This window comes from Flexivirga meconopsidis (genome assembly GCF_026162425.1).
GTDB lineage: Bacteria > Actinomycetota > Actinomycetes > Actinomycetales > Dermatophilaceae > Flexivirga > Flexivirga meconopsidis.
Genome location: NZ_JAOBQJ010000002.1, coordinates 396,749 through 512,091, shown reverse-complemented (window position 1 = coordinate 512,091; position 115,343 = coordinate 396,749). Strand labels below are relative to the sequence as shown.

Sequence of the window (115,343 nt, the reverse complement as noted above, 5' to 3'; positions counted from 1 at the left end):
GGAAGTCGTGCACCATGCCGGCTACGCGCATCGAGGTGACGTCGACGCCCGCTTCGCGCAGCTTGTTGGCATACTGCTCGCCCTCGTCGCGCAGCACGTCGGCTTCGTCGGTGATCACGAGAGTCCTTGGCAGGCCACGCAATTCGTCGAGCGATGCCTGCAGGGGAGCTGCGTACTTCTCCTTGCGCTTCTCGGGATCGGTGGTGTAGGCGTCCCAGAACCACTTCATGCCGTCGCGGGTGAGGTAGTAGCCCTCGGCGAACTGCAGGTATGACGGGGTGTCGAAATCGGCGTTGGTGACCGGGTAGAGCAGCGCCTCTGCCGTGAGGGCGAGGCCGCCGCGGTCCTTGTTCATCAGGGCGAAGACTGCCGACATACATCCGCCGACCGACTCGCCGGTGACCGCGAGGCGTGAGGTGTCGATGCCGTACTCCGCACCGTGCTGCGCGACCCACTGGCCGACCGCGTAGTTCTGCTCGACCTGGGTCGGGTAGCCCTTCTCCGGGGCGCGGTCGTAGACCGGGAAGATGCCGACCGCGCCGGCGCCGACGGTGAGCTCGCGGAAGAGGCGGTCGTGGGTGTGCTCGTCGCCGAACACCCAGCCCGCGCCGTGGATGTAGAACAGGCCCGGCAGATCACCGGTGACGCCCTTGGCTCGGATGATGCGGGTGCGGACGGTGCCCCACTCGCCGGCGTCGACGTCGACCCACTGCTCGTCGACGTCGGGGCGCTCGACACCCTCGCCGCTTTGCAGGTCGGAGAGGATCTTGCGCCCCTCCTCCGGCGGCACCTCGTAGATGCGCGGGTGCGGATCGGTCGCGTCGGCCAGTTCCTTGGCCTCGGGCTCGAGGTAGGGGGTGATGGGCGGGGGAAGCTCGGACATCGTCACTCCTTGTGGGGTCGGACTGCTCGGACGGAATGGGTGCTGCGTCTCGGCCAGCACGGCGATGAGTTGCTTCGCCAGCTGCTCCGAGGATTGGGGGTTCTGGCCGGTGTAGAGGTTGCGGTCGACCACGATGTGCGGCCGCAGCGGGAAGCCCTTGGAGTAGTCGGCGCCGGACTCCTTCAGGCGGTCCTCGAGCAGCCACTTTGCTTTCCAGGCAAAGGGATTCAGCCGTTCTTCGCGGTTGGACAGTCCGGTCATCCGGTAGCCCGCGAACGGCCAGGAGCCGTCGGGGCTGCGGGCGGCGAGCGACGCCGCGGGCGCGTGGCAGAGCAGTGCGAGCGGTCGGCCCGACGCGAGCCGCGCGCTGAGCAGCGCCCCGGACGTCTCGTCGACCGCGAGATCCTCCATCGGCCCGTGACCGCCGGAGTAGAAGACCAGGTCGTAGTCGACCTGGTCGACGTCGGAGAGATTGGCCGGGTGCTCCAGCACCGGTGCCAGGCGCTTCGCCTCGGCGCCGATCTTCCTGGTCTTGGCGGGCAGGCCGCCGGAGATGCCGAGGCTGAGCTTGTCGATCACCGGCTCCTTGCCGCCCGGCGTCGCGACCGTGACGTCGAAGCCGGCCGCGGTGAAGAGCTCGTAGGGCACCACGAACTCCTCGGCCCACACTCCGGTCGGGTGCAGCGTGCCGTCCCGCAGCGTCCACACGTGTGCAGCGGAAAGGACCATGAGGACGGACGTCATGCGGGCTCCTCGGGGAGGTGGGACGACAGCGACGACGGCCACTGTGTGCGGTGCTTACATCACGCTAGGCAAGGATGTGAGCATCGTCAACACCGCACCGTAGGTTGGCGCCTCGTGGCCTGTCGTCTCGCGCTGGGTACCGTCGGGATATGTCGGTTCCGGACCAGGTGCGCGCGTGGGACCCGGGCGTGCCGGGCGTTCGCGAAGTGCTGCACGCGCGGTGGGCCGACCACCATTACCCGGCGCACACGCACGACGCCTGGACTGTGCTGATCGTCGACGACGGCCGCATCGGGTATGACGTCGACCGGCACCGTGACGCAGCCACCGCCGGAGCCGGTGTCACCCTGCTGCCGCCGCACGTGCCGCACGACGGGCATCCGTTGACCGCGAGTGGTTTTCGCAAGCGGGTCGTCTACCTGGAGACCGCCGCGCTGCCGGAGCGGCTGATCGGTCGTTGCGTCGACGCACCGCTGCTGCTCGACGACCGGTTGCGTGCGCAGGCGTCGTTGCTGGACGGCGCGCTTGCGGCGGGGGAGCGGCCCGCCGCGCGCGACGCACTCGCCATACTCCTCGAACGCCTCGAATGGCACTTGTCCGGGCATCCGGCGCCGAACCGTGCGGCACCGATCGAGCGTGCTCGGCTCGCCCGTCGAGCCCGCGACCTGCTCGACGCCGACCCGATCGACCCGCCGACCATCACCGAGATCGCGCGGGGATTGGAGGTGAGCGCGGCATACCTGATCCGTGCGTTCACAAGGGAATTCGCCATACCTCCGCACCAGTATGTCGTCGGGCGCCGCCTCGATGCTGCACGCCGGCTGCTCCTCGACGGCCGGCCTGCGGCCGAGGTCGCCGTCGCGACCGGCTTCTACGACCAGGCCCACCTGCACCGGCACTTCCGGAGATTGTTGCGGACCTCACCCGGCCGCTTCCGTGCCCGGACAGGCGAGGTCAATTTCGTACAAGACCGGTGAGCGGGGCCGAAAGACCATGGCCGCATGGATCAATCCGCCGATCAGCTGACCCCGCCCTTCGCGACCAAGGTCGCCGTTCTGGTGCGCGACGACCTCGCCACCTGGCAACGGCTCAACGTGACCGCGTTCCTCGCAGCCGGCATCGCGGCGGCGTATCCGGAACTGGTCGGCGCGCCATACACCGACGGTGACGGCGGCAGCTACCTGCCACTGCTCGGTATGCCGGTGCTGGTCTTCGAAGGGGGCGCGCACACTCTGACCAACGCTCGTGCCCGAGCAGCCGGGCGCGGCATACGCGCAGCGATCTTCACCAAGGAAATGTTCGAAACCGGTCACGATGCCGCGAATCGCGCTGCCACCGCTGCGGTTCCGACCGATGACCTCGACCTGGTCGGCATCGCGGTGCACGGCCCGAAGAACGCGATCGACAAGATCCTCAAGGGCGCTTACCTGCACCGGTGAGACCCGGACACCCGGGCCGCCGCAGACCACGCAGCTGCGCGAGGTCGGGGCGGGGTCGGGCGCAGGTCAGAAGGTGTTGCCGCTCGCGGCGAGGAGCGCCGCCGCGTGCCGTTCGAGAGCACGGTCGCCAGCGGTCGTCGGTGTCCAGGCGGGCACCTCTTGCGGCTGGTCGGCATCGCCGATGGCGACGAAGACCAGGTGACACCGCGTCGTCAGCGAGGGCGCGTCACCCGCCGGATCACCGGAGCGGACATCGACCGTCATGTGCATGCTGGTCCGTCCGGTGCGCATCAGCCGAGCCTGGATCTCGACGAGGTCGCCGATGTGCATCGGTTGCAGGAAGCGGACTCCGCCGACATAGACCGCGACGTTGCAGGTGCTGCGCGTCCACTGCGTGGCGAGCACGTGCGCGGCCTCGTCGATCCAATCCATGACATTGCCGCCGTGCACGTTGCCACCCCAGTTGACATCGGTCGGGCGGGCGAGGAAGCGCATCGTCCGTCCGGGTGCGTGCAGCTCCGACTCGGGTGGCATGTTGGTCAGTTCGCGCTCGATGACAGCCCGGATCTCCTTGTGCCGCAGCGCATCTGCCTCGGCCTCCCGCTGATCGGCGGTGGTCGGTGTGTATGACGGGATCGCCACCGACCTGCCGTCTTGCATCGCGACGAAGACGGTCAGGCACTCGGTGGCGACGCTCAACTCGCCGGTGCGCGGGCTGCCGGTGCGCACCTGCACACGCACGTCCATGCTGGACCGGCCGGTGTGCACGATGCGTGCCTCGACCTCCACGAGGTCGCCGACCCGGATCGGCGTGCCGAAGTGCACGTCCCCGACGTATGCCGTGACGCAGTAGTGCCTGCTCCAGGCGACCGCTGCGGCATACGCCGCCTTGTCGATCCACTCCAGCACGCGTCCGCCGCTGACCCGACCGGCATACCCCTCGTCGGTCGGCGCGGCGAGAAAGCGCAGGGTGAGACCGGAGCGGTCGTGATCGGTCGGAGCAGGTGTGGTGGTCACACAGGACATCATGCCGAACCGACACGCCGAGCGACCCGCTTTTCGTACGAATGTTCGGGGTCGGGATAGGCTCATCCACATGTCTCCGACGGACGGCCCGCTATCCACAGTGCGTGGATCTTGCACGGTGGGTTGTCGGTGCGGAGGCCTAGCGTCTGACCAGTTCCAAAGCCCGGCTCACCCGAGCCTGCACGAGGGCGGCGGACGGTCGCAGGTAGGCGCGACCCACCCTCGCAACAGCTAAGGAGTGCCCACCATGGCAGCAAACGCCGGCAACGCCGACAACAAGCTCAAATCACTCGACACCGTGATGGCCCAGATCGAGAAGGCCCACGGCAAGGGCGCGGTCATGCGGCTCGGTGACGACGTCCGCCCACCGATCGACGTGATCCCGACCGGCGCCATCGCCCTGGACGTGGCACTCGGCATCGGTGGTCTGCCGCGCGGGCGGGTCGTGGAGATCTACGGTCCGGAGTCGTCCGGTAAGACCACGGTCGCGCTGCACGCGGTGGCCAGTGCCCAGCGCAACGGCGGTATCGCGGCGTTCATCGACGCCGAGCACGCGCTCGACCCCGAATACGCCAAGAAGCTCGGCGTCGACGTCGACTCGCTGCTGGTCAGCCAACCCGACACCGGTGAGCAGGCGCTCGAAATCGCCGACATGCTGATCCGCTCCGGTTCACTCGACATCATCGTGATCGACTCGGTGGCCGCACTCGTGCCGCGCGCCGAGATCGAGGGCGAGATGGGTGACAGCCACGTGGGCCTGCAGGCGCGCCTGATGTCACAGGCGCTGCGCAAGATCACCGGTGCGCTCAACAGCACCGGCACCACCGCGATCTTCATCAACCAGCTGCGCGAGAAGATCGGCGTGATGTTCGGCTCGCCGGAGACCACCACCGGTGGTAAGGCACTGAAGTTCTACGCCTCGGTCCGCCTCGACGTGCGTCGCATCGAGACCCTCAAGGACGGCACCGACCCGGTCGGCAACCGCACCCGCGTCAAGGTGGTCAAGAACAAGGTGTCCCCGCCGTTCAAGCAGGCGGAGTTCGACATCCTCTACGGCCAGGGCATCTCCCGGGAGGGCGGCCTGATCGACATGGGCGTGGAGCAGGGCTTCGTCCGCAAGTCGGGCGCCTGGTACACCTACGAGGGCGACCAGCTGGGGCAGGGCAAGGAGAACGCCCGCGGCTTCCTGCGGGACAACCCCGACCTGGCCGACGAGCTGGAAAAGAAGATTAAGGAGAAGCTCGGCGTCGGGCCGCAGGTCGACAAGCCCGCCGAGGACGGCGTGGTCACCCCGGTCGACTTCTGATCGAGACAAGACCCCTCCTCGGCCGCTGGATCGGGCGGTTCGCGGCCGAGGAGTGCTCGATCGACGGTCGCGAGACCCGGGCGCACGGCTGGTGGTCGAGTAGGGCCGAGCCGTCATGTCGGTGGTCGAGTAGGGCCGAGCCGCCACGCGGTGGTCGAGTAGGGCCGAGCCGCTAGGCGAGGCCCGCATCGAGACCACCGTTCGGCTGCGAAGGAGAGCGCACCTTTGAAACCCTTTGACACCGAGTCGGATTCGCTGCCGGACTTCGTCGACCCGGCGGACGTGCCGGAGCGCCCGACCTCGGCCGCGGCGTCGTCCGGGCCGGCGACCGGCGCCAATTCACGACGGCGGGTCGAGTGGTCGGGGGAGCGGTCGCCGGCCAAGCGTGGTCGCGGCGGCCGCGGGAGTCGTTCGGGTCAGCGCCGCCGGGACCGCGAGCCACCGGCCGACAACCCCGACGCCGAGCCCGATCCGCACGAAGTCGCTCGCACGATCGTGTTGCGGCAGCTGACGATGGCGCCGCGCAGCCGCAAACAGCTTGCCGACAAGCTGCGCCAACGCGGCTGCACCGACGAGGTCGCCACCGAAGTGCTCGACCGGATGGAAGAGGTCGGGCTGATCGACGACGCGGCATACGCCGGCATGCTGGTCCGCTCCCAGCAGGCGAGCCGGGGCCTGGCCCGCCGGGCGCTGCAACAGGAGTTGCGTCGCAAGGGCGTCGACGAGGAGATCGCCCGGGAGCAGCTGGACGAGATCGACGAGGAGAGCGAGCGCGACCGCGCCCGTGCGCTCGTCGACAAGAAGCTGCGCTCGATGCACGGACTCGACGCCACCGTGCAGACCCGGCGGCTCGCCGGAATGCTTGCCCGCAAAGGCTATTCGTCATCGATTGCCTGGTCGGTCATCCGCGAGGCGATCGCGGACGCCCCGGAGCACCAACCGGACTGAGCGCTCGCGGTCGATGCCGACCGGTCACTTCTTCAAAGGGCGGCCCGGTGATCGAGTGACGGCCGCCCACGTCGAGTGACGTCCGCCGCAACGAACGACGGCGCTGCATCGACGTCACTCATTGCGAGCGTCGTCACTCGTGCGTGTCATACGGGCGCATCATTCGCCGGTCATGCACCGACTGGCCAATGCGTGCGTCGGCCTGTCGGTACAGGGCAGCGGTGGCTGCGGGCTAGCGGGCGAGATCGAGTTCGCGGCGCAGCCCGCGGAGCACGCCGAGCAGGCGCGGATCGGCGGTGCGGGGTGTCGCCATGGCGAGACGCATTGACCTCCGGAACGGCAGCCGCTCGACCACCTCGCCCTCGCGCAGGTCGAAGGCGACCGCGCTCCGGGGGAGGACCGCGAGGTGGCCCCGCTTGCGGGCCATCGCGATCGCCGCCGCCAAGGTCACGCCCGGCCGAGCATCGGCGCCCAGGCGGTGCAGCCCCTCCAGCACCTCCTCGGTGCTCAGGTCGTAGGTCGACGCGACCACCTGCCGGTCGCGCAACGGCAGTCGGCCCCGACTCATCGGCTCGACCCCGACCGCACGAAACAGCACGAGCGGATCGGTGCCCACCTGGTGGATGACCACCGACGACGGCACCTCGACCTGGTCGGCCACGGCCACGAACGCTGCGTCCATCGAACCCTCCGCGACCCATTGCAGCAGCACCGGACCGTGATCCTGCCGCTGGTCGATCGCAACCTCCGGCAGCAGCGCGTCGAGCGCCGGAAACAGCAGTGAGGTGAGGCTCGCAAAGGTCCCAACGACCAGGCGTCGTTCCAGCATTGCCGCCCGACTCGCGGCGAACGCCCCCTCCAGATGGCCGAGGATGTGCCGCGCCTGCCGCACCAGCTCCGAACCGGCGGGCGTGGGTCGTGCGCCAGTTGTGTCACGGTCGAAAAGCGTTGCACCCACGCGGCGTTCGAGCCGGGAGAGCCGTGCACTCGCCGACGGCTGCGAGATGCGCAACGACCGGGCGGCGCTTCCCACCGATCCGGTCCGTGCGACAGCGACGACAAGACGCAGGTCGTCGACCTCGGGCAATGAGTCCATAGGCACAGACTATGGAAGCTGCACGCAACCTGGCGGCTACCGTGCGATGGCTGCTCCCGAGAGTCTGGATCCATGGCAGATGACTACGTGACTCAGCAGACCTGCGCCGCAACGAAACTCGACCGGGACGTGGCACTGCGATGGCTGCGGCGATGGGACGACCAACAAGGCACCTACTTCGTCGATCGTGAGCAACGGTTCGCAGTGATCGCCGACGTCGTGCAGGCGTGCGTGCGACGCGACGACCCACTGATCGTGGATCTCGGTGTCGGTCCCGGATCCTTGGCGTCGCGTCTCCTGCGACAGCTGCCGGGTGCGACCGTCGTCGGCGTCGACCTCGATCCGCTGCTGCTCGGGCTGGCCGCATCGGCATACGGCAGTGAGAGATTCCGCGTCGTGGCCGCGGATCTCAGCGAGACTGGCTGGCTCCGCCGGCTCGGCCTCGACCGCGCGCCCGACGCATTCGTCAGCACCACCGCGCTGCACTGGTTGCCCGGGGCCGCGTTGGCGACCGTTGTCCATGAGGCGGTCGAAGCGCTCGCGCCGGGCGGTGTCTTCGTCGACGGGGACCACTTCTACGAGCCGGACTCCGAGCCGCGGCTCGACGACGTGCGGCGCCAGGTCGCCGCAGCAGGCGTGCGCCGCACCGGCCGCGTCGACGGCGAGGACTGGTCTGCGTGGTGGGCGGCGGCGCATGCCGCGCCGGAGCTGGCCGAGCTGTCGGCCCGGCGGGAGCGCCTGGCCTTCGCGGCCCGCGCCGACGACGATCGTCCGCCGGCCACCCGGCAGGGGCTGGCGGCGGCGCTGCGCGCCGCGGGTTGCGCCGAGGCGGGCGCGGTGTGGCAGCACGGCGACGACTACGTCATGGTCGGCGTGCGCTGAGCGGCCCGGCGGTGCCGGCGGGTGAGCGCCGAGGTAGCACTGGACGTCGTATCCCGGCGCTCTTGGCGACATCGAGTGCTACCTCGGCGGCCGGCCCACTCCCGAAAGCTATTGAAACAGTCGAAACGTTCGCTATAGTGAACGCATGCCCACCGGATCGTCCGACCTCGCCGCTGCCGTCGGCGCCCAGATCCGCGCGCGCCGCGGGCAGCGGGGGATGTCCGCCGCCGAGCTTGCGAGGCGCTCGGGTGTGTCCAAGGCGACACTGTCCAGCCTTGAGTCGGGCGGCGCCAACCCGACGATCGACACCCTCGACGCGGTTGCCGTCGCACTCGGGATCCCGTTGTCCGACCTGCTCGTTCGCGGCGAGGACACCGGGCCGCAGCTGATCCGCGGCACTCCCGGCACCGAGGGTGAGATCGACCGGGAGCTGCTGCGCCGCGTCACCGGCGGCCACCAGGTCGAGATCTGGCGGCTGCGGATGCCACCGGCCACCGAGTTCGAGGGTGTGCCGCACGCCCCGGGCACCGTCGAGCACCTGGTCGTCGCGTCCGGATCGCTGCGCGCTGGGCCCACCGACGACCTGACGGTGCTCAGCATGGGAGATCTGCTCGCCTTCGCCGGCGACGCGTCCCACACTTACCGCACCGACCACGAGCCGGCCGACGTGACCGTGCTCATCGCCTCACCGATGATCGGATAGAAGACATGCTCGCGATCGCTCCGCTGTTGCTCGCCTGGGCCGTCTGCGTGGTGACGCCCGGGCCGGACTTCCTCGCCGTCCTGCGCACCGCCGCGGCGCGCGGTCGGGCCGCCGGCCTGCGCGTCGGCCTCGGCGTCGTGTGCGGTATGGCGTGCTGGGCCACGCTCGCCCTGGTCGGACTGAGCGCTCTGATGGCCCGCTACGAGCACCTCTATCTGGTGATCCGGGCGGTCGGCGCGGTCCTGCTGATCGGCTACGGCCTGCACGTGCTGTGGTCGACCCGCAACGCCGCGTCGTCCGGTGCAGAGACGCCGGGGATGCCGAATGGCAAGCAACCACAGTCACATCGGCACCATTGGCGCCTCGGCCTCTTCACCAATCTGTCCAACCCGAAGGCGTTGGTCTTCTTCGGTGCGCTGTTCGCGACGCTGATGCCGCACGGCGCGTCGCCCGCGATGCGGGTGGCGCTGCTCGCGATCATGCTCGCGATGGGTGCCGGCTGGTTTGCGGCCGTCAGCTGGTGCGCCGGCGCCCAGCCGGTCGTCGCGGCATACAAGCGCCTGCAGAAGGTCATCGACCGGGTGGCCGGCGGCGTGTTCGCGGCGATCGGGCTGACCCTGATCCCGCGCTGAGCAGTCGGGCTGTCCGCCGGAATTGTGCGGCGGCGCGATAGCGTCGGCGGATGAGCGATCGCGACCAGATCGGGCAACTGGAGGGCCGGCTGAGTGACAGGGCCGTCGTGACCGATCCGGCCCTGCTGGAGTCCTACCTGCACGACGAGGCCGAGTGGGCGGCATACGGCAAACCCGTGGCGGTGGTGCGCGCCGGCAGCACCGCCGACGTGCAGGAAACCGTGCGCTGGGCGCTCGAGCACCGCGTGCCGGTGGTGCCCCGGGGCGCGGGCACCGGCCTGTCCGGTGGCGCGAACGCCCTCGAGGGCTGTGTGGTGATCTCTCTGGAGAAGCTCAACCAGGTGCTCGAGGTCAATCCGCTCGAACGCCTCGCCGTCGTACAGCCCGGTGTCGTCAACGATGACCTACGCAAAACCGTTGCCACGCAAGGACTTTGGTATCCGCCGGACCCCGCGAGCTCGCCCTGGTCCACGATCGGCGGCAACGTCGCCACCAACGCCGGCGGCGTGTGCTGCGTGAAGTACGGCGTGACCCGCGACTACGTCATCGGCCTCGAGGTGGTGACCGGCACCGGCGAGGTCGTGCGCCTCGGCCGGCGTACGGCGAAGGGGGTGGCCGGGCTCGACCTGGTCGGCCTGTTCGTCGGCTCCGAGGGCACCCTGGGCATCGTCACCGAGATCACCGTCAAGCTGCGCCCGCTGCCCGACCCGGGTCGCACCGTGCTCGGCTACTTCGACGGCATCGTGGACGCGGGTGTCGCGGTGCGCGATGTCGCGGCGCGCGGGCTCACCCCGTCCGCACTCGAACTCGTCGACCGCACCTGCCTGCTCGCCGTCGACGAGATGACCCACATGGGCATTGCGTCCGAGGCGAACGTGGTGCTGATTGGCAAGGTCGACGAACCGGGCGAGGCAGGGAAGCGGGCAGCAGAGGAGATGGTCGCGGCGTTCGAGGCGGGCAATGCGACGTTCGTCGCCGAGACCGCCGACCCGGAGGAAGCCGACGCGATGATGGCCGCCCGGCGTCTCGCCTACCCGGCGATGGAGCGGCTCGGGCCGCTGCTCACCGAGGACGTCTGCGTGCCCAAGGAGCACGTGCCGGAGATGCTGCGGCGGGTGGAGCGGATCGCCGCCGACAGCGACATCACGATCGCCACGGTCGCGCACGCCGGCGACGGCAACCTGCACCCGCTGATGATCACCGGCCGGGGTGATGACGAGGCGAAGGCGCGGGCGCAGGCGGCGTTCGACCGGATCATCGAGGAGGCGCTCGACCTGGGCGGCACGGTGACCGGCGAGCACGGCGTCGGGCTGCTCAAGATGCCCGGTGTGGCGCGGGAGCTCGGACCCGAGGTGCTGGCGATGGAGCGGGCGGTCAAGCAGGCGCTCGATCCCGAGGGCACCTTCAATCCGGGAAAGGTCTTCTGAGCGGAAGCGTCCTGTGGACAGTGGTTTTCGCCAGTCCGGGTGTCCTACTGTCGGCCGGTATGACGGATGCGCGAGCACAGCCATCGCCCGATCGTGGGTGGTGGATCACTACGGCCGTCCTGATGTTCGTGACATCGGCGATCACCCTGCTGGCGATCCTCGTGCTGCTCGGACTCATCGGGCTGTTCGGGCTCTGGGCGGCTTCGGAGCACGGTGCCCACGACTACGCCCGCGGCATCTGGGGGCCGGTGGTCGTCCTGCTCGTCGCTGCCGTTGTGGTCGCTGTGGTCGGCGTGCTGGCGGGCGTCTTGTCGCTGCGAGGTGCCCAGGTCGGCGCGGTGTTGGCGCTCGTGATGGGGATCGTGCTGGCCACCGGCGCCGGATACCTCATGGTCCTGGGTGCCTGGCTCTGTGTGGTGATCGCGCTTCCCGCACTGGCGGTGTTCGTCGCCGCGCTTGGCGCGCTCGCGCGCCCGGTGCGCTAGCGAAGCGGCGTACCCGGCCCGCGCGATTCGGGAGAGCGGTGAGCCACGCCGTACCCTGGATCGGTCATGAAGACCTATGAAGTGCGCACCCACGGCTGCCAGATGAACGTCCACGACTCCGAGCGGATCGCCGGTCTGCTGGAGTCGGCCGGGTATGTCGACCGGGCCGCGCTGACCGATGACGCCCGTCCCGAGAGCCCGGACGTCGTGGTCTTCAACACCTGCGCGGTGCGCGAGAACGCCGCCGGCAAGCTCTACGGCCAGCTCGGCCAGCTGCGCCCGGCCAAGACCGACAACCCGGACCTGCAGATCGCGGTCGGCGGCTGCCTCGCCCAGAAGGACCGGCAGGAGATTGTCCGTCGCGCGCCGTGGGTCGACGTGGTCTTCGGCACGCACAACGTCGGCTCGCTGCCGGTGCTGCTCGAGCGCGCGCGGCACAACGCCGAGGCGCAGGTCGAGATCCTCGAGTCGCTGGAGACCTTCCCGTCCACGCTGCCGACCCGACGCGATTCGGCATACAGCGGGTGGGTGTCGATCTCGGTCGGCTGCAACAACACCTGCACGTTCTGCATCGTGCCGTCGCTGCGCGGCAAGGAGAAGGACCGCCGCCCGGGCGACGTGCTCGCCGAGGTGCGGGCACTGGTCGAGCAGGGCGTCGTCGAGGTGACGCTGCTCGGCCAGAACGTCAACACGTATGGCGTGGAATTCGGTGACCGCCTCGCCTTCGGCAAACTGCTGCGCGCGTGCGGCGAGATCGAGGGCCTGGAGCGGGTGCGCTTCACCTCACCGCACCCGGCGGCCTTCACCGACGACGTGATCGACGCGATGGCGCAGACGCCCAACGTCATGCCGTCACTGCACATGCCGCTGCAGTCCGGCTCCGACCGGGTGCTCAAGGCGATGCGCCGGTCCTACCGGTCGGACAAGTTCCTCGGCATCCTCGACCGGGTGCGCGACCGGATGCCGGACGCCGCGATCACCACCGACATCATCGTCGGCTTCCCGGGGGAGACCGAGGCCGATTTCGAGGAGACCATGCGGGTGGTGCGCGAGGCGCGCTTCTCCTCGGCGTTCACCTTCCAATACTCCATCCGGCCCGGCACCCCGGCGGCCGACCTGCCGGACCAATTGCCGAAAGCCGTTGTGCAGCAACGGTTCGACCGGCTGATCGAATTGCAGGAGGAAGTCTCCTGGGCCGGCAACCGGGCTCTCGAGGGCCGGACCCTGGAGGTGCTGGTCGCACCGTCCGAGGGTCGCAAGGACGCCGAGACCCAGCGCATGTCGGGTCGCGCCCGGGACAACCGGTTGGTGCACTTCGCGGTGCCCGAGGGCACCGAGCGGCCACGTCCCGGTGACGTCGTCTCCGTCGACGTCACCTATGGCGCGCCGCACCACCTGGTGGCCGACTCCCCGGTGCAGGGCGGCACCTGGGCGGTGCGCCGCACGCCCGGCGGTGACGCGTGGGAGGCGCTGCAGGCCGGTGCCGCTGACGGCGGTGACGGCGCAGTGCGCAAGCCCGCGGTGTCGCTCGGCATGCCCGCCATCGGAAAACCCGAGCCGGCAGCTGTTGCCGCCGGCCCGGGTTGCGCGTGTTCGTAACGGTTTTCGCTACTGCTGCGGCGCTGCTTCGGCTGGGTCGCCCGCGATCAGCTGCGCGCAGCGCTCGCCGACCATCATCGTGGTGATGTTGGGGTTGACCGTGGTGTGCTCGGGGAAGACCGAGGCGTCCGCAACGCGCAGGCCCTGCACGCCCTTCACCCGCAGCTGCGGGTCCAGCGGTGAGTCCGCGTCGTCGGCGGCACCCATTCGCACCGTGCCGGCCGGGTGGTAGACGGTGTTGTGGGTGCGGCGGATGTAGTCGGCGAGCTCCTCGTCAGTCTGCGCGTCGGCGCCTGGGTAGAGCTCGCGACCGGCCCACTCCTGCATCGCCGGCTGCGCGACGATGTCGCGCGCCCGCCGGATGCCGGCGATCATCACCCGCATGTCGTGGCCGTCGGCGTCGGTGAAGTAGCGCGGGTCGACCTTCGGCTTGTCCCGGAAGTCGCGCGACCGCAGCCGCACCGTGCCGCGTGACTTGGCGTGAGTCACGTTGGGGGTCAAGCAGAATGCGTTGTCGCTGGTGGGGTAGCCCTGGCGGAGCGTGTGCATGTCGAACGGCACCGAGCCGTAGTGCATCATCAGGTCCGGTCGGTCCAGGCCGTCCTGCGTGGTGTCGAAGACGCCGATCTCCCACCACTGGTAGGACTCGGTGACCATCGGCTGTTTGGCCTCCCACTGGATCACGCCCTCGGGGTGGTCCTGCAGGTGCTCGCCGACGCCGGGGGAGTCGACGCGCACGTCGATGCCGACCTCCCGCAGGTGGTCGGCGGGCCCGATGCCGGACAGCATCAGCAGCTTGGGGCTGTCGATCGCGCCGCAGGAGACGACGACCTCGCGGTCGGCGGTGATGGTGCGCGCCCGGCCGAAAGCGTTGTCCACCACCGAAACTCCGACGCAGCGCGGTCGCTCCTCGCCGTCGTCGAAGACGAGCTCACGCGCCCAGGTGTCGGTGAGGATCGTGAGGTTCTCCCGGTCCAGAATCGGGTGCAGGTAGCTCACCGAGGAGGAGGAACGGCGTCCATCCTCCATCCGGTTGACCTGGAAGAAGTTCGCGCCGCTCACGACGGTGTTGCCGGTGTTGAACGTCGCCCGCGGAATGCCGGCCTGCTCGCAGGCGTCGAGCAGCGCGACCCCGCAGGGGTCGTTCGGCGGGATGTTCATCAGGTGCACCGGGCCGTCCTTGCCGTGCAGCGGCCCGTCGTCCTCGTTGGTCTCCAGCTTGGTCAGCAGGGGATAGGTCTGCGCCGAACCCCAACCGTCGCAACCGAACTCGGCCGCCCAGCCGTCGAGGTCCTCCCGGGGCGGCCAGAACGCAATGCACGAGTTGTGCGACGAGCAGCCGCCGAGCACCTTGGCGCGAGCGTGCCGCAGATGCGAGTTGCCCTGTTCCTGCGGCTCGATCGGGTAGTCCCAGTCGAAGCCGGACTCCAGCAGCTCCATCCACCGGTCCAGCTGCAGGATGACGTCCTGGTCGAGGTCGGTCGGGCCCGCCTCCAGCAGCGCGACGCTGACCTCGGGGTTCTCCGAGAGGCGGGCCGCGACCGCCGCTCCGGCCGACCCGCCGCCGACGATGACGTAGTCGAAAGTGTTGTCGGTCAAGATGTTTGGTCCTTCCACGTGGTGTAGATCGTCAGCGCTGCTCGAACCAGCCGGTCACGCCGGGCCGGAGGTTGCGGTAGATGTGCTTGGCCTCCTGGTATTCGGCCAGGCCGGTCGGACCGAGCTCCCGGCCGAAGCCGGACTGCCCGTAGCCGCCCCACTCCGCCTGCGGCAGGTAGGGACCGAACTCGTTGATCCAGACGGTGCCGTGCCGCAGCCGAGACGCGACCCGGTCAGCCTTACCGGCGTCGTTGCTCCACACGGCGCCGGCCAGACCGTATTCGGTGTCGTTGGCGATCTGCACCGCCTCGTCCTCGGTGCGGAAGGTCTCGACGGTGACCGTCGGGCCGAACGCCTCGTCGTGCGCGCAGTCCATCTCGCGGGTCACGTTGTCGATCACCGTGGGCAGGTAGAAGTAGCCGTCGTCCAGGGATCCGGCACCCATGTCGCCGGTCGCGTTGGCGCCGCCGGTGCGGATCGTGGCGCCCTGTTCCTTCGCCTTCTGCACGTAGGCGTCGACCTTGTCGCGGTGCTCGCCGGAGATGAGTGGCCCTGTCTCGGTTGCCTTTTCGAAGGGAAGGCCGAGCACGATCTGTTCCGCCCGCTGCACCAGCGCGTCGACGAAACGGTCGTGCACCGACTCCTCGACGACCAGCCGGGCACCCGCCGAGCAGACCTGTCCGGAGTGCAGGAAGGCACCGTTGAGGGCGTTATCGACGGCGGTCGCCAGGTCCTCGTCGGTCTGTACTGCGTCGGCGAAGATCACGTTGGGGTTCTTGCCGCCCAGCTCCAGGGCGACCTTCTTCACTGAGCCCATCGCGGCGGCGCCGAGCTTGCGGCCGGTGATCAGTCCTCCGGTGAACGACACCAGGTCGACGTCCGGGTGGGTCGACAGCGGGGCGCCGGCGGTGGCGCCCGCGCCGGTGATCAGGTTGGCGACGCCCGCCGGCACACCGGCCGTCTCCAGCACCTCCATCAGCAGCATGGAAGTGTGCGGCGTCAGCTCGGCAGGCTTGAGCACGAAGGTGTTTCCCGCGGCCAGCGCCGGCGCAACCTTCCAGGCGGCCTGCAGCAGCGGGTAGTTCCACGGGGTGATGAGCGCGCACACCCCGACCGGTTCGTAGACGATCCGGGACAGCACGTCAGCGTTGCCCGCGTCGACGATGCGTCCGGCGTCCTGCCCGGCGAGCTTGCCGAAGTAGTCGAAGCAATTTGCGATGTCGTCCATGTCGATCTCGGACTCGTAGGGCCGCTTGCCGGTGTCGAGGGTCTCGGCGCGGACGAAGTCGTCCTTGCGGCGGCGGATCTCGGCCGCCACCCGCAGCAGCAGGTCGCCGCGCTCGGCGGTCGGGCGGGCCGACCACTCGCCGGCGTCGAACGCCTCGCGGGCCGCGGCGATCGCGCGCTCGGTGTCCTGCGGGGTAGCCTCCGAGACGATGCCGACCGGGGAACCGTCTGCGGGACAACGGATCTCGCGGGTACCGCCGTCGGCTGCCGCTTCCCAGCGGCCTCCGATGTAGAGCGTCGCTGTCGTCATACTCCCTCTCCTTCGGTGCTCGCGTAGTCGTGGCGCAGGTGCAGATACGTCAGGTGATGCTCGTACTGGTCGAGCACGTCGCCGATGATCTGGTCGGTGGTGTAGCCGTTGATCTGGTAGCCCTGGCTGCCTTCGTCCAGGAAGACCTCGCAGCGGTAGTAGCGGTCATTGCTGCTGCCCGCCCGGGAGTTGGCGAACGACGGGGTCGGGCAGGAGACCGGGCTGAGCCGGTAGCTGAAGTCCGGCTCGTCCTGCAGGTCGACGACCAGGCGGGGAGCGGGCAGGCCGTCCTCGCCCACGGTGTCCTCGACGAGCGCAGGGGTGCCGGCGTCCCGCAGGCCCGCGGCGACGGATTCCAGTGCGGGCACACCACGTTCGGTGAGGAACCGCTCGGTGGCGCGGCGCCCGGGGAAGGTGGTCGCGCGGGCCAGCCGGTGCCGCCAGTCGGGCTGCTTGCCGGCGGCACCGCGGCCCGCAGCCATGAAGCCGCGCAACGAAGTGCGCAGCGAGGCGTCCTTGAGCGACTCCTCCCGCATCGCCCGGTAGAGCCCGATCATGATCAGCGCGAGCACGAACGAGAACGGCAGACCCATGACGATCGTCGCGTTCTGCAGCGTGATGATCGAGCCCGCACCGCCGCCGGCGAAGAGCATGCCGAGGGTGAGCAGGCCGATCGCGACCGACCAGAAGACCCGCACCCACTTGGCGCAGTCCTGCATCGGGTGGTGCAGCCGCGAGGTGAAGTTGCCCATCACCAGGGCGCCCGAGTCGGCGCTCGTGACGTAGTACAGCAACCCGGCGACGGTGGCGATGCCGACGATCAGCGGCGCCCACGGGTAGGTGTCGAGCAGGGAGTAGAAGCCGGCCTCGAACTGATTGAGCGTCTTGGTGCCGAACGCCGGGTCCTGTCGCGCCTGCGAGAGCGCGCTGTTGCCGAAGATCGAGACCCACAACAGGATGAACAGGAACGGGATCGTGAGCACGCCGAAGACGAACTCACGCACGGTGCGGCCTCGGGAGATGCGGGCGAGGAACAGCCCGACGAACGGCGCCCACGCGATCCACCAGGCCCAGAAGAACAGCGTCCAGGAGTTCATCCAGGTGGTCGGGTTCTGCCAGGCCATCGTGTCCATCGACTTGCCGACGAAACCGGTGACGTAATCGCCGGTGTTCATCACCAATCCGTTCAGCAGGAAGCCGGTGCGTCCGGTGACCAACACGAACAGCAGGAGCGCCACCGACAGCAGCACGTTCAGCTCGGACAGCCGCCGGATGCCCTTGTCGACGCCGGTGGTCGCCGAGATCGTGCCCATCACCACCGACAGCACGATGAGGCCGATCTGGGCGGCCTTGCCGAGCGGTATGCCGAACATCACGTTCAACCCGAAGTTGAGCTGCACGATGCCGATGCCGAGCGAGGTCGCGATGCCGAAGATCGTGCCGAGCACGGCGGCCACGTCGACCGCGTCGCCGAGCCGGCCCTCGACGCGTCGGCCGAAGACCGGCGCCAGCGCCGAGCGGATCGCGAGCGGCAGGTGGCGCCGGAAGGCGAAGTAGGCCAGCGCCATACCCATGAGTGCGTACATCGCCCAGCCGGTGATCCCGTAGTGGAACAGCGTCCACGAGACGGCTTCGCGTGCGGCGTGCACGTCACCGCCCTTGCCGGTCGGCGGCTCGAGGTATTGGCTGATCGGCTCGGCGACCGAGAAGAACATCAGGTCGATGCCGATGCCGGCCGCGAAGAGCATCGCGGTCCAGGTGAACAGGTTGTACTCGGGGCGGGACTCCTCGGGGCCGAGCCGGTAGGTGCCGAAGCGGGACAGTCCGATGAAGATCACGAAGCCGACGAAGACCGTCGCGAGGGCGAAGTACCACCAGCCGAACCAGCTGGAGATCCACTCCACGACCGACCCGATCACGGTCGATGCGGTGTCCGGCAGGGCCAGCGTGAAGACCGCGAAGGCGAGCACGAGGCCTGCTGCGGTGAAGAAGACGGTGCGGTTGAGAGACGGCGGCGGAGTGTCTTGTGGTGCCGCAGAATCCGGCTTGGTGTCCAGGTCGGCTGCGTTTGTCACGTGGCAACACCATACAGACGACGCCCAGGAAAGTCGGATCGGCGTATGTCGGGTGCCTGCTGTCGGTGGCCGGCGCGATGCTTGGACCATGGCACTCATCGAGCTGCAGCTCTTCGCCCTGGACAGCCCCGAGCCGGAGCGGCTCGGCCGCTTCTACGCCGATCTGCTCGGCGGGGAGGTGACCCGGGCGGACGACGACTGGTGGGAGGTGACGCCGCCCGGCGGCGGGGTGCCGCTGGCGATCCAGTGGGCGCGCGAGTTCACCCCACCGACCTGGCCGGACCCGGCGGTGCCGATGCAGGCGCACCTCGACTTCACCGTCGACTCCTATGACGAGGCGGAGGCGCACGCGCTGTCGCTCGGCGCCCGCAAGGTCGAGGGCGACGAGGAGCACCCCGGCTTCCGGGTCTACCTGGACCCGACGGGGCACCCGTTCTGCCTCTGCCTGCGCGGTTAGCGTCAGCCGGCGAGGTCGCGCACCCGGCGGGCCGGCTCGGGCAGCGCCCGGTCGCGCGCCCACACCAGTCCGACCTCACGGGCCGCGTCGACCCCGCGGATGCCCAGCAGCACCACACCGGGCGGCACCCGGGTGTTGGGGGAGTCGGGCAGCAACGCGACGCCGATCCCGGCGGCGACCAGGCCCGCGACGGTGTCCAGCTCCTGGCACTCGACACTGATGCGCGGCTCGACGCCGGCCGCCGCACAGGCCTCGTCGAGCAGCTGCCGCATGCCGAATCCGCGCCCCATCGCGACGAATTCGACATCGGCGAGCTGCGCGAAGTCGATGGTCGTCTCGCGGGCGAGGGGGCTGGCGGCCGGCACCGCGAGGTGCACGTCCTGCCGCAACAGGCGCCGCCAGCGCAGGCCGCTCGCGGCGGGCCGGGGCGAGACGATGCCCAGGTCGAGGCTGCCGTCCAGCACCAGCCCGCTGATCGTCTCGGCGGCGTCTTGCACGAGGTCGAAGCGCAGGGCAGGGTCGGCCGCGCGCGCCTGCTGGATCAGCTGCGGCACCAGCCAGGTGCCGAAGGAGTGCAGGAAGCCGAGGCGGACCACACGGTCGGCCGGGGTGCCGAGCTCGCGCACGCGCTGCTCGCCGGCGGCCAGCTCGGCGTCCGCCCGTCGCAGGTGCTCAGCGTAGATCCGCCCCGCGTCGTTGAGCACGAGACGGCGGCCGATCCGGTCGAAAAGCCTTGTGCCCAGTTGGCGTTCGAGCCGTCCGAGCTTGCGCGAGAGGGTCGGCTGCGGCATGTGCAGCTGCGCCGCGGCAGCGGTGGCGTTCTCCTCGTCGGCCAGCACCACGAACCAGCGCACTTCGTCCCGCATGCCCTCATCATGCACCAATGCATCGATCTGGTGTCAAACATTCATTTCCGTATGACGGGGCGACCGGTCACCATGGCTCCCGTGAGTGTGTTGCAAAGTCCTGTCGAGGCCGCGGGATACCGTCGCGGCGAGGCGGGCTACCGCCGCATCACCCTCGCGCTCTTCGCAGCCGGCATGACGACCTTCGTGGCGATGTACTGCGCGCAGGCGGTGCTGCCGTCCCTGGCGGGCGACTTCGGCATTTCGCCGGCGGCGTCCGCGCTGACGGTCTCGGCGACCACCGGGCTGCTGGCGCTCGCGATCATCCCGGCGAGCGCGCTGTCCGAGCGCTTCGGCCGCACCAGGGTGATGACCCTCTCCGCGGTCGCCTCGGCGGCGCTCGGGCTGGTGCTGCCCTGGTCACCCAACCTCACCGTGCTGGTGGCGCTGCGGGCCCTCCAGGGGATCGCGCTGGCGGGCGTGCCGGCGACCGCGATGGCCTACCTCGCCGAGGAGGTGCACCGCGACCACCTCGGCGCCGCCATGGGCCGCTACATCGCCGGCACCACGATCGGCGGCCTGGCCGGCCGGCTCGTCGCGTCGTTCACCCTGGACGTGTCGACCTGGCGGTGGGCCATGGAGGCCGCCGCCGTCGTCGCGCTCGGTTTCACGCTGATGTTCGTCCGCCTCGCACCGGCGTCGCGCTACTTCGAGGCGCAGCACGTCGGAGTGCGCTCGACGTCGGCCGCGGTGCGCGAGCACCTGCGCAACCCGGCGCTGCTCGGGTTGTTCGCCACCGCGTTCCTGCTGATGGGCGGCTTCGTCGCGGTCTACAACTTGCTCGGATTCCGGCTGCTGCGGCCGCCGTTCGGCCTGCCGGAGTCGATCGTCGGGCTGGTCTTCCTGATGTATCTGTCCGGCACCGTGTCGTCCGCGGTGGCGGGCCGGCTCGCCGATCGCTTCGGGCGTGCCCGCACCCTGGTGACCGCGGAGCTGGTGACGGGGGTGGGCCTCGTGCTGACGCTCCCGTCATACCTGCCGAGTGTGTTGGTGGGCGTATTGCTTTTCACCGCAGGGTTTTTCGCCGCCCACGCGACGGCCAGCGGTTGGGTGGGGCTGCTCGCGAAACGGCATCGTGCCGAGGCGAGCGCGCTCTACCTCTTCGCCTACTACGTCGGGTCGTCGGTGCTCGGCGCCTGCGCGGGGGTGGCCTACAGTGCCGGCGGCTGGGGCGGCACGGTGTTGTATGTCGGGGCGCTGCTGCTCGGTGCTACCGTCATCGCCATGCTTCTGCTCGCACGCAAGTCGTGGTGGCTGCCGTAACCGGCGGCCCGACGAAGCAACCCCTTCCATTGCCGCCCGGGCCGGGCGGCATCTTTGTGTCATGCGCCGGTGGTCCGGGCCCACCCACAAGGAGCGCAGATGACCACCATCACCACCCCGCCCGGCCACCAACGGATCCTCACCGGAGACCGACCCACCGGACCGTTGCACATCGGCCACCTCTTTGCGACGTTGAGATCGCGGGTCGCCTTCCAGGACAACGGGATCGACACGATGATCCTGATCGCTGATCTGCAGGTGATCACCGATCGCGACGCGATCGGCGACGTGCGGTCGGCGGCGCTCGGTCAGGTCGCGGATTATCTGGCGACCGGCATCGACCCGACCCGCTCGACGATCTTCGCGCACTCGGCCGTGCCCGCGATCGGGCAGCTCACGCTGCCGTTCCTCTCCCTGGTGAGCGACGCGGAGCTGCGCCGCAACCCGACCGTCAAGGACGAACTCGCGGCGACGGACGGGCGGCCGCTGTCGGGCCTGCTGCTCACCTACCCGGTGCACCAGGCAGCCGACATCCTCGCGGTGCACGGCAATGTCGTCCCGGTCGGCAGGGACCAGTTGCCGCATCTGGAGCAGGCCCGGGTGATCGCGCGCCGCTTCAACGCCCGTTACGGCGCGGACTACTTCACCGAGCCGGAGGCGCTGCTCACAAGGGCGCCGGTCGTGCCGGGCCTCGACGGGCGCAAGATGTCGACCAGCCGCGGCAACGGCCTCGAGCTGGGTATGACGGCGGATGCGACTGCCGCGCGAATCCGTAAGGCTCGCACCGACTCCCAGCGTCGCATCACCTTCGACCCGGATCGCCGCCCCGAGGTGTCGAGCATGCTGCGCATCACGGCCCTCTTCACCGGCGAGACCCCCGAGCAGGTCGCCGAACGGATCGGTGACGGGGGAGCGGCCGCTCTCAAACGAGAGCTGACCACGGCAGTCAACGACGGACTCGCCGAGCATCGCCGCAGGCGCGCGGAGTTCGCGGCCGACCCGGCATACCTGCGGGACGTGGTGCGAGCGGGTAATGCGCGTGCGGCCGCGCTCGCAGACCGGACGCTCGCCGACGTGTTCGAGCTGATGGGGATGAGCTACTGAGGCAAAAACCAGTTGCCGGTCGCCGGTCGGGGTTTCTACGCTCCGCGGCATGGCAATCACGCTGTTCGCACGCACCCGCACTCACTGAGACGGCGCGCGGGCGAACTCCTGAGGCGTCGTCACCGGCTGCGGCCGGACGGCGTCTTCGGGCTGCCCGCGTGCATCGTGTTGTAACCGCTGGGCTTCCCATCCACCTGCGCCGTTCCGGTCGGAGCACTCCGTCCGTTACTAGCAGTTGGAGGAAAGCCAATGTCCCGCAACACTTTTCGTCCAGGCCGTCACGAGCTCGGCCAGAACGACCTCATCGATCGCCGGGTGATCCGGGAAGTCGTCGACCTGGTGCGTGACCGGTCACTGCCGCTGGTCGAGTGGGCCGGCGGCGGCGGTGCCCTGTCGGTCCCACTGGCCGCTCTCGGCCGACCGCTGGAGGTTGTCGAACTCGATCCGCGTCGCGTCGCGGTGCTGCGGCGACGACTCGGTCCGCACGTGTGTGTGCGGTGCGGCGACATCCTGCGCCACGCGCCGCCGGCCCCGTCATACGACCTGGTGTGCAACGTGCCCTTCCATCTCACCACCGCCGTGTTGCGGCGGATGCTCGGCCTGGACGGCTGGGCGCGCTCGGTGCTGATCACCCAGTGGGAGGTCGCCCGCAAGCGTGCCGGCGTCGGCGGCGCCACTCAACTCACCGCGCAGTGGTGGCCGTGGTTCGATTTCCAACTGCACCAGAAGATTTCGGCCAGGGCATTTCGTCCGGTGCCGAGCGTCGACGCCGGGTTACTGGTCATGGACCGGCGCACCGAGCCGCTGGTGCCGACCGCCGAACGCGCCGCCTATCAACAGTGGGTCCGCGCGATCTTCACCGGCCGCGGCGCCGGTCTGCCTGAGGTGCTCGCTCGCTCAAGCGACATTCCGCGCACGCGGCTCGCACCGTGGTGCCGCGAGCAACGGATCGGACCACGAGACACCCCCGGCCGGCTGAGCGCGCAGCAGTGGGCGACGCTGTGGCAGCTGCGCGCTCAGCGACCCACCCACCGCGACTGACGCTTCGTTCGCCGAGTGACGGCGCAAGCGCAGTCACTCGGCGAACGAAACTGTCAGTCGCCCTTGACGTTGACGATCTGCCGGAGGGTGTGCCGGATCTCGACGAGATCCGCGGCGTCCTGCATGACTACGTCAATGTCCTTGTATGCCTGCGGAATCTCGTCCAGGAACGCGTCGGTGTCGCGGTATTCGATGCCGCTCATCGCATCGCGCAACTGCTCGACGGTGAACGCCCGCCGCGCGGCCGACCGGGAGTAGGCCCGGCCGGCGCCGTGCGGGGAGGAGTTGAGCGCCACCGGGTTGCCCCGGCCGGTCACCACGTATGACGCAGTGCCCATCGAGCCCGGGATCAGACCGGGTCGGCCGGCTTCGGCATTGATCGCGCCCTTCCGGGACAACCAGACCTGCTTGCCGAAGTGCCGCTCCCGCTCGGTGTAGTTGTGATGGCAGTTGATCCGCTCCTGCTCGACCACCGGCTCACCGACCCAGTGCGACACGTCGTGCACGACCCGATCCATCATCTCCTCCCGGTTGAGCAGTGCGAAGTGCTGCGCCCACCGCAGCTCAGCCAGGTAGCGGTCGAACTCCGGTGTGTCCTCCACGAGGTAGGCAAGATCCTTGTGCGGCAACGAGATCCACCACTTGGCACACTGATCCCGCGCCACCGTGATGTGACGCTGGGCGATCCGGTTGCCGACACCCCGCGACCCCGAGTGCAAGAACAACCACACCCGGTCCTGCTCGTCCAGGCTCAGCTCGATGAAGTGGTTGCCGGAGCCCAGCGAGCCGAGCTGCAGCTTCCACCTCTTGGCGTACGACGCCGGGTCGAAATCGGCATCCTGTGCCATCGCGGACAGCGCCTCCAGTCGGGCAACGGTGTGGTCCCTACTGATTCGCCGGTTTGCACCGCCAGCGGACAGCGGGATCGACCGCTCGATGCTGTGCCGTATGACGGAGCGGTCCTGCGGGAGGTCGGCCGCGGTGAACTGGGTCCGGACGGCGATCATGCCGCAACCGATGTCGACCCCCACTGCCGCCGGGATGATCGCGCCGAGAGTCGGGATCACCGAGCCCACGGTGGCGCCGAGGCCGAGGTGGGCGTCCGGCATCAACGCCACGTGCGGGTGGATGAACGGCATCGTCGCGGTGATCTCGGCCTGCTCCCGGGTGTTGGCCTCCAGGAGCGATGCCCAGTTGAACAGTCTGCTGTTGATCTTGTCCATGATGAATTCCTTTGTCGCACAATAAAAGCGGCGCCCGGTCAAAGACCGAACACCGCTCCTCACAAGGGGAAGGCGTCGGTCAGGTCTTGGTGGCCTGCAGTGTGTAGCTGGCGGGAAGCCGCTCGGGTCGGTCGGTGAGGCGCCACTCGCCGCGCTCATCGACGCTCATCTGGCCGGGCAGTGCGCACCACGGCACGCTGTCGTGCTCGGCGAGTGCGGTCAGCGCTAAGCCGTGGTCGAGCAGGGCGGTCACGATCTCGCCGAGGCCGTGATTCCACTCGACGGTGGTGTTCGCGGTGAACTCATAGTCGGTTTCGACATACGTGCCGCCCTCGTCCCAGACCAGACCGTCGGGTTGCTCGAAGTAGCTGTATTCGACTGTCGGTCCTGGCTTTTCGTCGGTCAGCGCCCACAGCATCGGATGCCCTTCGCGGATGAACAGCCGCCCGCCCGGACGCAGCAGGGAGGCGACGCTCGCCGCCCACCGGTCGACGGACGGCAGCCAGCAGAGCGCGCCGATGCCGGTGTAGACCAAGTCGAAGGTGCGCCCGCTGAGCGCGGCCGGCGCGTCGTACACGTCGGACTCGACGTAGTCGATGGTGGCTCCCGCGCGGTCGGCGATGCTTCTCGCCTCCCGCAGCGATGCGGGCGACAGGTCGACCCCGGTCATCCGCGCGCCGAGCCTGGCCAGCGACAGGGTGTCGGTGCCGATGTGGCACTGCAGGTGCACCCCGTTGAGACCGCCGACGTCACCGAGACGCGGCAGGTCGAACTCGACGACATCGCTCAATCGGCGTGTGCCGTCGACAAGTTCGGCCACGGCGTAGTCGGGACTCGCCGCGTGTGCGGCGGCCCGGTCGTCCCAGTTGGCGCGGTTGAGCGCGAGGTAGTTGGTCACCGGAGCATCCTGCTCGCTCACGGGGTGCGCACGCATCCGGATTTCATGCAGCTCACTGCGTCGTACGGCGCAATGGCGCCGCCAAGGTCGGCAGGATCAGCCGCCAGTGCCGCACGAAGAGCGCCGCCGCGATCACCAGGTAGACGCCGGACAGGACCAGTCGTCCGTGCGTGGAGGTGATCGGGAACTGCACCGCGAAGAGTGCCAGCAGCAGCCACGCCGATCCGCGGTGGAAGCGCAGCGTGAGCAGCATCGCCACCCCCATCAGGGTCTGGGTGGCGGTCAACAGAAACTCCTCGATCTGCCGGTCGTCGAGCGTCAGCGACGCGCTGCCGCCACCGGCGAGGTAGGCGATCGGCAGCGAACCGATCAGCAGCGTCCACTGGTTGATCTTCGAGGAGATCAGCGTTGCGATCGCGGCGGTGCCCTTGCCACGCCAGGCGAACAATGCCGCGATGATGAATTCCGGCGCCTCGGAGGCCAACGGCGCCAGCCACTGCACCAAGAGAAACTGGTCGATGCCCAGCTCGGTGCCGGAGTCGACCAGCGCTTCGGCGAACGGCTCGGCGCTGAGGAGGATTACCGCGGCGGCGAGGACGAACAGCACGGGTATGACGGCACGGCGCCGCTGCCGCGGCAGCGCCCCGATAGCCGCTGCGGTCCCGATCAGACCGGGCTCCTCCGGTTCGCCACGGGTCAGCTTGTAGACGTAGAAACCGAACCAGGCGATGAGGATCAGGCCCATCACCAGGTGCACCTCGCCAGTGATGGGAATGACGAACGCGAAAACACCTGCAACGAGCAGAAATCCGAGCTCCATCCGGTTGTCCGCACCAAGAGCGAGCTGGTGCACCGGCTTCTTGCTGACGCGGCCTGCGGCATACAGCGCCAGCAGCACGACCAACGGCCAGCCGAAACCGAGCAGCAGCCGGTTTGAGCCGGTCATGTTGGCCGCCGCGAACTGCACATAGTCGGGGTTGGAACCGGCCGTGTACGCGTAGTACAGGTCGACTGCGTATTCGGGCAGCACCGCTATGAAGGCCAGTATGGCGATGGCGAATCCGCCGGAGATGTCCACCTGCGCCGCGTCCCCGGCCCAGGCGAGCACGAACGACGCGGCCACGACGGCAGCGCCGTAGATCACCAACTGGGCCACCGACGGCGGCTCGCCGCCGCTGAGCCGCAGCACGACTGCGGGCATCGCGATCACGGCGGCAATGACGAGGGATCGCGCGAGTAGGCGTCTGAAATGCGCGGCGGAAGTTGTTGCGGGAGAAGTCAACTCGGGGTCCCGGAGGTCAGGGCCGAGGCTGCGCGCTGTGACGAGACCTCGACCAATCAACATGGTCGAAGGTCTCGCCCACCGGTGAACCGGCGAGGTGGCCGGGCGCCGCGGCGCCAGTATGTCGACCACATCCACCACCGCGCTGTCGCGGGCGGTGAGGGCTACTCCCCTTCAGTGAGTAAGGCTAACCGACGTCAGGCCGACCGAACAGCCCTGCCGGTGGATCGCTCGTATGACGCCCAACACCTCGTGCAGTCGCAGGTGGCCGTCGCATGCATCGTCCCGGCGTTGCGCGGCGAACCGGGCTCGAGCAACGGTTCGGGGTGCCAGCCTGGGAGTGAAAAGGTTTGCACCACAACGGGTTCCGGTGTCGCATCGGCTGTCCCGGCGCGGCAGCAGAGGCATCGGGTGTAGCCGCCGTTGCGCGGCAGATGCCACTCGGTTTGGTGGGTGCAACCGCGGCAGAGGTGGACCAGCGCGCTCATGCCGGCGCCGATGAGGGGAGTCTCGTCATACGGGCAAGCCCACACCCTCGACCAGGTTGAAGGTCAAGGGCGTGGGCGCGCCGGTGGTTTCGCTCAGTCGTCGGACGAGGACTCGGCCGGCTCCGGCCGGTTGGCGTCGTCGTAGCCGGGGCGCAACGGCATACCCTCGTCGGTCGCCGTCTCCTCTTCCTCGATGTCGTATGTGTCGTCGGTCGGCTCGTTGCTCATGGTGCTCAGTATTCCGAAGTCGATCGAGTCGCGCTGCGGGTGGGCGGTTTCGCACCAGCCGGTGCGGACCTGCAGATGGGCACCGGAGCGCCAGTGCTTGAGCACCGCCTGCTCAAGGCGGGAGCTGCCGGTGAGCCGGTCGAGCGGCGCATCCGGACGGCGGAAGACAAAGTTGCGCACCGACCAGTCGCCATCGCTCGGCGGCCCGATGGGGTGCCAGCGGGCGCCGAATGCCGCGATATTGCTGCCCGGCACGAGGGTCTGCAGTTGCTCGTCGAGCAGCCAGCTGGTGCAGACCGCGATCCGCAGCGGCGGCAGCTCCGGGAAGTGCCGGGCGAAGAACGGTGACATCCGGCCGAACGACGCATCGACCTCGGCCGGTGTTAACGGTCCGATGTCCGGGATATGAGTGTCGATCACCATCGCGCCGGGCGGAGCCGGCACGGCCGCCGCGGCGAGATCGGCAGCAGGCCCGGTCAGCTCGGTCAGATTCCCCTGGAGCCGCCCGAAGTCGTAGATCAGCCCGCGCAGGTGCAGCGCGAACCAGTCCTGCACGTGCAGCCCGGTCTGCCCGAAGGTGCGCTCGAAGATCCGCAGGTGCCGTCCGAGATCGGCGAAGATGGCCCGCGACGCCGCGTCGGGTATGGCGCGGGAGCGGTGATAGGCCAGCGCATCCGCAAGCGCCCCGACGAACGCCACCGGATAGAAGAAGCGGTCGGTGAGTGGGGCGTCCGGATCGTGCGGGTCGAACCTGGCCGGTAACCGGGCAGGCGTCTGGGTGAGCGGCACGCCCATGCCCTCCCGCAGCTGCGCGACCACCTCGGCCACCTCGCCGAGCAGGGCGCGGTCGGCAGCGATCGAGTCGGCGGCCGCAGCGAAGTCGGCTGTGTCAGCGGGCTCCACGGCGAAGTAGGCAAACGCCCGCACGCGCGCCGCCCCGGTGATGCGGGCCCGAATCTCGTCGCTGCTCGGCAGAGTCACCCGCTCATCGTAGGGAGCGCGCCGACTATCTTTCGGGGCGTGAGCCAATTGCCGATCATCGCCGTCGTCGGCCCGACCGCGACCGGCAAGTCCGACCTCGGGGTGGCTCTCGCCCAGCGGCTCGGCGCTGAGATCGTCAATGCCGACGCGTCGCAGTTCTACCGGGGGATGGACATCGGCACCGCGAAGCTGCCCCCGGAGGAGTGGGGTGGTGTGCCGCACCACCTGCTTGACATCCTCGACGTGCGCGCCGAGGCGAGCGTTGCGGCATACCAGGAGCGGGCGCGGGAGGCGATCACCGCGATCCGGGCTCGCGGCCGGGTGCCGATGCTTGTCGGCGGCAGCGGGCTGTATGTGCGGGCGGCGTTGGACGATCTGCAGATTCCGCCGACCGACGCGGCTGTGCGAGCCCGGTGGGAAATGCGGCTGGCGCAGGTCGGGCCGGACCGCCTGCACGCGGAGCTCACCGCTCGCGATCCGGAAGCCGCCGCCAACATCCTGACCAGCAACGGACGCCGCATCGTGCGGGCGCTGGAGGTCATCGAACTCACCGGGCGGCCCTTCTCGGCGACCATGCCGCGGCGCGAATTCGTTGCTCCCACAGTCATGCTCGGCCTGACCATCGAGCGGCCGGACCTCGACCAACGGATCGTGCGCCGGATCGACCGGATGTGGTCCTCCGGGCTGCTCAAGGAGGTGCAGCGGCTGGATCGCGCGGGTCTGCGCGAGGGCCGCACCGCGAGCCGGGCGATCGGCTACGCACAGGCATTGCGACAGCTTGACGGTGCGCTCACCGAAGACGAAGCGAAGGCCGAAACAGCAACGGTGACAAGGAAGTTCGCTCGACGGCAACAAGCGTGGTTCGGATCCGACCCGCGCATCACCTGGTTGCCGTATGACGCGCCGGACCTGCTCGACCAGGCGCTCGCAGCGATCGAACGGGTCGCCTGACAGGACGGGTTTGCCGCGGCATACGCCATGCCGTTGAATGTCGGCGTGACGACCATCGCCTTTGCCAAGGGGGAGGGCACGCTGAACGACTTCGTGCTCGTGCCCGCGCTCGACGGTGCCCTCGAGCTTGATGCCCGCGACGTGACCTTCCTCGCCGACCGGCGCGCCGGCATCGGCGGGGACGGTGTGATCAGGGTGGTGCCGGTGGAGCACGCACCCGATGAGATTCGGCGCAGCGCCGGTGACGCGCGCTGGTTCATGGACTATCGCAATCACGACGGCTCGATCGCCGAAATGTGCGGCAACGGCACCAGGGTGTTCGCGCGCTACCTGGTCGATCACGGCCTGGTCGACACCCCGGAGTTCTCGATCGCGACGCGGGCCGGTGTCAAGCGGATCAGCCCGGTCGGCGACGGCTTCGCCACCGATCTAGGGCCGTGGCGGCTGGCGCGGCCGGCTGATGCCGCCGAGCGGGGTATGGACGGTGTCGTGCAGGTCGTCGGATCCGAGGACCCGCTGCCCGCGCTCAGCCTCGAGCTCGGCAACCCCCACACGGTGGTTGCGCTGCCGCCCGGCATCGACCTGGGCGCGCTGGACCTCACGCACGCGCCACACGTCGATCCGCATCCTGAGCACGGCACCAACGTGGAGTTCGTCCGCGCGCTCGACCCGGGCCACATCAGCATGCGGGTGCACGAGCGCGGTGTCGGTGAGACTCAGAGCTGCGGCACCGGCGCGGCGGCCGCCGCGCTCGCGACCTGGTGGTGGGCCGGTCAGCCCGCCGACCAGCTCGACTGGCGGGTCGACGTGCCTGGCGGGACTCTCGGCGTACACATCGCCGGTGACCGGGTGGCGCTCTCCGGGCCGGCGCACGTGATCGCCGAAGGAGAAGTCACGCTCCCGGCCTGATGCGTGGATTCGTTCCGCATCATCGCGTCAGCCTCTGGTGCCGTTGGCGTCCTCCGGCCGGACCGGCGTGACCCGCAGGATGCGGAAGCCCTTCACGCTCGTGAATCGGGTTGTCGGGTAACCGTTTTCGCTCAGCCATTTCTGCAGCGAATCCGACCCCAGGTTGCGCTGCACCACCAGGTAGGCGACGCCGTCGTCGGTGAGTCGGGGCAACCAGGCGGTGAGCAGGTCGTGCAGCACCTGCTTGCCAACCCGGATCGGCGGGTTGGACCAGATCAGGTCGAACCGCTGGTCGGCCGGCACCTGGTCGGCGGTGGCGGCGTGCACGCCCGCCAGGCCGAGGGCGGTCGCGTTGTGGGTGAGTAGGTCGAGCGCGCGTTCGTTGACGTCGACACCCCACACCTGCGCGTCAGGCGACAGCAGACCGAGCGTCAGTGCGATGGGGCCCCACCCGCAGCCGAGGTCGAGGAAGGTGCCGGAGGCGGGCGGCGGGGGAGCGTGTTGCAGCAGCACGCTCGTGCCCTGGTCGATCCGATCGGGGGAGAAGATGCCCGGCGCCACCTGGATGGCGCGGGTGCGACCGGCAAGCGGCACGTTGATCGTGCGGCGTTCGTCCGCGCTTGCCGGCTGCGCGGTGAAGTAGTGATCGCTCATCGGAGCGCAACGGTATCGCCGCGCCGTGGGGCGTGCGAAAGCCCGAAAGCCCGAGAGTCACCGCGAAAGCCCGAACGCCCGAACGCCCGAAGGCCCGAAAGTCACCGAAAAGGTGCGCGACGCGCCGTGCGCAGCCGCAGGTACGGCGCGTCGGGCACCTTATCGGCGAGTTTCGCGGGTTTGGCGTCGGGCACCTTATCGGCGAGTTTTGCGGGTTTGGCGTCGGGCTCTGAGGCAGGCGGGGGCGCGCTCGGGTCAGCCCGGCGCCCGCGCCGCCAGAGCGAACTCGTGCGGGTCATGCGATGAGGCTCTGGTAGCCGGGGAAGCACACGCGCCATGTATCGCGCAGAGGCGGCACCGTCATACCCGCTCGTTGGACCGCGGTGACGATGCGGCTCAGGACCTGGCCAGGCTGTGCATCGAGCTGCCGACCGGTGACGGAAATGAGGTGCCAGGACTCGGATTCGACATCCTCGCGACGCAGGATGTCGGCTTCCCACTGCTCGGCGCGTTCGACGTGGTGTCGCCCGTCATACTCGATCCCCACCCGCCACTTTCGGTATCCCATGTCCAAGAACCGCCGTCGCCCGGAGCGGTCGATCACCTCGATCTGAAGCTCGGGTTCGGGCAGACCGGCGAGCACGGGCAGCATCCGCAGCCGACTCTCGCGTGGCGATTGGGCACCGACCCGGACGTATGACGCGGCCGTGCGCACCGCTCGCGCGCCCGGGCCCTGCCGCGCCCGCGCCAGCAATGTGAGCTGGCTCGGAGTCGTGAGCCCGCGGTGGACGAGGCTGTCGCCGAGTGCGACCGCGTCGACGAGGTCGAGCACCCGAGCCAGGTCGACGAAGGTGTGCGCCGGCGCGGTGACCGCAAGGCCCGCCGCCGTGGTGAGGTTGGGACGGGTGGAGAAGCGGTGCACGTGCACGCCCGGCACGATCGACTGATGCTTGGCCGTCGTCCCAAGATGTATGACGGCGCTGTCCGCAACCGCGGCGCCGAGCAGCTTGGCGGCCGTCTGATGGCTGACGAACTCGGCGCAGTCGGCGGCCAGCAGGGCAGCGCCGGTCAAGGACGGCAGCGAGACCGGCGCGTCGCCCGCGACATACACGCCAGGAAACAGGCGCCGATAACGGGCTCCGGTCAGCATGTTGCGGGTGATGCCTGCCTGCGCGGCCTGTGCGACGGTGAACGGCTCGGTGAGGTCGAAGGGGAGGTTCATGGGTGAAATCTGCTCGGCGCCGACGCGTTGGCACACCCGCGAATCCCCGATCGGTGGATGGCGCCGTGCCGCGGGGAGGGATGTGGACGCCGCGGAGTTGCTGCGCGACCAGCGAAACTCACCGAATAGGTGCCAGACCAGCGAAACTCACCGAATAGGTGCGCGACACACCGACGGAGCGCTCGTTTGCGGCGCGCCGCCCACCTATTCGGTGAGTTTGGCGGCTGCGCAGGGGCCGGGCTGTGCGGTGGCAGGCCCGGCGCGCGCAGGGGCGCGTCCGGCGGGCCCGGCACGCGCGGCTGTGCGGTGGCGTGCCCGGCACGCCCGGCGCACGCTGGCGCTGAGCGCGGGCGGCGGATTAACTCGCTCGCTTGCGGCGTTGACACCTGAGACGATATGGAGAACATGACAGCACGAAACACCCAAGACATGCGTCGATCCGATCTGCTGGACGGCCGCGCCGAGGCGCTGGCCGCGGACGCGGACGTCGACCCCCGCTACGACAACGACGGCTTCCTCATCGAGGGGAGCACCGACGGCGACCAGTTCGACCGGGAAGACCGCGCCGCGCTGCGCCGCGTCGCCGGTCTGTCCACTGAGCTCGAGGACGTCACCGAGGTCGAATACCGCCAGCTGCGCCTGGAGCGTGTTGTGCTCGCCGGCGTGTGGGGCGAAGGCACCGCGGAGGAGGCCGAGCACTCGCTGCGCGAGCTCTCCGCGCTCGCCGAGACCGCCGGCTCGACCGTGCTCGCCGGCGTGCTGCAGCGCCGTCTCAAGCCGGACCCCGGCACCTGGATGGGCTCGGGCAAGGCCGCCGAGCTGCGCGACATTGTGATCGCCGAGGGTGCCGACACCGTCATCGCCGACACCGAGCTCACGCCGAGCCAGCGCCGCGGTCTTGAGGACGTGGTCAAGGTCAAGGTCATCGACCGCACCGCGCTGATCCTCGACATCTTCGCCCAGCACGCCAAGTCCAAGGAGGGCAAGGCGCAGGTCGAGCTGGCCCAGCTGCAATACCTGCTGCCGCGGCTGCGCGGCTGGGGTGAGTCGATGTCCCGCCAGGCCGGTGGCCAGGCCGCCGGCGGCCAGGGCATGGGCTCGCGCGGCCCCGGTGAGACCAAGATCGAGCTGGACCGCCGACGGATCAACACCCGAATCGCCAAGTTGCGCCGCGAACTGTCCGGGATGAAGACCATGCGCGACACCAAGCGGCACTCTCGCCGCGCGGGTCACGTCCCGTCGGTCGCGATCGCCGGCTACACCAACGCCGGCAAGTCCTCGATCCTCAACCGGCTCACCGGTGCCGGCGTGCTGGTGCAGAACCAATTGTTCGCCACCCTCGATCCGACCGTACGCCGGGCCGAGACCCGCGACGGTCGCGGTTACACGCTGGTCGACACGGTCGGTTTCGTCCGCGAGCTGCCGCACCAGCTGGTCGAGGCATTCCGCTCCACGCTGGAGGAGGTCGGTGACGCCGACCTCGTGCTGCACGTGGTCGACGGTTCGCATCCCGACCCGGAGTCGCAGATCACCGCGGTGCGCGAGGTGCTCGCCGACGTCGGCGCCGACCAGGTCAAGGAGGTCGTGGTCGTCAACAAGGCCGACCTCGCCGACCCGCACGTGATTGACCGGATCCTGCGCGCCGAGAAGCACGCGATCGCCGTATCCGCCCGCACCGGAGCCGGATTCGAGGAGCTGCAGCAGCTCATCGACGACGAGTTGCCCCGCCCCGACATCCGGGTCGAGCTGTTGCTGCCCTACCAGCGCGGCGACCTGCTCTCCCGGCTGCACGAGGAGGGCGAGGTGCTCGCCACCGAGCACACCGCCGACGGCACGCACGTGCACGCCAAGGTCACCCCGGTGCTGCAAGGGGAGCTCGCGGCCTTTTCGGTATGACGGGAGCCGCGACACCCCCACGCCCAGCGTGACGTGGCAGTCTTCGACTCGTGACGACGACACCGCCGACCGCCGAACACGCCCGTCTCGCCGAATCGCCGCAAGCCGATGCCGCGTGGCGGCTGTGGGGTCCCTACGTCTCCGGGCGACAGTGGGGCACGGTGCGGGAGGACTACTCCGCCGACGGAAACGCCTGGGACTACTTCCCGTTCGATCACTCGCACCTGCGCGCCTACCGCTTCGGTGAGGACGGCCTCGCCGGTCTCACCGACCGATTCGGCTTCCTCAACCTCGGCGTCGCGGTCTGGAACGGCCACGACGATCGCCTGAAGGAGCGGCTGTTCGGCCTGACCAACGGCCAGGGCAACCACGGCGAGGACGTCAAAGAGGTCTGGTGGCCGACCGACGCCACCCCGACGCACTCCTTCGGCAGCTGGCTCTACCGCTACCCGCAGGCCGCCTTTCCGTATGACGAACTGGTCGCGGGCAACGCGGCCCGCGATCGGTCGCAGCCGGAGTACGAGCTCACCGACACCGGGGTCCTGGACGACAACCGGTTCTTCGATGTCGAGGTCGACTACGCCAAGGCAAGCCCCACCGACGTGCTCATGCAGGTGACGGTCACCAACCAGGGGCCTGAGCCGGCTGCCTTCGACCTGGTGCCGCAGGCGTGGTTCCGCAACACCTGGGCATGGGGTCGCGACGACCGCACTCCGACGATGCGACGGGCCGACGGTCACATCGAGCTGCAGCACGCGTGGCTCGGGACCTACCGGCTGGAGGCCGAGGGCGACCCGCGGATTATCTTCTGCGACAACGAAACCGACGACCAAGCCCTCTATGGGAGCGCAGGCCGGTCCGACTGCCCGAAGGGCGGCATCGGCCGGGCTGTGGTGCACGGCGACGAAGCCCAGGTGCGTGCTGACTCCGGCACCAAGGTCGGCTTCTGGTGGCACTACGACCAGATCGAGCCGGGCGGCAGCCGCACCGTCCGGCTGCGGCTCTCGGCGACCGCGGCGAGCGGCGAGGACGCAGGTGCGCCGTTCGAGCAGGCGTCGGCCGGCGGGTTCGCCGACTTCGACGAGGTGCTGCAGGCGAGAAAGCAGGACGCGGACGACTTCTACGCCGCTGTCATACCCCAGCAGGCGAGTGGGGACGACGCGCACATCGCGCGCCGAGCATTTGCCGGATTGCTCTGGGGCAAGCAGCTTTTCCGTTATCCGGTCGAGTTGTGGCTCGAGGGCGACCCGGCGGGACCGCAGCCGCCGAAGGAGCGGACCGAGCCCGGTGCCCGCAACGTCAGCTGGCGGCATCTCGACCTCGCCGACGTCATCTCGATGCCGGACGAGTGGGAGTACCCGTGGTTCGCGTCCTGGGATCTGGCCTTCCACACCGTTCCGCTCGCATTGATCGACCCGGCCTTCGCCAAGGACCAGCTCGAGCTGATGGTCGCTGAGTGGGCGCAACATCCGAACGGCCAGCTTCCGGCATACGAATGGAACTTCGACGACGTCAACCCGCCGGTGCACGCGTGGGCGACCTGGCTGGTGTATTCGCTTGCAGGAGACCAGGATCGGGAGTTTCTGATCAGGGTCTTCGGCAAGCTGCTGCTGAACTTCTCGTGGTGGATCAACCGCAAGGACGCCGACGGTTCCTACCTCTTCGAGGGCGGCTTCCTCGGGATGGACAACATCGGGCTGTTCGACCGGTCCAAGCCACTGCCCGACGGGCTGCGACTCGAGCAGTCGGACGCCACCAGCTGGATGGCCTTCTACTCGTTGTCGATGCTGCGGATCGCCGTCGAGCTCGCGCGCGAGATGCCGGCCTGGGGAGCGACCGCGCGCACCTTCTTCGACTACTTCCTGCGCCTCGCGCAGGCGATGGACACCTTTGGTTCCCAAGGGATTTCGCTCTGGGACGAAGGCGACGGGTTCTATTACGACGCGATCGTCCGGCCGGATGGCAGCGGCGAGCGGCTGCCGGTGCGGTCGCTCGTCGGCTTGCTGCCGCTGATCGCGGTCGAGTCCGTGCACCCGCTGCTCGCCGCGCAACTGCCAAGACTGGTGGGTGAGGTGCAGTGGATGGAGCGCCGAGAGACCGGGCTCGCATCGGTCTTCGACCATCACCAGACCCACGACGATCAACGGATCACGATGGCTCTCGTCACTGCCGACCGCCGAAAGCGTTTGCTGGCAAGGATGTTCGACGACTCGGAGTTCCTGTCGCCTCATGGGATCCGATCACTGTCCGCGCAATACCGCGACGCGCTGAGGGTCGACCTCGGCGGCGAGGAGCTGACGTTGCGCTACACGCCGGCCGAGTCGGACAGTCCGCTCTTCGGCGGCAACTCCAACTGGCGCGGGCCGGTCTGGTGGCCGGTCAACTTCCTGCTGCTGGATGCCCTCCAGACGTATGCCGAGGCATACCCCGACGAACGAATCGCCGATGTCGACGGGGCCGCCACCGACCGCACTCTGATGCAGGGCGCCGACGATCTCGCGAACCGGCTGATCGACCTCTTCCGGCCCGGGCCGGACGGCCGCCGCCCCGGCACCCCGCGCTGGTATCCGAGCGGGCCGCTCTGGGACCAGCACGTGACCTTCAGCGAGTACTTCGACGGCGACGACGGCGCCGGCCTCGGCGCCACCCACCAGACCGGCTGGACGGCCCTGGTGGCGCAACTGATCTGCACCGGGACGGCACAGACGCCGGGCTGAAGTGGCTGGATCCACACCGCCCGCGGCGCCTGCGCGAGTCGGTGGCCTTGACGGCATACCCTGGACCAATGCCTGCGGACCTCGACGACCTGATGCGTGCCGCCGTCGGGGGAGTCGGTGGCACCGAGCGCCCCGGGCAGCAGCAGATGGCCAGGGCGGTGGACCAGGCGGCGCGAGACGGTGCTCACCTGCTCGTGCAGGCCGGCACCGGCACCGGCAAGTCGCTTGCCTATCTGGTGCCCGCGATCAAGCACGCCGTCGAGACCCGGCAGCCGGCCATCGTGGCGACCGCGACCCTCGCCCTGCAGGCCCAGATCGTCGACAATGACCTGCCCCGGATCGCCGACGCCGTCGAGCCGTTGCTCGGCCGTCGCCCGACGTTCGGGCTGGTCAAGGGGCGACGAAACTACCTGTGCCTGCACAAGATCGAGGGTGGATACCCGGATGAGGAGGACGCCCTCCTCGAGGTCGGCGAGGTGGACCGTGCCGCCGGCCGCATCGGGGAAGAGGTCGTCCGACTGCGCGAATGGGCGCAGGAGACCAACACCGGCGAGCGCGACGAGCTCGTGCCGGGCGTGAGTGAGCGGGCCTGGCGGCAGGTGTCGGTGTCGGCGGAGGAGTGCCTCGGCTCCAAGTGCCCGATGGTGACCGAGTGCTTCGTGGAGCGGTCCCGCGCGGCAGCCAAGGAAGTCGACGTGGTGGTCACCAACCACAGCTTCATGGCGATCGACTCCTTCGAGGGGCGGCAAATGCTGCCCGAGCACGATCTTCTCGTGGTCGACGAGGCACACGAACTCGTCGACCGCGTCACCTCCACCATCACCGACGAACTCACCGGCGGCATGGTCTCGACCGCGGCCCGTCGCTGCGGGCGTATGGCGGACGCGTCGGCCATGCGTGAGGCGGGCGAGCTGATGCAGGAGTTGCTCGACGGCCTGCAGGAGGGACGCCTGCTTGGCATACCGGACAATCTGGGGCTGGCGCTGGCGCGGGTGCGCGACGCGGCACGCTCGGTGCAGAGCGAGCTCAAGCCCGCTTCGCCCGCCGACAACGACGCGAGCCGACAGGTCGCCCGTGCCGCGGTCGATGAGATCTTCGACAATGCCGACCGGGTCCTGGAGGGCCGCGAGCTCGACGTGACCTGGGTCGCGAAAGACCCGCGCCGTGGCACGGTGCTCCGGGTGGCGCCGATGAGCGTGGCAATGTTGTTGCGGGACAAGGTTTTTGGTGATCGCACGGTCGTGATGACTTCGGCGACCCTGGAGCTCGGTGGGTCCTTCGACTCGGTCGCTGGGACGCTCGGGCTGCGCGGCGAAGGCGGCCCACGCTGGACCGGGCTCGACGTCGGGTCGCCCTTCGATTACCCGCGCCAGGCGATCGCGTATGTCGCCTCACAGCTTCCGCCGCCCGGTCGCGACGGACTGTCCACCGCCGCCATGGACGAGATCGAGACGCTGATCCGTGCCGCCGGCGGGCGCACGCTCGGGTTGTTCTCCTCCACCCGTGGTGCTCGCGCCGCGGCAGAGGAGATGCGGGTCCGGCTGGGCGACGACTTCCCGGTGCTCTGCCAGGGTGACGACCAGATCCGCACTCTTGTGGGGCAGTTCGCCGCCGATGCGCGCACCTGCCTGTTCGGCACGATGACGCTGTGGCAGGGCGTCGACGTGCCTGGCGTGGCCTGCCAGCTGGTGATCATCGACCGCATTCCATTCCCGCGGCCGGACGACCCGCTCGCGTCGGCCCGGTCGCAGGAGATCGCCCGACGTGGCGGCAACGGCTTCATGGCCGTCTCCGCCACGCACGCCGCGCTCCGGCTGGCGCAGGGTGCCGGCCGGCTGATCCGGCGCAGCTCCGACCGCGGCGTAGTGGCCTTCCTCGACACCCGGATGATCACCGCGCGCTATGCCGGATTCCTGCAGAAGTCGCTGCCGCCGTTCTGGCCGACCACCGATCGGGCGTTGGTCCTCAAGGCACTGAAACGGCTGGACGAGACCGCGGGAGCCGTTGGTGGACAACCGGATTCGGCGCCGCAACAGCCAGCGGCCGAGCCGGGGGTCGAGACGGACGCGGTGGTCGCGGCCGACGATCCCGGAGAGATGGCGCCGACCCCCGACCCCGAGCACGACGACCTCGCGCCGGTCGTGGATGAGGTGCCCGTGCCGCCGGCTGACCGGTCCGTGCCGCCGGACGACCGGGACGCCGTGCCGGCCGCCCCGCCCGCCCCGCCCGCCGAAGGCTGGTCCGAGGAGGACGACGAGGAGCTGCGCGACGGCGCTGAGCTAGGTCTGGACCCGGGGGAGCTCGCCGACCACCTCGACCGCCCACTGCCGGACGTGCAGTCCCGGATGGCCCAACTCGGCCTGGGCTGAGCATGATTCGCCGTTCTGAGGCCGCGGGTCTCGCCCTGGTGGTGATCGCCGTGCTGCTCGGTGCCTATCTGACGCACCGCGGCGCGTCGCACACCGGCGAGCTCCGCCTCGACATCTGGTGGTCGCACCACCGGCCGCCCTGGCTGGCCGAACCGAGCAGGTTCATCGCCCACTACGGCGCGGGCCCGCTCGCCTACCTGCCCGTGCTCGCCCTCCTCGTCGTCGTATGGCGCAGAGTCGGCATCCCGGCCGCCCTCGCCACCGCACTCGTCTTCCTCGTCGGCCGGATCAGCGTGACCGTCGCGAAGGCGATCTATCAGCGACCCCGCCCTCCGGCAGACGTGGTGCACGCGCTCGTGCCGATCACCGACAACGCCAGCATGCCGAGCGGACACACAGCGTTGGCAGCGGCATTCGCGGGTGCACTGGTCTACGCGGTGCACCGAAGCGGTCGCTGCGTCATACCGGCACTGTTGCTCGGCGTGGTGCTGGTCGTCGTCTACGGCGTCAGCCGAATGGTCGTCGGCGCGCACTATCTCGGCGACGTCACGGTCGGTGCGCTGCTGCCCGCGGGCGTCATGCTGCTCGTCGGAGGCCTGCTGGATCGCTCGCTCAGCCGCCGGGCGCCGCGCTGACCGGCGACTCGTCACGTCATACGGGCACTAGTCACGCCACAAGGCACTAGTCACGCTCAAGGGGGACTTGTCACGTGGTAGACCACGTGACAAGTCCCCATTCACGTGACAAGTCCCCCACTGACGTGACAAGTGGGCACCCACTGGACAAGTCCGACAACCGCGGACGAGTAAGTCCGACAACCGTGGACGAGTAAGTCCGGCGGCCGCGGACGAGTCCGCTCAGCGCAGCACGACCGTGCTGCTGCCGTTGGGAAAGACCCGGTGCTCGGCGTGCCAGGTGACCGCACGCGCCAGCACCTGCGCCTCGACGTCCCGGCCGGCGACGACCATCGCCTCGGGGGAGTAGCCGTGGTCGATGCGCGCCACGTCCTGCTCGATGATCGGGCCCTCGTCGAGCTCTGCGGTCACATAGTGGGCGGTGGCGCCGATCAGCTTGACCCCGCGCTGGTGGGCCTGGTGATAGGGCCGCGCCCCCTTGAAACTCGGCAGGAACGAGTGGTGGATGTTGATCGCGCGCCCGGCGAGCTGCGCGCACAGATCGTCGGACAGCACCTGCATGTAGCGGGCGAGGACGACGACCTCCGCGCCGGTCGCCTCGACCAACTCCAGCAGCCGCCCCTCGGCGGCCGGCTTGTTGGATGCGGTCACTGGGATGTGGTGGAACGGAATGTCGTGCGACGACACCAGCTTCTGGAAGTCCAGGTGGTTGGAGCCGACCGCCGTGATGTCGAGCGGCAGCGCGCCGACCTGCTGCCGATAGAGCAGGTCGTTCAGGCAGTGACCGAGTTTGGACACCATCACCAGCGCCTTCATCCGCTGCCCGGCCGGCCAGAGCCCCCACGTCATCGCGAAGCGTTCGGCGACCGGCCCGAGCGAGGCCCGCAGTGCGTCCTCGCCCATCGCGCCGTGCACCCGGGCCCGGAGGAAAAACTGCCCGGTCAGTGGGTCGCCGAACTGCTGGCTCTCGTCGATGTTCGCGCCGTGCTCGACGAACACCGAGCTGATCGCCTGCACGATGCCCGGCCCATCGGCGCACTGCGCGGTGAAGACGAAGGACTGGTCTTGCTCGGGCACTCTCGTTCCTCAGCTGTCGGCGGCAGATGGCAAGGTGGCAGTATGACGGACGTCCCTTCGCTGGTGCTGATCGCGGGTCCGGAGCAGGTGCTCGCCGAGCGGGCCGCCGCGAGCGCGATCGACGCGCTGCGCGCGGCCGACCCGCAGGCGGAGCTGATCAGGCTGGACGCTGCGTCATACGAGGCGGGGGAGCTGCAGCTGCATGCCAGCCCGAGCCTGTTCGGCGGCAGCAAGATCGTGCTGGTCCGCGACCTGGACGAGGCTCGCGAGGAGCTCATCGCCGATGTGGTCGACGTCGCTGCCGCCGGGCTGGTCGACGCGACGCTGATCGTGCAGCACAAGGGCGGCGCGCGCGGCAAGAAGGCGCTCGACGCGATGAAGAAGGCCGGCGCACGGGTGATCGACGCACCCGCGATCAAGAGTGACCGGGACAAGTCGGCGTTCGTGACCAACGAGTTCCGGGTCGGCCGGCGCAAGATCGAGCCGGACGCCGTCCGCGCGCTGCTGGAGGCAGTCGGCAAGGACCTGCGCGAGCTGGCGTCGGCCTGCCGGCAGCTGATCGACGACACCGAAGGCGTGATCACCGCCGAGGTGGTGGAGCGCTATCACGGTGGCAAGGTCGACGCGACCGGCTTCCGGGTGGCCGACGCGGCGGTCGGCGGCAATGCCCCCGAGGCGCTCCGCCTGCTGCGCCACGCGCTGGCCTCCGGCCTCGACCCGGTGCCGATCGTCGCGGTGCTGGCCAGCCAGCTGCGCCAGATCGCCCGGGTCGCGACGGCCGGGCGCGGCTCGTCGGCGGCCCTCGCCAAGGAGCTCGGGATGGCGCCGTGGCAGGTCGACCGGGCGCGCCGCGACGCCAAGGGCTGGGACGGCGACCGGCTCGGCCGGGCCATCCAGGCGGTCGCTGCGGCCGACTTCGACGTCAAGGGCGGCGGCCGCGACCCGGTCTACGCGGTCGAGCGGGTCGTGCTGACCATCGCTGCGGAGCGGCAGGGGTAGCGCCGGCAGGGGTAGCGTCCGCGCCCGATTTGGGCGCGATCCCGCGCCGCTGGTACCTTAAACACTTGCGTGCGCGCTCTGGTCGTGCGCGCACGACAGCACCAACCAGCGCGGCACATCGCCCGGGTGTCCCCACGCCCCATCCGTTGCCGCGTCTGTCACCCTCATGACAGATTCCGATCGACCAAGAAGGTTTTAACAACAGTGGCAAACATCAAGTCGCAGATGAAGCGGATCAAGACCAACGCGATCCGCACTGAGCGCAACCGGGCCTACAAGTCGGAGCTGCGCACGTGGATCCGCAAGACCCGCGAGGCCGTCGACGCCGGCGACAAGGACAAGGCGACCGAGCTGCTCGCCGCCGCGTCCAAGAAGCTGGACAAGGCCGTCAGCAAGGGCGTGATCCACAAGAACCAGGCCGCCAACAAGAAGTCGGCCCTGGCCAAGGCGGTCAACTCGCTCTGACGCGAGCCTTCAACGCTCACGCATGACTTTGGCCCGGTCCCCGCTGGTTTCCAGACCAGGGGGACCGGGCATCGTCATACGTGGCTGGGCAGACCCGACGGCACCGCATCGATGACGAGGAACCAACGATGAACGACGAGAGCCCCGCGCACCGCTACACCCCGGCACTGGCCGGCGAGATCGAGCGTGCCTGGCAGGACCGCTGGGAGGAGCGGGGCACCTTCTGCGCGCCGAATCCGACCGGGCCGTGGGCCGATTCGGCCGCCGTCGGCGACCGGCCGAAGTTCATGGTGCAGGATATGTTCCCCTACCCCAGCGGTGACGGCCTGCACGTCGGGCACCCGCTGCCATTCATCGCCACCGACGTCTACGCGCGCTATCAGCGGATGACCGGCAAGAACGTCCTCTACACCCAGGGCTTCGACGCGTTCGGGCTGCCGGCCGAGCAGTATGCCGTCAAGACCGGGCAGCACCCGCGCAAGACCACCGAGGACAACATCGCGACGTTCACCCGGCAGGTGCGCATGCTGGGGCTCTCGCACGACCCGCGCCGCAAGGTCGCGACCATCGACCCCGGCTTCTACAAGTGGACCCAGTGGATCTTCACCAAGATCTGGGGCGCCTGGTATGACGAGGCGGCCGGCAAGGCACGCCCGATCGAGGACCTGGTCGCCGCCTTCGAGACCGGCGACGTCGCGACCGCGGACGGCCGCCCGTGGGCGCAGCTGTCCGCCGACGAGCAACGCGCCGAGATCGACGGCCGCCGCCTCGCCTACAAGAAGGAAGTGCCGGTCAACTGGGCGCCGGGCCTTGGCACCGTGGTCGCCAACGAAGAGGTCACCAGCGAGGGCCTCACCGAGCGCGGCGACATGCCGGTCTTCCAGCGCAACCTGTCGCAGTGGATGATGCGCATCACCGCCTACGCCGACCGGCTGCTGGACGACCTGGACCGGGTCGACTGGACCGAGTCGATCAAGGTCATGCAGCGCAACTGGATCGGCCGTTCGCACGGCGCCTCGATCCGCTTCGCGGTCGACGGGGTCGCCGACCCGATCGAGGTGTTCACCACCCGTCCCGACACCATCTTCGGCACGACGTTCATGGTGCTAGCGCCGGAGCACCCGCTGGTCGGGCAGCTGACCCCGGACTCGTGGCCCGACGGCACCCAGGATGCGTGGACCGGCGGCGCGGCCACGCCGGCGGAGGCGGTCTCGTCATACCGCACCGCGACCTCGCGCAAGTCCGAGCTGGAGCGGCAGACCGAGGACGCCAAGGCCAAGACGGGTGTCTTCACCGGCTCGTTCGCGACCAATCCGGTGACAGGGCAACCGATCCCGGTCTTCATCGCGGACTACGTGCTGATGGGTTACGGCACCGGCGCCGTCATGGCGGTGCCCGCCGAGGACGCCCGCGACTGGGACTTCGCCAAGAAGTACGACCTGCCCTACGTCCGCACCGTGCAGCCGAGCGAGGGTCACGACGAGGACCAGCCCTACCTGGGCCAGGGCGCCATGATCAACTCCGACAACGACCGGATCTCGTTGTCCGGCAAGGAGGTTGAGCAGGCCAAGGAGATCGTCATCGACTTCCTCGAGCGCGAGGGGGTCGGCCGCGGCACGGTCACCTACAAGCTGCGCGACTGGCTGTTCAGCCGGCAGCGCTACTGGGGCGAGCCCTTCCCGGTCGTGTATGACGAGGCCGGCGTCGCGCACGCGCTCCCGGAGTCGATGCTGCCGGTCGAGCTACCCGACGTCGCGGACTACTCGCCGAAGACCTACGAACCCGACGACGCCGACTCCGAGCCGGAGTCGCCGCTGTCCCGGGCGACCGAATGGGTCGAGGTCGAGCTCGACCTGGGCGACGGCCCCAAGAAGTACCGCCGGGAGACCGACACGATGCCCAACTGGGCCGGATCCTGTTGGTACGAGCTGCGTTACACCGACCCGGCCAACACCGAGCGCTTCGTCGACCGGGGCTGCGAGGAATACTGGATGGGCCCTGGCCGCGGTGCCGGTGCGGGTGTCGCGAACGACCCGGGCGGCGTCGACCTCTACGTCGGCGGCCCCGAGCACGCGGTGCTGCACCTGCTCTACGCGCGGTTCTGGCACAAGGTGCTCTTCGACCTCGGCGAAGTGACGTCGCAGGAGCCTTTCCGCCGGTTGTTCATCCACGGCTACGTGCAGGCCTACGCCTTCCGCGACCACCGCGGCCAGCCGGTGCCGGCGGCCGAGGTGGTCGAGCACGGCCAGGGCAAGGACCTGACCTTCACCTGGCAGGGCCAGCCGGTCACCCGTGAATACGGGAAGATGGGCAAGTCGCTGAAAAACGTTGTCACGCCTGACGAAATGTCCGCCGAGTACGGCGCCGACACCTTCCGGGTCTTCGAGATGTCGATGGGCCCGCTGGACATCTCCCGCCCCTGGGAGACCCGCGCGGTCGTCGGCTCGCAGCGCTTCCTGCAGCGGCTGTGGCGCAACGTGGTCGACGAGGAGAGCGGCGACCTGCGGGTCGTCGACGAGGCACCGGGCGAGGACCTGAAACGCCTGCTGGCCAAGACGATCGACGGTGTCGGCCGCGACTACGAGGCGTTGCAGTTCAACACCGCGATCGCCAAGCTGATCGAGCTGAACAACGCGATCACCAAGGAGCTGGCGCCGCCGCGCGAGGCGGTCGAGGCGCTGGTGCTGATGACCGCACCGGTCGCACCGCACATCGCCGAGGAGCTGTGGTCGCGGCTCGGACACCCGGAAACGCTGACCTACGAGGCGTTCCCGGCCGCCGACGAGTCGCTGCTGGTGGACGACACGGTGACCTGCGTGGTGCAGGTGCAGGGCAAGGTGCGCGACCGGCTCGAGGTGCCGGTCAGCATCTCCGAGGCCGACCTGGAGGCCATGGCCCGCGAGAGCGAGAAGGTGTTGAACGCGTTGGACGGCAAGCAGATCCGCAAGGTGATCGTCCGAGCGCCCAAGCTGGTCAACATCGTGGCAGGCTGAGCCAGGGCGAAACCCGAGGAGGCGACGAGATGAAGGTCGCGGTGGTCACGGACTCCACGGCGTATCTGCCGGCCGAGATCGCGGTCGGCCACGGACTGCACGTCGTGCCGATGCGCATCGCGATCGGCGGCGAGACCCGGCTCGAGGGTCGCGACGTCAGCGCCGGCGAGGTGGCGCACGCGCTGCGCGAGTTCGTGCCGGTGTCGACCTCCCGTCCGTCGCCCGCGGTCTTCACCGAGCTTTACGCCGAACTCGCCGAAGCCGGACACGACGCGATCGTCTCCGTGCACGTGTCGTCGCAGATGTCCGCGACCCTGTCGTCGGCGCAGCTCGCCGCGCGTGACTCACGGATCCCGGTGACCGTCGTCGACAGCGGAACCATCGGCATGGCAATGGGTTTCGGGGTGATAGCGGCGGCGGAGTCTGCGGCGGTCGGTGATCCTGCGGAGTCTGTTGCAGAGACCGCGCGGCGCCATACAACGGCGTCGGAGACGGTGTTCTACGTCGACACCCTCGAGCACTTGCGCCGCGGCGGGCGCATCGGGCGGGCGTCGGCGCTGATGGGTTCGGCGCTGGCGATCAAACCCCTGCTCACCGTGCGCGACGGCCACATCGAGCCCCTGGAGCGGGTGCGCACGACGGCCAAGGCGCTCTCCCGGCTGACCGAGCTGGCCGCGAAGACCGTCGAAGACCTCGCCGAGCAGCCGGACGTCGACGGGGTGGACGTCGCGGTGCACCACCTGGACGCGCGCGAGCGCGCCGAGACACTGACCGAACGACTCGCCGAACGACTCACCGACGCACGGCGGGTGCTGCTGGTCGAGCTCGGCGCCGCGGTCGGCGCGCACGTCGGCCCCGGCACCCTCGCGGTCGCGGTGACGCCACGCTTCACCGGTCGCCGTCGCATCGTCGGCGCCTCGGTCTGACACCCACGCCGTCCACATCCCTCGCCGGTCGCGCCGGTCGTCCACAGCACGCGCCTCTCGGTCGGCGCGAACTCACCTGCCGCGTCTAGCTTTCCGGGTATGGCGCGACAGCGGAACGACGAACCGGTGCCCGACCGGCTGACGGCCGTGCTGGAGGAGCTCGAGGCAGTCCGGCGCGCCCCGGGCTGGGTGCCCGCCGAGCAGGACGTGATCGACCAGCCACGGTCGCGGGTGGCACAGCTGCCTCGGCGCGTCGCAGCCACGGCTCGGCGCCCCACCGCCGCGGAGGATGCCGGGACACCGGATGAGACCCGGGTCGAGGCGAGAGGTGCGCGACATGCGGCGCGCGGGGCGTCCGAGGAGCTGCATCCGCGCCGACCGTTGCTGCGCCCGCCTGAGCCGTTGCTCGGTGCCCAGGTGGCGCCGAGCCGACTCGCGGTCATCGGTGCCGTGGTGCTGGTGGCGATCGCCGCGCTGGTGTTCGGCGGCCGGGTGCTGCTGGCCCGGACGGCAGCAACGCCACGACCGGTGACCGCCACCGGGTCGGCCGCGCCGCCGGCGTCGGCCAGCGCCTCCGGACGGGCGAGCCGGTCGACCGAGCCGGGAGCCGCCGGCTTCGCGGCATCGCCCGGGCCGCAGGCGTCCAGTGCGGCGTCGGTGCTGGTGGTGCAGGTCGTCGGTCAGGTGCGGCGCCCGGGTGTCGTGCAGGTGCGTGCCGGGTCGCGGGTGCAGGATGCGGTCGAAGCGGCCGGTGGGGCGCTGCCGGGCGCCGACCTGGCGGCGATCAACCTGGCACGGCAGGTGAGCGACGGCGAGCAGATCCAGGTCCCGAAGCCGGGGGAGCAGGTCACGCCGCCACCGGTGACCGGAGGCGGCTCGGGCGGCACGGGTGCCGGAGCGGCAGGCGGCGCGCCCGGCGCGGCGTCGGCACCGGCGATCGTGGACCTCAACACCGCCGACCTGGCTGCTCTCGACACGCTGCCCGGTGTCGGTCCGGTGTTGGCGCAACGCATCGTGCAATGGCGCACGGACAACGGCCGCTTCACCAGTGTCGAAGAGCTCGGCGAGGTCAGCGGGATCGGCGACAAGCTGCTGGCGCAGCTGACGCCGCTCGTCCGGGTCGGCTGATCGGCGATGAGGCTGCTTCGGTCGGTGCTGGACCGGGTGCTGCCCGACAGTCCAGGCCGAAGTGGGGCGCCCGCGCGGCTCGATCTGCGGCTGCTCGTCCCCGCCGCAGCCGGCTGGCTCGCGGTCCTGGTCGCGCTGCGCCTGCCTGCGATCTGGGTGGCCGTCGCGGCCGGCGTTGCCCTGCTGACTGCGATCCTGCTGCTGCGGCGGGCCAGCACCGGCCAAACCCGAGGCCGCACCACCGCGGCGTTGTCCTGCGCGGCGGCCGCCCTGGTGCTCTGCGGGACCGCAGGACACCTGCTGACTCGACAGGCCGGCCCGGTGCGCACGCTGGCCGCGCAACGAGCGACAGTGCGCGTGGAGGCCGTGATCGACACCGATCCACGCCCCGTCGCCGCTGCCCACACCTTCGGCAAATCCCTTGTCATCACGAAGATTTCGGTGCGCGAAGTCATTGGGCGCGGACAGCGCAGCACACCCCGCACCCCGGTGCTGGTGATCGGTGACGACCGCTGGCTGCCGCTGCACTGGCGCGAACGCGTCGCCTTCTCGGGCAGGTTGCAAGCGGCTGAGCCGGGCGACGACGTGGAGGCCGTCATCATCCCGCGCGGACCGCCCCGAGTGGTCTCCGGCGCCGGCCCACTGCTGGCGGGCATCGAGGCGTTACGCGCCGACCTGCGTGCCGCCACCGAGCCGTTGCCGGGCGATCCTCGCGGGCTGGTGCCGGCACTGGTCATCGGTGACACCTCCCGGCTGCCGCAGGAGCTCAACGATGATATGCGCGCGACCGGCATGACCCACCTCAACGCGGTCTCCGGCAGCAACGTCACCATGGTCCTGCTCGCCGCGATGTGGGTGGCCGGGTGGTTGCGCATCGCAGGCCGCCGTCGCCTGGTGTTCGCCGGTGGGGCTCTGCTGCTCTTCGTGCTGCTGTGCCGCCCCGAACCCTCCGTGGTCCGCGCCGGCGCCATGGGCGTGGTCGGGCTGATCGGCATCTCGGCGGCACGGCGTACGGCGGGAGCTCCGGCGCTCGCGGCCGCGGTGTTGGTGCTGCTGGTCTACGACCCGTGGCTGGCTGCGTCATACGGCTTCGCGCTGTCCTCGTTGGCAACCGCCGGGCTGCTCTTCTTCGCCCGCCCCTGGGCGGATCGGATCGCCCGGTTCCTCCCGCGCCGGCTCGCGCCGCTCGCGGAGGCCATCGCGATCCCGATGGCCGCCCAGGCCATGTGCGCCCCCGTGATCGTGCTGCTGCAGGGGTCGGTCAGCCTGATCGGCGTCCCCGCCAACGTGCTGGCCGCGCCGCTGGTCGCACCGGCGACACTTGCCGGGATCATCACCGTCTTGGCCGCGCCGATCAGCACCCCGCTCGCGTACGTCCCGGCGTGGCTCGCCGCGCTGCCGACGTGGGGGATCGCCTGGATCGCGCACGCCTGCGCGCGCGTGCCGCTCGGTGTCCTGCCCTGGCCGGACGGCGCCGCGGGTGCCCTGCTGCTTGCCGGTCTCACCCTGGTGCTCCTCGTCGGAGGCGTGTGGCTGCTGCGGGTGCTCTGGTTTCGGCCCTATCTCGCCGCGGCCGGCGCGCTGGTCGCTGCGGCCGCCTCGGCGCCGGTGCCGGTGTTCGGCTGGCCACCCGCCGGCTGGGTCTACGTGGCGTGCGATGTGGGTCAGGGTGATGGCGGAGTGCTCGCTACGAGCCCTGGTCACGCGGTCGTGGTCGACACGGGTCCCGAGCCGGCCCCGATCGCCGAGTGCCTGGATCAGCTCGGGGTCCGGGTGGTCGACGCGTTGGTGCTGACCCATTTCCACGCCGACCATGTGGGCGGCATCGACGGGGTGTTCCGGGGACGTGACGTGCGCGAAATCTATTCGACACCAGTGCATTCCACCGGTTCGCCCGCCGGGAGCCGCGATGCGAAGCCGGACGGCGAACCCACCGACGAACCAAGCGACGAGCCGCTGGTCGAGTCGGCGCTGCGCAGGCATGGCCTCGTCGCCCGGCCACTGCAGACTGGCGTGCAGTTGCACTACCCCGGCCTGGCTGCCCGGGTGCTCGGCCCGTCCCGGGTGATCCGGGCCGGGTCTGTGCAGAACAACGCCAGTGTGGTGCTCGACGTCCGATCGCGAGGCTTGCGCCTGCTGCTCACCGGTGACATCGAGAAGGAGGCGGGTGCGGCGGTGCTGCGTCAGTTGCGCGCCGAAGCCGATGCGGAGCCGGTTGATGTGCTGAAGGTGCCGCACCATGGCTCGGCCAACCAGGATCCGGAGTTGGAGCGCGCGGTGCACGCGCCGATCGCGGTGATCAGCGTCGGCGCGGGCAACGACTACGGACACCCGGCACCGCGGACGCTCGATCTGCTGCGGGACAGCAACTCCACGGCGTTTCGCACCGACCGTGGGGGAGCGATAGCGATCGTCGCGCGTGGCGGCACACCGTCGGTCGCTCGACCCTGAAGTGCGCATTTGCGCATACGACGCATAGCTGATTCTTAGGCAGGCACGGGATCATCCCGCGCGTGCCTCCTCTCAGCGCCACCCGACTGCTCACCGAGTGGACCTGGTCGACGGGCGGTGTGCTGCTCGCCGTCGCGCTCACCACGGGCTACTTCGCGCTGGTCGTCCGGGCCCGTCGGCGCGGGGTGCGCTGGCCCTGGTCGCGGATCGCGCTCTTCTTGACCATCGGCATCGGTGTGCTGGTCTACGCCACCTGCGGGCCGGTCGGCGCCTACCGCACGACGTTCATGTTCATGTTCGCGGTGCAGGTGGTGCTGGTCGGCACGATCGTGCCGGTGGGGATCGCGTTGGGCGACCCGATGCGGCTGTTCACCGCGGCGGCCGGCCACGACCAGACCTGGCTGCACCGTGGACTGCGCAGCCGGGTCGCGAAAACGATTCTGCATCCGGCGGTCTCGGCCGTGCTCGACATCAGCGGCATCATGCTCGTCTTCTTCACCGGGTATGGCGTGGCAGCCACCCGATCCGAGGTCGTCGAGGCGGTCCTGCTCGTCCATCTGGTCACGATCGGCGTCGCATTCGGGGTGCCTCTGCTCGTTGACGAGTTGCTGCCGCGCTGGGCCACCCCACCGGTCCGCATCATGCTGGCCTTCTTCGACGGCCTGATCGACGCGGTGCCCGGCATCGTCGTCTTCACCCGCAGTTACCTGCTGATGCCGGACTTCCCCGGGTTCGCATCTGCTGCGGCCAGCGCCCGCAACGGCCTATCGGCAATGCAGGACCAGCGGTTCGCCGGTGGGTCGCTGCTGCTTGCCACCGAACTCATCGGCGTGCCGGTGCTGGGTGCGGTCTTCATGGAGTGGCTTCGATCGGACGCGGAGGAAACCCGTGAGGTCGATGCCCGGCTGGACGAGCAGGAGCAGACCCGCCAGGCGAGCGAAGCGCAGGAGGGGGCGGGCGACGAACCGTGGTGGGTCAACGACCCGCGCATGGCGGAGCGCTTCCGGCGCTGAGCCGGCCACGGCATACCCGAGGATGGTGTGCGGCGTTAGGAACAGACGTTCTTGGACTGCGCGGCCTCGCACAACGCATCGAGGGTGGCCGCGACGGCCGGCACCCGCTGCAGGTCGGGGGTGGTGACGGCATACACCGCGCGTCGCGATGCCGGATCGATCGGCAGCGTCTTGATGCCCGGGTTGCTTGCCGAGCGGCGGATGAGGTCCGGGATCAGCGAGACGCCGAGACCCTCGGCGACCAGGCCCATCACCGCGACGTAGTCCTCGGTCTCGAACGCGACGTCGGGGGTGAACCCGGCGCGGCCGGCCAGCGACAACAGGTGGCCCCGGCAGCGCGGACAGCCCGCGATCCATGGTTCCTGGGCAAGGTCGGCCAGCTTGACCTTCTTCGACTTCGCCAGCTCGTGGTCGACGGGGACGGCGAGCCGCACCTCGTCGTCGAGCAGCTTGCGCGTCACGAACGCGTCCAGGTCCTCCTCGCCGCGGGCCAGATCGGTGCCCTCGTAGGCGAATGCCACCGCGACGTCGCATTCACCGGAGCGCAACGCGGCGAGCGACTCCGGCGGCTCGGCCTCGGTGAAGCTGACGTGCACGTCGGGGAAGCGCTCCTTGACCAGTGCCAGTGCCCGGGGCACGAGAGTGGACGACGACGACGGAAACGCCATCAGCCGCACCCGCCCCGCACGCAGCCCGGCGATGGCGGCAACCTCCGACTCCGCCGCGTCCAGCGCGGACAGCACGGGGACGGCGTGACGGGCGAGCACGGACCCGGCCTCGGTCAGCCGGACATTGCGGCCGAGCCGCTCGACCAGCACCGTGCCGGTGCGCTCCTCGAGCCGGCGCACCATCTGCGAGATCGCCGGCTGCGAGTAGCCGAGCGACGCAGCGGCGGCCGTGAAACTGCCCTCGTCGTGGATCGCCTTGATCACCCGCAGTCCTGCCGCATCAATCATGTGACCAGAATAACCCGATGTTATTGATAATCGCCAGTTGCGGTCGATCGCTAATCGAAGTTGGCTGCGGCTCCGACTTGAGGCTGATGTATGCCGGAGGCTCTCGTCATACGGTCGGAGCATGCTGATCTGCTGCGAAGTCCTGCTCGTCGCGACCAGTCCCGAGGGCAAGCGCCTGGCCGGTGGCTCGCAGCTCGATCTGGCGCTCGCCGGCGCCGTGCTGACCGAGCTGGCCGCGTATCAGCGGGTGGCGATCAAGGACGGCCGGCTGGTCGTGCTCGACGAGCGCCCGGGCGGCGACCCGCTCCTGGACCATGCGCTCGCGGTCTTCGCCGAGGGCGTTGGCAAGAAGCCGGAGAAGGTGTTGCCGAAACTCGCCAAAGGGATGACCGACCGGGTCTATGAGCGCCTGGTCGCCTACGGGGCGGTGCGCAGGGACGACGGCGGTTTCCTGCAGTCGACCAAGCATCCCGTGCTGGACGGCGCGACCCGCGACACCCTGCTGAACGCCGGCGGCCGGGTGCTCGACGGCACCGCGCGGCCGGACCTGCACAGTGGATCGCTGGTGGCGCTGCTCGCCGCAGCCGACGCCGTCACCAAGGTCTACGACGCCGACCGCTTCGGGGTCTCGGGTCGCGAGCTCAAGAAGCGTGCCAAGGCGGTCGGTGAGCAGGACTGGGCCGCGGGCGCCGCGGCAGCGGCGATCAAGAGCGCGCAGGACGCAGTGCTGGCCGCGGTCATCGTCTCGACGGTGGCGACCACGACCGCGGTGAACAACTGACGGCAGGGCGAGGCGCCGCTTCGGGCAGCGGTGTGAGAGCTTGAGCGCGTGGTGACCACCGATCCGGATGCGCTGCGCGACCTGCTCCGCGCGGGTGATGTCGTCGCCCTCACCGGGGCCGGCCTGTCGACCGAGTCCGGCATCCCTGACTACCGCGGTCCGGACGGGGAGCGGCGATTCCAGCCGATGACGGCGCAGGAGTTGCTCGCCGATCCCGTTGCCCGGCAGCGCTATTGGGCCAGGTCGTATGTCGGCTGGCCGCGGTTTGCCGCGGCCCGTCCCAACTCCGGCCACTACGCGGTCGCTCGGCTGCAACGCGCCGGGGCAATCGGGCCGATCATCACCCAGAACGTCGACGGGCTACACCAGGGCGCCGGCGCCGACCGGGTCGCCGAGCTGCACGGCAGCCTCACCCATGTCGTCTGCATGCAGTGCGGGGAGCGCTACCGGCGGGAGACCGTCGACGAGTGGCTGACGCTGGCCAATCCGGACTTCGACCGCTCCGCCGAGGGTCCGTTGCGGCCGGACGGCGATGTCGCGATCGCCGACGAGCTGATCAGCCGATTCCACATCGTCCACTGCATCGTCTGCGGGTCGGACCTGCTCAAACCGGACGTGGTGATGTTTGGCGAGTCGGTCGCCAAAGACCTTGTCGAACAATGCTTTTCGTATGTCGAGCAGGCGTCTTCGTTGCTCGTGCTCGGCTCGTCGCTCGCCGTCATGTCCGGTTACCGATTCGTCCGGCGAGCGGCTCGGCTCGGCATACCTGTTGCGATCGTGACCCACGGCTGGACGCGTGCGACCGACGACGAGGTGAGCATCCGGCTGGATGCCCCGCTCGGCGCCACGCTCACCCGGCTCGCGCGCGACGTCACCCGCACGCCTGCCGACCAGGCCTAATCGTCACGCTGCTCAATTACGCTCGCCGGATGGATGTCGGTGAGGTGAGCGAGCTTATCCGATCGGTGCTGTCCTGGCCGGTCGCATTCCTGGTGGCGATCCTGATCTTCCGCCGGCAGATCGCCGGCGCGCTGGACCGGTTGCGCAGGTTCAGCGGAGGCGGCGTGCAACTCGAGCTGGACGAAGCACTGGCGTCGGCGCGGGCCAGCGCCGACGAGTCCGCGGGGGACCAGGCGATCGGGCCGCGCGCATCCCTGCCGGACGGCTGGGCCGATCGTGCCGAGGACGACCCGAGCGGGTTGATCCTCACCGCGTGGTCGGTGCTGGAGCGCAGGATGAACGAGGCGGCCCGGCAGGTCGACCCGCAGGTGCGCACCCGTACCGCGCCGCGCGGGGTGCTGGCTGCGTTGCGGGAGGCGGGCGTCGTCGATGCGCGGTTCGTCGATGCCGCCTGGAACCTCCGGCTCGTGCGCAACACCGTGGCACATGCACCAGGCGCTCGCCCGACGAAAGAGCAGGCGCTGAGCTTCGCCCGTACCGCCGCTCAGCTGATAGGCGAACTGCCGACCGGCTGAGCGGCAACGTGGGTACGCCGGCTCACACCCTGCGCAGCACCGCGGTGACCTTGCCGAGGATCGTGGCGTCGTCGCCGTCGATCGGCTCGTAGGCCTCGTTGTGCGGCAGCAGCCACACCTTTCCGCGGGTGCGTTTGAACGTCTTGACCGTCGCCTCGTTGTCGAGCATCGCGGCGACGATCTCGCCGTTGCTCGCGGTCGGCTGTTGGCGCACCACCACCCAGTCGCCGTCGCAGATCGCGGCATCGACCATCGAGTCACCGACCACCTTCAGCAGGAACAGGTCGCCCTCGCCGACGATCTGCTTCGGCAGGGGAAAGACGTCCTCGACGACTTCCTCGGCCAGGATCGGGCCACCGGCGGCGATCCGCCCCACGACCGGCACGTATGACGCCGACGGCCGCTCGTCGCCCAGGCCCGTCTCGTCGACGCTGGTCTCGTCGGCGGCGGTCACGCTGGAGCCGCCGCGGACACCGCGCTGGTCGCGACCGGCTTCGGGGTCGATCACCTCGATGGCGCGCGGTCGGTTGGGGTCGCGGCGCAAGTAGCCCTTGCGCTCGAGCATCGTCAGCTGGTGCGCCACCGAACTCGGGCTGGTGAGGCCGACGGCATCGCCAATCTCACGCAGGCTCGGCGGGTAACCGCGACGTGCGACGGAGCTGCGGATCACCTGGAGCACCTTGCGCTGCCGTGTGGTCAGGCTCTCACCTGACCGGTCCGGCAGCTTGTGAACTTTCGCCATCGCCTCATCTCCTGATCGACCCCGTGTCCGCGAAAACCCGCGCCGTTCTGCATGTTTCGGCCCGGGTCCGCGCGCGACCGCCGAGGGGCTGTCGGTGGTCGGTGCTTGTCTGATGCTCGTGAAACAAGAGTATGGGCTTCGGACACAGTTGCCAAACATCTGTACGACGCGTGTCTCGACAGTGTCGAACGTCCGTGCTATACATCGTACAGACGTCCTATCGCACACGCGTTCGCAACAGCGCGCGGTGGCGGAGGCCATGGTCCAGGAGGAAGAGATGAGTGCAGTCACCCAGTGGGAAGTGCCGGCGACCGTCCCGCCGCGCCCGCGGCGTCGCCTGCGGTCGGTCCCGACCGGCGCCGGCGCGACCGCCACGGTCGCCGGGGTGCCGCAGCGCCGTGCGGTCCCGGCGCGCGTCGGAGTCCGGCTCACCGCTCGCGGCCGACGGTTGGTGATCGGTGCCGCGGTGCTGGTCCTTTGTCTGTCGGGTGCCCTGGCGGCCCGTGCGTGGGCGGCGCCGCCGGCCCAGCCGCAGTCGGTCACCGTGCAGTCCGGACAGACGCTGTCCGAGGTGGCCCATCGCGCCTATCCGCAGCTGACCACTGGCGACGCGGTGGCCAAGGTGCAGCAGGCGAACGACCTGAATTCGTTGCAGGTGCATGCCGGTCAGCGGCTCAGTCTGCCGCGCTGATCGACTTTGCTGTCGGTTGGCGACAGCAAGAGCGTGGGTCCAACCGTGTCCTGGACTCACGCAATGGGCGGGTGCAGCACGGGATTGTGCTGCACCCGCCCGTTGTTGTCATAGGGGTAGGGGCGATCGGCGACTCGGGCTCGCGAGGCCCGCGACACGCCGTACGACACACCCGCAATCGGCCCCTGACCTGCACAGATTCGACACGACGCGCCGGTGCCTTGCGTGCTTGTGGTCCAGGTGCCTAACATCCCTACATCTAGTAGTTACATCGTTGGGATTCATCCACATCTAGTCCACACGTTGTCCCCAAGTCATCCACCGGATACCCACACCTTCATCCACAGGAGCGGGTTTCTCCGGGCTTGATCAGCGGGTGCGACGACCCTGTCCGACCTCGAAGGAGGAGCGCCATGCACTGCCCGTTCTGCCGTCACGACGACAGCCGCGTGGTCGACAGTCGCACCAGTGAGGACGGCACCTGCATCAAGCGCCGCCGGCAGTGCCCCAACTGCGGCAAGCGGTTCTCCACGCTGGAGACCGCGAGCCTCACGGTGGTCAAGCGGTCGGGAGCCAGCGAGCCGTTCAGCCGCGGCAAGGTGCTGGTCGGCGTGCGCAAGGCGTGTCAGGGCCGTCCGGTCAGCGAGGACGACCTGGCGCTGCTGGCGCAGCAGGTGGAGGAGTCCATCCGGGCACAGGGCGCCGCCGAGATCGACGCGCATGACGTCGGTCTGGCGATCCTGGGTCCGCTGCGCAGCCTCGATGAGGTGGCCTACCTGCGGTTCGCGAGCGTCTACCAGGCCTTTGAGGGGCTGGAGGACTTCGAGGCCGCGATCACCCTGTTGCGGGCCGAGCGCGAGCCCATCGGCGTCGAGCCGGAAGCCACTGTCGGTGGTCCCGACGACAATGAATGAGTGGGCGACGAGAGGGCTGGCGTCATACGCCACCCGCCGTTGATGAACGACCAATAGCAAGCAGCATCAAGCAATTTCAGGCAATTCACCGATCCGGTTCTGGAAGGAAGTTGGACATGACCGACACGGCAGACGTCAGCCCGCAGTCCCGTCGCGCCACGAGCGCTGGGAAGGGGTTGACCGTCGAGCGCATCTTCACCACGCCCGGCGTGCACCCGTACGACGAGGTCACCTGGGAGCGGCGCGACGTCGTCCAGCAGAACTGGAAGACCGGCGAGACGATCTTCGAGCAGCGTGGCGTGGAGTTCCCCGCCGACTGGTCGCTGAACGCCTCGACCATCGTCACCACCAAGTACTTCCGTGGCGCGCTCGGCACGCAGGCCCGTGAGACGAGCCTGAAGCAGCTCATCGACCGGGTCGTGCTCACCTACGTCAAGGCGGGCAAGGAGCACGGCTACTTCGCCACCGAGCAGGACGCCGAGATCTTCGAGCACGAGCTGACCTGGTCGCTGCTGCACCAGGTGTTCAGCTTCAACTCCCCGGTCTGGTTCAACGTGGGCACCAAGTCGCCCCAGCAGGTTTCGGCCTGCTTCATCCTGTCGGTCGACGACTCGATGGACTCGATCCTCAACTGGTACAAGGAAGAGGGCTTCATCTTCAAGGGCGGCTCGGGCGCCGGCCTCAACCTCTCCCGCATCCGCTCCTCCAAGGAGCTGTTGTCCTCCGGTGGCACCGCCTCCGGCCCGGTCTCCTTCATGCGCGGCGCCGACGCGTCCGCGGGCACCATCAAGTCCGGTGGCGCGACCCGGCGCGCGGCCAAGATGGTCGTGCTCGACGTGGACCACCCCGACATCGAGGAGTTCATCGAGACCAAGGCGCGCGAGGAGGACAAGATCCGCGCGCTGCGCGACGCCGGCTTCGACATGGACCTCGGCGGCAAGGACATCACCTCGGTCCAGTACCAGAACGCCAACAACTCGGTGCGGGTCTCCGACGAGTTCATGCGCGCGGTGCAGGACGGCACCTCGTTCGGGCTGCGTGCCCGGCACACCGGCGAGGTGATCGAGGAGGTCGACGCCCGCACGCTGTTCGACAAGATCAACAAGGCCGCCTGGGAGTGCGCCGACCCGGGTGTCCAGTACGACGACACGATCAACGCCTGGCACACCAACCCCGAGACCGGCCGGATCACCGCGTCCAACCCGTGCTCGGAGTACATGTCGCTGGACAACAGCTCGTGCAACCTGGCCAGCCTCAACCTGCTGAAGTTCCTGCGCGAGGACGACACCTTCGATGCGGCCACCTTCCAGAAGGTCGCCGAGCTGGTCATCACCGCGATGGACATCTCGATCTGCTTCGCCGACTTCCCGACCGAGGCGATCGGCGACACCACGCGCGACTACCGTCAGCTCGGCATCGGCTACGCCAACCTCGGCGCGCTGCTGATGGCCACCGGCCACGGCTACGACTCCGAGGGCGGCCGGTCGCTCGCGGCGGCCATCACCTCGCTGCTGACCGGCGCGGCATACAAGCGCTCGGCGGAGCTGGCCGGCATCGTCGGCCCCTACGCCGGATACGCCCGCAATGCCGAGGCGCACCAGCGGGTGATGCGCAAGCACCAGGCCGCCAACGACGCGGTCCGCACGCTGGACGCGATGGACTCCGAGGTGCACCGTTACGCGACCAAGGCCTGGGCCGACGTCGTGGAGACCGGTGCCCGCAACGGCTACCGCAACGCGCAGGCCTCGGTGCTCGCGCCGACCGGCACCATCGGCTTCATGATGGACTGCGACACCACCGGCATCGAGCCGGACTTCTCGCTGGTGAAGTTCAAGAAGCTCGTCGGCGGCGGATCGATGCAGATCGTCAACCAGACGATCCCGCGGGCGCTGGCCAAGCTCGGCTACCAGGACGAGCAGATCGAGGCGATCGTCGAGCACATCGCCGAGAAGGGCCACGTCATCGACGCGCCCGGTCTCAAGCCGGAGCACTACGAGGTCTTCGACTGCGCGATGGGGGAGCGGGCGATCGCTCCGATGGGTCACGTGCGGATGATGGCGGCGGTGCAGCCGTTCCTCTCCGGCGCGATCTCCAAGACCGTCAACCTTCCCGAGAGCGCGAGCGTCGACGACATCGCTGAGGTGCACCTCGAGGGCTGGAAGCTCGGGCTGAAGGCGCTCGCGGTCTACCGCGACAACTGCAAGGTGGGCCAGCCGCTGTCCGACGGCAAGAAGTCGGACAAGTCCGTGGGCACGGAGGCCGCAGCCGAGCCGGAGAAGGTCGTGGAGTACCGCCCGGTGCGTCGCCGGCTGCCCAAGCGCCGGGGCAGCCAGACCACCTCGTTCGCGGTCGGCGGCGCCGAGGGTTACCTCACCGCCGGCACCTACGACGACGGTCAGCTCGGTGAGCTCTTCCTGAAGTTCGGCAAGCAGGGTTCGACCCTGGCCGGGATGATGGACGCGTTCTCGATCGCCGTCTCGGTCGCGCTGCAGTACGGCGTGCCGCTGGAGACCTACGTCGAGAAGTTCACCAACATGCGGTTCGAGCCGGCCGGCATGACCGACGACCCGGACGTGCGCATGGCGCAGTCGATCATGGACTACGTCTTCCGCCGCCTGGCGCTGGATCACATGGACTTCGAGACCCGTTCGTTCATGGGCATCCACACCGCCGCCGAGCGGGCCCGCCAGCTCGAGACCGGCTCGTATGCCGAGGAGCGCGACGACGCCGACGAGGCTGCCGACGAGATCGCGTCCTACTCGCAGTCGGTCGGTGCGACCTCCAAGAAGAGCGACGAGGTCGAGCAGGCCGACGACTCCGCGAGCGCCGGCGCCGATGCGGCCGAGTCCGACCTCGAGTCGGGTTCGGGTGCGGCCGATGCGCGAGCGGTGTCCGGTGAGATCCACTCCTCGGCCGAGCTGCTGGAGAAGTTCCAGGGCAAGGCCGCGGACGCGCCGATCTGCATGACCTGTGGCACCAAGATGCGCCCCGCCGGTTCCTGCTACGTCTGCGAGGGTTGCGGCTCGACCAGCGGCTGCAGCTGAAAGCGCGCCATATTCGGCAGATGCAACGTGTGTGGGGTGTTACCGCTCGGTGACACCCCACACAGGCCGACTACTCAGGCCGGATTTAGTGACCGCAGGCAGCACAGCTCGGAGGAGCGAGATGACCGACAACTTGTGGAGGGTGCTTGAGCACACCAACGACTGGCTCCGGTTCGCCGACACCAAAGCCGCTGGCTCGCTAGCCGGATCTGGGGTGTTCGGAGGTCTGGCCGCCAACGCATTGTTCGACCACTCGACCCAGCTTTCCTGTACCGCACGTTTCTTCGTCGTTGCTGGGCTGGTCGCACTGCTGGCCGCGACTGCACTGGCCCTGTACGTGGTCGTTCCGCGGCTCAAGGTGGGCGAGCCCACCTCGCTCATCTACTACGAGCACGTTGCCCGCAAGTACAAGAAGGATCCGGATGCCCACCACGCGGACCTGATGAGAATGCTGGGGGACCCCGACGAGACAGGCAAACAGCTGGCTAATCAGATCTGGGCAAACGCAACCGTCGCCCGACAGAAGTATCTCTTCAGCAGTTGGAGCCTGCTCGCCCTCGCTATCGCGGTGCTGCTGCTCGCCGTCGGTACCGTCATCGCGGCCACGACTTGATGGACACCACCGATCATGACCATTCGCACTGAGCTCGAAGATTTCGTCACCAAGACGCTCCGCGAGCAATGGGTCACCCGCGACGGTCGCGTTGTGCCCGCCACTGATGACGTCGCGCTCAGCAACCTCGCAGTGACGCTCGACGCAACGGTCCTTTACGCGGATCTTGCGGGGTCGACGCAGATGGTGAAAGGCAAAAAGTGGCATTTCTCGGCGGAGATCTACAAGACGTTCCTTTACGCCAGCTCCCGGATGATCCGCCACCACGACGGCACCATCACAGCATTCGACGGCGACCGCGTGATGGGAGTGTTCCTGGGTGACAGCAAGAACTCGAACGCTGCTAAAGCAGCCCTGAGAATCAACTGGGTTGCCAAAGAGTTGATCCAGCCCGCAATAAAGAGCCAGTACCCTAAGTCGACTTACACCCTCAGACACAGAGTCGGTATCGACACCTCCACGATCCACGTGATCCGCGCGGGAGTACGGGGCAGCAACGACTTGGTCTGGGTTAGCAATGCAGCGAACAACGCCGCTAAAATGGCCGCGCTCGACCCAGTTTACCCGAGCTACGTCAGCGCCGCCGTCTACGGGCGGCTCAACAAAGAGGCCAAGTACAGCACCAAGAACGGCGAGGACCGATGGAAGGACCTCGGGACTCAGGACCTCGGCTACCGCATCTATGGGTCCACCTGGTGGTGGTCTCCGTGACGAGCCGGCCTGCCCTCTCCGCAGCGATCGCGCAGGTCGGGTCCTAACGATGGACGGCAACTTTAAGCCCTATTCCTACGTCGACAGTTCCGCAAGAATCGCTGACATCCTCAACCAGCCGGCCGGCCAGTTCGAGGAGGTAGACGCATTGCCGGACCGTGATCGACTGACCTACGCCAACGGCTTCTACGGTCGCTGCTCAGCGATCTTCATCGACATCCGCGACTCTTCAGCACTGACCACGAAGTACAAACGCCCCGCGCTGGCCAAGTTGTACCGTGCCTTCATCTCCGAGATGGTCGCCGCGCTTAATAGCGACCCCTACGTGCGCGAGGTCAACATCGTTGGCGACTGCGTTTGGGCCACCTACAACACCCCGCGCAAGTCCGATATCGACGACGTCTTCACCGTAGCCTGCCGCGCAAACACACTCAGCAAACTCCTGAACAAGCATCTCAGCAAGCGGGGCTATGACGAACTCACCCTTGGAATCGGGGTCGACTGGGGCAGGGTCCTGATGATCAAAGCCGGCTACAACGGCAGCGGCCTGAACGACGTCGTCTATATGGGTGATGTCGTGAATCGTGCCGCCCACTTGGCGCACAAAGCAGGCAGAGGCTGGACTTCAAAGCCCATGTGGGTCGGCCACGACTTCAATTCCAACCTCAATGTAGAGAACGCCCAATGGCTCACAAGTCAGTACGACACGGAGCTCGGAACCGTCTGCACCGGAAACGTGATCCTCACCACCATGTCTGAGTGGATCGACGAGAATATCTCCTGAGGCTCCGGATGCGCCTCGGTGGCGCAGCCGTTCAGGGAATCGTTGCGGGGCTATGCCAGGCCGGGTCTGCGCTTCCGGGAAGTCTGGTGGCCCGCTGGGCGCCGTTGTGACTGGCGCGGGATCGGCCGTGCGGTCATGCATCATTGTTGTATAGGATGCAACAATGACCAACCTCGTTACTGGGCGCTTTCAGGGCGCTGGCACTGCCTCAGACCCTGAGCGGACCACCTTCGCGGCCATGCAGGATGGCTGGGTAGCGCAGCAGCGGTCGCGGCAGCTGAAGGCTTCGACGATCGAGGGGAGACTGGCGGTGGTGAGGCGCTTCACCGAGTACTCGAACCAGTACCCCTGGCAGTGGACGCCCACCGAGTTCGAGGCGTTCGTCACGAGTCTGGCCGGGGCTCGACCGACGACGATCAGGGGCTACCAAGCGGCATTGAGGATCTTCCTCGAATACCTCACGAGCTCCGACTACGAATGGGTCAGCAAGTGCACGGAGCAGTTCGGGTCTGCGCCGAGCCAGGTCGTGACCGAGTGGAACAGCTACCACCACACCACGCCGTACGAAGGCGACCCTGGACGGCGTCCTTTGACCTATGACGAGGTCCAGAGGCTCTTCGACGCCGCCGACGGTCTCGTCGAGAGCATCCGAGGTCGGGGCCGGAAGGGTGCGATTGCTGCTCAACGTGACGCCATCGTGCTCAAAGTGGTCTACGCGTTCGGGCTGCGGCGTCGTGAACTTTGGGGGCTGGACATCGCCGACCTTCACGGCAACCCAAAGGTGCCTGACTACGGCAACGCGGGCTGCCTGTTCGTCAGGTGGGGAAAGAGCTCGCGTGGCGGTCCACCAAAACGGCGATCCGTCTTGCTGGTGCCGGAGATGGACTGGGTCATCGACCCACTGAAGCAGTGGATGGAGGACCTACGGCCAGCCTTTGGTCCGGTTGGTCACCCCGCATTGTTCCTGTCTGAGCGTGCCGGGCGCCTGTCACTGAGGTCGATCAATCGAGCGTTCAATGATGCCCGGCAGGAGGCAGGCCTACCGGAAGAGCTCGACCTGCACTCGCTTCGCCATTCCTACGTGACCCACCTGATCGAGTTCGACTACCCGGAACGCTTCGTTCAAGATCAGGTCGGGCACCAGTACGCCTCCACCACAGCCGTGTACGCCGGCGTCTCAGACGACTACCGGCATCGCCTCCTTCAGCGCGTCCTCGACCGCGACCGACACCGATGGGAGGATCAATCGTGATCCGTAAGATGGGCTACGACTGGCACCTGCGCCAGCTCATGGCGACGCAGGGTATGTTCCAAACGAGCGACCTGTTGCCACACCTCGAAGAGCGGGGAATCCACCTGTCCCGAGAGCAGGTGTACCGGTTGGTGACCCAGCCACCACAAAGGCTCTCCATGGACACGCTCGCTGCTCTATGCGACATCCTGACATGCGGGCCCGGAGACCTGATCAGCGTCTCGGTGGTGAACCGTGCGGTTGCCAAGACCGGCACAACTGCGGCTCAAGAGAGACCCCCCGTTCGGCGCTCGACCATTCGGCGGCCCAAGGGACTCTGAGGTGCCCACATGGCCGACCGACTCCCGGTTGGTCGATGCGGTTAGCGACCTGCTGGGAGAACCCAACGTTCGCGACACCGTGGCCGGGATCATCGCTTCCCTCAACCTCTACCCAAAGTCTCAGGTCGCCCTGCTCCAGTACTTGGAAATCAACCCGGACGCGCTGGTTTCCGGTCGCTCGGACGGTCCGGCGAGCCGCCTTGATCTCCTAAACGCCCTCGCCGACCCGTACCCCGATCTCGTCGTACCGGGCAAGTGCTCGGACTGCGGCCGACAAGTTCGCCTGAACCGTTGGGGCTCCGACGGCAATCGCATCTGCGGTACTTGTTACCTCTCACGGCGAACCGTGCCCTGCGGACGCTGTGGTCGCACACGGCCGGTCGGCGGACGCCACTCGGTCCTTGGGCTGGTCTGTTCTGGCTGTATCCATCACGACCCCGAGCGTCGTCACGAGTGCTCCGGATGCGGGCGGGTCCTTCCCGTGGCGACGAGGACCGCCGAGGGAGCCCCGCTGTGTCAGACCTGTAGGCCTCGCGATGCGTTCGTCTGCGCGGGCTGTGGGCGCACGCATACCGTGAGGAGCCTCGCCGTTGAGGGCGGCAGCTTGTGTTGGGCCTGCTACAAGCGCCACCACAAGCAGGCGTGCTCTCAGTGCGGTCGCGAGCACTCACAGGTCCCGAGGAGAGGACCAACGGGGGAGCGGCTGTGCGACAGGTGCTGGGATCCGGACCCTGTCGCTTGCCGGGACTGTGGAGAACCCACCTCGCCAAAGGTCAGACGTGTCAACGGTTCTCATCTCTGTTACCCGTGCTACGTGCGCAATCGTCCGCGGCGAACTTGTGCGGTATGTGCCCGGAATTCGCCGGTCTGGGCCCAGCTTCCGCTCGGTCCGGTCTGCAACGCGTGCTACCAGCGGATCCGGACAAAGCCTCAACGGTGTCCACAGTGCGGCGAGAACAGGCCACTGGTCGGCGCCTCGGACGATGACCAACTCGTTTGTGCCGCCTGTTGTGGTCAACCGCATCCGTGGACGTGTCACGCGTGCGGAGTTCTGGCAGCCCCCTACTCGCGAGGACGGTGCCCAAGGTGCACTGCTCAGGAGGAGATACTCGAGGTCGTCTCGCGCGATGGCGAGGTCCTCGAGATGCTCACGCCCTTGCTGGACTATTTCGACGTCGAGAGCCGGCCCATGACAGCTATCGGGTGGACGCGCAGTCGATCCGCAGCGATCCTTCGCCGACTCACCGCAGGCGACACCCTCACTCACGAGGCGCTTGACGATGAAACCAACCGCCCAGCGGCTGGATTCCTGCGCGCCCTTCTCGTCTTCACCGAGGTTCTGCCACCTCGGAACTCAGAGCTCGACGACACCATCGCGTGGCTTGCGCATCGACTCCGCAGCCTGCAACCCCAGAACCAGATGATCGTGCGCCGATACGCGGTCTGGCACGTCCTGCGACGAGCGAATCGGCGACCTCACCGCCCGGCTACTCGTCAACACGCACGCCAACGACTGCTGCTCGCGACGAGGCTCATGTCCTGGCTCGAATCCGAGGGCGACCAACTTAGCAACCTGTCACAGGAAACGTTCGATCGCTGGCTCGCCACCGGACCACCAGCTCGGGCCGAGATCCGTGACTTCGTCCGTTGGGCTCGCCGCCAAGGCTTGGTCGGCGGACTGCTCGTGCCCTTGCGACGCCACCGCCGGCCGTCAGAGTTCCTCTCCACAGACCAGCGCTGGGCCACTCTCCGCAGGTGTACGGTCGACGTCACGCTGCCGTTGAACCTCCGTGTGGCTGGCGCCCTCCTGCTTCTCTTCGCCCTCGGTCCAACCGCGTTAGTCACCATAAGGATCGAGCAGATCGTCCGCCGTGGAGACCACGTTGAGCTTCTCGTCGGTAGGACGCCGATCCAGCTTCCGGAAGCCTTGGCGGATCTCGTTCTGCAACAGCGGCAAGCGGCCGAACTGACCAACACCAGATGGCTTTTCCCAGGGAAGAACCCTGGCCGCCACGTCGACCCGAACAGCCTGGCCGTGCGAATCAAGCAGCGCCTGGATCTTGGAGTGCGGCCATCGAGGAACGCCGCCCTGGCGCACCTTGCCAAGGAGCTTCCGGTCCCCGTCCTGGCTGACTACCTGGGCCTCGCGCACAGCACAGCCGCCCAATGGGCGGAGCTGGTCGAGCACCAGTGGACCGAGTACATCTCCCTGCGCAGGGATGGGAACTCAGCCACCGCTGCAGGGAACCCTGCCTGGTTCGAATAGCGCACCCCTACCAGTATCGCGCATCCTTAAGCGAGGCTGACGGTCCCTCCGACCGCTGACGGCGAGATCTCGCCGTCAGCGGTCGGTTTCGTCGTCAGGGTGACAGACGGGTCCCGTCGATCGCCGGTGCCGGCACTCGTCGGGAAGCGTGCGCCGGCGCCGCCGCCCATCGCACGGCACGGCGCGCGGAAAACGTTTGCCGACGGGTAAGGTCGGGCCGTCGAACCGAGCGGCTGGGCGCGTCGTGCAGCCGCCGTCGATCCGGACCCGTGAGGAGGAAGCGCCATCGTCACCATCAAGGACGTCGCAGCGACGGCGGGGGTGTCGGTGGCCACGGTCTCTCGCGCGCTCAACAACCAGGCGACCGTCGACACCGAACTCGCCGAGCGGGTGCGGGTCGCCGCAGCCGAACTCGGGTACCGGCGCAACGGGGTGGCCCGCAGCCTGCGACTGCAGCGCACCGACGTCTGGGCGCTGATCATCTCCGACATCGCCAACCCGTTCTTCACCGCCGTCGCTCGGGGCCTTGAGGATGTCGCGCAGGAGCAGGGCTACTCGGTGGTGCTCTGCAACTCCGACGAGGACCCGGCCAAGGAGGCGCGCTACCTCGACGTCGCCGTGCGCGAGCAGGTCAGCGGGGTGGTGTTGTCGCCCAACGAGGTCAGCAGCGACATCTCCCACTTGCAACGCCTCGGTGTCCCGGTGGTGGCAATCGACCGCCCGCTGCGCGAGCCCGTCGACTCGGTGCTGGTGCGATCGGCCGCCGGTGCCGAGGAGGCGACCACACACCTTTTGCAGCAGGGCTGGCGTCGGCCGGCGTGCATCACCGGGCCGGAGTCGGCCGGCACCGCCGTGCAGCGGCTCACCGGCTATCGGCGAGCGATGGCCGCGCACAGTCGCCGCTCGCCGAAAAACCTTGTGCGGTATGCCGATTACCGCGCAGACCGTGCGGGACTCGCCGCAGCCGACCTGTTGGACGGGCGCTATCCGCCGGACTCGTTCTTCGTCGCCAACTCGGAGATGGCACTCGGCGTGCTCGAGGAGTTGCGCCACCGGCGTCTGGTGCCGGGCCGCGACGTCGGTTTGGTGGCCTTCGACGACGCACCGTGGACGCAGTTCACCGAACGCCCGCTCACGGTCGTGGCCCAACCGGCATACGAGATGGGCGTTTTGGCCGGTCGACTGCTGCTCGACCGCATCGGCGTGCCGCTGGACGCGCAGCCCGCTGCTCGCACTCGGCGACTACGCACCGAGCTCGTCGTGCGGGGGAGTTCGTTGCGCGACTGAGGGGTTGGCTACTTCAGGCCGCTGCTCTTCATCGATTCGATCAGCCAGCGCTGGCCGAGCAGGAAGACCAGGATCGTCGGGATGACCGCGATCAGTGACCCGGCGAGCACATAGTTGTATGCCGAGGCGTACTGCCCCTGCAGGCTCGACATTCCGACTTGCACGACCGCGAGGTCGGGGTTGGAGGTGATCACGAGCGGCCAGAGGAACGCGTTCCAGTTGGCCAGGAAGAACAACACCGACAGCGACGCCAGGGCAGGCCGGGACAGTGGCAGCACGACGTGCCAGAACAGGCGCGGGTAGCCGCAGCCGTCCAGCTGTGCCGCGTCCTCCAGCTCAGTGGGGAAGTTGAGGTAATACTGGCGCAGCAGGAAGATGCCGAACGCGTTGAAGATCATCGGCACGATCAGCCCCGCGAAGTTGTCGAGCAGCCCGAGGGCCTTGGCGATCAGGAACAACGGCACGAGGATCACCGGGAGCGACACCAACATCGTTGAAACCATCGCGCCGAGGACCAGTCCGCTCCCGCGAAAACGTAGTCGTGACAACGCGTATGCGGCCATCGAGTGGAAGAGGAGAGCAAGCACGGTGACCACGACCGAGACGATCGCGCTGTTGAGCAGGTAGCGCGGGAACGGCACCTCGGTGAGGACGAACTTCAGGTTGTCCCAGGTCCAGTGCGACGGCCAGCCGCCGGAGAACGACTCTCCCTCGGGCTTGAACGCGGTGAGCAGCAGCCAGACCAACGGGAACACGGTGAGGAGGGCGATCGCCCACGCCACGAGTGCTCGGGCCAGTTGGCCACCGGCGGGCCGCTTGCGCCGGGTTGCACGACGCGGTGGTGCCGGAGTGGTCGGTGCGGTTGTGCGGGATTCGGTGGTGTCAACGGGCATGGAGCCGTCCTCCTCCGGTGACCTTGAACAACGCTGCGGTGACGATGACCAGGAAGAGCACCAGCATCACGGTGATTGCTGCGGCATACCCGAAATGTCCGAAGCTGAAGGCCTGTTGGTAGATGTAGAACACGATGGTGGACGTCTGGTTGTCCGGTCCGCCCTTGGTCAGCACGTAGACCAGGTCGAAGGCCTGTAGGCCGGTGACCGACGCGACCAGCGAGGTGATCAGCACGAAGAAGCTGGTCGGTCCGAGCAGCGGCCAGATGACATGCCGGAAGCGCTGCCAGGCGCCGGCGCCGTCGACTCGAGCCGCGTCGAGGTGTTCGCCGTCGATGTCGTTCAAGCCGGCGAGGAAGAGCAGCATCTGGTAGCCCATCGAGTACCACACGCTGATCAGCACGTAGGTCGGCAGCGCCCATTTCGGGTCGCCGAGGAAGGACACGTCGCCCAGGCCGAACGGTCGCCCCATCTTGGTCAGGACGCCCTGTTTGTCCACCAGCAGGAACTGCCACAGCAGCCCGATCACCACCAGACTCAACGCATTCGGCAGGAATAGCAGAGTGCGGACCATGCCGACGCCGGGGAATTTGTTCCACACCAGCAACGCCAGGCCGAGGCCGAAGGCGAACGACAACGGCACGAAGAGCACGACGTACTTCACGGTCACGCCGATCGCCCGGCCGAGCATCGGGTCCGACAGCATCCGATGGAAGTTGTCGAGTCCGATCCACCGGTAGTTGCCGAATCCGTCGACGTCGAAGAGGGACAGGGCGAGCGCGAACACCATTGGTATGGCGACAAACACGAGCAGACCGATGGCGTCCGGCGCGAGGAACAGCCACGCCGCGCGGGTCTCCCGCTTGCGGCGCTCTGCCGACATCGCCGGCTTGCCGGCCGCCTTCGTGGTGATCGAGGTCAGCGCTGCCACGATGCCTCCCGCCCAGTGCGTCGGGTCGGCACGTCATACGAAAAGGGTTGGGATGTCACAGGATCGACCCGCCTCGGTAGGTGAGTAGGAAGTTGTCGATGACGTCTGATGCCTGGCGCGCGGCTCCGGCTGGCGCGTTCCCGCTCAGTTGAGTGCTCTGGATCGCGTCGGAGATCGCCTTGTAAACCTCCGGCGGATATCGCGGTTCCGACCGTAGGGTCGGTGCGATCGAGGTGGCGAAGGTCTTGAGTACGCCCGAGGTGAAATCGCCCTTCGCCTCAGCCGCCTTGCGGACGCTGGTCCGCGGCGGCAGGTTGGTTTTCGCAACGGTGTTCCAGCGTCGCGCCCGGTCGATGCCCGCGGCGTCGGTGGATGCCAGCGCCCAGGAGACGAAACGCGCTGCGGCCTCTGGGTTCTTGCCGCGCGCATTGACCGCGAACGCCCAGCCGCCACCGTCGGTGACCTGCTTGCCGCCCTCTGGGATCGGCAGCGGGAAGATGCCGTACTCGAACTTGGGGACCTGGGTCTTCAAGTCGGCCACCGCCCAGATGCCCGACTGCTGCATCGCGCAGTAACCGACCGCGAGATTGGACGGGGTGTCGCCGGAACCGCCGCCGAGTGCGGCCTTGGGAGCGATGCCACGGCGCTGGGTCTCCCGCCAGAAGCCCAGTGCGCCCCGAGCCGCCTCGGAGTCGAAGATGCTCTTGCCGTCCGCGACTGCACCGCCTCCGCCCTGCCAGAGGAACGGGTACCAGACGAAGTTCTGGTAGTAGCCAGGAAGCGTCTCGAACAGCGCCCCGAAGCGGTTGCGGTTGGTCAGTTTCGTTCCGACGTCGAGGAACTGGTCCCAGGTGCGTGGCAGATCGGACTCCGCCAGATGGGCCTGCTCGAAGGCACGTTTGTCGTAGTAGACCACCAGTGGCTCGATCTCCATCGGCAGCGCGTAGACCTTGCCGTCCACCGTGCGGGTGTCGAGCGCGCCCTTGACGTAGTCCTCCCGGGCTCCTTCGGGCAGATAGGGAGTGAGGTCCAGGAGGGCCCCGCCGTTCTGATAGCGCAGGAAATCTCCGGGGCTGATCAGGAAGATGTCCGGGCCTGATCCCGCGGAGAAGGCGGTCTGCAAGGTGTTGCCGTTCAGGTATGCCGAGCCGGCGATGAAGCGCGGGCGCACCTTCACGTCGTTGTTGCGGTTCCACTCGTCGGTGACGGACTTGAACCAGTCACTCGTCGTCGACGGGGTGGGGCTTGGTCCGTAGAAGTTCCAGAACGACAGATCGTTGGGGTCGTCGGAGCCGCACGCCGAGAGTGCGGCGGCGGCTCCAAGGCCGAGTCCCGCGCCGAGCAGTGCGCGTCGGGTGAGGACAGGGCGTGGGGAGGTCGACTGTTGCCCAGTGGCCGGTGTGGTCATGAGTTCCCTTGGTCGGGGGCACAGGGGAGATGTTCGGCTCTCGGTGAGAACGGACTGAACGGAAGAAAACGATTTCTGACCGTATGACGACAGGCTACGACGGTCAAGGACGTCGCGTGACCCAAATCACGACTTTCGGTTGACGGTCCTTCTCGCGGCTGTCTACATTCGCCTCGGAAGAAAACGATTTCTCACACTGCTGGGATCGACCTGGAGGCATCATGAGCAACGACCGCGTTCCTGTCGGTGCGGCAGCCAACGGGAGGCCGAGTCGGCGGTCGGTGCTGCGCTACGTCGGTGCGGCTGCCACGATCCCGGCCCTGACCTCGCTCGCGGCGTGCGGAGGGTCGACTGGTGGGCCGGCGTCGGCGGGCAACGGCGAGCTGTCGCTCATCTATCTGGGCGATGCCACGCAGCAGAAGGCGTTCCAGGCGCTGTTCGATGCCTTCCACAAGTCGCATCCGAAAATCAAGATCAAGGCAACCGGCATCGCGGCGGGGGACTGGGGTTCGTTTGCCAACACGGTGTCCACCCAGATCGCCGGTGGCAAGGTGCCTGACATCGTCGATGTCGCCACTGAGGGGCAACGCTTGTTTGCTGCCAAGGGACTGCTCGAACCACTGGACTCCTACATCAAGCGAGACAAGGACGTCACCGACGCGTTCTACGCAGGGATCGACCCGAACCTCAAGGAATGGACCACCAAGTACGGTTCTCCGGACGGCAAGACCTACTACATCCCTGGCGGTTACAACACGGTCGAGATGTATTGCAACACCGATGTTTTCGCCAAAGCTGGTGTGGACCTGCCGGCCCCCGACTGGACCTGGGACGAGTTCGAGACGGCAGGCCGTCAGATCAAGGCCAAGACGGGCGCGTACCTGCTCGGCATCGGTTACGGCTTCCCGTTCGGCGACATCATGCCGTGGCTACTGACCAACGGCGCCAGCACCCTGGACGCCGACTGGAAGAAGGCGACCTTCGACTCACCGGAGGCGATCGAGGCTGCCACCTTCGTCAAGAAGCTCTTGGACGCGGGGCTTTCGCCGAAGCCCGGCGGGGCCTTCGACGCACCGTCCGCGTTCGCCAAGGGCAAACTCGCCACGCTGGGCGGCGGTCGCTATGTCACCCTCGACATCCGCCGGCTGAAAATGGTGGAAAAGACGCGAATCGTCAACTGGCCGACCAAGAAGGGCAACGGTTCGCCGGTGGGGTGGGACGGCTGGCCGATCCTCAAAGCGTCCAAGAAAAAGGAGGACGCCTGGACATTCCTGAAGTGGCTGATGAGCAAGGAGGCGTCCGAGTTCTACGCCAGCATCGGTGGCACCAACATCCCCGCACTGACCTCGGTCGCGCAGAGCCAGGTCTTCCTGAAGGACGCCCCGAAGGGCTCGGAACTGCTCTCCAAGGCCATCGGATACGGCACGCCGATCCCTAGCCCCGACCAGGGTGCGCAGGTGCAGACGGCAGTCACCAAGGGCTGGCAGGCGGCGATCACCGGCACGTCGTCGGTGGAGGAGGCGCTGCGCAAGGCGAACTCGCAGATGCAGGCGCTTCTGTGAGCGAGGCCGACACGGCGCAACGCGCACCGTCGGTCGGTGCCGGCCATCGGCAGTGGACCGGCTTCGCCTTCGTGGCGCCGGCGACGCTGTTGTTCCTGGTGTTCATTCTCGGGCCGTTCATCGCGGCAATCGTGCTGTCGTTCTTCAGCTGGGACATGTTGACTGCTTCGAAGTTCAACGGGCTGGGCAACTTTCGGCAGATGTTCGGTGATTCGCTGCTCTACAAGGCGCTCGCGAACACGTTCATCTTCGCCCTCGCCTCTGTGGTCACCCACCTGGTCGGAGGGTTCTTGCTGGCGCTCGGCGTGAATCGGCTGACCGGCCGTGCGCTGTCGTACTTCGTGCGGACCTCCTTGTTCTTCCCGTTCGTGATCTCCTGGGCCGCCGTCGCGCTCCTGTGGAAGTACGTGCTCGACCCGACATTCGGCGTCGGCACCTACTACCTGGGCCAGCTCGGCATCTCGACGCCGGCCTGGTTCACCGATCCGAACTGGGCCCTGCCGGCGATCATCGCGATCGACTGGTGGCACACGATCGGCTTCACCTTCGTGATCATGCTCGCCGGGCTGCAGACGGTGCCGACCGAGTTGATCGAAGCCGCCCGATCTGATGGGTGCAACGGGTGGCAGGTGCTCTGGAATGTCACGATCCCGCTGATGTCGCCGACGATCCTCTTCGCCGGCGTCATCACGTTCATCGGTGCCTTCCAGATCTTCGACCCGGTGCAGATCATCACCCCGAACGGCGGGCCGGACAACTCGACCATCACTATCGTGATGTACCTCTACCAGAAGGGATTTCAGGCGTTCCAGGTCGGTTACGCCTCGGCGGTCTCCCTGCTGGTGTTCGTCATCATGGCCGCTGTCACCGCCCTGCAGTTCTGGGTCGGTAAGCGCTGGGTGCACGAGACATGAGCACGAGGAGCACTCGGCAGTTGCGTGCGAAGCGCCCCTCCGCCGGCCGTCTGCTGCTCGGCGTCGTGTTGCTCGCTGTCGGGCTGATCATGCTCGCTCCATTGGTTTGGCTGATCGTCGAGAGTTTGACCGGCGAAGGCGACGCCTTCGGGATCCCGCCCAACTGGATCCCGAAGCCGTTCACCGTCCAAAACTTCCGCGACATCGACGGGCTCATCCCGTTCTGGCGGATGGCGCTGAACAGCCTGATCGTCGCGACGATCTCAACCGTGGGCTCGGTGTTGGTGAGTGTCCTTGCGGCATACGGCTTTTCGCGATTGCCGTTCCGTGGGCGGGAGAAGCTCTTCGCGCTCATGCTCGCCGCGCTGATGGTTCCGGTGCAGATGACTGTCATCCCGGTGTTCGTGCTCATGCGGAATCTGCAGCTGATCGACACACTGCAGGCGCTGTGGCTTCCCGCCCTGATCAATGTTTTTGCGATCTTCTTCTTCCGGCAGTACTTCAACACCATCCCGAAGGAACTGGACGAGGCGGCCCGGATCGATGGCGCCGGCCACCTCTGGATCCTGTTCCGGCTGATCATGCCGCTGGCCGGTCCCGCGGTGGCGGCGATGTCGATCCTTAGCTTCGAGGCATCCTGGAACAACTACTTCGGACCGCTGATTTTCATCAGCAGCCAGGAGAAGATGACGTTGCCGATCGGGCTCGTGACTCTGCAAGCAGGACAGGGTGGTTCGTCGGTCGTGGTCTTCGCGGCGATCACCGCGGTCGTCGTGCCGGTGCTGGTGGTGTTCCTGGTCTTCCAGCGGGCCTTCGTGGCAAGCATCACCTCCTCGGGGATCCGCGGATGAGCACGGCGCAGACTCAGCACCTGGTGTTGCGCCGGTCGGTCCGAGGGCTCTGGGATCACCTGCCCATGCTGCTGGTCGCCTCGGTTGCGGTGTGCGTGGTCACCACGCTCGTGCTCCTCATCGCGCCCGGGGTGACGCCGCTGTCAACGCTGCTTGCCGCCGTGGCCATTGCGCCGTCCGTGGGTGCGCTCTTCGCGGTGGTCGACGATGTGCTGAGCCGCGATGAGTCCCGTCCCGCAACCTGGGTGAAAGCCCTCAGGAACGGCGCAATTCGCAGCATCACGGCAGTTCTGCCACTGGCCGTCAGTCTTGTGCTGACCCTCGTTGCAGTCGAGGTATGGCGGCGTACCCACATGCCGGTCGCCCTGGCTCCGGTCGGAGTCGGTGGCGCGACCACCACGCTCTTGGTTCCGGTGACCGTCGCGGTTCTGGGCGGCAGCGGTCTGATCGAACCGGGCACATCGGCCGGCGAGCGATGGGCACAGGCCTGCGGGCTCGTGCTGCGGTGGCCGGTCCGCTTCGCGGCGGCGCCGGCACTCCTGGTGGCCGGGGTGTGGCTCACGACACAGGTCACTGCTTCGATCGCCCTATTGGTGCCGGCACCGGTCGCGATGATCGCCGGTGCGGCACTCTGGACAAGTGCCGTCGAGGCCGGCTCGGCCAACTCGATCGATGGCGTCACGGTTGCCCGAAGCCGTTCCCTCCGAAAGGAATACGCATGACTTTCGATCTTGCCCGCCTGCGCAACGTGCAGACCCGGTCGATCTCGCCGGAGAACTTCGATGGCCGGAAGGGCGGTGGCGGCCGCGCGACGGAAGGGACCGGCGCCGCGTGCGCCGCCGAGCTCGGAGTCGGCTGGAAGATTTCACCCAGCGTGGACATCGCTGCTGGGAGCACCTTCGAGCTTGCTTCCATCGACGGGGCGGGGGTGATCACCCACCTGTGGCTAACCACCCACCGGGACAATTGGCGTTCGCTGGTGCTGCGGGCCTACTGGGATGGTGCGAATGAGCCTGCCGTAGAGGTGCCGCTCGGTGACTTCTTCGCCCAGGGCTGGGGGCAATTCGCTCAGGTCTCCTCGGCGATGGTCGCGGCCAACCCGCATGGCGGCTTCAACAGCTACTGGCCGATGCCGTTCTCCGACCGGGCGCGCCTGACGGTGGAGAACCTTGCCGACAGCAGCGTGACGCTCTACTACCAGCTGACCTATGAGACCGGCGACGGCAACGCCGGCACGGGGTACTTCCACGCGCAGTTTCATCGCTCCAATCCGTTGGGACGTGGGCAGACTCATCAGATCCTGGACGGTGTCGAGGGGCGTGGTCATTACGTCGGGACGTACCTCGCCTGGGGTGTGAACAGCCCGGGCTGGTGGGGTGAAGGTGAGATCAAGTTCTACCTCGACGGTGACCGCGATCAAGCCGACGGCGCGTTCCCGACGATCTGCGGGACCGGCACCGAGGACTACTTCGGCGGCGCGTGGAACTTCGACGTGCCGGGCAAGGGCTACACCGCCTACACCACGCCCTATCTGGGTATGCCGCAGGTCATCGCACCCGACGGGCTCTACCGATCTCAGCAGCGCTTCGGCATGTACCGCTGGCACGTCCCGGATCCGATCCACTTCGCCGAGGACCTTACGGTCGACATCCAGGCGCTCGGCTGGCGTCCCGGTCACCTCTACCGCGCGCTCACCGACGACCTCGCATCCACTGCGTTCTTCTATCTGGACAAACCCGTCGCACACCGGCCGCAGTTCGCGAGCCGGGAGGACCTCGAAATCACCGGCGAGCCAATGGAGGCCATGCAATGAGACCGAACTGGCGCGGCACGCGCGCGGCGGGCGCCGCGGTTGCTGCCGTACTCACCTGCGGGGCGATGGTTGGTGGATCGACGGCTGCGGCCAGCGATCGGCCGACGAGAGGGCTACAACTTCAGGTCGCGGACGCGCCCACGGTGCGGGCCGGTGCGGACGGTGACCTCTGGCCCAACTGCTGGGGTAGTGACGATCAGCTGTATGCGGCCTACGGAGACGGCCGGGGCTTCGGATTCACCGCCTCCGACATCGGCGTCACCCGGATCAGCGGCACACCAGCGAAGGGACTGCGCGGGGTGAATCTCGCACAGGGAGACCAGATTGGGCAGGTCTGGTCCGGCACCGGATACACCCGCAAGCCGACCGGTATGGCGTGCGTCGCGGGTAAGAAGTATCTCGCCGTGCAGGATCTGGCGTACGACTTCAACCGCGCGCCCGCTGCGACCATCGCCTCCTCCGCAGACGGCATCAACTGGTCCTGGGACCGCACTGCGCCGATGTTCTCCGGTGGCGTCTTCACCACGGTGATGTTCCTCGACTACGGCAAGGACTACCGCGACGCGCTGGACGGTTACGTCTACGCCTACGGGATCGATGGCAACTGGCGTGACTCCTACAGCGATGTCGTACCGGACCCGACCAGCCTCTATCTGGCGCGGGTGCCGCGCGACGCCGTGCAGGAACGGTCGAAGTGGCAGTTCTACCAAGGCCTTTCAGGCAGCCAACCGCAGTGGACGACCAACATCGAGGAGAAGCGGCCGGTGCTCACCGACACCCGAAGAAGCCCGCTCGGTCACTCGGTGATCAGCCAGGGCGGCGTGACCTACCTGCCCAAGTCGAAGCAGTACGTCTACACCTCCTGGACGGAGAACACCTTCGAGTTCTACGCCGCGCCGACGCCCTGGGGCCCGTTCCGCCATACCAACTCGGTCGACTTCGGACCCTACCCGTGGACCGCACAGCGATTCGGTGGTTACGGACTGTCCTTGCCGTCGAAGTTCCTCGCGCCCGACGAACGGAGCGCGTGGCTGCAGTCGAACGTCTGCCCGTGCGCCCCAGCCGGTATGGCGGACTACGACTTCTCATTGCGGAGAGTGCAATTCGTCGACGGGGCCTCCCGATGACGCTGGCCGACTGGCCGTGCGTGCGTACCTTCGGCGACCTCCACCTGTCCCGCGTCGCACTGCCCGTCGGCGGGATTGGCACCGGGACGATCAGTCTCGGTGGCCGTGGACAGCTGCGGGATTGGGAGCTGTTCAACCGACCGGCCAAGGGGCACGATCCGGCGGCGTTTCTCGCCCTGCGCACCGACGCCGAAGGTGAGGTGCGGGTGAAGGCGCTCGAGGCGCAGCTGCTGCCGGATGAGCTCGATGGCTCGCTCGGCAGTCCGGTGCCGCTCGGTGGGTTACCGCGGTTCGCGGCGGGCCGGTTCCTGGCGGCGTATCCCTTCGGCCGGGTCGAGCTGCGCGACCCACGGGTGCCGGTCGAGGCGACGGTCGGCATGTTCAACCCGCTCGTGCCCGGCGACGCAGACGCGAGCGGGCTGCCCCTGGCCGTCCTCCGCATCGGACTGCGTAACACTGCGGACCGGGTGGTGCGGGCAGCGGTGTGCCTCAGCGTGCCCAATGTCATCGGTTACCGAGCGGGAGAGCTGCTGCCCGACGGCAACACCTTCAAGCCTGCCGAGTTCGAAGACGGCACAATGCTGCTCGGGTCTTCTTCGCACGTGCGAAGCGAGGCCGAAAGCCACGGCACAATCGCCTTGGCGACGATTGGGCGAGCCGCCGACAGCACCCGCACCACGTGGGCCCACCGCTCATGGGGTGATTCGTTGCTCGACTTCTGGGACGACTTCGAGCAGGACGGACGACTCGACGAACCGCCGGATCCGGCGCGGGTGCCGACGGCCTCGCTCGTCCAGCAGGTCGAACTCGCACCGGGCGCCGCCGGAGAGCTCACCTTCGCGATCGCCTGGCATTTCCCGAACCGTCGTGCCTGGAGTCACACCTTCCGCCCGGCGCCGGACTTCGGTTACGGCGAGGAGATAGTCGGCAACCACTACACGCAGTTGTATGACGATGCGGCCGATGTGCTTCGCCGATCGGCCGCCCGACTGCCCGCGCTGGAGAGCAGCAGCCTGGATTTCGTCAGGTTGGTCACCGACTCCGATCTGCCTACGGTGGTTCAGGATTCGACCCTGTCGACGCTCGCGACGCTGCGATCGACCACCTGCTTCCGGATCGCCGACGGCACCTTCCTCGCCTGGGAGGGCAGCAACGGCGATCACGGCAGCTGTCACGGGAGTTGCACCCACGTCTGGAATTACCAGTACGCGCTGGAACAGCTCTACCCGCAGCTGGCCTGGACCATGCGCGAGGTCGAACTACTCCACGCGCTCGATGAGCAGGGATTGATGAGCTTCCGGGCCGGGCTGCCGCTTGCCACCGAGGGTCGCGGCTGGCGGGTCGCGGCTGCCGACGGGCAGATGGGTGCCCTGGTGCGGTTGCACCGCACCTGGCAGCTCACTGGTGACACCGATCGGCTTCGCGCCTTGTGGCCAGGAGCCCGTCGGGCCATGGAGTTTGCGTGGATCGACAATGGCTGGGACGGCGACCGAGACGGGCTGATGGAGGGCTGCCAGCACAACACGATGGACGTGGAGTATTACGGCCCCAACGGTGTTGGGCAGTCGTGGTACCTCGCGGCTCTGGGCGCCATGGAGCAGCTCGCGGATGTCGTCGGAGACGAGGACTTCGCGATCGAGTGTGGCCGGCTCCGGGACAGGGGCGCCGAGCTGACCGAACGCGAGCTGTTCAACGGCTCGTTCTACGAGCAACGGGTGCTTCCGCCGGGGGATGCCTCGCACATCGCACCCGGCCTACGGATCCGGCACACCGGCGACAACCCCGACATGGGTTCGGACGATCTGGTCGATCCTGATCTGCAGCTCGGACCAGGCTGTGCCGCAGACCAATTGGCCGGTGTGACGATGGCGGATCTGGCTGGGATACGGCACGGTCTCGACCCGGAGCACGTGCGCACGACGCTGCTGTCCATCTGGCGCCACAACCATCGCGAGGAGTTCGGCGACCACTTCAATCATCTCCGGACGTTCGCCGCTGCAGGGGAGCGCGGGTTGCTCAACTGCACCTATCCGGCAGGCGGTCGCCCCGAGAGACCCTCGCCATACGTCGGGGAGACCTGGACGGGGCTGGAGTACACCGCTGCGGCCGGACTCGCGACGTGCGGCGAGCACGCGGTGGCCGAACGCATCGCGCGCGATGTGCGGGCACGCTACGACGGCCGAGCGCGTAACCCTTTCAACGAGATCGAGTGCGGCAACCACTACGTGCGGTCGATGGCCGCCTTTGGGTTGGTGCACGCCTGGGCGGCGATCGTGGTGGACCGGGCAACGGGTGTGATCAGCGCCCGCCGGGTGCCGGGCCGCTGGCCGGTCGTGGCCGGCGATTGCCTCGGCTCGCTGTCCATCGATGACACGGGAGCCAGCTATGAGCCGCTCCGCGGGCCGGCCCTCGCCGTCGAGATCTCAGATCCGTAGAAGACCGAAACGACAGTGACCCAACATGACTCGGACGATTCAAGGAGCCTCAGCGATGACGACGTACGACCTGCCGACCACTTCGCCGGAGCCGACCGCGGAGCCGGGCGAGGTCTGGACGGTGGCGAGCGGCGACCTGCGCCTGTCCGCCAATCAGACCTGCTGGCCGGTGCAGCAGCAACTGGAGAAGGACTTGGGCGCAGCGGTGACCGCACTCGGGCGCACGGTGCGTCGCGGGCACCCCTATGACGCGGAGAAGCAGCACGGCTTCATCGACAGTCAGCGCGCCGGCATCGAGATCTTCAAGCAGATCCCGCCGGACGCACCGCTGATCGTCGCCGAAGGGGTCTGGCAGTACTCCCATCACGTGCTCGCCGGGCTGCGCTCGCACCGTGGGCCGATCCTGGTCGTGGCCAACTGGAGCGGTGAGTTCCCCGGACTGGTAGGCCTGCTCGGCCTCTCGGGGAGTCTCACCAAGGCTGGCGTCGAGCATTCCGTGCTGTGGAGCGAGGACTTCACCGACGAGTGGGCGCGCGACGGTCTGCGGACCTGGCTGGAGACCGGCAAGCTGACCCACGACACCAGCCACGTGCGCGACCTCGGTGCGCAGCCGGACAGCCCCGAGCGGGAGCTCGGCATCGCACTGGCCCGGCAGTTGCAGACCGACAAGGCCATCGCCGGCGTCTTCGACGAGGGCTGCATGGGCATGTACAACGCGATCTTCGACGACGAGCTGATCAACCCGCTCGGCATCTACAAGGAGCGGCTGTCGCAGAGTGCGCTGGTCGCCGAGATGCGACAGGTGACCGACGGCGAGGCCGAGGCCGTGCACCAGTGGCTGCTCGATCGCGGGATGACCTTCCACCTCGGTCAGGACGAGGCCACCGAGCTCACCAAGGCGCAACTGCTCAGCCAGTACAAGATGTATGTCGCGGCGCTCCGCATCGCCGACGACTTCGGCCTCGACGCCGTGGGCATCCAATATCAGCAAGGCCTCAAGGACACCGTGCCCGCGAGCGACCTTGCCGAAGGCCTGCTCAACAACGTCGAGCGGCCCCCGGCATACAGCAGGGACGGTGAGCGGGAGCTCTACGCCGGCAAGGCGCTCCCGCACTTCAACGAGGTGGACTGGGGCGTCGCCGTGGATGCGCTCGCGACCAACCGCGTCTGGACCGCGATGGGCCTCGACCCGGCGACGACGCTGCACGACGTGCGCTGGGGCCAGGAGTACGACGGGAGATTCGTCTGGGTGATGGAGATCTCCGGCTCGGTGCCGGCCGCGCACAACGGCGGCTACGACAGGTCCTACTCGATGCGTCAGCCCCCGATGTACTTCCCGCTCGGCGGCGGCACGCTGAGCGGAGTCTCCAAGCCGGGCGAGGTGGTGTGGTCCCGCGTTTTCATCATGGACGGCGTGCTGCACGCCGACCTCGGCCGCGCGAGCGCAATCGAGCTGCCGCAGGAAGAAACCCGGCGCCGGCTCGAGGCGACCACGCCCGCGTGGCCGATCATGCACGCTGTGCTGCACGGGGTGAGCCGGGACCAGTTCATGGCCCGTCACAAGGCGAACCACCTCAACGTCGCCTACGCGCCCGACGCGAAGACCGCCGACCGGGCGCTTGCCGCGAAGGCAGCGATGTTCGACGCGCTCGGCATCCAGGTGCATCTGGTGGGGGACGCCGGCTGACGCCATGGGGTGCTCACCCCATGATGAGTTCGGCTGCCGGGCCAACCGGAGCGGGACATGCGACGTCTCATGGGTGAACGTGCTGCAGGGGGCAGCACGGACGCTCAGGGGGAAGCATGTCTGGCAAGGGATTTCGCACAGGAGCAGTCGCGGCAGCGCTGGCTGCCGCACTCAGCACCGCGGCGTTCGTGACCGCTGCGGCCGACGCGGGGCACGGGCCGGTCACCGTGACTCGGTCGGTGCTCTCGGCGCCGGCGACGGGTGAGCCGACCTGGAGCACAACTGCGTCGCCGAAGCCATCGCCGCGGAAGTCGTCGACGCCTCCTCGCCGGCAGGAGACGTCGTCGTCCTCTGCCGGCGACGGAGCCATACGACTCACGTTCGACGACGGCCCGGACCCGCGGTGGACGCCGCAGATCTTGCAGATCCTCACCGAGAACCACGCAACCGCAACGTTTTTCAACATCGGCCAGAATGCGGCGGCCTATCCCGACCTGGTCCGTCAGATCCGCGCACAGGGCTCGCAGGTGGCCAATCACACCTGGGATCACCCGTCGCTGCCGTCGCTCGGCGACGCCGCGATCGCCCGTCAACTCGACCGCACTGACGCCGTCCAGGGGCGCACCCCCTGCGTCCGGCCGCCGTATGGCGCAACCAGCGCGCGGGTGCGGTCGCTGATCGCGGCGCGCGGACAACGCCAGGAGCTCTGGGACGTCGACACCCGTGACTGGGCCCGACCCGGTGCGGCGTCGATCGAGGCGCAGCTGCTGGCGGCGAAGCCGGGGTCGACGGTGCTGATGCACACCGGCGGCGGGGATCGGTCTCAGACGGTCACCGCTCTGCGCGACGCGCTGCCGAAGCTGCGCGCGAAAGGCATTGCGCTGCAGGGGATTCCGGGGTGCTGAGCGAAACCCTAGCGGGCAAGCTTGTCAGCCGCTGATTGGGCGAGCGCGTTGAACGCCGACGGCACGACGCTCCCGGAGGATGCGGCCATCACGACCAATACCTGGTCACCGGCGGGGCTTTCGGCATACCAACTGCCGGTCTGGACGCCGACGACCGTGCCGCCCTTGAATGCGGTGTTGCGCCAGGGTGCTGGGAAGCGGATGCCGGTGTCGGGCACCTGCCGGATCGTGTGCAGTGGTTCGAGTCCGCGCACCTGGGCGAGACGGTGCAGGGTGATGTGCGCCCGGGCGATGTCCTCGGGCGTCGCGAAGTAGCCGAGCCCGGACTGCCAGCGTGGCACCACACCCGGGCCGGTGGCCGCGGGCACCGGTGAACCGGGAGCGGTCGCCGGCTTCAACAACTCCGTGCGACGCGCGGTTGAAGCGCCGGGCCACGAGCGCCGCGCGGCCACCGCCGCCGGGTCCGACGACCACTCAAGCCACATGTCTTCCCGGATGGTGATCAGCGGCTTCAGTCGATCTGGGTGCGCATTTCCAGTGCTGGCAACGGCTTTGGCGAGTGCATCCTGGCCGAGAGTGCGGATCAGCAGGTCCGTCGCGGTGTTGTCGGAGACCTGCATCATCAGCCGCGCCGCCTCCTGCACGGTCACCCTTGATCCCGCCGGGCGCGCGATGAGACTGCCGCTGCCGGCGGCCGCGTCGGTGGCCTGCAGTGTCAGCTGCCCGGACCAGCGCAAGGTGCCGGAGCGGACCGCTTCGGCGACGGCGACCAGCACGAAGAGCTTGACCATCGAGGCGAGCGGTTGCGGGTTCGCCGGGCCGCTGCGATGAGCCAGTCGCAGGGTGGAGTCGCCCGAGAGGGTGCCGGCGAGCACCGACACCTGCGGCGCGACGGTCGGCGCACGATCCGCGACGCGGCGCCACGCAGCAGAAGGCGCGCCAGTCGGCGGCACGATCTGCACGGGGCCTGCGGCAGACGGGGTGGGGGAAGGGGAGCGCGACGGCTTCGGCGCGTCCGACGTGGACGGGGCTGCCGTCATACGGGAACTGCTGCAGCCGGCGAGGAGCAGCGCCGCGGCACCGAGAGTTGCCGTGCGGCGAGTCGGGTCGTGCGGAGCGCCGGTCACCGGTAGGTCACCAGGGAAAGGTCGTGTTCGAGGTGACCGTGCTCGTTGAAGGTCAACGCCGTCAGGCCGCGCCGGCTCGACAGCACCTTGCTGATCGAGGCATTGACCACCACGGTGTTGAGCTGCGCCCAGCGGGTCGCGTCACCGCCGAACAGCTGCGCGGCGAGCAGGCCGATCACGCCTCCGGAGGACACCACGACCGCGGTGCCATCGCCCGAGGCAGCCTCCAGCGCCGCAGTGCACCTGGCCTCGAACTGCGCGAACGTCTCCTGCGCCGTCGCCGTGCCGGCGGTCCAGGCGGCGACCGCCTCGAGGTAGGCCCGGTGGAACTCCTTGGGGTCCTCGAAGTCGTTGGCCCGCCCCTCGGCGGCAAGGAAGTCGTCCAGCACCGCGGTGTGGTCGAACTCGTCCCACCGCGGATCGACCTGCGCCGGAAGCTGCCAGCCGGCGGCATCGGCGAGCGCGGCCATCGTGTCGCGCTGGCGGCGGAGCCCTCCGCTGATGAGTCGGTCCGGCCGCACTCCGCGCGCGGCCAGCGCCGCGCCGGTGATCCGGGCCTGCTCGTGACCGCGGTCGGCGAGCACGTCGTAGTCGTCGGCGCCGAAGGACGCCTGGCCGTGTCGCACGAGGTAGATGACTCCCACGGGTGCGACGCTACCGGTCGCTCCGGGATGTTCGTCATACGAGATGAATGGCCGTATGTCGGACACCCGGCGAACCGGCTCAGGCACGGATGGGAGACTGCCGTGCGTGAAGGCGCTGTTGTTGGAAAGCATCCACCCGCTCGCCGAGTCGATCCTGCGCGACGCCGGCATCGAGGTCGACGTGCGCACCGGCGCACTCGACGAGTCCGAACTCATCGACGCCCTGCGCGGCGTCGATCTGGTCGGCATCCGGTCCAAGACCGAGATCACGCCGGCCGTGCTGGACAAGGCAGCCGATCTGAAGGCGATCGGCGCCTTCTGCATCGGCACCAACCAGATCTCGCTCGACGACGCGGCCGGCAAGGGTGTTGTGGCGTTCAACGCGCCGTTCTCCAACACCCGCAGCGTGGTCGAGCTCGCGATCGCCGAGATCATCATGATGGCGCGCCGGCTGACCGAGAAGGACAGCTCGCTGCACGACGGTGTCTGGGACAAGAACGCCAAGGGCTCGCACGAGATCCGCGGCCGCCGGCTCGGCATCGTCGGCTACGGCAATATCGGCTCGCAACTGTCGGTCGTCGCCGAGATGCTCGGCCTGCAGGTCTACTTCTACGACACCGATGACAAGCTCGCGATGGGCAACGCGCACCGTTGCGACAGCCTGGACGAGCTGCTCGAGGTCGCCGAGGTCGTGACCCTGCACGTCGACGGCCGCTCGGGCAACGCCGGATTCTTCGGCGCCGAACAGTTCGCCAAGATGCGTCCGCGCTCGCTCTTCCTCAACCTGTCGCGCGGCTTCGTGGTCGACTACGAGGCGTTGCGCGACAACCTGCAGTCCGGGCACATCGCCGGCGCCGCCGTCGACGTCTTCCCGAGCGAGCCGAAGAAGCGCGGCGACGCGTTCACCTCGCCGCTGCAAGGCATCCCGAACGTCATCCTCACCCCGCACATCGGCGGTTCGACCGAAGAGGCGCAGGAGGACATCGGCCGGTTCGTGGCGACCAAACTGCGCGACTACGTCGACCGCGGCACCACCACGCTGAGCGTCAACCTGCCGTCGCTCACCCTGGAGGCGCGGCCCGGCGGCCGGCGGATCAGCCACCTGCACCTCAACACCCCCGGTGTGCTGGCCAAGGTCAACAGCATCCTCGCCGCGCACGGAGTGAACATCGAGGGTCAGCTGCTCAACACCCGCGGCGAGAACGGTTACGTGGTGACCGATGTCGCCGAGCTGCCCGACGCCGCGGTCGAGGAGTTGCGAGCGATGCCGGAGACGATCCGGCTGCGGCTCATCGACTGAGCGAGTCCACCAGCCGGTCGGCGATCTCGCCGACCACCTCATGTGACGTTGCGAGGGTCAGTCTCAGGAATCCCGCTGTGCCACAAGCGGTTCCGTTAACGCCGAGCACCCCGGTGCGTTCGGCGACACTGGCCGGATCGATGCCCGCATCGCGCAGATCGAGCCAGTGGATGTATGTCGCAGCGGGCGGCGTGTAGCCGAGCTGTGGGGCGGCGGCCAGCTTCCGGGCGAAGCTGTCGCGGCCGCGTTGCAGGTAGTCGATGAGACCGTCCAGGTGCCGCACGCCGGCTGCGTCATACGCCGCGGTGGCGGCCACCGCGCCCAGGGGAGAGGTGCCGTGCCTGGTCACCATCGGCGACTTGTGCCACAGCTCGCGATGGCGGTCGCCGGTGAGGATCAGCTGTGCGCAGGCGAGGCCGGGCAGGTTCCAGCCCTTCGACGCCGACACCGCGGTGACCGTGTGCGCCGCCGTACGTTCGTCGAGCGACGCGTAGGGCACGTGCTGCGCTCCGGGATAGACCAGGGGAGAATGGATTTCGTCGGCGAACACGGTCGACCCGGTGCGGTCGACGACGTCCGCGATCTGGTTGAGCTCGCCGCGGGTCGCGACCTGGCCGGTGGGGTTGTGCGGGTTGATCAGCACGAGCAGACCGCCGCCGTCGAGCGCTTCGGCGAGGCGTTCCGGGTCCAGCACGTGCCGGCCGTCGACGCGCTCCATCGGGACCGTGCGCAACTCCCGTCCCAGTGCTCCCGGCAGCTGAAGGAAGGGCATGTATGCCGGTGTCGGCAATACGATCGGTGTCGCTGGGTCGACCAATTGCGTTGCGGTGTATTGGAATGCGGCCAGCACGTCGGGTAGCAGCTGCACCTGCGCCGGGTCGACCGACCAGCCGAAGCGGCTGTGCTGGAAGGCGGCAGCAGCTGCCGCCGTGGTCGCCGCGACCTGGTCGGGCAGGTATCCGGTCAGCCCTCCCTCGACGGCACCGGTGACGGCGTCCCGGATCCCCGGCGCGAGCGGCAGATCGGACTCGGCGATGAATGCGCCGAGCTGGTTACCGCTGGTGACCGACCACTTCACCGATCCGCGTTCGCGCAGTTGGTCGACCGTCACTGCCTGCATTGCCTGCTCGATGTCCACAGATCAGAGGCTAACCGGGACCAGTCGGTCGAGTCACCGGGTGGACTCGCGATCAACCGCAGTGCGCAACAGGGCGTGGCGGGGACCCGCCGCGGGCCGTCCACATCTCCTGGAAACGCCGCTCGCGCATCCACAGGCTGACGACTTGGTATGGCGGTGCTCGCGACCGGTGCAGGAGCGTTGCCGGCACCTTCCCATTCGAGTCAGGAGTCACCATGCAGGTCCGTCATCTCGTCGCCGGCATCGCCGCCGGTCTCACGCTCGCACTCGCTGGAGGAGCGGCGACGGCGGCGGCCGCGCCCGGACTCGTGCCGTCCGAGCAGGCACCTGCTGCGCTGTCCGCGGCTCAGCCCTCTCGCAACGCGCAGCACGACGCGGAGCGCCTGCTGGGCGACATGCGTCTCGGTCCGTTGCCGGCCGGCATAGGCGTGCCGTGGAGCACCGAATTCAGTTACGACGACGTGGATTTCACCGCCCGCTATTGGGAGACGACGACTCCCGAAGGCTCACGGGTCGATCTGGTTGCCGAGGTGATGCACGGTGCCGTCCTGACCGACGACCAGGCATTGCGTGCCTGGTTCGTCGCCTACCAGGACCGTCCGGCCGATGAAGCTGTCTACCGGTTGCAGCAGGTCGGTCAGTGGACCGCGTGGGTCGGGCACGACGAGGCGTTCTGGCTGACCGGTCCGGGCGAGGCCGTCGCTGTTCGGATCGACTCATCGCGCTTTGACCCGGACACGCTGGTCGCACTGGTCTCCGGCACGCGCCGGGTGAAGTCGAGCACGAAATTCTTCGGCATGAGCGTCAGGCGTTCGGAGATCTCCAACTCGTATGCCGGATCGGCGGCGAAGTCGTAGCGGTGACAGATGCGCGCCAGCACCAGGATCGCCTCGTGCAACGCGAACTGCCTTCCGATGCAAGCGCGTTCGCCGGTGCCGAACGGGAAGTAGGTGTGTGCGGGTCGCTTCTTGACGTTTTCCGGGAGGAAGCGGTCGGGGTCGAAGCGCTCGGGGTCGTCACCCCACACCTTCGGGTCGCGGTGCGCCGCGGTTGCCATGACGATGCACCAGTCGGTCGACCGCATCTGGTAACGATCGCCGATCGTTGTGTCGGAGCGGGGCCCGCGCGCAAAGCCCGGTGCGGTCGGCCAGAGGCGCAAGCCCTCGTCCAGCACCCGGCGCAGGTAACGGAACTTCGCGACCTGCTCGAAGGTGGGTGTCGCATCGGGATCGGCACCCAGGATCTCATCGGTCTCGGCAGCCGCTCGCGCACGGACATCCGGGTTGGTTGCGAGGTAGTACATCGCGAAAGACAAGGCACCAGAGGTGGTTTCGTGGCCGGCGACCAAGAACGTCAAGATCTGGTGCCGGATGTTCACCAGGTCGAGTTTCTCGCCGGTCTCCTGATGGGCAGCATGCAGCATCAGACCGAGCAAGTCGCGCTGCGACTCGTCGCCGGAGTCGATCCGCTGCTGAATGATCTCGTCGACGACCTGGTCCAGATAGGCCTGCTTCTCGGCGTATGCCTTGCTTCCGCGGCGCAGGAAGAGCTTCGATCCGGGCACCGGACCAAGCGTGCCGCGGCGTTGACCTCGGCGCAGCGCGGCCACCATGGCGTCGACGAACGGATCGACCTGCGGGCGGGTGAACGACCCGAAGTCCTTGCTGAACGACGTACGGCCGATCGTCTCCAGGGTCATCTTGGTCAAACTCGGGGAGACGTCGACTCCGGACGGCTGCGCGTCCCACGAGCCGATGAGCTCGTCGGCCACCGAGGTCATCGTGTCGTGGTAGCGCTGCATCGCCTGGCGGGTGAACGCCGGTCGGAGCAGGTCGTGGGCGAGCCGCCAGTTGGGTTCGTCGGAGTATGCGGTGAAGAGCCCATCGCCGGCAATCGAGCGAAGTGCCCGCACGCCGGGCGCCAGCTTCTTTTCGAATCTGCGCTCATCACACAGTTCCGCCGCGAGCTCGGCGTCGCGGACGAACACCAGCTTCTGGTCGAAGATCCGCACCTCGAAGATCGGGCCGAGATCGGCAGACACCTCCATTGCGTGCTGGACCGGTTTGCCGCGCGAGCCGCGCAGCATGGTCGGCAGGTCGCCCGCGAAGCGGACCCGCCGGGCCGGATGCGGGAAATCGACGTGTGGCCAATTGGCTGCTGCAGTAGGCATTTTCGAGGTGCTCCGCTCCTGAGGTGGCCGTTGAAAGGGCTGCCACGAGCACTGTACGTCAAATCACACAACAGATGTAGTGGAATGTGGGCCGGAAGTCCGCGCCCGGTGTCACGCGGGCAGATCGACGTAGGGGATGGCGTAACCTCCGACGACCTGGATCCGATGCTCGCTGGTGCCCGACCACTCGACCTCGAGCCCTTGCTCGCGGAAGGCGCCGGCAACCCGGCTGCCGATCGCGGTCGAGCCTTCACCGTGCTCGTTGAACACCCCGAACCCGACGAACAACCGCTGCTCGAAGATCATCCGCTCCACGTCGGCAACTGTGCTGAAGCAGTAGCCGTCGATCGATCGGCCCTGGCGCATCAACTCCTCGGCGGCGCGGATCACCCCGTCGAGCGAGTCGTGCACGCCATACCCTTCGCCGAAGCCGAACACGATGCCTTCGTCGGTGAGCCGCTCAAGCGCGGTGATGAGGCCGAGCGCGGTCGCGCTCGGCTCGAGGACCTGCTCGTTGTGTGCGTTGATCAGTCGGTCCACGACGTCGGGGGCGACGGAGTCGGTCAGGCCGGCGCGCCGCAGCTCGATGTCCTGGGCGATCTCCCAGCGCAGTCGCTCGACCAGGTCCGGCCGGGAGTCAGTGCCGATGCAGATCCGCGTCATCACCCGGCCGACGGCCGTGCTCTGGTCCGGGCGGAATGTGCCCGCGAAGTTGGCATCCATCTCATCGGGCCCACCTGTCACGGGTGCATGGTGTCAAACCTGACAGTTGGTGGACACCCGTCAGATCGGTGTGCCGCAAGGCTGCGACGGTCACGTAACCTTGCGAGCGATCCGACTCAGTCCATCCACTTCACACCCGGAGCACTTATCACCGTGGCCTTGTCCGACATCACTCGCGACGACGTCCTCGCCGCCGTGCAGGAATGCCAGGCGCGGGGCCGCGAGTCCTTCTTGCAGGCGTACGGTTTCCGGCCCGACGTCGAGCACGTGTTGCTGCACGAGGGCGCCGTGTACGACGCCCCGGCGCTTGCTGCCGCGGCGCACGGTTTCGCCCGACCGCAGGACGGTGCGCTGACCCCGACGTCGATGCCGGACGCCGATGAGGTCACGGCTCATCTCAGCGAGCTCGGGTTCGAGGTGAAACGCACGCAACTGAGCCCGAAGCCCGGTCCCGGCCGGCTGCGCGACCTGCGTCGTTGGCGGTCGACATATGACCTCATCAAGGTGGCCGCCTACCACGACGCAGCGGCCCAGCACCGATGGACGCAGGTCGACGCGCACCGTCCGGAGCGGGTCGCCGAGTTGCGGGCCCTGCTGTCCGAGTTGGCGGGGTCGCGCGACCTGCACGCCTTCGTCGAGGGCTTCTCGGTCTGGTCACGCCGCCCGGGCCCGTTCGCCGCACAGGCCGCGTCGATCCCGACCTGGCTCGGTCAGTTGCGCGATCTGGCGACCGGATACGAGCCAGACCTGGCCGACCTTTTGGCCGAGACGACCCAGACGCCGCAGAGCGACGAGGAGGCGGCCACCCGGATCCGGGCCCTGGAGGACCTCGTCGAGGGCGACCTCGACGACTCACGGGTGCCGACGATCCTGTCCATCTTCTGGTCGACCGACGAGGAGGCCGACTGGCCCATCCTGTGGCCGAGCGGTGCCGAACCGTTCCAGACGCTGGGCTGGATGGCGCGACACCTCAGCCATTCGGAGCGCTATCTGGCATTCGCGGACCTGTGCCGCAGCTTCGAGGCGGACGACCCGCGGCTGGCCGAGCGGCTCGTGGGCTACCTCGGCAGCAAGCAGGCCTTCGTCGGCCTCGGCTCGGCGCTGCCGGAGATTTGCGAAGAGGCCGCCGAGCTGATCGTCGGCCATACGCCGGTGTCGGGTTATCCCACCGCCGACGCCGAAGCGCGGGCCGCCGGGCTGGCGCTGCAACTGCGCGGGGTGGCGACCCTCGCCGTACGCTCGCTGCACCCTGCGCTGCAGCGCGCCACCGGACTTCGGCTGCACGAGACGAACCTGCAGACCAGGGTCGGGCAGAGCAAGGATGCGCCCTACCGCGTTGACGCCCATGCCACGTGGACGCTGCCCAGTGGCACGGGCGCGCCCGGCTTCCGGATGTGGATCACCCGATCCGGCGTCGCGGTCGGGCTGCACTCCGGCTGGGACGGCTCAGGATCGGTTGACCGGCAGACCGAGATCGGCCGCATGGTCGAGGGGCACCTGCCCGACGGCATGCACTTCTTCCAGCTGGAGCAGCCGGACAGCGCCGACCGCGTCGAGCCGGTCGGCCGGGAATATCCGGGTGGCGAGGTGTATGTCGGGCGCTGGTGGCCCCACCCGGAAGCCCTGGGCCGCGCCGACTTCGAGACCGAGATCGTCGACACCGTCCGGCGGCTGGCGCCGCTGGTCGAGGTCATGTCCGGCAAGGAACCGACACCGACCGGGCCGGTCGATCTCGACCTGCTCGCGCAGGTCGAACGGTTCGTCGCCGAACGTCCCTACCCCAACAGCCGTGACGCCTGGCACCAGGAGCAGCGGCGGGCGCTCGCCCAGGCGCTCGAACCGTCCGGGCTGGACGCCTTCGATCTCGCGGCGTTCCGGCGGTTGCTCGGCGGTCGTGCCTACGGTCACCCCGGCACGCACTCGGTCTTGCAGGCGAGCCTGGCCACGATGGACGCCGCGAGCCTGGACGGGTTCGCCCGCGCGCTGAAGGAACTGCTCTGGGGACCCGGCGACGACATCGCCCGCATCGAGCACATCCTCGGCGACGGCATGCCGGCTCCTGGGCTCGGTGAGGCCGTCGTGATGAAGCTGATGGCCATCGCCCATCCCGGGCGTTATCTGCCGATCTACCCCCTGGGCGGGGCGGACGGGAAGATCGCCGCCGCGCGGGCGATCGGAGTCGAGCTGCCGTCGGTGGACATGCCCAACCGGGCGCGGTTGCACGTGCTGATCAATGACCGCCTGCGGGCCCGCCTCGAGCCGTTGCTGCCCGGAGACCCTTGGGGGCAGGTGCAATTCGCACTCTGGATGCTGCGCAAGGGTGAGTCCGTCGCCGATCCGGAGCGCGACCTCATCGCCGAGGCTGCGGCCGAGCTGCTGGTCGACGAGGACTTCCTGCGAGAGGTCCACGGGCTGTTGGAGGACAAGAAGCAGGTCATCTTCTACGGGCCGCCCGGCACTGGGAAGACCTACCTGGCGCAGCGTCTCGCCGCCGCCTTGCAGCCCGATTCGAGCAAGCGACAGGTTGTGCAGTTCCACCCGTCGACGTCCTATGAGGACTTCTTCGAGGGCTTCCGGCCGCGGCTCGACGCCGAGGGGCAGATGGTCTACGAGCTGCGCAAAGGGCCGCTCGCGATACTCGCCGAGGCCGCCGAGGCCGATCCGACCACCCCGCACATCATGCTGATCGACGAGATCAACCGGGCCAACCTGCCCCGGGTTTTCGGCGAGCTGCTGTACCTGCTGGAGTATCGCTCGCAGTCGGTGATGACGTCCTACCGCCCGGACGAAGGATTCGAGCTGCCGCCGAACCTCTACTTCATCGGCACGATGAACACCGCCGACCGGTCGATCGCGCTGGTCGACGCGGCACTGCGCCGGCGCTTCCACTTCGTGCCGTTCATGCCGCACGAAGGCCCGATGGAGGGTCTCTTGCAGCGCTGGCTGGCCGCGCACGACGGCCCGGTCTGGGTGGCCGCGGTCGTCGATGCCGTCAACGACGAGTTGCGTCGGGCCTTGCGTGGGCCACACCTGCAGATCGGGCACAGTCATTTCATGGTCGAGGGCCTGACCGACGCCGCGCTCGCACGCATCTGGACCTACAGCGTCTACCCGTTCATCGAGGACCAGTTCTACGGCCGGGAGGACGTGCTGCGCACCTTCACCTGGCAAAGCGTGCTGGAGCGGCACGGACCCGACGCCCGGGCCGCCGCCGGCGAGGCGCCGCCGCCCGCCGCCACCTGACGGGACCGGTTGCTTGGCAATGGAGATCCGGCTCAAGGAGCACAGCGAGAGCGCGCCGGTGCGGCTGGACCGGGACGCGCGGACCGCCCTGCTCGCCATGGCGGCGGACAAGGTCACCATCCAGGCCACCGCCGACCCCGAATACGTGACGCTGCGCACCAGCTCATGGGTCGGCGCACTGTCGGTGCCCGGTTGCACGATCCGGGTCGAGCCGCAGGCGCCGATGGAGAACCTCTTCACGATGTTCTCCGCTGGGCTGCCCGGCGAGGCGTGGAGTGCCGACCAGGTCGGCTGGACCGCCGACACGGAGGTCGTCGACGGCGTCGCCGCCTTCCTCCTTCGGGCGATCGACACGGTGACCCGTCGCGGTCTGCTGCACGGCTACGTCAGCCTGGAGGAGGACAGTCACGTCATCCGCGGTCGGCTGCTGGTGGAGCAGCTGGCGACCCGGCCGTGGACGGTGTCCGCGCCGCCGTGCCGGTATGACGAATTCACTCCCGACATACCGGAGAACCGCCTGCTGCTGTGCGCCGTCCGGCAGATCCTCACCTGGCCCGACCTGCCGCCGCTGGTCCGCCGGGACGGGCTGCGGCTGGCGCACCGCTTCGAGGGAGTCGCCGTCACCGACCCTTGCGAGCATCACCGCGAGATCCCCGTCACCAGGCTCAACGAGCACTACGCCCCGGCGCTTGACCTTGCGCGAAAGGCGTTGGAAGGCATCACGATCCGGCATCTCGAGGGAGAGCAGTCCGCGCATGCCTTCCTGGTCGACATGGACGACGTCTTCCGGCGCTGGATCACCGTGGAGCTCGGCAACCGATTGTGGCCCGAGGTCAGCCTCGACGAACGGCCGCAGCACGCGCTGGACGTGCAGGAGCAGTGGCACTTCACTCCGGACCTGCTGTTGCGTCGCGGCCGGGAGACTGTGCTGGTCGGCGACGTGAGCTATCACCTCACGTCCCGCCGTGGCGCGCAGTCCGACTTCTACCCGCTGCTCGCCTATGCCTCGGCGCTCGGTCTGGAGGCGGGGCTGTTGATCTACGCGCAGGCAGACCAGCCACCCGCGCCCGAGGTGGTCGTGCGCAGCATCGGCACTCGGCTGCTGTGTGTCCCGCTGCGGCTCAACGTCCCCGCCGCGCGGTTGGCCGGCTCACTGGACGCGTTGGCCGAGTTGGTGCGCGTGGTGTCCTACCGGCGACCGGTGCCGCTGCGTCGCTGATCGGCACGGCGGACCTCGCGGGGCGCGACCACTCGTCATACTGGATCGGTGGGAAAGATCATCTTCTTCGTCGTCCTGGTGATCCTGGCGTCGTTCGTCTGGTATTTCGTGAAGTCCAAGGTCAGCAACGCCCACCAGCAAGTCCGGGACCGGGCGGTCGACGGAAACTTCGGGCGCGCGCTCACCGCCGGCCCGGCGACCAAGCATCTGTCGATGATGGGTCGGACCCTCACCCTCGGCGCCGACCCGCAGCGCGCCGGGGAACTCATCACGCATGTCGCGACGTCAGACGCCCGTGTCACCGACGTGCGACCCGAGCAGGGCTCGCTCGTCATCCAGATCGACGGCTCCTACCCGCTCGTGCGCGCCCAGCTGCTGCCGGACCGCACCGTGGTCGGGGTGGAGGCGATGACCTGGGAGATGGGGTTCCCGCAGGGAGCGTCCGTCTGGGACCGCATCGCCACCGCGATCGGCCAGGCCGCCGCGCACCAGGGCATCCCCGTCGGCGAAGGCTCCCGCGAGTTCGCCAAACAGGAACCTGCGGTGGGTGAACAGGAGATTTGGACCGTTCGCGTAGCCTGAGCACGCTCGTACGGCGGTGGCACGACGTACGACGCAATGACTCCAGGGGTCGGACCCGCACGGGTCCGCACGGCACAAAGGACTGACATGAGGAAGACGCTCACCCGCAAACTCGCGTTCGGGGTCGCTCCGGCGATCCTCGCCGCGACCGCCGTCGCCGGGTGCAACAACGAAGGAGCGCCGTCGGTGGAGGCCCCGCCGTCCAGCGCGGTGCAGACCTCGACCCAGGTGCCTGACACGCCGAGCAGCACCGACGCCGGCGGGGTGCCGACGCAGAGCGCCACCGACGGCGGCGTGCCGACCGAGAGTGGTGTGCCTACCGAGAGCGCGACCCCATCGTCCTCGGCCGACAAGTCGAAGGCCTGCGCGGCGGACCTGAAGTACGTCACGCCAGCCGCGGCCGCGCCGAGCACCAAGAAGGTCAAGTGGGGCGAGTCGGGCGAGGCGAAGGAGTCGTATGGCGACGGCACGTTCACGCTGAGCGCGGCCACGCCGACCACCAAAGAGGGCAACCCGGACGACATCTTCGGACCCGATGAGGGCCAGATCTACCTGCTGATCAAGGTCACCGCCAACTACAAGTCGGGCGATTCCAGCGACGTCGACAAGTACTCCTTCACCCTGCGGGACGGGCAGAACAACGTCTGCGAGACCAACACCCTGGGTGACGTCGTCCCGAAGCAGGACCAGTTCGACGAGGGCACGCTCGGCCCGTCGTCCAAGAGCTACAGCGGCACCCTCGTCTTCAAGGTGCCGAAGGGGCAGGACTACAAGAAGTACCAGCTGCTTTACAACGCCCGTTATGGCAAGACGGACGCCAGCCTGGCATGGACCGGCTGACCCTCGCCGCAACCGCACCGGGTGATCGATGAGTCTCGGTCCGGTGCTCGGCGCCGTTGACGAGGAACGGCGACGTGGCCTGCGCAGGATGCGCGTGGTGGCCACGTCGCTGTTGCTCGTTGCCGCCGTCATCTTCGTGCTCACCCACGGGCACGGGGGAGTGTGGGGCTACGTCAACGCCGCCGCCGAGGCAGCGATGGTGGGTGCGGTCGCGGACTGGTTCGCGGTCACCGCGCTGTTCCGCCACCCGCTGGGGTTGAAGGTGCCGCACACCGCGATCATCCCCGAGCGCAAGGACTCCATCGGCCGCAGCCTGGAGGACTTCGTCACTGACAACTTCCTGACCGCCGACAACGTGCAGCAACGGCTGGCGACCGCGCAGGTGCCGCTCCGCGTCGGTCGCTGGTTGCAGCAGCCGGCCAACGCGCAACGGGTGGTGTCGGAGTCGGCGCCGGCGCTCGCGCGTGGCGTGTCCTCGATCAGTGACGCGGAGATCGCCGACCTGCTCAGCCGAATTGTGTTGCCACGGTTGGCCAAAGAGCCGGTCGCGCCGTTGCTGGGCACGCTGTTGGAGGGTGTCGTACGCGACGATTCCCACCGGCAGGTGGTCGACCTGGTGGTGCGCGAACTGCACGACTGGGTGCGGGACAACGAGGAGACCGTTTCCTCGATCATCGGTGCCCGCGCACCCTGGTGGTCGCCGCGCTGGCTGGACGAGACCGTCACCGCCCGGCTCCACCTGGAGCTGGTGCGCTGGCTCGCCGACGTGCGAGACAACCCCGACCACCAGATGCGCCAGGCGGTCGACAAGCTGCTCGCTGAGCTGGCCGACAAGTTGCAGCACGACCCGGCGACCATGGCCCAGACCGAACAGCTCAAGGAGCAGGTGCTGGCCCACCCGTCGGTCGGCACCTCGCTGGTGGGGATGTGGGGGTCGGTCCAGCGGGTGCTCGTCGAGGCGTTGCAGGACGAGCACGGCGAGCTCCGGGAGCGTATGACGCGGGCCCTCGTCGACCTCGGCACCCGCATCACCACCGACGACGAGCTGCGTGCCTCCCTCGACCGGCGACTCGGCCAGGCGGTCGGGCACGTCGTGACGACCTACGGTCACGAGATCTCCACCGTCATCTCCCAGACCATCGACCGCTGGGACGGCGACGAGGCCTCCAAGCGCATCGAGCTGCACGTCGGCCGTGACCTGCAGTTCATCCGCATCAACGGCACCGTGGTGGGCGGCCTGGTCGGGCTGCTCATCTACAGCCTCGCGCAGTTGCTCTGAGCGCGCGCTCGCAAGGCGCCGGAAGTGACCGTTCGGGTCGCTTGTCGTGGGCGTTGCGGTCGGTCGGTGGCTGGAAGTGACCGTTCGGGTCGCTACCGGTGGCGCAGGTCGAGCACGTGGAACACCTTGTCCAATCGCCGCCCGGCGTCGGGCGCGACGAAGTCGGGTAGCCGGCCGTACTCACGAAACCCTGCAGACAGGTAGAGGTGTTCGGCCGCGACATTGTCACCCCGAAGGTCGAGCGTCAGCTGCTCGATGCCCGCGGCACGCGCCCGCTCGATGAGGACGCGCAGCAGCCGGCGCCCGACTCCGCGGCCACTGAACTCTGCTGCCACAGCGAGCTTTTCGAGGTCGGCGTGGGGCCGGTGGGTAGGTCGTGAGTAGCGCCGCCAATACCCGAAGCCGGCCACCTCGCCGTCGACCCGGGCGAGCACGCAACACGCGTCATCCGGTGCGCAGGCGAGGAGTGCGGCGAGCAGTGCATCGATCTCGTCCTGCGCCGGCGGCGACGTCCAGCCGAGGGCTGCGTCTGCGGCGACCAGCTCACCCAGCAACCGGGTGAGTGCGCGCACGGTCGCCGCGTCGGGCGCGTGGTCCAACGTCTCGACCTCCATGGCAGGCCATTATGGTGCGCCCGAACGGCGGGTCGATCGACCCGGATCCGCCGCGAACGGCGGTCCCGTCATACGGCTCCTTGATCGAGGGTGGAGGCATCACCACCCGAGTCACCAAGGAGCCACATGTCACAGGCCACCATGAACGCCGTCGTCTGCCACCGCGGGGAGCTCAGCGTGCGGGAGGTCCCGGCTCCGCGACCCGGACCGGGCCAGGTGCTGCTCAACGTCGCACGCGCCGGCATCTGCGGCTCCGACCTGCACCTGCGGGTGCACGCCGACCACCTTGCCGACCTGGCCGACGGGGTCGGTTACCCGGATGCGGCGAGGTATGACGACGAGCTCATCTTCGGCCATGAGATCTGCGGTGAGGTCGCCGACTACGGTCCCGGCACCGAAAAGCGCTGGGACAAGGGCGCTCTCGTGGTCGCAATGCCGATGATCCGCAACGGTCGGACGCCGCAGCTCACCGGCTCCTCGACCCACGCGTCCGGTGCGTATGCCGATCAGATCGTCGTGCAGGAGTCGATGACCTTCCCGGTGCCGGACGGGCTGCCGGCACAGCACGCGGTGCTGACCGAGCCGACGGCGGTCGGTTGGCACGCGGTGCGGCGCAGCAGGATCGGCAAGAAGCAGGTTGCCTACGTGATCGGTTGCGGTCCGGTCGGATTGGCCGTCATCGCGACCTTGAAGGCGGCCGGTGTCCGCACCGTCATCGCCTCGGACTTCTCCCCGCGGCGACGGCAGCTCGCGGCCCAGTGCGGCGCCGACGTGGTCGTCGACCCGCGCGTCCAGGACCCCTTCGAGGCCGCACCGGAGCCGCCCAAGCTGGGGAGCGTCCCGGCATACCTGAACCTCGGCTTCGACACCATGGAGAAACTGCGCAAAGTGCCGAATCTGCCGTGGTGGCTTGCCTTTCGGGCAATGCATGCCATCGGCGCCGGACCCTCCGGGCCGGTCGTCTTCGAGTGTGTCGGGGTCCCCGGCATGATCCAGAGCATCCTCGCGGACGCGCCCATGATGACCAAGCTGATCGTCGCCGGAGGCTGCCTCGAACCCGACACCTTCGAACCGATGATGGGCATCATCAAGGAGGCCGACGTGCTCTTCTCGACCGGCTACACGCCCGGCGAATACCGCGACACCCTGCACATGCTCGCCGACGGCACGGTCGACCCCGCTCCGTTCGTGACCGGCACCGTCGGGCTGGGCGGAGTAGCAACGGCATTCGACGCGCTCGGCAACCCCGAGAAGCACGCCAAGATCCTCATCGATCCGCGCAGTGCCGCGGTCACCCCCTGAGCAATCCGACGAACCACAAGCCAACGACAGGAGACGCCATGTCCCGCCCCGTCCGCCCGCCGTTCGACCCCGAACTCGACGCCGTCCTCGCCACCGTGAGCGAGCAGGTGCCCACCGTCACCCTCGACCTGCTCCCCGCCCTCCGGGCGACCGTGCTGCCGGTCGACACCACCGGCGGCGACCTCGAAGCCGCCGGCGTGACCCGCCGCGAGCTCACCATCGAGGGGTATGACGGGGCATCCCTGCAAGCCACGGTGCTCGCCCGCGCCGACCACAACCACGCCGGGCCGGGCATCTACCACCTGCACGGTGGCGGGATGATCGCCGGCGACCGCATGGTGGGCGTCGACCAGGTCGTGCCGTGGATCGTCGAACACGACGCGGTCGCGGTGACCGTCGAGTATCGCCTCGCGCCGGAGCACCCGGACCCCTACCCGGTGGAGGACTGCTACGCCGGCCTGGTCTGGACCGCGGATCACGCGGCCGAGCTCGGCATCGACCCCGACAAGCTGATCGTCGCCGGCGCCAGCGCCGGGGGCGGATTGGCGGCGGGCACAGCGCTGCTCGCGCGCGACCGCAAGGGTCCGGCGCTTGCCGGACAGCTGCTCGTCTGCCCGATGCTGGACGACCGGGACGACACCTCCTCGACCCGGCAATACGACGACGCCGGCACCTGGGTGCGCGAGAGCAACCGCACGGGGTGGACGGCGCTGCTCGGTGACCGCCGCGGCACCGGCGACGTGTCGATCTACGCCGCGCCCGCCCGTGCCACCGATCTCGGTGGCCTCCCGCCGGCGTTCGTCGACTGCGGATCGGCCGAGGTGTTCCGCGACGAGGATGTCGCCTACGCCACCGGGCTCTGGCGCGACGGCAGCCAGGCGGAGCTGCACGTCTGGCCCGGCGGCTTCCACGGCTTCGACATGCTCGCGCCGCACACCGCGATCGCCCAGGCCGCAACGGCGGCCCGAAATGCTTGGGTGGCGCGGCTTTTCGCCCACTGAGCCGACACGTCCGCGATAGGCTGGCAGTCGACTCATGGGAGGTCCCGTGCAGGAACTCGTCGGCCGACTGACCGCTCTGGACCCCGACGCGAGCGAGACGCTCAAGGTGGTCTCCTATTTCGACGCGCTCGCGGCGGCGGGCGTGGGCGTGGACGGGTTGTTACGGGGAGCGGCAGCCCTGGCCGGAGTCGTCGCCGGCGCCGAACGTCACGGCCGGGTCAGCCGCCGCGGACCCGACGGCCGTGACATCGGCCCGGAAGCGGAGCACTCGACGCAGCAGGCCACGTCCGTCGGGTCGGTGTGGCTGGAGCGGCACGGCGCGCCGCACGCCAACGACGCGATGATCGTCGAACGGCTGGCCGTGTCGGTCGACCTCGTGGAAGCTAGGCATCGCCCGGTTGCCCACCTGGAGACGGTCATCGACGCCGACCGCTCGCTCGACGAGCGCGCCACCGCCCTCGCACCACTGCGGCTCACCCCGTCGTCGTGGATCCGGCTGGTCGCAACTCGGCCGGAAACCCAAGCACCGACCGGACACTCGGCGCTCGTGCCGACCCGCTACGGGCTGATCCGGGCGACGTTGCAGCTCGCCGACTCTCCGGCGACCGTGGAGCCCGCGGGCCTCGGCCCCTGGGCGCGCGCCGATCACGCTCCGGAGTCGTGGGCCGGAGCCGTGGTCGCCCTGGGCCTCGCCGATGCCGCCGATCCGGTGGTCGACGCGACCGACCTCGGCGCGATGCTGACCCTCGCCCAGGCCCACGACCCGGAGGCGCCGCACCCGGACGTGACCGCGCTCGCTCGTCTCGACCCGCGATCACTGCAGATCCTCCGGACGCTGGTCGAGGCGGACAGCCTGCGCAGCGCGGCGACGACCCTCGGCATACATCACTCGACCCTGCAGGCCCGCCACGAGGCACTGACCCGCTCGCTCGGCTACGACCCGCGCACCGCGATCGGCAAGATCCGCTTCGCCGCTGCGGCAATGCTGTTGCGACTAAACAACTTCCGCGACGCGCATCCGGCGGATTGAGATGGGCGGATCCGCCGCGTTCGGCGGTGTCGGTCGCTGATCCGTCGCGCCAACCTGGTCTCACCAACCTCGATCAGGAGCGGAGTGGACTCACATGACATGGCCTGCAGGAGAAGCGGCATTCGTCACCGGAGCGGCGTCGGGCATCGGTCTCGGCATCGCTCGCGCACTGGTGGCACAGGGGGCGAAGGTGGCGCTCGCCGACGTCGACGCGGAGCGCCTGGCGGCAGTCGAGCGTGAGCTGACTGCGGCCGGCGGCACGGTCACCACGGTCCGGCTGGACGTCGGCGACGCCGACGGCTGGACGGCCGCCGCCGACGCCGCCGAGCAGGCGATCGGGCCGATTTCGATCCTCGTCAACAACGCGGGGGTCAACGGCGGCGGCGCCATCGAGCAGACGCCGCTGAAGTCCTGGCGTTGGGTGTTCGCGGTCAACGTCGAGGGGCAGTTCCTCGGGGTGTCGACGTTCCTGCCGCGGTTCAAGCGGCGCGGCGGCGCCGCGCACATCCTCAACACCGCCTCGGTCGCCGGGCTGCTGCCGATGGTCAACGTGGGTGCCTACGTCTCCTCGAAGTTCGCGAGCGTCGGCTTCTCGATGGCGTTGCGTGACGAGCTGCGCGGGAGCGACATCACGGTGTCGCTGCTTACGCCCGGCACCGTCGCCACTGCGATCAACCGCAACGCCGCGCAGGCCGAGGCGGCACTGCTCGGGACCAAGGTCGACGAGGAGGCGGTGGAGGCCAACGGCGGGGTCCTGGCGCAAGGGGCGGACCCGGACCTGGTCGGGGAGCAGGTCGTCGACGCCATGCGGCAGCGGCAGTTCCTCATCGTCACCCACCGCGAGTTCGGCCCCCTGGTCCGGCGCGTCCACGAGGAGGTGGAGGCGGCGTTCGAGGACTTCGACGGCCGCTACGGCCCCGATCCCGCGGGGCAGCTGATGCTCGGCGGGGCAGACGCGGTGACTCGTCCGAAATAAGAGATGGTTATGAAATGGTGCGTGTGTCGCGATAGTGTCGCGCGCAGGTCATGAGTGCCAGCGCCAAGCCCCGGCTCGCTGGCCGGCAACCCTCCTGTCGCGGTGGGGTGCCCCGGGTGAGGACCTGGCCGACGGCGCCGATCGCCGCCGGCAAGCGCGGACATCACGACCGTGGGTCCGCCGTCGGGCGCGGGTGACCTCGCCGCCCGGCGAACGAGCACGAAAGGCGTCCCATGAGCGACGACACCCCCAACTGGTCCTTCGAGACCCGGCAGATCCACGCGGGCCAGACCGCCGACGCGGCGACCGGTGCCCGGGCGTTGCCGATCTACCAGACCACGTCATACGTCTTCAACGACACCGAGCACGCGGCAAACCTGTTCGGGCTCAAGGAATTCGGCAACATCTACACCCGCCTGATGAACCCGACGACCGACGTCGTCGAGCAGCGGATCGCCAGCCTCGAGGGCGGTGTCGGCGCGCTGCTCGTGGCGTCGGGCCAGGCCGCCGAGACGCTGACCTTCCTCAACATCGCACAGGCGGGCGATCACATCGTCGCCAGCCCGAGCCTGTATGGCGGGACGTTCAACCTGCTCAAGCACACGTTGCCGAAGCTGGGCATCGAAACCACGTTCGTCGAGGACACCTCCGACCCGGCGAGTTGGGAGGCGGCCTTCCGCCCGAACACCAAGCTGGTCTTCGCCGAGACGATCGCCAACCCCAAGCAGGAGATCCTCGACGTCGAGACCGTGGCCAAGCTGGCGCACGACCACGGCGTCCCGCTGGTCGTCGACAACACGGTCGCCACGCCGTACGTCCTGCGGCCGATCGAGCACGGCGCCGACATCGTGATCCACTCGGCGACCAAATACCTTGGCGGACATGGCACTTCGATCGGCGGCGTGATCGTCGACAGCGGCAACTTCGACTTCGGCAAAGACCCGGAGAAGTTCCCCGGCTTCAACACTCCGGAGGAGTCCTACCACGGTCTCGTCTACGCCCGGGACCTTGGTGTCGGCAGTGACCTCGGCGCCAACCTGGCGTTCATCCTCAAGGCGCGCGTCCAGCTGTTGCGCGATCTCGGCGCGTCGATCTCGCCGTTCAACGCGTTCCTGCTCGCACAGGGCATCGAGACCCTGAGCCTGCGCGTCGAGCGGCACATCGACAACGCCCGCAAGGTGGCCGAGTGGCTGCAGCAGCAGGACCAGGTGAAGTCGGTGCGCTGGGCGTCACTGCCGGACAACGAATACTTCGAGCTGGCACAGAAATACACGCCTCGCGGCTCCGGCGCGGTGGTGTCGTTCGAGATCGACGGTGGCGTCGACGCGGGCCGCAAGTTCGTGGAAGCACTCACCCTGCACTCGCACGTCGCCAACATCGGCGACGTCCGCTCGCTCGCGATCCACCCGGCGTCCACCACGCACTCACAGGGCCCGGACGAGGATCGTCTCGCGGCCGGCGTGACGCCCGGTCTGGTGCGGCTGGCCGTCGGCATCGAGCACGTCGACGACATCATCGCCGACCTCGAGCAGGGCTTCCGCGCCGCGAAGAGCTGACCGACCGGGGGAGCCCGGGTATGACGAATCGCTCGTCATACCCGGGCATTTCCTTGCCCCGGCACAAATTCGGTTGCTCGCGCGCGCACCCGGCGAGCACGATGACGGCGGCCCACTCAGGCGTCGCTCTCGTCGCCGGCCGATCGGAAGGAGCGTGACATGACGAAAGTCATCGGCGTGACCCACGCCGTTCACCCGTGCACCGATCGGAGCAACACCCATGCGCAGACCACCCGAGGGCGCCAACCAGGCTGACCTCGACTCCGGGATCGACCCGCGATTCACCTTCTCCTATCAGCAGATCGGCGACCTGGCGGACGGCCAGCGCTGGTCCACGTGGGGCGACTGCGAGCCGTTGTGCCGTGGCCCCGAGCCCTGGCCCGACTGGCTGGTCACCGACGACTCCGCCGTGGACACCGAGCTCGGCGTCCTGAAGACCGGCAAGGAGGCCGACGTCTTCCTCCTCGAGCGGTCGGCGCCCCTCGACGACCGCAGCGTCGTGATGGCCGCTAAGCGCTACCGCGACAGCGGTCACCGCACGTTCCACCGCAACGCCGCCTACACCGAGGGGCGCAGGCTGCCGCGTAAGGGCGGCCGCGACGCTCGCGCGGTCGCCAAGAGCACCGCGCACGGCCGCGCAGTCGCCGCAGGTATGTGGGCGCGCGCGGAGTGGGAGGCGATGGTGCGCCTGCACAAAGCCGGCCTGCCGGTGCCCTATCCGGTGCAGATCGACGGCACCGAGGTGCTGATGGAGTTGGTGACTGCACCGGACGGCTCGCCGGCGCCGCGCCTCGCAGCGGCCCGGCCGACGCCGGAGTTATTGCAATCACTGTGGATTCAGCTGTCCGAGGCAGTTGTGACCCTCGCCGCCGCGGGTCTGGTGCACGGCGACCTGTCGGCATACAACCTGCTGGTCGCGGGTGATCGCCTGGTGGTCATCGACCTGCCGCAGGCCGTCGACGTGGTCGGCAACCCGCACGGGTTCGAGCTGCTGCACCGCGACTGCACCAACGTCGGGAAGTGGTTCGCCGGGCGCGGGCTCGATGTCGACCCCGAGGAGTTGTTCGCGACCGCACTCGCGCACGTCGTATGACGCGGGTCCCGTCTCCTAAGGTGGCAGCGTGGGTAGGAGCCGCCTGCGGGCAACACGCGCGGCCGCAGTCGCGGCCGCGCTGGTCAGCGTCGCCGCGTGCACCGGCCGCGTCGCTTCCGCGCCGCCGAGTTTCCCTGAACGCACCTGGAGTTCGGGAGCGACACCGACAACCGACGGTGGTGCCGTCGGCGCGGTGACGCTCCAACCACCTTGCGACACAACACAAGCGGGCGCTCCGACGACCGTGCAGGGCTGGAACGACTGGGCTTTCGGCTTCGAACGCCCGCTGTGGCAGGCGGCGGACGTCGGCGCGAGCGTCCGGCTGCAGGACGGGCGCAGTCTGTGGGTCTTCGGTGACACGCTGCGTGCCGAGGGCGAGCGTCCTCGGTTGGTTTCCAATTCGATGCTGGTGACGTCCGGAGATTGCACTTCACAGGTGGTCACCCCCTCACAAGGCCCGGTGATCCCGGACAGTCCCACCGGATCGGTGTGCTGGCCGGCGTCGGTCGCGGCACGCCCGCAGGGCGCCGGCAACCAGGTGCTGGTGGGTTGTTCGCGCATCCAACGCGGCGACACCGGCGGCGGACTGCTCTCGTTCACCTACCTGGGGCTGACCCTCGCAACGTTCGACGTCGGCCCCGGTGGAGCGCCAGTGCTCGCCAAGACCGTCGACGTCACCCCGGACAACCCGGACGTGCGCCAGGTCAACTGGGGCACGGCGCTGCTGGTCGATCAGGGTTACCTCTACGTCTACGGCACCCGTGCGGCCGACGCCGGCGGCGCGCGGGCGTTGCTGGTGGCTCGCACCACCTTCGACCAGGCCATCGACCGCAGGTCCTGGCGTTACTGGAACGGCACTGGTTGGGGCACTGCGGAAGGAGCCGCTGCGCCGGTGATCGACGGCACCGACGGAGTCTCGCAGGCGCTCTCGGTCAGCCGTATCGGCAACCGCTATGTAGCCGTCTCGAAGGTGGGCGGAGACTTCGGCGATCGCATCGGGGAGTGGACCGCGCCGTCGCCGCGAGGTCCGTGGCGGCTCGCGGCCTCCCTCCCGGTGCCGCCACGAGAATCCGACGGAGTCATCACCTACCAGCCGCTCGCACATCCCGAGCAGAGATTGGCCAGCGGCAAGCTGCTGGTCTCGATGTCCCGGCTGCCGGAGAAGCTCGACGACCTGGCGGCCGACGCGCGCAAGGGGCGGCTGCGGTTCTACGAGTTGCCGCGCCCCTGACCGCCACGGCCGGCAGTCGTCGCGCGCCCCGAATAACGCGGGCGACAACGGCGTTGTGCATTTGCGAGAATGACCGACACCGCCATGACTTCACCTGACCAGACCGCGCCCGCTCGCCGCTCCCGCGGCCGGCGCCGGCGACCCGACCGGGCGCGGCAGGAGAGCCCGGAGCAGCGCGCAGCGCGCCTGGAGCGTCGCCGGGCCTCGGTGCCCGAGCTGCGCTACCCGGCAGACCTGCCCGTCGTCGCGGCCCGGGAGGAGATCGCCGACGCCATACGCGAACATCAGGTGGTGGTGATCGCCGGTGAGACCGGCTCGGGCAAGACCACCCAGCTGCCGAAGATCCTGCTGGAGCTCGGCCGGGGCATCGACGGGATGATCGGCCACACCCAGCCCCGGAGGATCGCGGCGCGCTCGGTCGCCGAGCGGATCGCCGAGGAGCTCGACGTGCCGCTGGGCGACGCGATCGGCTACCAGGTGCGCTTCACCGAGCACGCCGGCAAAAACACGCTGGTCAAGGTGATGACCGACGGCATCCTGCTCGCGGAGCTGCAACGCGACCGCGACCTGCGCCGCTACGACACGATCATCATCGACGAGGCGCACGAGCGGTCGCTCAACATCGACTTCATCCTCGGTTACCTGCGCCAGCTGCTGCCGCGCCGGCCCGATCTGAAGGTGATCATCACCTCGGCGACGATCGACCCGCAGCGTTTCGCCGACCACTTCGCCACGCCCGAGCAGCCGGTGCCGGTGATCGAGGTGTCGGGGCGCACCTACCCGGTCGAGGTGCGCTACCGGCCACTGGTGCGTGACGACGGTGACCAGGAGGTCGACGTCGATCAGGTCACCGGCATCACCGACGCGGTGTTGGAGCTGTGGACCGAGACGCGGGGTTCTTCCGGGGTCCTCGTGAAGGATTCGGAGGAGCGAAGCGGGGGAGAACCTTCGCGGGGTAGAGATGGTGGCCCGCAGGACATTCTCGTTTTCTGCTCGGGCGAGCGGGAGATCCGCGACGCGGCCGACGCGCTCACCGCGCTCGACCTGCCGTCGACCGAGATCCTGCCGCTCTACGCGCGCCTGTCCGCAGCTGAGCAACACCGGGTCTTCTCCCGTTCGGGCAAGCGGCGAATCGTGTTGGCCACCAACGTCGCCGAGACCTCGCTGACCGTCCCTGGCATCAGGTATGTCGTGGACACCGGCACAGCTCGCATCTCTCGCTTCAGTCAGCGCACCAAGGTGCAGCGGCTGCCGATCGAGCCGATCTCGAAGGCATCGGCGCGGCAGCGCACCGGCCGGTGCGGCCGCGTCGCGGACGGCGTGTGCATCCGCCTCTACTCCGAGGACGACTTCGAGGCTCGCCCGGACTTCACCGACCCCGAGATCCTGCGCACGTCTCTCGCCTCGGTGATCCTGCAGATGACCTCGCTCGGGCTGGGTGACGTCGCGCGGTTCCCCTTCGTCGAAGCCCCCGACTCCCGACAGATCACCGACGGTGTGCGGCTGCTGCAGGAGCTGGGTGCGATCGAGGAGCGGGGGTCCGGTCAGCGGCGCCGGCTCACGGCATACGGCCGGACGCTGGCCGCGCTCCCGATCGACCCCCGCCTGGCTCGCATGCTGATTGCCGCCGCCGAGAACGGTTCGCTGCGCGAGGTGCTGGTCATCGTGGCCGCCCTGTCGATCCAGGACCCGCGCGAGCGACCCGCCGATGCACAGGCCCAGGCCGACCAGTCGCATGCCCGCTTCAAGCACGAGACCAGTGACTTCCTCACTCTGCTCAACCTCTGGCGCTATCTCAAGGAACAACGAAAAACCTTGTCCAGCAGCGCTTTCCGGCGTATGTGCAAGCGCGAGTATCTCCACTACCTCCGCGTGCGTGAGTGGCAGGATCTGCACACCCAGCTGCGTCAGGCTGCCAAGCAGCAGGGCCTCACCCCCAGCGACAACCCCGCCGGTGAGGACTCGATCCACCAGGCGCTGCTCGCCGGACTGCTCTCCCAGATCGGCCTGCGCGACCCCGACAAACGCGACTACCAAGGCGCCCGCGGCGCGCGCTTCTCGATCCAGCCCGGGTCGACCCTCTTCCGCCGCCAGCCGGACTTCGTGATGGCGGCCGAGCTCGTCGAGACGACCCGCCTCTGGGCACGCACCAACGCGCGCATCGACCCGGCGTGGGCCGAGCAGCTCGGCGGTCACGTGGTGAAAAGGCAGTACGCGCAGCCACATTGGTCACGCAAGCGGGGGAGCGCGATGGCGGCCGAGCGCGTCACCCTGTATGGCGTGCCACTCGTCGCCGGCCGGCCGGTCTCCTACGCCAAGGTCGACCCGGAGGCGGCTCGAGAGATCTTCATCCGCAGCGCCCTGGTGGAGGGGGACTGGGAGACGCGCCATGCGTTCTTCCGTGACAACCGGCAGTTGGTCGCGCGGATCGCCGACCTCGAGGCCCGCGCCCGGCGCCGTGATCTGCTGGTCGGCGACGAAGAACTCTTCGATTTCTATGACCAACGCATCCCCGAATTCGTCGTCTCCGCAGCGCATTTCGACAGCTGGTGGAAGACCGAATCACGCGAGCACCCGACACTGCTCACGCTCACCGAGCAGGTGCTGCTGCGGGAGGACAGCGAGGCGGTCGATGCCCGCGACTACCCGAAGGCCTGGCGGCAGGGTGAGCTGAAGCTTCGGCTCACCTACCAGTTCGAGCCCGGCGCAGACGCCGACGGAGTGACCGTGCACCTGCCGATCGAGCAGCTCAACCAGGTCGAGGACACCGGTTTCGACTGGCTGGTGCCGGGCGTCCGCGAGGAGCTGGTCACCGCCCTGATCAAGTCGCTGCCCAAGGCGACCCGCCGCAACTTCGTGCCGGCGCCCGATCACGCGCGCCGAGCACTGCCCGATCTCGACCCGGACGCCGGTCCGATCACCGAGGAGCTGGCCCGGGCGCTGCAGGCACAGACGCGGCTGCGGGTGCCGGCGCACGAGTGGGACTGGAGCCGGGTCCCGGACCATCTGCGGATGACGTTCCGGGTCGAGGACGGCCGGGGTCGCAAGCTCGGCGAAGGCAAGGACCTGGCCGCGTTGCAGCAGGAGCTCGCCGGGCGGGTGCGCGGAGCGATGTCGCAGGCAGCGGCATCGATCGAGCGAAAGAGCTTGAAAACGTGGGAGATCGGGGAGCTTCCCGATACCTTCGAGCAGCGTCGGGGTCGTCGGACGGTGCAGGGTTTCCCGGCGCTGGTCGACCAGGGCGACTCCGTCGCACTGCAGGTGCTGCCGACGGCGTCCGAGCGCGACCACGCAACCCGTGCCGGGATCCGGCGGCTGATCCTGCTGGGTGTCGACGTGCCCTGGAAGCGCATCCAGGGCTTGTTCACCAACACCCAGCGGTTGGCGCTCGGCAACAATCCGCACGGCAGCATGCCCGCCCTGATGGACGACGTGCTCGCCGCGGCTGTCGACGACATCGTCGCCCGGGACCTGCCCGGCGGGACCGTGCGCAACGAGGCGCAGTTCGACGAGGCGCTGCGGGTGGTGCGCCAACAGGTCGCGCCGCGCGTGGTGCAGGTGGTCGAACTTGTCGCGCCCGTGCTCGACCACGCGCGCGAGGTCCGGCTTGCGCTCGACCGGCTGAGCCAGCCGTCGGTCGGTGAGTTGAAGCGCGAGTTGGAGCGGCAGTACGCCGCGCTGATCCACCCCGGTTTCGTCGCCCAGACGGGCCTTGCACGGTTGCGCGATCTGGACCGTTACCTGCGCGCGATGCTCGAACGCATCGAGAAGGCGCCGTCCGACCTGGCCCGTGACCGCCAGCGGGCCGAAGATGTCGCGATCGTCGAGGCCGAACGCAGCAAGGTGCTGGCCGCTCTGCCGGCCTCGCGTCATACCGACGCCGACGTGGTGGACCTGCGCTGGCAGATCGAGGAACTGCGGGTGAGCCTCTTCGCGCAGCGGCTCGGCACGCCGCGCCCGATATCTCCCAAGCGCATTTTCAAGGCGATGGACCAGGTCGAGGACGCCGGCTGACATGTGAGTCGCCTGTCCGCCCCCGGTCCGCGGGAATCACCGCCGCGCCCGCCGCGTTGCCGACAGTAAGAAGCCGAAATCCTCAGGGAGTATGCCGTGCAAGACCCACGAGAGCTCTACCAGCTCGAGACCGACACCCACGCCAGTGCGCTGGGCGCGCACACCATGGTGGTGTCGCTCGGTGGCCTGATCGACGCCGGTAACACCCAGAAGCTGATCACCGCCCACCTGCTCGGCTCGCTGGAGCACACGGTGGTCGCGTCGTTCGATGTCGACCAGTTGCTCGACTACCGCGGCCGCCGACCGGCGATGACCTTCGACCGGGACCACTTCAGCGACTACGACGACCCGTCGATGCTGCTTTACCGGATGGTCGACACCGAGGGCACGCCGTTCTACCTGCTCGCCGGCCCCGAGCCCGACTACCAGTGGGAGCGGGTCATCGAGGCGATCCGGCAGCTGGTGCGCCGGCTCGGCATCCAGCTGGTGGTGAGCGTGCAGGGCATTCCGATGGGCGTGCCGCACACCCGTCCAGTCGGCCTGACTCAGCACGCCAGCAACCCGTCGCTGATCCCGGACAACGACGCCGTCTTCGGAATGGTCCAGATCCCCGGCTCGCTCGATTCGCTCATGCACCTGCGGCTCGGCGAATCCGGCATCGACACCGTCGGTTTCGCGGTCCACGTGCCGCACTACCTGGCCCAGATGGACTTTGGCGACGCAGCCGTCGCCGGCCTGCGGGCGGTGACCGGGCTCACCGGTCTCGACATCCCGGTCACCGAGCTCGCCGCGCTCGCCGGCCTGCATCGCGCCGAGATCGAGCGCCAGGTCGCCGACAGCGACGAGGTCGGTGATGTCGTGCACGGCCTCGAGGAGCAATACGACGCGTTCACCGAGGGCCTGAAACGGCAGAGCCTGCTCGCCACCGAACTCGCCGAGCTGCCCAGCGCCGACGAGATTGGCGCCGAGCTCGAACAGTTCCTCGCCGAGGAGACCGACACCGACGACGCCCCGGACGACGGTCCGGACTTCCTGCGCTAAAGGGTCAGTCCTTCGCCTCCGACCAACGCCGTATGACGCGAAGGTCGGCCACGAACCGCACCGGCGCCGCGCCGGACCAACGCCGCGCTGCCGCCTCCAGGGATTCCTGCACGGCGGCCGCCGCCGCTTCCGCGTGCTGCGCGGGGGCATGCACCAGCAGTTCGTCGTGCAGGCAGAGCACCACCTCGGCATCCAACGGCCGCAACGCATTTCGCGCGGTGAGCGCCCACGCCTTGAACAGCTCCGCGGCCGCGCCCTGCACCACCGCGTTACGGGTGAACCGCCCGACCGCCCGGCGGTGGGCCTGGTCCCCGCCGTTGGTCACCGGAACGGTCCGACCGCCATACGTCGTCACCGACTCGCCGGCCTCGCCGCGCTGCGCGGCTGCCCGCAGGTAGGCCATCGCGCGCGGGTAGGTGCGGTCCATCCGGCGCAGCGCCTCGGCCGCCGGCCCGGACGTCTGGCCGTACATCGCCGCAAGGACCGCGAGCTTGGCCGCCGGCCGTTCCAGGTTGAGTTGCCTCGCCACGGTCGCGTAGAGGTCGTCGGCCGCGGTGGCCCGCGCGAACGCCGGATCACCGGAAACCACTGCCAGCACACGCGGCTCGACCTGGCCGAGGTCGGCGCGCACGAGCACGTATCCGTCGGCGGCCGCAACCCCCGGGCGCAGGGGAGTGGGCAGGCTGTGCAGGCCTGCACCGGCCGTCATCCGGCCTGCGCCACCGTCACAGGCGGTCCACGGACCGCGCAGCCGGCCGTCGTCACCGACGTGGCCATCCAACCACTGCCAGCCGTACGTCGTCGCGATGCGTTCGTCCTTGCGCCAGTCGAGCAGCGCGCCGACCACTGGATGGGTGTCGCGGTAGGGCTCGAGATTCCACGCGCGTGTGTCCTCGACCTGCACACCGAGTGACCGCAACAGATCTCGCACCTGCACCGGGTTGCGCAGATCGATGCTCGACCGACCGGGCAGCAGGTCCAGGACCCCTCGGTCGCGGTCGGCGCGAATCTGCCGGGCCTGTGCCTCGTCCGCGGGCCGGGGACCGGCGTGCTCGGTGATCAGCAGCTCCATCGTCGGCCGGTCGATCGGCAGCCCGTGGGCGGTGAGTTCGACACACAACAGGGCCGCGCCCGACTCACTCGCCCCGGTGCCGGCACCACGCTCGCGAGTCGCCAACAGTGCCAGTTGTTTTCGCGCGACCGTGAGCGCCAGCGCGGCATACTCCGAGAGGTTGGCACGCTGCCAATGAGGTTGCAGACATACCGGATTGAGATAGCCGTCCGGTCGTATGACGACACTGTCGTCGTCGATGACGTCGAAGAGGTCATCCGACCTGCGCGCCGGCGCGCCGTCCGGGTCGAGGCCGTGCGCAACTGCCCACACCCGGTCCTGGGCGGCGTCGAAACCGCCGACCAGAAGTCGGTGCGCCTCGGCCAGATCCCAACAACGGTGCAGGAATCCGCCCGCGCGGGCTATCGGCCCGGCAGCCGTCGCAGCATCCCACCAGACCCAGCGCGGTGGCTCTCCGGCTGCTTGTTCGGCACGGTGCATGACGGCGGCGAGCTCGGCGGCGCTGCCGTCGGCGAGCACCGCACCGCCCTCGGCGACGATCACGCCGTGCTGCCCCGCAACGTCGAACGCAACGGCATGCAGCGAGCCCCGCACCGGCGACGGGTGCGGGGCTCGCTGCGCGGACGGGACGTCGGTCAGTTGTCGCCCTTGTCGCCCTTGTCGGTGCCGTCCTCACGCTTGCCGTGCCGGGGCACCCACGGGTTCTCCTGCTGCGCGGAGTCGCCCTGCTGCTCGGGCTGCACCGCTGGCGTCGCCGTGGTCGGCTGGTCGTGCAGGTCCGGCGTCGGACCGGTCTGTGGCGCGGAACCGTCCTGCGGCGCCGAACCGGTCTGCGGCGCCGAGCCGCCGGACATCGGGAGCCCGGAGATCGCCTGGGTCGGCTCGTCCGAGCGGTCGCCGTAGGTCGGGTAGCCGGACGGGCGCTGCGCCTCGCCGGAGCCTGCGCCATACGACTGGCCGATCGAGCCGCCGGACTGGCGCTCCTGCTGCTGCGACTGCTCATAGGCGGGCGTCGACGGGCGGTTGCCGTGGGACAACCGGTTGACGTCATCGGACGAGACCGCCTCGGTGGGCGCCTCGGCGCCGGTGCCCGGGTCGCTCTGGTCGGGGCGCAGTGCACGGTTGATCTCGTCGGACGAGACCGCGCGCGTCGCCGCGTCCGAGTCGTCCGGCTGCGCCGCTCCGGTCGATGAGCCCCCGCTCGACGAGGCCTCGGACTCGGTGCTCGGCGCGTCGAAACCGGAAGCGCCTCCGGCGTAACCGGATTCGGGGCTGCGCGGCGTCTCGCCGGAGCGATCTGCCTGGTCGCCGTACTGGCCGTAACCGGCTGCGCCACCGGCATACCCCGACTGGGGGCTCTGCGGGTTCTGGGGGCTCTGGCTGCCATGCTCGCCCTGCTGGCCGTAACCGGATGCGCCACCGGCGTACCCCGACTGAGGGCTGGACTGGTCGCCTTGCGGCTGGTGCGACATCGCACCGCCGGCATAACCCTGTGACTCCGGCTGGCCGAAGCCCTGGTGCGCGGCCCGGTCCTGCTCCGACGCGGTCTGCGGAGCCGAGTAGGGGGAGGCCGCATACCCCTGGCTGTCCTGCGACCGGCCGCTTTGCGGTTGGTCGCCCTGCGGGGTGTGGTAGCCGGACTGCGGTGCGCCATAACCGGATTCGCCGGTCTGGTGCTGGCCGCCGTAGGGCTGCTGCTGACCCTGCTGGTTCTGCTGACCCTGCTGGTTCTGCTGACCCTGCCGACCGTAGGGCTGCTGTGCCTGCTGACCGTACGACTGCTGACCGTGTTGGCCCTGCTGACCGTAGGGCTGCTGCTGGCCCTGTTGACCCTGCTGGCCGTACGGCTGCTGTCCGCCGTAGCCCTGCCCGGCACCGAACGCCTGCTGCTGGGCGCCGTGCTGCTGGTCCTGCTGCTGCGGCTGGCCGTAGGGCGGGGTCGTCGAGCCGTAGCCGCCCGGCGCGCCATACCCGTCGTTGTAACCCTGCTGCTGGCCGTAGCCCTGCTGACCGTAGCCCTGCTGGCCGTACGGCGCACCGCCCTGCGGGCCACCGGCGGTCGCGGGCTTGCCCTTGCGTCCCATCAGCAGCAAGGCCAGCGCGCCGAGGATGCCGAGCACCAGCAGGATCGTGCCGAGGACGATGCCCGGGGTCCGGAAGCCGCCGCCGATCTTGTCGGCGCGCTGACCGGCATAGAGCGATCCGTTGTTGCCCGAGCAGGTCACCGCCACCGAGCTCGAGTTGTCGCCGCTGCGGGCGATCTCGTAGTACTTCTTCCCGTCCGCGCTGACCGAGAACTCCTTGGTGGGTCGGCCCATCGTCGCCGAACCCGCCTGGCAGGTGGTCGCCGCGCGGTCGGCCGCGGTGTCGCTGTAGACGGAGAAGCCGCCGTTCAGCGACAGGTTGCTGCCGCTGCTGAACTGGGTGAGCTTCACGCTCGACCCGCTCATCAGGCCGATGATCAACAGCACGAGGCCGATCAGGGCGAGGACCGCCGGTATGGCGAGGAGCTTCTTGTTGGCCAAGGAGTTGGTCATGTGCGGCAACCTAACGCATCGAAGGCGGACCGAAGATCAGCCGCCGGTTTGTTCCTTTACCTGTCGCTTGATCCTGGACAGCATTGCGACCATTCCGCGCATTCGCAACGGCGACACCGCTTCGGCGAGGCCGAATTTGAACGGGGTGTCATCCGGCACGGCGAGGACGTCCACCGCGGGCTGCCCGTCCAGGCCGGTGTGCAGGATGCCGGCGAACCCGCGTGTGGTGGGCGCTTCGCGGGGCGCATCGAAGAAGAGGTGGACGACGCCGTCGGTCACCTCGACCGCGAGGAACAGCGGTGACTGGCACTCGTGCACCTGCTCCAGCAGGTCGGGTTGGTCGGCATACCGGGCGGGAAGGGCGGGCAGTTCCTCGCTCAGCTCGAGCAGGAGTTGCAGCCGATCCTTCGGGCCCACCGAGGTGAAGTCGTCGATCAACTCCGCGAGGGGCGGGGGAAGGTCACTCATCCGGCTCGCCGAGCTCGACCGGGACCCGCACCGAGTTGCCCCACTCGGTCCACGACCCGTCGTAGTTGCGCACCTGCGGGAAGCCGAGCAGGTGGCTGAGCACGAACCAGGTGTGCGACGAGCGCTCGCCGATGCGGCAGTAGACGATCACGTCGTCGTCGGTCGCCAGGCCCTGCTCGGTCTGGTAGAGCCGCTCGAGCTCGGCGCGGGACCGGAAGCGGCCGTCCTCGCGCACCGCACGGGCCCAGGGCACCGACTTCGCGCCGGGGATGTGGCCGCCGCGGATCGCGCCCTCCTGCGGGTAGTCGGGCATGTGCAACAACTCGCCGCTGAACTCGCCGGGGGAGCGGACGTCCACCATCGGGCGGCCGAGGTGGGCGAGCACGTCGGCGCGGAAGGCGCGCACCGGTGCGTCGGACCGCTCGATCACCGGGTAGTCCGCCGGCGCAGCCGTCGGCTCATCCCGCGTCATCGGGCGCTCCTCGGCCTGCCATGCGGCGCGGCCGCCGTCGAGCAGCCGCACGTCCGGGTGGCCGAAGAGCGTCATCACCCACAGTGCGTAGGCCGCCCACCAGTTGGACTTGTCGCCGTAGATGACGACCGTCGTGTCGCGGGAGATGCCGCGCTCGGACATCACCTGGGCGAAGATCTTGCCGTCGACGAAATCCCGGGTCACCGGGTCGTTGAGGTCGGTGTGCCAGTCGAGTTTGAAGCTTCCCGGGATGTGCCCGGTGTCGTAGAGCAGGACATCCTCGTCGGACTCCAGGACCACCAGGTCCTTGGTGCCGGCGTCGAGTTGTTCGGCGAGCCAGTCGGTGGTCACCAGGCGATCGGGGTGGGCGAAGTCGGCGAGTTGGGGGCTGGGGTCAGCAGGCAGCGACATACGGACAACGGTACGCGCGCCCCGAGCGGCTCGCCCGCAGAGGTGATTTCGCGGACGGACGAGACTGGCAGGATGGGCGCATGTTCGGTTCGAAGAAAAGCCAGCAGCCCGCGCCGTTGGATTCCGGTCCGCTCGGCGGCACCGCACTCAGCCTCGCGCAACACCTGCTGACCGTCGGGATCGACGGCAAGGCGGGCTTCGACAGCGCCGAGGAGATCGCCAAGACGGCAGTGCGCGACCACCCGGGCGACCCGGAACGCGCCATCGACGCGATCGTCTCCCAACACCGCAAGCTCGCCGGTGCCGCCGGATTCGTCACCGGCCTCGGCGGCTTCGTGACGATGATCGTCGCGCTGCCGGCCAACGTGCTCGGCTTCTACGTGCTGTCCACCCGTATGTCGGCAGCGATCGCCGCCGTGCGCGGTTACGACCTCAAGGACGAAACGACCCGCACCGCACTGCTGCTCACCCTGGTCGGCGCCGACTCCGACGACCTGCTGAAGAAGGCCGGTGTCGTCAGCACCGGTCGCCTGGCGAACCTGGCGACGCGGCAGCTGCCGCCCACCGCGCTGATGGTGGTCAACAAGGCGGTCGGCTTCCGGCTGATCAGCCAGGTGAGCGACAAGCTGCTGACCAAGCTCGGCAAGGGCATCCCGTTCGCCGGTGGCGTGATCGGTGCCGGGCTGGACGCATTCCTGATCAGCCGCACCGCCAAGGTCGCCAAGAAGGAGTTCCCGCCGGCCACGGCCGCTCTCCCGCAAGGGCGCTGACATGGCCGCCCCGGCACTGCGATGGGCTTCGCTGCGTCGCGTCGCGCGGGCCTTGCAGGAGGTGAGTCGCCCCGGTGGTCCGAGCGTCGCCGCCCGTCTTGCCTGCCTGCCTCGTATGACGAAGGCGGTCGCGAAAGGCGAGTATTCGCAGGTGAGCCCGGCGCATCTGGCGCTCGTGGCGGCGGCTGCGGCATACGTTGCCTCACCGGTGGACCTCCTGCCCGAGGCGCTGCTCGGCGTGATCGGCCTGGCCGACGACGCACTGGTGCTGAGCTGGCTGGCAACCACGCTCGTGGAGGACACCGACGCCTACCTGACGTGGGAGCAGGCCCGGCGCACGACGGTCAAGGGCGAGCGCCTGAGCTGAGCCGGCCCCCTGCGTCCACATCCCCGCACCCGGTGCGCAGCCGGTCCACAGCCGCGGACAATCTGACTGTCCGGCGGTGGGCATCCGGCGCAGGCTGCCGACATG

Annotated in this window: 96 protein-coding genes and 1 riboswitch (2 of these 97 running past the window's edge); of the genes, 67 read left to right on the top strand and 29 right to left on the bottom strand. The window is 68.7% G+C overall.

Annotation, left to right across the window (positions count from 1 at the left end; all coding sequences use genetic code 11):
- Positions 1–1,627, bottom strand: partial view of an alpha/beta hydrolase fold domain-containing protein gene (locus N2M23_RS20950; protein WP_341870583.1) — the 5' portion only. It extends 86 nt beyond the left edge of the window; only the first 1,627 of its 1,713 coding nucleotides appear in the window; the start codon lies at positions 1,625–1,627; its stop codon lies beyond the left edge, outside the window.
- A gap of 149 nt (positions 1,628–1,776) precedes the next feature.
- Here N2M23_RS20950 and N2M23_RS07715 point away from each other — a divergent pair, with 149 nt between their 5' ends.
- Together N2M23_RS07715 and N2M23_RS07710 are read left to right on the top strand one after the other, a co-directional pair.
- On the top strand, positions 1,777–2,604 hold the full coding sequence (locus tag N2M23_RS07715; RefSeq protein ID WP_265444529.1) for a helix-turn-helix transcriptional regulator: 828 nt from the start codon (positions 1,777–1,779) through the stop codon (positions 2,602–2,604).
- A gap of 24 nt (positions 2,605–2,628) precedes the next feature.
- Entirely contained in the window at positions 2,629–3,066 is a 438-nt protein-coding gene (locus N2M23_RS07710) for a DUF2000 domain-containing protein (protein ID WP_265444528.1), read from the top strand.
- Between the two features lie 66 nt (positions 3,067–3,132).
- Here N2M23_RS07710 and N2M23_RS07705 read toward each other — a convergent pair whose 3' ends face one another.
- On the bottom strand, positions 3,133–4,092 hold the full coding sequence (locus N2M23_RS07705; protein ID WP_482792389.1) for an acyl-CoA thioesterase: 960 nt from the start codon (positions 4,090–4,092) through the stop codon (positions 3,133–3,135).
- Positions 4,093–4,339: 247 nt separating this feature from the next.
- Here N2M23_RS07705 and recA point away from each other — a divergent pair, with 247 nt between their 5' ends.
- Positions 4,340–5,398: a recombinase RecA gene (gene recA, locus N2M23_RS07700; protein ID WP_265444524.1), complete on the top strand. Its 1,059-nt coding sequence runs from the start codon at positions 4,340–4,342 to the stop codon at positions 5,396–5,398.
- A gap of 225 nt (positions 5,399–5,623) precedes the next feature.
- Positions 5,624–6,346, top strand: coding sequence for a regulatory protein RecX (locus N2M23_RS07695; protein ID WP_265444523.1), 723 nt, complete (start codon positions 5,624–5,626; stop codon positions 6,344–6,346).
- 232 nt (positions 6,347–6,578) lie between these two features.
- On the opposite strand, the gene N2M23_RS07690 is transcribed toward N2M23_RS07695, so the two are convergent.
- Positions 6,579–7,442, bottom strand: a complete 864-nt coding sequence (locus tag N2M23_RS07690; RefSeq protein ID WP_265444521.1) for a LysR family transcriptional regulator — start codon at positions 7,440–7,442, stop codon at positions 6,579–6,581.
- 72 nt (positions 7,443–7,514) lie between these two features.
- On the opposite strand from N2M23_RS07690, the gene N2M23_RS07685 reads away from it, so the two are divergent.
- The 6 genes from N2M23_RS07685 (at position 7,515) to miaB (ending at position 13,170) form a co-directional block, all read left to right on the top strand.
- Entirely contained in the window at positions 7,515–8,324 is an 810-nt protein-coding gene (locus N2M23_RS07685; protein ID WP_265444520.1) for a class I SAM-dependent methyltransferase, read from the top strand.
- A gap of 145 nt (positions 8,325–8,469) precedes the next feature.
- Positions 8,470–9,027 carry a helix-turn-helix domain-containing protein gene (locus N2M23_RS07680; RefSeq protein WP_265444519.1) on the top strand — a complete coding sequence of 186 codons (558 nt, stop codon included), beginning with the start codon at positions 8,470–8,472 and terminating at the stop codon, positions 9,025–9,027.
- A 5-nt stretch (positions 9,028–9,032) separates the two neighbouring features.
- Entirely contained in the window at positions 9,033–9,659 is a 627-nt protein-coding gene (locus tag N2M23_RS07675) for a LysE family translocator (protein WP_265444517.1), read from the top strand.
- 50 nt (positions 9,660–9,709) lie between these two features.
- Positions 9,710–11,086, top strand: coding sequence for an FAD-binding oxidoreductase (locus N2M23_RS07670; RefSeq protein ID WP_265444515.1), 1,377 nt, complete (start codon positions 9,710–9,712; stop codon positions 11,084–11,086).
- Between the two features lie 59 nt (positions 11,087–11,145).
- Positions 11,146–11,571 (top strand): hypothetical protein, encoded by a 426-nt coding sequence (locus N2M23_RS07665; protein WP_265444514.1) that lies wholly within the window; start codon positions 11,146–11,148, stop codon positions 11,569–11,571.
- A 66-nt stretch (positions 11,572–11,637) separates the two neighbouring features.
- Positions 11,638–13,170 carry a tRNA (N6-isopentenyl adenosine(37)-C2)-methylthiotransferase MiaB gene (gene miaB, locus N2M23_RS07660; RefSeq protein ID WP_265444512.1) on the top strand — a complete coding sequence of 511 codons (1,533 nt, stop codon included), beginning with the start codon at positions 11,638–11,640 and terminating at the stop codon, positions 13,168–13,170.
- Positions 13,171–13,179: 9 nt separating this feature from the next.
- Here miaB and N2M23_RS07655 read toward each other — a convergent pair whose 3' ends face one another.
- From N2M23_RS07655 to betT, 3 genes are read right to left on the bottom strand one after another with little or no spacing between them, the layout of a single operon-like run.
- On the bottom strand, positions 13,180–14,769 hold the full coding sequence (locus N2M23_RS07655) for a GMC family oxidoreductase (RefSeq protein ID WP_265444511.1): 1,590 nt from the start codon (positions 14,767–14,769) through the stop codon (positions 13,180–13,182).
- Between the two features lie 31 nt (positions 14,770–14,800).
- Positions 14,801–16,306 carry an aldehyde dehydrogenase family protein gene (locus N2M23_RS07650; protein ID WP_265444510.1) on the bottom strand — a complete coding sequence of 502 codons (1,506 nt, stop codon included), beginning with the start codon at positions 16,304–16,306 and terminating at the stop codon, positions 14,801–14,803.
- Entirely contained in the window at positions 16,303–18,381 is a 2,079-nt protein-coding gene (betT, locus tag N2M23_RS07645; protein ID WP_265444509.1) for a choline BCCT transporter BetT, read from the bottom strand. Before betT ends, N2M23_RS07650 begins: the two co-directional genes overlap by 4 nt.
- An 88-nt stretch (positions 18,382–18,469) precedes the next feature.
- Here betT and N2M23_RS07640 point away from each other — a divergent pair, with 88 nt between their 5' ends.
- The gene (locus N2M23_RS07640; protein WP_265444508.1) at positions 18,470–18,838 is read left to right on the top strand and encodes a VOC family protein; all 369 of its coding nucleotides are present in this window, start codon (positions 18,470–18,472) and stop codon (positions 18,836–18,838) included.
- 2 nt (positions 18,839–18,840) lie between these two features.
- Here N2M23_RS07640 and N2M23_RS07635 read toward each other — a convergent pair whose 3' ends face one another.
- Complete coding sequence (locus N2M23_RS07635) at positions 18,841–19,704, bottom strand: LysR family transcriptional regulator (RefSeq protein ID WP_265444506.1); 864 nt, start codon at positions 19,702–19,704, stop codon at positions 18,841–18,843.
- Positions 19,705–19,776: 72 nt separating this feature from the next.
- On the opposite strand from N2M23_RS07635, the gene N2M23_RS07630 reads away from it, so the two are divergent.
- The 3 genes from N2M23_RS07630 (at position 19,777) to erm (ending at position 23,151) form a co-directional block, all read left to right on the top strand.
- Positions 19,777–21,006, top strand: a complete 1,230-nt coding sequence (locus N2M23_RS07630) for an MFS transporter (protein ID WP_425270212.1) — start codon at positions 19,777–19,779, stop codon at positions 21,004–21,006.
- A 99-nt stretch (positions 21,007–21,105) separates the two neighbouring features.
- Complete coding sequence (gene trpS / locus N2M23_RS07625; protein WP_265444502.1) at positions 21,106–22,110, top strand: tryptophan--tRNA ligase; 1,005 nt, start codon at positions 21,106–21,108, stop codon at positions 22,108–22,110.
- 249 nt (positions 22,111–22,359) lie between these two features.
- On the top strand, positions 22,360–23,151 hold the full coding sequence (erm, locus tag N2M23_RS07620) for a 23S ribosomal RNA methyltransferase Erm (protein ID WP_265444501.1): 792 nt from the start codon (positions 22,360–22,362) through the stop codon (positions 23,149–23,151).
- A gap of 53 nt (positions 23,152–23,204) precedes the next feature.
- Here erm and N2M23_RS07615 read toward each other — a convergent pair whose 3' ends face one another.
- The 4 genes from N2M23_RS07615 to N2M23_RS07600 all read right to left on the bottom strand — a co-directional run bounded on the left by N2M23_RS07615 (position 23,205) and on the right by N2M23_RS07600 (position 28,251).
- A complete protein-coding gene (locus N2M23_RS07615; RefSeq protein ID WP_265444500.1) occupies positions 23,205–24,374 on the bottom strand; it encodes an RtcB family protein in 1,170 nt (389 codons plus the stop codon).
- 79 nt (positions 24,375–24,453) lie between these two features.
- Positions 24,454–25,272 carry a class I SAM-dependent methyltransferase gene (locus N2M23_RS07610; RefSeq protein ID WP_265444499.1) on the bottom strand — a complete coding sequence of 273 codons (819 nt, stop codon included), beginning with the start codon at positions 25,270–25,272 and terminating at the stop codon, positions 24,454–24,456.
- Between the two features lie 52 nt (positions 25,273–25,324).
- Entirely contained in the window at positions 25,325–26,473 is a 1,149-nt protein-coding gene (locus tag N2M23_RS07605) for a sodium:proton exchanger (protein WP_265445106.1), read from the bottom strand.
- A 662-nt stretch (positions 26,474–27,135) separates the two neighbouring features.
- Positions 27,136–28,251, bottom strand: coding sequence for an acyltransferase domain-containing protein (locus tag N2M23_RS07600; RefSeq protein WP_265444496.1), 1,116 nt, complete (start codon positions 28,249–28,251; stop codon positions 27,136–27,138).
- Positions 28,252–28,290: 39 nt separating this feature from the next.
- On the opposite strand from N2M23_RS07600, the gene miaA reads away from it, so the two are divergent.
- Complete coding sequence (gene miaA, locus N2M23_RS07595) at positions 28,291–29,202, top strand: tRNA (adenosine(37)-N6)-dimethylallyltransferase MiaA (RefSeq protein ID WP_265444495.1); 912 nt, start codon at positions 28,291–28,293, stop codon at positions 29,200–29,202.
- Between the two features lie 45 nt (positions 29,203–29,247).
- Positions 29,248–30,111: a diaminopimelate epimerase gene (gene dapF, locus N2M23_RS07590; protein ID WP_265444492.1), complete on the top strand. Its 864-nt coding sequence runs from the start codon at positions 29,248–29,250 to the stop codon at positions 30,109–30,111.
- Positions 30,112–30,138: 27 nt separating this feature from the next.
- Here dapF and N2M23_RS07585 read toward each other — a convergent pair whose 3' ends face one another.
- On the bottom strand, positions 30,139–30,765 hold the full coding sequence (locus N2M23_RS07585; RefSeq protein WP_265444490.1) for a class I SAM-dependent methyltransferase: 627 nt from the start codon (positions 30,763–30,765) through the stop codon (positions 30,139–30,141).
- 295 nt (positions 30,766–31,060) lie between these two features.
- Positions 31,061–31,987 carry a hypothetical protein gene (locus N2M23_RS07580; RefSeq protein WP_265444488.1) on the bottom strand — a complete coding sequence of 309 codons (927 nt, stop codon included), beginning with the start codon at positions 31,985–31,987 and terminating at the stop codon, positions 31,061–31,063.
- A 405-nt stretch (positions 31,988–32,392) separates the two neighbouring features.
- Here N2M23_RS07580 and hflX point away from each other — a divergent pair, with 405 nt between their 5' ends.
- The 4 genes from hflX to N2M23_RS07560 all read left to right on the top strand — a co-directional run bounded on the left by hflX (position 32,393) and on the right by N2M23_RS07560 (position 39,604).
- Positions 32,393–33,883: a GTPase HflX gene (gene hflX / locus N2M23_RS07575; RefSeq protein WP_482792388.1), complete on the top strand. Its 1,491-nt coding sequence runs from the start codon at positions 32,393–32,395 to the stop codon at positions 33,881–33,883.
- Positions 33,884–33,933: 50 nt separating this feature from the next.
- A complete protein-coding gene (locus N2M23_RS07570; protein WP_265444485.1) occupies positions 33,934–36,600 on the top strand; it encodes an MGH1-like glycoside hydrolase domain-containing protein in 2,667 nt (888 codons plus the stop codon).
- Between the two features lie 68 nt (positions 36,601–36,668).
- Positions 36,669–38,969 carry an ATP-dependent DNA helicase gene (locus tag N2M23_RS07565; RefSeq protein ID WP_265444484.1) on the top strand — a complete coding sequence of 767 codons (2,301 nt, stop codon included), beginning with the start codon at positions 36,669–36,671 and terminating at the stop codon, positions 38,967–38,969.
- 2 nt (positions 38,970–38,971) lie between these two features.
- Positions 38,972–39,604 carry a phosphatase PAP2 family protein gene (locus N2M23_RS07560; RefSeq protein WP_265444483.1) on the top strand — a complete coding sequence of 211 codons (633 nt, stop codon included), beginning with the start codon at positions 38,972–38,974 and terminating at the stop codon, positions 39,602–39,604.
- 222 nt (positions 39,605–39,826) lie between these two features.
- Here the strand turns inward: N2M23_RS07560 and purU are convergent, their stop codons facing one another.
- Positions 39,827–40,681: a formyltetrahydrofolate deformylase gene (gene purU, locus N2M23_RS07555; RefSeq protein WP_265444481.1), complete on the bottom strand. Its 855-nt coding sequence runs from the start codon at positions 40,679–40,681 to the stop codon at positions 39,827–39,829.
- Positions 40,682–40,723: 42 nt separating this feature from the next.
- Between purU and holA the strand changes: the two genes are divergently transcribed.
- The 7 genes from holA (at position 40,724) to N2M23_RS07520 (ending at position 50,656) form a co-directional block, all read left to right on the top strand.
- Entirely contained in the window at positions 40,724–41,680 is a 957-nt protein-coding gene (gene holA / locus N2M23_RS07550; RefSeq protein WP_265444479.1) for a DNA polymerase III subunit delta, read from the top strand.
- Positions 41,681–41,884: 204 nt separating this feature from the next.
- Entirely contained in the window at positions 41,885–42,145 is a 261-nt protein-coding gene (rpsT, locus tag N2M23_RS07545; protein WP_171154439.1) for a 30S ribosomal protein S20, read from the top strand.
- Positions 42,146–42,273: 128 nt separating this feature from the next.
- Positions 42,274–45,138: a leucine--tRNA ligase gene (gene leuS / locus N2M23_RS07540; RefSeq protein WP_265444477.1), complete on the top strand. Its 2,865-nt coding sequence runs from the start codon at positions 42,274–42,276 to the stop codon at positions 45,136–45,138.
- A gap of 29 nt (positions 45,139–45,167) precedes the next feature.
- A complete protein-coding gene (locus tag N2M23_RS07535) occupies positions 45,168–46,064 on the top strand; it encodes a DegV family protein (protein WP_265444475.1) in 897 nt (298 codons plus the stop codon).
- 99 nt (positions 46,065–46,163) lie between these two features.
- Entirely contained in the window at positions 46,164–47,192 is a 1,029-nt protein-coding gene (locus N2M23_RS07530; protein WP_265444473.1) for a ComEA family DNA-binding protein, read from the top strand.
- A 6-nt stretch (positions 47,193–47,198) separates the two neighbouring features.
- On the top strand, positions 47,199–49,643 hold the full coding sequence (locus N2M23_RS07525) for a ComEC/Rec2 family competence protein (RefSeq protein ID WP_265444472.1): 2,445 nt from the start codon (positions 47,199–47,201) through the stop codon (positions 49,641–49,643).
- Positions 49,644–49,705: 62 nt separating this feature from the next.
- Positions 49,706–50,656, top strand: coding sequence for a cytochrome c oxidase assembly protein (locus N2M23_RS07520; RefSeq protein ID WP_265444471.1), 951 nt, complete (start codon positions 49,706–49,708; stop codon positions 50,654–50,656).
- Positions 50,657–50,691: 35 nt separating this feature from the next.
- Here the strand turns inward: N2M23_RS07520 and N2M23_RS07515 are convergent, their stop codons facing one another.
- Positions 50,692–51,612: a LysR family transcriptional regulator gene (locus tag N2M23_RS07515; RefSeq protein WP_265444469.1), complete on the bottom strand. Its 921-nt coding sequence runs from the start codon at positions 51,610–51,612 to the stop codon at positions 50,692–50,694.
- Between the two features lie 121 nt (positions 51,613–51,733).
- Here N2M23_RS07515 and N2M23_RS07510 point away from each other — a divergent pair, with 121 nt between their 5' ends.
- The 3 genes from N2M23_RS07510 to N2M23_RS07500 are packed head-to-tail and all read left to right on the top strand — an operon-like array spanning position 51,734 to position 53,868.
- A complete protein-coding gene (locus N2M23_RS07510; protein WP_265444467.1) occupies positions 51,734–52,393 on the top strand; it encodes a GOLPH3/VPS74 family protein in 660 nt (219 codons plus the stop codon).
- Positions 52,394–52,441: 48 nt separating this feature from the next.
- Positions 52,442–53,293 carry a Sir2 family NAD-dependent protein deacetylase gene (locus tag N2M23_RS07505; protein ID WP_265444465.1) on the top strand — a complete coding sequence of 284 codons (852 nt, stop codon included), beginning with the start codon at positions 52,442–52,444 and terminating at the stop codon, positions 53,291–53,293.
- Positions 53,294–53,337: 44 nt separating this feature from the next.
- The gene (locus N2M23_RS07500) at positions 53,338–53,868 is read left to right on the top strand and encodes a hypothetical protein (protein WP_265444463.1); all 531 of its coding nucleotides are present in this window, start codon (positions 53,338–53,340) and stop codon (positions 53,866–53,868) included.
- Positions 53,869–53,890: 22 nt separating this feature from the next.
- On the opposite strand, the gene lexA is transcribed toward N2M23_RS07500, so the two are convergent.
- Positions 53,891–54,610, bottom strand: coding sequence for a transcriptional repressor LexA (gene lexA / locus N2M23_RS07495; RefSeq protein ID WP_265444461.1), 720 nt, complete (start codon positions 54,608–54,610; stop codon positions 53,891–53,893).
- A 277-nt stretch (positions 54,611–54,887) separates the two neighbouring features.
- Here lexA and N2M23_RS07490 point away from each other — a divergent pair, with 277 nt between their 5' ends.
- The 10 genes from N2M23_RS07490 (at position 54,888) to N2M23_RS07445 (ending at position 66,492) form a co-directional block, all read left to right on the top strand.
- Positions 54,888–55,301 carry a LysM peptidoglycan-binding domain-containing protein gene (locus N2M23_RS07490; protein WP_265444460.1) on the top strand — a complete coding sequence of 138 codons (414 nt, stop codon included), beginning with the start codon at positions 54,888–54,890 and terminating at the stop codon, positions 55,299–55,301.
- A 413-nt stretch (positions 55,302–55,714) separates the two neighbouring features.
- Positions 55,715–56,215, top strand: coding sequence for a transcriptional regulator NrdR (gene nrdR, locus N2M23_RS07485; protein WP_265444459.1), 501 nt, complete (start codon positions 55,715–55,717; stop codon positions 56,213–56,215).
- A gap of 116 nt (positions 56,216–56,331) precedes the next feature.
- Positions 56,332–59,259, top strand: a complete 2,928-nt coding sequence (locus tag N2M23_RS07480) for a vitamin B12-dependent ribonucleotide reductase (protein ID WP_265444457.1) — start codon at positions 56,332–56,334, stop codon at positions 59,257–59,259.
- A 121-nt stretch (positions 59,260–59,380) separates the two neighbouring features.
- Positions 59,381–59,872 (top strand): Pycsar system effector family protein, encoded by a 492-nt coding sequence (locus N2M23_RS07475; RefSeq protein WP_265444455.1) that lies wholly within the window; start codon positions 59,381–59,383, stop codon positions 59,870–59,872.
- Positions 59,873–59,887: 15 nt separating this feature from the next.
- The gene (locus tag N2M23_RS07470; protein WP_265444454.1) at positions 59,888–60,583 is read left to right on the top strand and encodes a hypothetical protein; all 696 of its coding nucleotides are present in this window, start codon (positions 59,888–59,890) and stop codon (positions 60,581–60,583) included.
- Between the two features lie 49 nt (positions 60,584–60,632).
- Positions 60,633–61,367 (top strand): adenylate/guanylate cyclase domain-containing protein, encoded by a 735-nt coding sequence (locus N2M23_RS07465; RefSeq protein ID WP_265444452.1) that lies wholly within the window; start codon positions 60,633–60,635, stop codon positions 61,365–61,367.
- A 163-nt stretch (positions 61,368–61,530) separates the two neighbouring features.
- Entirely contained in the window at positions 61,531–62,619 is a 1,089-nt protein-coding gene (locus N2M23_RS07460) for a tyrosine-type recombinase/integrase (protein WP_265444451.1), read from the top strand.
- The gene (locus N2M23_RS07455; RefSeq protein WP_265444450.1) at positions 62,616–62,939 is read left to right on the top strand and encodes a helix-turn-helix domain-containing protein; all 324 of its coding nucleotides are present in this window, start codon (positions 62,616–62,618) and stop codon (positions 62,937–62,939) included. Before N2M23_RS07460 ends, N2M23_RS07455 begins: the two co-directional genes overlap by 4 nt.
- Positions 62,940–64,083: 1,144 nt before the next feature.
- On the top strand, positions 64,084–65,205 hold the full coding sequence (locus N2M23_RS07450; RefSeq protein WP_265444449.1) for a hypothetical protein: 1,122 nt from the start codon (positions 64,084–64,086) through the stop codon (positions 65,203–65,205).
- Positions 65,206–65,490: 285 nt separating this feature from the next.
- The gene (locus tag N2M23_RS07445; RefSeq protein ID WP_341870592.1) at positions 65,491–66,492 is read left to right on the top strand and encodes a LacI family DNA-binding transcriptional regulator; all 1,002 of its coding nucleotides are present in this window, start codon (positions 65,491–65,493) and stop codon (positions 66,490–66,492) included.
- Between the two features lie 8 nt (positions 66,493–66,500).
- On the opposite strand, the gene N2M23_RS07440 is transcribed toward N2M23_RS07445, so the two are convergent.
- Genes N2M23_RS07440 through N2M23_RS07430 form a run of 3 tightly spaced genes read right to left on the bottom strand, consistent with a single transcriptional unit; the run spans position 66,501 to position 69,724 of the window.
- Positions 66,501–67,385 (bottom strand): carbohydrate ABC transporter permease, encoded by an 885-nt coding sequence (locus N2M23_RS07440; protein ID WP_265444447.1) that lies wholly within the window; start codon positions 67,383–67,385, stop codon positions 66,501–66,503.
- Positions 67,375–68,316, bottom strand: a complete 942-nt coding sequence (locus N2M23_RS07435; RefSeq protein WP_265444445.1) for a carbohydrate ABC transporter permease — start codon at positions 68,314–68,316, stop codon at positions 67,375–67,377. The genes N2M23_RS07440 and N2M23_RS07435 overlap by 11 nt, the downstream gene beginning before the upstream one ends.
- Before the next feature lie 55 nt (positions 68,317–68,371).
- On the bottom strand, positions 68,372–69,724 hold the full coding sequence (locus tag N2M23_RS07430; protein ID WP_265444443.1) for an ABC transporter substrate-binding protein: 1,353 nt from the start codon (positions 69,722–69,724) through the stop codon (positions 68,372–68,374).
- 221 nt (positions 69,725–69,945) lie between these two features.
- Here N2M23_RS07430 and N2M23_RS07425 point away from each other — a divergent pair, with 221 nt between their 5' ends.
- The 9 genes from N2M23_RS07425 (at position 69,946) to N2M23_RS07385 (ending at position 81,018) form a co-directional block, all read left to right on the top strand.
- Positions 69,946–71,286 (top strand): ABC transporter substrate-binding protein, encoded by a 1,341-nt coding sequence (locus N2M23_RS07425; RefSeq protein ID WP_265444442.1) that lies wholly within the window; start codon positions 69,946–69,948, stop codon positions 71,284–71,286.
- Complete coding sequence (locus N2M23_RS07420) at positions 71,283–72,200, top strand: carbohydrate ABC transporter permease (RefSeq protein WP_265444440.1); 918 nt, start codon at positions 71,283–71,285, stop codon at positions 72,198–72,200. Before N2M23_RS07425 ends, N2M23_RS07420 begins: the two co-directional genes overlap by 4 nt.
- The gene (locus N2M23_RS07415; RefSeq protein WP_265444438.1) at positions 72,197–73,051 is read left to right on the top strand and encodes a carbohydrate ABC transporter permease; all 855 of its coding nucleotides are present in this window, start codon (positions 72,197–72,199) and stop codon (positions 73,049–73,051) included. Before N2M23_RS07420 ends, N2M23_RS07415 begins: the two co-directional genes overlap by 4 nt.
- Positions 73,048–73,773, top strand: a complete 726-nt coding sequence (locus tag N2M23_RS07410; RefSeq protein WP_265444437.1) for a hypothetical protein — start codon at positions 73,048–73,050, stop codon at positions 73,771–73,773. Before N2M23_RS07415 ends, N2M23_RS07410 begins: the two co-directional genes overlap by 4 nt.
- Entirely contained in the window at positions 73,770–74,864 is a 1,095-nt protein-coding gene (locus tag N2M23_RS07405) for a glycoside hydrolase family 172 protein (protein ID WP_265444435.1), read from the top strand. Before N2M23_RS07410 ends, N2M23_RS07405 begins: the two co-directional genes overlap by 4 nt.
- Positions 74,861–75,991: a DUF4185 domain-containing protein gene (locus N2M23_RS07400; protein WP_265444433.1), complete on the top strand. Its 1,131-nt coding sequence runs from the start codon at positions 74,861–74,863 to the stop codon at positions 75,989–75,991. The genes N2M23_RS07405 and N2M23_RS07400 overlap by 4 nt, the downstream gene beginning before the upstream one ends.
- Positions 75,988–78,426: a GH116 family glycosyl-hydrolase gene (locus N2M23_RS07395; protein ID WP_265444431.1), complete on the top strand. Its 2,439-nt coding sequence runs from the start codon at positions 75,988–75,990 to the stop codon at positions 78,424–78,426. Before N2M23_RS07400 ends, N2M23_RS07395 begins: the two co-directional genes overlap by 4 nt.
- Positions 78,427–78,481: 55 nt before the next feature.
- The gene (locus tag N2M23_RS07390; RefSeq protein WP_265444430.1) at positions 78,482–80,113 is read left to right on the top strand and encodes a fucose isomerase; all 1,632 of its coding nucleotides are present in this window, start codon (positions 78,482–78,484) and stop codon (positions 80,111–80,113) included.
- A gap of 116 nt (positions 80,114–80,229) precedes the next feature.
- Complete coding sequence (locus N2M23_RS07385; protein WP_265444428.1) at positions 80,230–81,018, top strand: polysaccharide deacetylase family protein; 789 nt, start codon at positions 80,230–80,232, stop codon at positions 81,016–81,018.
- Between the two features lie 8 nt (positions 81,019–81,026).
- On the opposite strand, the gene N2M23_RS07380 is transcribed toward N2M23_RS07385, so the two are convergent.
- Positions 81,027–82,145, bottom strand: coding sequence for a serine hydrolase (locus N2M23_RS07380; RefSeq protein WP_265444426.1), 1,119 nt, complete (start codon positions 82,143–82,145; stop codon positions 81,027–81,029).
- On the bottom strand, positions 82,142–82,789 hold the full coding sequence (locus tag N2M23_RS07375) for a histidine phosphatase family protein (RefSeq protein ID WP_265444424.1): 648 nt from the start codon (positions 82,787–82,789) through the stop codon (positions 82,142–82,144). Before N2M23_RS07375 ends, N2M23_RS07380 begins: the two co-directional genes overlap by 4 nt.
- Positions 82,790–82,895: 106 nt before the next feature.
- Between N2M23_RS07375 and serA the strand changes: the two genes are divergently transcribed.
- On the top strand, positions 82,896–84,089 hold the full coding sequence (gene serA, locus N2M23_RS07370) for a phosphoglycerate dehydrogenase (RefSeq protein WP_425270200.1): 1,194 nt from the start codon (positions 82,896–82,898) through the stop codon (positions 84,087–84,089).
- Here the strand turns inward: serA and N2M23_RS07365 are convergent.
- From N2M23_RS07365 to N2M23_RS07355, 3 genes are all read right to left on the bottom strand, one after another.
- Complete coding sequence (locus N2M23_RS07365) at positions 84,079–85,227, bottom strand: aminotransferase class I/II-fold pyridoxal phosphate-dependent enzyme (RefSeq protein ID WP_265444422.1); 1,149 nt, start codon at positions 85,225–85,227, stop codon at positions 84,079–84,081. The two genes, serA and N2M23_RS07365, sit on opposite strands and share 11 nt — an antisense overlap.
- A 637-nt stretch (positions 85,228–85,864) precedes the next feature.
- Entirely contained in the window at positions 85,865–87,397 is a 1,533-nt protein-coding gene (locus N2M23_RS07360) for a cytochrome P450 (protein ID WP_265444421.1), read from the bottom strand.
- A 111-nt stretch (positions 87,398–87,508) separates the two neighbouring features.
- Positions 87,509–88,141 (bottom strand): DUF6891 domain-containing protein, encoded by a 633-nt coding sequence (locus N2M23_RS07355; RefSeq protein WP_265444420.1) that lies wholly within the window; start codon positions 88,139–88,141, stop codon positions 87,509–87,511.
- Positions 88,142–88,279: 138 nt separating this feature from the next.
- On the opposite strand from N2M23_RS07355, the gene N2M23_RS07350 reads away from it, so the two are divergent.
- The 5 genes from N2M23_RS07350 to N2M23_RS07330 all read left to right on the top strand — a co-directional run bounded on the left by N2M23_RS07350 (position 88,280) and on the right by N2M23_RS07330 (position 95,283).
- A complete protein-coding gene (locus N2M23_RS07350) occupies positions 88,280–91,363 on the top strand; it encodes an McrB family protein (protein ID WP_265444419.1) in 3,084 nt (1,027 codons plus the stop codon).
- A 19-nt stretch (positions 91,364–91,382) separates the two neighbouring features.
- On the top strand, positions 91,383–92,582 hold the full coding sequence (locus N2M23_RS07345; RefSeq protein ID WP_265444418.1) for an McrC family protein: 1,200 nt from the start codon (positions 91,383–91,385) through the stop codon (positions 92,580–92,582).
- Positions 92,583–92,630: 48 nt separating this feature from the next.
- The gene (locus N2M23_RS07340) at positions 92,631–93,164 is read left to right on the top strand and encodes a hypothetical protein (protein WP_265444417.1); all 534 of its coding nucleotides are present in this window, start codon (positions 92,631–92,633) and stop codon (positions 93,162–93,164) included.
- A gap of 87 nt (positions 93,165–93,251) precedes the next feature.
- Entirely contained in the window at positions 93,252–94,004 is a 753-nt protein-coding gene (locus tag N2M23_RS07335; RefSeq protein ID WP_265444416.1) for a DUF4352 domain-containing protein, read from the top strand.
- Positions 94,005–94,032: 28 nt separating this feature from the next.
- The gene (locus N2M23_RS07330) at positions 94,033–95,283 is read left to right on the top strand and encodes a DUF445 domain-containing protein (RefSeq protein ID WP_265444415.1); all 1,251 of its coding nucleotides are present in this window, start codon (positions 94,033–94,035) and stop codon (positions 95,281–95,283) included.
- Positions 95,284–95,375: 92 nt separating this feature from the next.
- Here the strand turns inward: N2M23_RS07330 and N2M23_RS07325 are convergent, their stop codons facing one another.
- Positions 95,376–95,897, bottom strand: coding sequence for a GNAT family N-acetyltransferase (locus tag N2M23_RS07325; protein ID WP_265444413.1), 522 nt, complete (start codon positions 95,895–95,897; stop codon positions 95,376–95,378).
- Positions 95,898–96,023: 126 nt separating this feature from the next.
- On the opposite strand from N2M23_RS07325, the gene N2M23_RS07320 reads away from it, so the two are divergent.
- The 9 genes from N2M23_RS07320 (at position 96,024) to N2M23_RS07280 (ending at position 109,141) form a co-directional block, all read left to right on the top strand.
- Positions 96,024–97,199: a zinc-binding dehydrogenase gene (locus N2M23_RS07320; protein ID WP_265444412.1), complete on the top strand. Its 1,176-nt coding sequence runs from the start codon at positions 96,024–96,026 to the stop codon at positions 97,197–97,199.
- 38 nt (positions 97,200–97,237) lie between these two features.
- A complete protein-coding gene (locus N2M23_RS07315; RefSeq protein WP_265444410.1) occupies positions 97,238–98,200 on the top strand; it encodes an alpha/beta hydrolase in 963 nt (320 codons plus the stop codon).
- A gap of 34 nt (positions 98,201–98,234) precedes the next feature.
- A complete protein-coding gene (locus N2M23_RS07310) occupies positions 98,235–99,230 on the top strand; it encodes a CdaR family protein (RefSeq protein WP_265444408.1) in 996 nt (331 codons plus the stop codon).
- Between the two features lie 94 nt (positions 99,231–99,324).
- A complete protein-coding gene (locus N2M23_RS07305; protein ID WP_265444406.1) occupies positions 99,325–100,206 on the top strand; it encodes an SDR family NAD(P)-dependent oxidoreductase in 882 nt (293 codons plus the stop codon).
- 46 nt (positions 100,207–100,252) lie between these two features.
- Positions 100,253–100,369: riboswitch (SAM riboswitch) on the top strand.
- A 70-nt stretch (positions 100,370–100,439) separates the two neighbouring features.
- Positions 100,440–101,762, top strand: a complete 1,323-nt coding sequence (locus N2M23_RS07300) for a bifunctional o-acetylhomoserine/o-acetylserine sulfhydrylase (RefSeq protein ID WP_265444405.1) — start codon at positions 100,440–100,442, stop codon at positions 101,760–101,762.
- A 220-nt stretch (positions 101,763–101,982) separates the two neighbouring features.
- Positions 101,983–102,855 (top strand): serine protein kinase RIO, encoded by an 873-nt coding sequence (locus N2M23_RS07295; RefSeq protein WP_265444404.1) that lies wholly within the window; start codon positions 101,983–101,985, stop codon positions 102,853–102,855.
- A gap of 28 nt (positions 102,856–102,883) precedes the next feature.
- Entirely contained in the window at positions 102,884–104,086 is a 1,203-nt protein-coding gene (locus N2M23_RS07290) for a DUF4185 domain-containing protein (RefSeq protein ID WP_265444403.1), read from the top strand.
- An 84-nt stretch (positions 104,087–104,170) separates the two neighbouring features.
- Complete coding sequence (hrpA, locus tag N2M23_RS07285; RefSeq protein WP_265444402.1) at positions 104,171–108,100, top strand: ATP-dependent RNA helicase HrpA; 3,930 nt, start codon at positions 104,171–104,173, stop codon at positions 108,098–108,100.
- 96 nt (positions 108,101–108,196) lie between these two features.
- Complete coding sequence (locus tag N2M23_RS07280; RefSeq protein ID WP_265444400.1) at positions 108,197–109,141, top strand: PAC2 family protein; 945 nt, start codon at positions 108,197–108,199, stop codon at positions 109,139–109,141.
- A 4-nt stretch (positions 109,142–109,145) separates the two neighbouring features.
- Here N2M23_RS07280 and N2M23_RS20945 read toward each other — a convergent pair whose 3' ends face one another.
- The 4 genes from N2M23_RS20945 to N2M23_RS07260 are packed head-to-tail and all read right to left on the bottom strand — an operon-like array spanning position 109,146 to position 114,101.
- Positions 109,146–110,807: a DNA polymerase gene (locus tag N2M23_RS20945; protein WP_265444399.1), complete on the bottom strand. Its 1,662-nt coding sequence runs from the start codon at positions 110,805–110,807 to the stop codon at positions 109,146–109,148.
- A gap of 41 nt (positions 110,808–110,848) precedes the next feature.
- A complete protein-coding gene (locus tag N2M23_RS07270) occupies positions 110,849–112,750 on the bottom strand; it encodes a hypothetical protein (protein WP_265444398.1) in 1,902 nt (633 codons plus the stop codon).
- Between the two features lie 36 nt (positions 112,751–112,786).
- Complete coding sequence (locus N2M23_RS07265; protein WP_265444396.1) at positions 112,787–113,218, bottom strand: SufE family protein; 432 nt, start codon at positions 113,216–113,218, stop codon at positions 112,787–112,789.
- Positions 113,211–114,101 carry a sulfurtransferase gene (locus N2M23_RS07260; protein WP_265444395.1) on the bottom strand — a complete coding sequence of 297 codons (891 nt, stop codon included), beginning with the start codon at positions 114,099–114,101 and terminating at the stop codon, positions 113,211–113,213. Before N2M23_RS07260 ends, N2M23_RS07265 begins: the two co-directional genes overlap by 8 nt.
- A gap of 80 nt (positions 114,102–114,181) precedes the next feature.
- Between N2M23_RS07260 and N2M23_RS07255 the strand changes: the two genes are divergently transcribed.
- The 3 genes from N2M23_RS07255 to N2M23_RS07245 form a co-directional block, all read left to right on the top strand.
- Positions 114,182–114,871: an EcsC family protein gene (locus N2M23_RS07255; protein ID WP_265444394.1), complete on the top strand. Its 690-nt coding sequence runs from the start codon at positions 114,182–114,184 to the stop codon at positions 114,869–114,871.
- 1 nt (position 114,872) lies between these two features.
- Complete coding sequence (locus tag N2M23_RS07250; RefSeq protein WP_265444392.1) at positions 114,873–115,238, top strand: YkvA family protein; 366 nt, start codon at positions 114,873–114,875, stop codon at positions 115,236–115,238.
- Between the two features lie 102 nt (positions 115,239–115,340).
- Positions 115,341–115,343, top strand: the 5' portion of a protein-coding gene (locus tag N2M23_RS07245) for a DUF4192 domain-containing protein (RefSeq protein WP_265444390.1). The gene runs 1,050 nt beyond the window's last position; 3 of the gene's 1,053 nt are visible here — the first part of the coding sequence; the start codon lies at positions 115,341–115,343; the stop codon falls past the right edge of the window.

Excerpts from the sequence above, each read along its gene's own strand:
- N2M23_RS07715 (WP_265444529.1), top strand. The coding sequence starts at position 1,777 with ATGTCGGTTCCGGACCAGGTGCGCGCGTGGGACCCGGGCGTGCCGGGC.
- N2M23_RS07710 (WP_265444528.1), top strand. The coding sequence starts at position 2,629 with ATGGATCAATCCGCCGATCAGCTGACCCCGCCCTTCGCGACCAAGGTC.
- N2M23_RS07705 (WP_482792389.1), bottom strand. The coding sequence starts at position 4,092 with ATGTCCTGTGTGACCACCACACCTGCTCCGACCGATCACGACCGCTCC.
- recA (WP_265444524.1), top strand. The coding sequence starts at position 4,340 with ATGGCAGCAAACGCCGGCAACGCCGACAACAAGCTCAAATCACTCGAC.
- N2M23_RS07690 (WP_265444521.1), bottom strand. The coding sequence starts at position 7,442 with ATGGACTCATTGCCCGAGGTCGACGACCTGCGTCTTGTCGTCGCTGTC.
- N2M23_RS07685 (WP_265444520.1), top strand. The coding sequence starts at position 7,515 with ATGGCAGATGACTACGTGACTCAGCAGACCTGCGCCGCAACGAAACTC.
- N2M23_RS07680 (WP_265444519.1), top strand. The coding sequence starts at position 8,470 with ATGCCCACCGGATCGTCCGACCTCGCCGCTGCCGTCGGCGCCCAGATC.
- N2M23_RS07675 (WP_265444517.1), top strand. The coding sequence starts at position 9,033 with ATGCTCGCGATCGCTCCGCTGTTGCTCGCCTGGGCCGTCTGCGTGGTG.
- N2M23_RS07670 (WP_265444515.1), top strand. The coding sequence starts at position 9,710 with ATGAGCGATCGCGACCAGATCGGGCAACTGGAGGGCCGGCTGAGTGAC.
- N2M23_RS07665 (WP_265444514.1), top strand. The coding sequence starts at position 11,146 with ATGACGGATGCGCGAGCACAGCCATCGCCCGATCGTGGGTGGTGGATC.
- miaB (WP_265444512.1), top strand. The coding sequence starts at position 11,638 with ATGAAGACCTATGAAGTGCGCACCCACGGCTGCCAGATGAACGTCCAC.
- N2M23_RS07650 (WP_265444510.1), bottom strand. The coding sequence starts at position 16,306 with ATGACGACAGCGACGCTCTACATCGGAGGCCGCTGGGAAGCGGCAGCC.
- N2M23_RS07640 (WP_265444508.1), top strand. The coding sequence starts at position 18,470 with ATGGCACTCATCGAGCTGCAGCTCTTCGCCCTGGACAGCCCCGAGCCG.
- N2M23_RS07635 (WP_265444506.1), bottom strand. The coding sequence starts at position 19,704 with ATGCGGGACGAAGTGCGCTGGTTCGTGGTGCTGGCCGACGAGGAGAAC.
- N2M23_RS07630 (WP_425270212.1), top strand. The coding sequence starts at position 19,777 with ATGGCTCCCGTGAGTGTGTTGCAAAGTCCTGTCGAGGCCGCGGGATAC.
- trpS (WP_265444502.1), top strand. The coding sequence starts at position 21,106 with ATGACCACCATCACCACCCCGCCCGGCCACCAACGGATCCTCACCGGA.
- erm (WP_265444501.1), top strand. The coding sequence starts at position 22,360 with ATGTCCCGCAACACTTTTCGTCCAGGCCGTCACGAGCTCGGCCAGAAC.
- N2M23_RS07615 (WP_265444500.1), bottom strand. The coding sequence starts at position 24,374 with ATGGACAAGATCAACAGCAGACTGTTCAACTGGGCATCGCTCCTGGAG.
- N2M23_RS07605 (WP_265445106.1), bottom strand. The coding sequence starts at position 26,473 with ATGCCCGCAGTCGTGCTGCGGCTCAGCGGCGGCGAGCCGCCGTCGGTG.
- N2M23_RS07585 (WP_265444490.1), bottom strand. The coding sequence starts at position 30,765 with ATGAGCGATCACTACTTCACCGCGCAGCCGGCAAGCGCGGACGAACGC.
- N2M23_RS07580 (WP_265444488.1), bottom strand. The coding sequence starts at position 31,987 with ATGAACCTCCCCTTCGACCTCACCGAGCCGTTCACCGTCGCACAGGCC.
- hflX (WP_482792388.1), top strand. The coding sequence starts at position 32,393 with ATGACAGCACGAAACACCCAAGACATGCGTCGATCCGATCTGCTGGAC.
- N2M23_RS07565 (WP_265444484.1), top strand. The coding sequence starts at position 36,669 with ATGCCTGCGGACCTCGACGACCTGATGCGTGCCGCCGTCGGGGGAGTC.
- N2M23_RS07560 (WP_265444483.1), top strand. The coding sequence starts at position 38,972 with ATGATTCGCCGTTCTGAGGCCGCGGGTCTCGCCCTGGTGGTGATCGCC.
- holA (WP_265444479.1), top strand. The coding sequence starts at position 40,724 with ATGACGGACGTCCCTTCGCTGGTGCTGATCGCGGGTCCGGAGCAGGTG.
- leuS (WP_265444477.1), top strand. The coding sequence starts at position 42,274 with ATGAACGACGAGAGCCCCGCGCACCGCTACACCCCGGCACTGGCCGGC.
- N2M23_RS07535 (WP_265444475.1), top strand. The coding sequence starts at position 45,168 with ATGAAGGTCGCGGTGGTCACGGACTCCACGGCGTATCTGCCGGCCGAG.
- N2M23_RS07530 (WP_265444473.1), top strand. The coding sequence starts at position 46,164 with ATGGCGCGACAGCGGAACGACGAACCGGTGCCCGACCGGCTGACGGCC.
- N2M23_RS07525 (WP_265444472.1), top strand. The coding sequence starts at position 47,199 with ATGAGGCTGCTTCGGTCGGTGCTGGACCGGGTGCTGCCCGACAGTCCA.
- N2M23_RS07515 (WP_265444469.1), bottom strand. The coding sequence starts at position 51,612 with ATGATTGATGCGGCAGGACTGCGGGTGATCAAGGCGATCCACGACGAG.
- N2M23_RS07510 (WP_265444467.1), top strand. The coding sequence starts at position 51,734 with ATGCTGATCTGCTGCGAAGTCCTGCTCGTCGCGACCAGTCCCGAGGGC.
- lexA (WP_265444461.1), bottom strand. The coding sequence starts at position 54,610 with ATGGCGAAAGTTCACAAGCTGCCGGACCGGTCAGGTGAGAGCCTGACC.
- N2M23_RS07490 (WP_265444460.1), top strand. The coding sequence starts at position 54,888 with ATGAGTGCAGTCACCCAGTGGGAAGTGCCGGCGACCGTCCCGCCGCGC.
- nrdR (WP_265444459.1), top strand. The coding sequence starts at position 55,715 with ATGCACTGCCCGTTCTGCCGTCACGACGACAGCCGCGTGGTCGACAGT.
- N2M23_RS07480 (WP_265444457.1), top strand. The coding sequence starts at position 56,332 with ATGACCGACACGGCAGACGTCAGCCCGCAGTCCCGTCGCGCCACGAGC.
- N2M23_RS07475 (WP_265444455.1), top strand. The coding sequence starts at position 59,381 with ATGACCGACAACTTGTGGAGGGTGCTTGAGCACACCAACGACTGGCTC.
- N2M23_RS07470 (WP_265444454.1), top strand. The coding sequence starts at position 59,888 with ATGACCATTCGCACTGAGCTCGAAGATTTCGTCACCAAGACGCTCCGC.
- N2M23_RS07465 (WP_265444452.1), top strand. The coding sequence starts at position 60,633 with ATGGACGGCAACTTTAAGCCCTATTCCTACGTCGACAGTTCCGCAAGA.
- N2M23_RS07460 (WP_265444451.1), top strand. The coding sequence starts at position 61,531 with ATGACCAACCTCGTTACTGGGCGCTTTCAGGGCGCTGGCACTGCCTCA.
- N2M23_RS07450 (WP_265444449.1), top strand. The coding sequence starts at position 64,084 with ATGCTCACGCCCTTGCTGGACTATTTCGACGTCGAGAGCCGGCCCATG.
- N2M23_RS07440 (WP_265444447.1), bottom strand. The coding sequence starts at position 67,385 with ATGCCCGTTGACACCACCGAATCCCGCACAACCGCACCGACCACTCCG.
- N2M23_RS07430 (WP_265444443.1), bottom strand. The coding sequence starts at position 69,724 with ATGACCACACCGGCCACTGGGCAACAGTCGACCTCCCCACGCCCTGTC.
- N2M23_RS07425 (WP_265444442.1), top strand. The coding sequence starts at position 69,946 with ATGAGCAACGACCGCGTTCCTGTCGGTGCGGCAGCCAACGGGAGGCCG.
- N2M23_RS07415 (WP_265444438.1), top strand. The coding sequence starts at position 72,197 with ATGAGCACGAGGAGCACTCGGCAGTTGCGTGCGAAGCGCCCCTCCGCC.
- N2M23_RS07410 (WP_265444437.1), top strand. The coding sequence starts at position 73,048 with ATGAGCACGGCGCAGACTCAGCACCTGGTGTTGCGCCGGTCGGTCCGA.
- N2M23_RS07405 (WP_265444435.1), top strand. The coding sequence starts at position 73,770 with ATGACTTTCGATCTTGCCCGCCTGCGCAACGTGCAGACCCGGTCGATC.
- N2M23_RS07400 (WP_265444433.1), top strand. The coding sequence starts at position 74,861 with ATGAGACCGAACTGGCGCGGCACGCGCGCGGCGGGCGCCGCGGTTGCT.
- N2M23_RS07395 (WP_265444431.1), top strand. The coding sequence starts at position 75,988 with ATGACGCTGGCCGACTGGCCGTGCGTGCGTACCTTCGGCGACCTCCAC.
- N2M23_RS07390 (WP_265444430.1), top strand. The coding sequence starts at position 78,482 with ATGACGACGTACGACCTGCCGACCACTTCGCCGGAGCCGACCGCGGAG.
- N2M23_RS07385 (WP_265444428.1), top strand. The coding sequence starts at position 80,230 with ATGTCTGGCAAGGGATTTCGCACAGGAGCAGTCGCGGCAGCGCTGGCT.
- N2M23_RS07360 (WP_265444421.1), bottom strand. The coding sequence starts at position 87,397 with ATGCCTACTGCAGCAGCCAATTGGCCACACGTCGATTTCCCGCATCCG.
- N2M23_RS07345 (WP_265444418.1), top strand. The coding sequence starts at position 91,383 with ATGGAGATCCGGCTCAAGGAGCACAGCGAGAGCGCGCCGGTGCGGCTG.
- N2M23_RS07335 (WP_265444416.1), top strand. The coding sequence starts at position 93,252 with ATGAGGAAGACGCTCACCCGCAAACTCGCGTTCGGGGTCGCTCCGGCG.
- N2M23_RS07330 (WP_265444415.1), top strand. The coding sequence starts at position 94,033 with ATGAGTCTCGGTCCGGTGCTCGGCGCCGTTGACGAGGAACGGCGACGT.
- N2M23_RS07325 (WP_265444413.1), bottom strand. The coding sequence starts at position 95,897 with ATGGAGGTCGAGACGTTGGACCACGCGCCCGACGCGGCGACCGTGCGC.
- N2M23_RS07320 (WP_265444412.1), top strand. The coding sequence starts at position 96,024 with ATGTCACAGGCCACCATGAACGCCGTCGTCTGCCACCGCGGGGAGCTC.
- N2M23_RS07315 (WP_265444410.1), top strand. The coding sequence starts at position 97,238 with ATGTCCCGCCCCGTCCGCCCGCCGTTCGACCCCGAACTCGACGCCGTC.
- N2M23_RS07310 (WP_265444408.1), top strand. The coding sequence starts at position 98,235 with ATGGGAGGTCCCGTGCAGGAACTCGTCGGCCGACTGACCGCTCTGGAC.
- N2M23_RS07305 (WP_265444406.1), top strand. The coding sequence starts at position 99,325 with ATGACATGGCCTGCAGGAGAAGCGGCATTCGTCACCGGAGCGGCGTCG.
- N2M23_RS07300 (WP_265444405.1), top strand. The coding sequence starts at position 100,440 with ATGAGCGACGACACCCCCAACTGGTCCTTCGAGACCCGGCAGATCCAC.
- N2M23_RS07295 (WP_265444404.1), top strand. The coding sequence starts at position 101,983 with ATGCGCAGACCACCCGAGGGCGCCAACCAGGCTGACCTCGACTCCGGG.
- hrpA (WP_265444402.1), top strand. The coding sequence starts at position 104,171 with ATGACTTCACCTGACCAGACCGCGCCCGCTCGCCGCTCCCGCGGCCGG.
- N2M23_RS07270 (WP_265444398.1), bottom strand. The coding sequence starts at position 112,750 with ATGACCAACTCCTTGGCCAACAAGAAGCTCCTCGCCATACCGGCGGTC.
- N2M23_RS07265 (WP_265444396.1), bottom strand. The coding sequence starts at position 113,218 with ATGAGTGACCTTCCCCCGCCCCTCGCGGAGTTGATCGACGACTTCACC.
- N2M23_RS07260 (WP_265444395.1), bottom strand. The coding sequence starts at position 114,101 with ATGTCGCTGCCTGCTGACCCCAGCCCCCAACTCGCCGACTTCGCCCAC.
- N2M23_RS07255 (WP_265444394.1), top strand. The coding sequence starts at position 114,182 with ATGTTCGGTTCGAAGAAAAGCCAGCAGCCCGCGCCGTTGGATTCCGGT.
- N2M23_RS07250 (WP_265444392.1), top strand. The coding sequence starts at position 114,873 with ATGGCCGCCCCGGCACTGCGATGGGCTTCGCTGCGTCGCGTCGCGCGG.